Annotated in this window: 103 protein-coding genes; 12 read left to right on the top strand and 91 right to left on the bottom strand. The window is 63.8% G+C overall.

Annotated elements, in window-relative coordinates; genetic code table 11:
* Positions 1–357: 357 nt before the first annotated feature.
* The 21 genes from trmD to rsmD all read right to left on the bottom strand — a co-directional run bounded on the left by trmD (position 358) and on the right by rsmD (position 17,644).
* Complete coding sequence (trmD, locus tag J3481_RS07160; protein ID WP_206831259.1) at positions 358–1,110, bottom strand: tRNA (guanosine(37)-N1)-methyltransferase TrmD; 753 nt, start codon at positions 1,108–1,110, stop codon at positions 358–360.
* Between the two features lie 23 nt (positions 1,111–1,133).
* Positions 1,134–1,667 carry a ribosome maturation factor RimM gene (rimM, locus tag J3481_RS07155; protein WP_206831175.1) on the bottom strand — a complete coding sequence of 178 codons (534 nt, stop codon included), beginning with the start codon at positions 1,665–1,667 and terminating at the stop codon, positions 1,134–1,136.
* The gene (locus tag J3481_RS07150) at positions 1,664–2,086 is read right to left on the bottom strand and encodes a YlqD family protein (protein WP_012810710.1); all 423 of its coding nucleotides are present in this window, start codon (positions 2,084–2,086) and stop codon (positions 1,664–1,666) included. Before J3481_RS07150 ends, rimM begins: the two co-directional genes overlap by 4 nt.
* Positions 2,083–2,355 (bottom strand): KH domain-containing protein, encoded by a 273-nt coding sequence (locus J3481_RS07145; protein WP_206831176.1) that lies wholly within the window; start codon positions 2,353–2,355, stop codon positions 2,083–2,085. Before J3481_RS07145 ends, J3481_RS07150 begins: the two co-directional genes overlap by 4 nt.
* Positions 2,356–2,396: 41 nt before the next feature.
* Positions 2,397–2,672 carry a 30S ribosomal protein S16 gene (gene rpsP / locus J3481_RS07140; protein ID WP_012810708.1) on the bottom strand — a complete coding sequence of 92 codons (276 nt, stop codon included), beginning with the start codon at positions 2,670–2,672 and terminating at the stop codon, positions 2,397–2,399.
* Between the two features lie 26 nt (positions 2,673–2,698).
* Positions 2,699–4,141: a signal recognition particle protein gene (gene ffh / locus J3481_RS07135; RefSeq protein ID WP_206831177.1), complete on the bottom strand. Its 1,443-nt coding sequence runs from the start codon at positions 4,139–4,141 to the stop codon at positions 2,699–2,701.
* Positions 4,119–4,529, bottom strand: coding sequence for a YlxM family DNA-binding protein (gene ylxM / locus J3481_RS07130; protein ID WP_328702061.1), 411 nt, complete (start codon positions 4,527–4,529; stop codon positions 4,119–4,121). Before ylxM ends, ffh begins: the two co-directional genes overlap by 23 nt.
* 17 nt (positions 4,530–4,546) lie before the next feature.
* Positions 4,547–5,467, bottom strand: a complete 921-nt coding sequence (gene ftsY, locus J3481_RS07125; RefSeq protein ID WP_206831178.1) for a signal recognition particle-docking protein FtsY — start codon at positions 5,465–5,467, stop codon at positions 4,547–4,549.
* A 33-nt stretch (positions 5,468–5,500) separates the two neighbouring features.
* On the bottom strand, positions 5,501–9,073 hold the full coding sequence (smc, locus tag J3481_RS07120) for a chromosome segregation protein SMC (protein WP_206831179.1): 3,573 nt from the start codon (positions 9,071–9,073) through the stop codon (positions 5,501–5,503).
* Positions 9,054–9,779 carry a ribonuclease III gene (rnc, locus tag J3481_RS07115; RefSeq protein ID WP_206831180.1) on the bottom strand — a complete coding sequence of 242 codons (726 nt, stop codon included), beginning with the start codon at positions 9,777–9,779 and terminating at the stop codon, positions 9,054–9,056. Before rnc ends, smc begins: the two co-directional genes overlap by 20 nt.
* A gap of 116 nt (positions 9,780–9,895) precedes the next feature.
* Positions 9,896–11,137, bottom strand: a complete 1,242-nt coding sequence (fabF, locus tag J3481_RS07110; RefSeq protein WP_206831181.1) for a beta-ketoacyl-ACP synthase II — start codon at positions 11,135–11,137, stop codon at positions 9,896–9,898.
* Positions 11,138–11,207: 70 nt separating this feature from the next.
* Positions 11,208–11,447 (bottom strand): acyl carrier protein, encoded by a 240-nt coding sequence (gene acpP / locus J3481_RS07105; RefSeq protein ID WP_008340535.1) that lies wholly within the window; start codon positions 11,445–11,447, stop codon positions 11,208–11,210.
* 24 nt (positions 11,448–11,471) lie between these two features.
* Positions 11,472–12,212 (bottom strand): 3-oxoacyl-[acyl-carrier-protein] reductase, encoded by a 741-nt coding sequence (gene fabG / locus J3481_RS07100; protein ID WP_206831182.1) that lies wholly within the window; start codon positions 12,210–12,212, stop codon positions 11,472–11,474.
* On the bottom strand, positions 12,205–13,164 hold the full coding sequence (gene fabD, locus J3481_RS07095; RefSeq protein WP_206831183.1) for an ACP S-malonyltransferase: 960 nt from the start codon (positions 13,162–13,164) through the stop codon (positions 12,205–12,207). Before fabD ends, fabG begins: the two co-directional genes overlap by 8 nt.
* Positions 13,161–14,195 carry a phosphate acyltransferase PlsX gene (gene plsX / locus J3481_RS07090; RefSeq protein WP_206831184.1) on the bottom strand — a complete coding sequence of 345 codons (1,035 nt, stop codon included), beginning with the start codon at positions 14,193–14,195 and terminating at the stop codon, positions 13,161–13,163. The genes fabD and plsX overlap by 4 nt, the downstream gene beginning before the upstream one ends.
* Entirely contained in the window at positions 14,192–14,821 is a 630-nt protein-coding gene (gene fapR, locus J3481_RS07085; RefSeq protein WP_236011343.1) for a transcription factor FapR, read from the bottom strand. The genes plsX and fapR overlap by 4 nt, the downstream gene beginning before the upstream one ends.
* 195 nt (positions 14,822–15,016) lie before the next feature.
* Positions 15,017–15,193, bottom strand: coding sequence for a 50S ribosomal protein L32 (gene rpmF / locus J3481_RS14670; RefSeq protein ID WP_008340528.1), 177 nt, complete (start codon positions 15,191–15,193; stop codon positions 15,017–15,019).
* Between the two features lie 36 nt (positions 15,194–15,229).
* Positions 15,230–15,733, bottom strand: coding sequence for a YceD family protein (locus tag J3481_RS07075; protein WP_206831185.1), 504 nt, complete (start codon positions 15,731–15,733; stop codon positions 15,230–15,232).
* A gap of 45 nt (positions 15,734–15,778) precedes the next feature.
* The gene (locus J3481_RS07070) at positions 15,779–16,588 is read right to left on the bottom strand and encodes a patatin-like phospholipase family protein (RefSeq protein WP_206831186.1); all 810 of its coding nucleotides are present in this window, start codon (positions 16,586–16,588) and stop codon (positions 15,779–15,781) included.
* Positions 16,581–17,078: a pantetheine-phosphate adenylyltransferase gene (coaD, locus tag J3481_RS07065; RefSeq protein WP_206831187.1), complete on the bottom strand. Its 498-nt coding sequence runs from the start codon at positions 17,076–17,078 to the stop codon at positions 16,581–16,583. The genes J3481_RS07070 and coaD overlap by 8 nt, the downstream gene beginning before the upstream one ends.
* A gap of 11 nt (positions 17,079–17,089) precedes the next feature.
* The gene (gene rsmD, locus J3481_RS07060; protein WP_206831188.1) at positions 17,090–17,644 is read right to left on the bottom strand and encodes a 16S rRNA (guanine(966)-N(2))-methyltransferase RsmD; all 555 of its coding nucleotides are present in this window, start codon (positions 17,642–17,644) and stop codon (positions 17,090–17,092) included.
* 345 nt (positions 17,645–17,989) lie between these two features.
* Here rsmD and J3481_RS07055 point away from each other — a divergent pair, with 345 nt between their 5' ends.
* Positions 17,990–19,348, top strand: coding sequence for an amidase (locus tag J3481_RS07055; protein ID WP_236011342.1), 1,359 nt, complete (start codon positions 17,990–17,992; stop codon positions 19,346–19,348).
* Between the two features lie 10 nt (positions 19,349–19,358).
* Here J3481_RS07055 and J3481_RS07050 read toward each other — a convergent pair whose 3' ends face one another.
* The 5 genes from J3481_RS07050 to recG form a co-directional block, all read right to left on the bottom strand.
* Positions 19,359–20,510, bottom strand: a complete 1,152-nt coding sequence (locus J3481_RS07050) for a glycosyltransferase family 4 protein (RefSeq protein ID WP_206831262.1) — start codon at positions 20,508–20,510, stop codon at positions 19,359–19,361.
* An 8-nt stretch (positions 20,511–20,518) separates the two neighbouring features.
* A complete protein-coding gene (locus tag J3481_RS07045; protein WP_206831189.1) occupies positions 20,519–21,667 on the bottom strand; it encodes an NAD-dependent epimerase/dehydratase family protein in 1,149 nt (382 codons plus the stop codon).
* Between the two features lie 100 nt (positions 21,668–21,767).
* A complete protein-coding gene (gene asd, locus J3481_RS07040) occupies positions 21,768–22,547 on the bottom strand; it encodes an archaetidylserine decarboxylase (protein WP_206831190.1) in 780 nt (259 codons plus the stop codon).
* A gap of 135 nt (positions 22,548–22,682) precedes the next feature.
* Positions 22,683–22,880, bottom strand: a complete 198-nt coding sequence (locus J3481_RS07035; protein WP_067851242.1) for an alpha/beta-type small acid-soluble spore protein — start codon at positions 22,878–22,880, stop codon at positions 22,683–22,685.
* An 84-nt stretch (positions 22,881–22,964) separates the two neighbouring features.
* Complete coding sequence (gene recG, locus J3481_RS07030) at positions 22,965–25,001, bottom strand: ATP-dependent DNA helicase RecG (RefSeq protein ID WP_206882442.1); 2,037 nt, start codon at positions 24,999–25,001, stop codon at positions 22,965–22,967.
* Positions 25,002–25,194: 193 nt separating this feature from the next.
* Between recG and rpmB the strand changes: the two genes are divergently transcribed.
* Positions 25,195–25,386: a 50S ribosomal protein L28 gene (rpmB, locus tag J3481_RS07025; protein WP_067849834.1), complete on the top strand. Its 192-nt coding sequence runs from the start codon at positions 25,195–25,197 to the stop codon at positions 25,384–25,386.
* A 73-nt stretch (positions 25,387–25,459) separates the two neighbouring features.
* Here rpmB and spoVM read toward each other — a convergent pair whose 3' ends face one another.
* From spoVM to J3481_RS06955, 14 genes are all read right to left on the bottom strand, one after another.
* A complete protein-coding gene (gene spoVM / locus J3481_RS14945) occupies positions 25,460–25,543 on the bottom strand; it encodes a stage V sporulation protein SpoVM (protein WP_035469379.1) in 84 nt (27 codons plus the stop codon).
* A gap of 152 nt (positions 25,544–25,695) precedes the next feature.
* Entirely contained in the window at positions 25,696–26,361 is a 666-nt protein-coding gene (rpe, locus tag J3481_RS07015) for a ribulose-phosphate 3-epimerase (protein WP_206831192.1), read from the bottom strand.
* The gene (gene rsgA, locus J3481_RS07010) at positions 26,361–27,236 is read right to left on the bottom strand and encodes a ribosome small subunit-dependent GTPase A (RefSeq protein WP_206831193.1); all 876 of its coding nucleotides are present in this window, start codon (positions 27,234–27,236) and stop codon (positions 26,361–26,363) included. Before rsgA ends, rpe begins: the two co-directional genes overlap by 1 nt.
* An 11-nt stretch (positions 27,237–27,247) precedes the next feature.
* A complete protein-coding gene (gene pknB / locus J3481_RS07005) occupies positions 27,248–29,179 on the bottom strand; it encodes a Stk1 family PASTA domain-containing Ser/Thr kinase (protein ID WP_206831194.1) in 1,932 nt (643 codons plus the stop codon).
* Positions 29,176–29,937, bottom strand: a complete 762-nt coding sequence (locus tag J3481_RS07000; protein WP_206831195.1) for a Stp1/IreP family PP2C-type Ser/Thr phosphatase — start codon at positions 29,935–29,937, stop codon at positions 29,176–29,178. The genes pknB and J3481_RS07000 overlap by 4 nt, the downstream gene beginning before the upstream one ends.
* A gap of 49 nt (positions 29,938–29,986) precedes the next feature.
* The gene (gene rlmN / locus J3481_RS06995; RefSeq protein WP_206831196.1) at positions 29,987–31,033 is read right to left on the bottom strand and encodes a 23S rRNA (adenine(2503)-C(2))-methyltransferase RlmN; all 1,047 of its coding nucleotides are present in this window, start codon (positions 31,031–31,033) and stop codon (positions 29,987–29,989) included.
* Positions 31,034–31,061: 28 nt separating this feature from the next.
* Positions 31,062–32,417, bottom strand: a complete 1,356-nt coding sequence (gene rsmB / locus J3481_RS06990; RefSeq protein ID WP_206831197.1) for a 16S rRNA (cytosine(967)-C(5))-methyltransferase RsmB — start codon at positions 32,415–32,417, stop codon at positions 31,062–31,064.
* On the bottom strand, positions 32,407–33,351 hold the full coding sequence (fmt, locus tag J3481_RS06985) for a methionyl-tRNA formyltransferase (protein WP_206831198.1): 945 nt from the start codon (positions 33,349–33,351) through the stop codon (positions 32,407–32,409). The genes rsmB and fmt overlap by 11 nt, the downstream gene beginning before the upstream one ends.
* A complete protein-coding gene (gene def / locus J3481_RS06980; protein ID WP_206831199.1) occupies positions 33,348–33,851 on the bottom strand; it encodes a peptide deformylase in 504 nt (167 codons plus the stop codon). The genes fmt and def overlap by 4 nt, the downstream gene beginning before the upstream one ends.
* A 20-nt stretch (positions 33,852–33,871) precedes the next feature.
* Positions 33,872–36,277 (bottom strand): primosomal protein N', encoded by a 2,406-nt coding sequence (priA, locus tag J3481_RS06975; protein ID WP_206831200.1) that lies wholly within the window; start codon positions 36,275–36,277, stop codon positions 33,872–33,874.
* Positions 36,274–37,491 (bottom strand): bifunctional phosphopantothenoylcysteine decarboxylase/phosphopantothenate--cysteine ligase CoaBC, encoded by a 1,218-nt coding sequence (coaBC, locus tag J3481_RS06970; protein ID WP_206831201.1) that lies wholly within the window; start codon positions 37,489–37,491, stop codon positions 36,274–36,276. Before coaBC ends, priA begins: the two co-directional genes overlap by 4 nt.
* An 88-nt stretch (positions 37,492–37,579) precedes the next feature.
* Complete coding sequence (gene rpoZ, locus J3481_RS06965) at positions 37,580–37,780, bottom strand: DNA-directed RNA polymerase subunit omega (RefSeq protein WP_206831202.1); 201 nt, start codon at positions 37,778–37,780, stop codon at positions 37,580–37,582.
* Between the two features lie 113 nt (positions 37,781–37,893).
* A complete protein-coding gene (locus tag J3481_RS06960; RefSeq protein ID WP_206831203.1) occupies positions 37,894–38,772 on the bottom strand; it encodes a YicC/YloC family endoribonuclease in 879 nt (292 codons plus the stop codon).
* Positions 38,773–38,836: 64 nt separating this feature from the next.
* Positions 38,837–41,557 carry a calcium-translocating P-type ATPase, SERCA-type gene (locus J3481_RS06955; protein WP_206831204.1) on the bottom strand — a complete coding sequence of 907 codons (2,721 nt, stop codon included), beginning with the start codon at positions 41,555–41,557 and terminating at the stop codon, positions 38,837–38,839.
* Between the two features lie 164 nt (positions 41,558–41,721).
* Between J3481_RS06955 and J3481_RS06950 the strand changes: the two genes are divergently transcribed.
* From J3481_RS06950 to J3481_RS06940, 3 genes are all read left to right on the top strand, one after another.
* Positions 41,722–43,503, top strand: a complete 1,782-nt coding sequence (locus J3481_RS06950; protein WP_206831205.1) for an Rqc2 family fibronectin-binding protein — start codon at positions 41,722–41,724, stop codon at positions 43,501–43,503.
* 13 nt (positions 43,504–43,516) lie between these two features.
* A complete protein-coding gene (locus J3481_RS06945) occupies positions 43,517–44,809 on the top strand; it encodes a Glu/Leu/Phe/Val family dehydrogenase (protein ID WP_236011339.1) in 1,293 nt (430 codons plus the stop codon).
* Between the two features lie 69 nt (positions 44,810–44,878).
* Positions 44,879–46,150: an MFS transporter gene (locus J3481_RS06940; RefSeq protein ID WP_206831206.1), complete on the top strand. Its 1,272-nt coding sequence runs from the start codon at positions 44,879–44,881 to the stop codon at positions 46,148–46,150.
* Between the two features lies 1 nt (position 46,151).
* Here J3481_RS06940 and J3481_RS06935 read toward each other — a convergent pair whose 3' ends face one another.
* The 10 genes from J3481_RS06935 to lspA form a co-directional block, all read right to left on the bottom strand.
* Entirely contained in the window at positions 46,152–47,417 is a 1,266-nt protein-coding gene (locus J3481_RS06935) for an NAD(P)/FAD-dependent oxidoreductase (protein WP_206831207.1), read from the bottom strand.
* Between the two features lie 103 nt (positions 47,418–47,520).
* A complete protein-coding gene (gene pyrE / locus J3481_RS06930) occupies positions 47,521–48,180 on the bottom strand; it encodes an orotate phosphoribosyltransferase (RefSeq protein WP_206831208.1) in 660 nt (219 codons plus the stop codon).
* Positions 48,173–48,928, bottom strand: coding sequence for an orotidine-5'-phosphate decarboxylase (pyrF, locus tag J3481_RS06925; RefSeq protein WP_328702058.1), 756 nt, complete (start codon positions 48,926–48,928; stop codon positions 48,173–48,175). The genes pyrE and pyrF overlap by 8 nt, the downstream gene beginning before the upstream one ends.
* The gene (gene carB, locus J3481_RS06920; protein WP_206831209.1) at positions 48,921–52,169 is read right to left on the bottom strand and encodes a carbamoyl-phosphate synthase large subunit; all 3,249 of its coding nucleotides are present in this window, start codon (positions 52,167–52,169) and stop codon (positions 48,921–48,923) included. The genes pyrF and carB overlap by 8 nt, the downstream gene beginning before the upstream one ends.
* The gene (gene carA / locus J3481_RS06915) at positions 52,162–53,268 is read right to left on the bottom strand and encodes a glutamine-hydrolyzing carbamoyl-phosphate synthase small subunit (RefSeq protein WP_206831210.1); all 1,107 of its coding nucleotides are present in this window, start codon (positions 53,266–53,268) and stop codon (positions 52,162–52,164) included. Before carA ends, carB begins: the two co-directional genes overlap by 8 nt.
* Positions 53,265–54,560 carry a dihydroorotase gene (locus tag J3481_RS06910; protein WP_206831211.1) on the bottom strand — a complete coding sequence of 432 codons (1,296 nt, stop codon included), beginning with the start codon at positions 54,558–54,560 and terminating at the stop codon, positions 53,265–53,267. The genes carA and J3481_RS06910 overlap by 4 nt, the downstream gene beginning before the upstream one ends.
* Positions 54,557–55,489 (bottom strand): aspartate carbamoyltransferase, encoded by a 933-nt coding sequence (pyrB, locus tag J3481_RS06905; RefSeq protein ID WP_206831265.1) that lies wholly within the window; start codon positions 55,487–55,489, stop codon positions 54,557–54,559. Before pyrB ends, J3481_RS06910 begins: the two co-directional genes overlap by 4 nt.
* Before the next feature lie 17 nt (positions 55,490–55,506).
* Positions 55,507–56,040 carry a bifunctional pyr operon transcriptional regulator/uracil phosphoribosyltransferase PyrR gene (pyrR, locus tag J3481_RS06900; RefSeq protein ID WP_206831212.1) on the bottom strand — a complete coding sequence of 178 codons (534 nt, stop codon included), beginning with the start codon at positions 56,038–56,040 and terminating at the stop codon, positions 55,507–55,509.
* A 199-nt stretch (positions 56,041–56,239) separates the two neighbouring features.
* Positions 56,240–57,184 (bottom strand): RluA family pseudouridine synthase, encoded by a 945-nt coding sequence (locus J3481_RS06895; protein WP_206831213.1) that lies wholly within the window; start codon positions 57,182–57,184, stop codon positions 56,240–56,242.
* Between the two features lie 15 nt (positions 57,185–57,199).
* Positions 57,200–57,670: a signal peptidase II gene (gene lspA, locus J3481_RS06890; RefSeq protein ID WP_206831214.1), complete on the bottom strand. Its 471-nt coding sequence runs from the start codon at positions 57,668–57,670 to the stop codon at positions 57,200–57,202.
* Positions 57,671–57,762: 92 nt separating this feature from the next.
* Between lspA and comA the strand changes: the two genes are divergently transcribed.
* Positions 57,763–58,572 carry a phosphosulfolactate synthase gene (gene comA, locus J3481_RS06885; RefSeq protein ID WP_206831215.1) on the top strand — a complete coding sequence of 270 codons (810 nt, stop codon included), beginning with the start codon at positions 57,763–57,765 and terminating at the stop codon, positions 58,570–58,572.
* Positions 58,573–58,575: 3 nt separating this feature from the next.
* Here comA and J3481_RS06880 read toward each other — a convergent pair whose 3' ends face one another.
* Both J3481_RS06880 and J3481_RS06875 read right to left on the bottom strand, forming a co-directional pair.
* Positions 58,576–59,217: a TraR/DksA C4-type zinc finger protein gene (locus J3481_RS06880; protein ID WP_206831216.1), complete on the bottom strand. Its 642-nt coding sequence runs from the start codon at positions 59,215–59,217 to the stop codon at positions 58,576–58,578.
* A gap of 12 nt (positions 59,218–59,229) precedes the next feature.
* Positions 59,230–59,544 (bottom strand): DUF5665 domain-containing protein, encoded by a 315-nt coding sequence (locus tag J3481_RS06875; protein WP_206831217.1) that lies wholly within the window; start codon positions 59,542–59,544, stop codon positions 59,230–59,232.
* 154 nt (positions 59,545–59,698) lie between these two features.
* Here J3481_RS06875 and J3481_RS06870 point away from each other — a divergent pair, with 154 nt between their 5' ends.
* Positions 59,699–59,893 (top strand): hypothetical protein, encoded by a 195-nt coding sequence (locus J3481_RS06870; protein ID WP_206831218.1) that lies wholly within the window; start codon positions 59,699–59,701, stop codon positions 59,891–59,893.
* Positions 59,894–59,943: 50 nt separating this feature from the next.
* Here the strand turns inward: J3481_RS06870 and J3481_RS06865 are convergent, their stop codons facing one another.
* The 32 genes from J3481_RS06865 to bshC all read right to left on the bottom strand — a co-directional run bounded on the left by J3481_RS06865 (position 59,944) and on the right by bshC (position 90,914).
* Complete coding sequence (locus J3481_RS06865; RefSeq protein ID WP_206831219.1) at positions 59,944–60,450, bottom strand: DivIVA domain-containing protein; 507 nt, start codon at positions 60,448–60,450, stop codon at positions 59,944–59,946.
* A 101-nt stretch (positions 60,451–60,551) separates the two neighbouring features.
* Positions 60,552–61,319 carry a YlmH family RNA-binding protein gene (locus tag J3481_RS06860; protein ID WP_206831220.1) on the bottom strand — a complete coding sequence of 256 codons (768 nt, stop codon included), beginning with the start codon at positions 61,317–61,319 and terminating at the stop codon, positions 60,552–60,554.
* Between the two features lie 14 nt (positions 61,320–61,333).
* Positions 61,334–61,615: a YggT family protein gene (locus J3481_RS06855; protein WP_206831221.1), complete on the bottom strand. Its 282-nt coding sequence runs from the start codon at positions 61,613–61,615 to the stop codon at positions 61,334–61,336.
* A gap of 13 nt (positions 61,616–61,628) precedes the next feature.
* Complete coding sequence (locus J3481_RS06850) at positions 61,629–62,318, bottom strand: YggS family pyridoxal phosphate-dependent enzyme (RefSeq protein WP_206831222.1); 690 nt, start codon at positions 62,316–62,318, stop codon at positions 61,629–61,631.
* A 3-nt stretch (positions 62,319–62,321) separates the two neighbouring features.
* Positions 62,322–63,110 (bottom strand): peptidoglycan editing factor PgeF, encoded by a 789-nt coding sequence (gene pgeF, locus J3481_RS06845; protein ID WP_206831223.1) that lies wholly within the window; start codon positions 63,108–63,110, stop codon positions 62,322–62,324.
* Positions 63,111–63,157: 47 nt separating this feature from the next.
* Entirely contained in the window at positions 63,158–63,454 is a 297-nt protein-coding gene (locus J3481_RS06840) for a YlmC/YmxH family sporulation protein (protein WP_206831224.1), read from the bottom strand.
* A gap of 54 nt (positions 63,455–63,508) precedes the next feature.
* A complete protein-coding gene (sigG, locus tag J3481_RS06835) occupies positions 63,509–64,288 on the bottom strand; it encodes an RNA polymerase sporulation sigma factor SigG (RefSeq protein WP_206831225.1) in 780 nt (259 codons plus the stop codon).
* Positions 64,289–64,467: 179 nt separating this feature from the next.
* A complete protein-coding gene (gene sigE, locus J3481_RS06830; RefSeq protein WP_206831226.1) occupies positions 64,468–65,217 on the bottom strand; it encodes an RNA polymerase sporulation sigma factor SigE in 750 nt (249 codons plus the stop codon).
* Positions 65,114–66,133: a sigma-E processing peptidase SpoIIGA gene (locus J3481_RS06825; protein ID WP_206831227.1), complete on the bottom strand. Its 1,020-nt coding sequence runs from the start codon at positions 66,131–66,133 to the stop codon at positions 65,114–65,116. The genes sigE and J3481_RS06825 overlap by 104 nt, the downstream gene beginning before the upstream one ends.
* Before the next feature lie 272 nt (positions 66,134–66,405).
* A complete protein-coding gene (ftsZ, locus tag J3481_RS06820; protein WP_206831228.1) occupies positions 66,406–67,545 on the bottom strand; it encodes a cell division protein FtsZ in 1,140 nt (379 codons plus the stop codon).
* Between the two features lie 87 nt (positions 67,546–67,632).
* Positions 67,633–68,868 carry a cell division protein FtsA gene (ftsA, locus tag J3481_RS06815; RefSeq protein ID WP_206831229.1) on the bottom strand — a complete coding sequence of 412 codons (1,236 nt, stop codon included), beginning with the start codon at positions 68,866–68,868 and terminating at the stop codon, positions 67,633–67,635.
* 111 nt (positions 68,869–68,979) lie between these two features.
* Positions 68,980–69,363 (bottom strand): small basic family protein, encoded by a 384-nt coding sequence (locus tag J3481_RS06810; protein ID WP_206831230.1) that lies wholly within the window; start codon positions 69,361–69,363, stop codon positions 68,980–68,982.
* The gene (locus tag J3481_RS06805) at positions 69,363–70,103 is read right to left on the bottom strand and encodes a DUF881 domain-containing protein (protein WP_206831231.1); all 741 of its coding nucleotides are present in this window, start codon (positions 70,101–70,103) and stop codon (positions 69,363–69,365) included. Before J3481_RS06805 ends, J3481_RS06810 begins: the two co-directional genes overlap by 1 nt.
* 5 nt (positions 70,104–70,108) lie before the next feature.
* Positions 70,109–70,813, bottom strand: a complete 705-nt coding sequence (locus J3481_RS06800) for a DUF881 domain-containing protein (protein WP_206831232.1) — start codon at positions 70,811–70,813, stop codon at positions 70,109–70,111.
* 14 nt (positions 70,814–70,827) lie between these two features.
* Positions 70,828–71,658, bottom strand: a complete 831-nt coding sequence (locus J3481_RS06795; RefSeq protein WP_206831233.1) for a cell division protein FtsQ/DivIB — start codon at positions 71,656–71,658, stop codon at positions 70,828–70,830.
* 35 nt (positions 71,659–71,693) lie between these two features.
* A complete protein-coding gene (gene murA, locus J3481_RS06790; RefSeq protein ID WP_268884317.1) occupies positions 71,694–72,692 on the bottom strand; it encodes a UDP-N-acetylglucosamine 1-carboxyvinyltransferase in 999 nt (332 codons plus the stop codon).
* A 16-nt stretch (positions 72,693–72,708) separates the two neighbouring features.
* Positions 72,709–74,184: a recombinase family protein gene (locus tag J3481_RS06785; RefSeq protein ID WP_328702060.1), complete on the bottom strand. Its 1,476-nt coding sequence runs from the start codon at positions 74,182–74,184 to the stop codon at positions 72,709–72,711.
* Positions 74,181–74,339, bottom strand: a complete 159-nt coding sequence (locus J3481_RS06780; protein WP_206831235.1) for a hypothetical protein — start codon at positions 74,337–74,339, stop codon at positions 74,181–74,183. The genes J3481_RS06785 and J3481_RS06780 overlap by 4 nt, the downstream gene beginning before the upstream one ends.
* Positions 74,340–74,396: 57 nt before the next feature.
* Positions 74,397–75,389, bottom strand: a complete 993-nt coding sequence (locus J3481_RS06775; protein ID WP_206831236.1) for a YpdA family putative bacillithiol disulfide reductase — start codon at positions 75,387–75,389, stop codon at positions 74,397–74,399.
* A 111-nt stretch (positions 75,390–75,500) separates the two neighbouring features.
* Complete coding sequence (locus tag J3481_RS06770) at positions 75,501–75,818, bottom strand: UDP-N-acetylglucosamine 1-carboxyvinyltransferase (protein WP_206831237.1); 318 nt, start codon at positions 75,816–75,818, stop codon at positions 75,501–75,503.
* A complete protein-coding gene (murB, locus tag J3481_RS06765) occupies positions 75,799–76,746 on the bottom strand; it encodes a UDP-N-acetylmuramate dehydrogenase (RefSeq protein WP_206831238.1) in 948 nt (315 codons plus the stop codon). The genes J3481_RS06770 and murB overlap by 20 nt, the downstream gene beginning before the upstream one ends.
* A gap of 85 nt (positions 76,747–76,831) precedes the next feature.
* Positions 76,832–77,938, bottom strand: coding sequence for an undecaprenyldiphospho-muramoylpentapeptide beta-N-acetylglucosaminyltransferase (gene murG / locus J3481_RS06760; protein ID WP_206831239.1), 1,107 nt, complete (start codon positions 77,936–77,938; stop codon positions 76,832–76,834).
* The gene (gene spoVE / locus J3481_RS06755) at positions 77,935–79,050 is read right to left on the bottom strand and encodes a stage V sporulation protein E (RefSeq protein ID WP_206831267.1); all 1,116 of its coding nucleotides are present in this window, start codon (positions 79,048–79,050) and stop codon (positions 77,935–77,937) included. The genes murG and spoVE overlap by 4 nt, the downstream gene beginning before the upstream one ends.
* 79 nt (positions 79,051–79,129) lie before the next feature.
* Entirely contained in the window at positions 79,130–80,506 is a 1,377-nt protein-coding gene (gene murD / locus J3481_RS06750) for a UDP-N-acetylmuramoyl-L-alanine--D-glutamate ligase (protein ID WP_206831240.1), read from the bottom strand.
* Positions 80,507–80,519: 13 nt separating this feature from the next.
* A complete protein-coding gene (gene mraY / locus J3481_RS06745) occupies positions 80,520–81,485 on the bottom strand; it encodes a phospho-N-acetylmuramoyl-pentapeptide-transferase (protein WP_206831241.1) in 966 nt (321 codons plus the stop codon).
* 12 nt (positions 81,486–81,497) lie between these two features.
* Positions 81,498–82,994: a UDP-N-acetylmuramoyl-L-alanyl-D-glutamate--2,6-diaminopimelate ligase gene (locus J3481_RS06740; protein ID WP_206831242.1), complete on the bottom strand. Its 1,497-nt coding sequence runs from the start codon at positions 82,992–82,994 to the stop codon at positions 81,498–81,500.
* Positions 82,995–83,056: 62 nt separating this feature from the next.
* On the bottom strand, positions 83,057–85,033 hold the full coding sequence (locus tag J3481_RS06735) for a stage V sporulation protein D (protein ID WP_456237095.1): 1,977 nt from the start codon (positions 85,031–85,033) through the stop codon (positions 83,057–83,059).
* An 88-nt stretch (positions 85,034–85,121) separates the two neighbouring features.
* Complete coding sequence (locus tag J3481_RS06730; protein WP_206831243.1) at positions 85,122–87,314, bottom strand: penicillin-binding transpeptidase domain-containing protein; 2,193 nt, start codon at positions 87,312–87,314, stop codon at positions 85,122–85,124.
* Positions 87,315–87,318: 4 nt separating this feature from the next.
* The gene (locus tag J3481_RS06725) at positions 87,319–87,702 is read right to left on the bottom strand and encodes a septum formation initiator family protein (RefSeq protein ID WP_206831244.1); all 384 of its coding nucleotides are present in this window, start codon (positions 87,700–87,702) and stop codon (positions 87,319–87,321) included.
* 5 nt (positions 87,703–87,707) lie between these two features.
* On the bottom strand, positions 87,708–88,658 hold the full coding sequence (gene rsmH, locus J3481_RS06720; protein ID WP_206831245.1) for a 16S rRNA (cytosine(1402)-N(4))-methyltransferase RsmH: 951 nt from the start codon (positions 88,656–88,658) through the stop codon (positions 87,708–87,710).
* 18 nt (positions 88,659–88,676) lie between these two features.
* Positions 88,677–89,108 (bottom strand): division/cell wall cluster transcriptional repressor MraZ, encoded by a 432-nt coding sequence (gene mraZ, locus J3481_RS06715; RefSeq protein WP_206831246.1) that lies wholly within the window; start codon positions 89,106–89,108, stop codon positions 88,677–88,679.
* Positions 89,109–89,276: 168 nt separating this feature from the next.
* Entirely contained in the window at positions 89,277–90,914 is a 1,638-nt protein-coding gene (bshC, locus tag J3481_RS06710) for a bacillithiol biosynthesis cysteine-adding enzyme BshC (protein WP_206831247.1), read from the bottom strand.
* Positions 90,915–91,008: 94 nt separating this feature from the next.
* On the opposite strand from bshC, the gene ymfI reads away from it, so the two are divergent.
* Positions 91,009–91,758 (top strand): elongation factor P 5-aminopentanone reductase, encoded by a 750-nt coding sequence (gene ymfI / locus J3481_RS06705; protein ID WP_206831248.1) that lies wholly within the window; start codon positions 91,009–91,011, stop codon positions 91,756–91,758.
* A 3-nt stretch (positions 91,759–91,761) separates the two neighbouring features.
* On the opposite strand, the gene J3481_RS06700 is transcribed toward ymfI, so the two are convergent.
* The 6 genes from J3481_RS06700 to clpP form a co-directional block, all read right to left on the bottom strand.
* Entirely contained in the window at positions 91,762–93,021 is a 1,260-nt protein-coding gene (locus J3481_RS06700) for a Ger(x)C family spore germination protein (protein WP_206831249.1), read from the bottom strand.
* 98 nt (positions 93,022–93,119) lie between these two features.
* A complete protein-coding gene (locus J3481_RS06695; RefSeq protein ID WP_206831250.1) occupies positions 93,120–93,755 on the bottom strand; it encodes an RsfA family transcriptional regulator in 636 nt (211 codons plus the stop codon).
* A gap of 139 nt (positions 93,756–93,894) precedes the next feature.
* The gene (locus J3481_RS06690) at positions 93,895–94,140 is read right to left on the bottom strand and encodes a hypothetical protein (RefSeq protein ID WP_206831251.1); all 246 of its coding nucleotides are present in this window, start codon (positions 94,138–94,140) and stop codon (positions 93,895–93,897) included.
* A 25-nt stretch (positions 94,141–94,165) separates the two neighbouring features.
* Positions 94,166–95,368, bottom strand: coding sequence for a tRNA uracil 4-sulfurtransferase ThiI (gene thiI, locus J3481_RS06685; RefSeq protein WP_206831252.1), 1,203 nt, complete (start codon positions 95,366–95,368; stop codon positions 94,166–94,168).
* A gap of 11 nt (positions 95,369–95,379) precedes the next feature.
* Complete coding sequence (locus J3481_RS06680; RefSeq protein WP_206831253.1) at positions 95,380–96,531, bottom strand: cysteine desulfurase family protein; 1,152 nt, start codon at positions 96,529–96,531, stop codon at positions 95,380–95,382.
* 67 nt (positions 96,532–96,598) lie between these two features.
* Positions 96,599–97,177 (bottom strand): ATP-dependent Clp endopeptidase proteolytic subunit ClpP, encoded by a 579-nt coding sequence (gene clpP, locus J3481_RS06675; protein ID WP_008339574.1) that lies wholly within the window; start codon positions 97,175–97,177, stop codon positions 96,599–96,601.
* A 172-nt stretch (positions 97,178–97,349) separates the two neighbouring features.
* Here clpP and J3481_RS06670 point away from each other — a divergent pair, with 172 nt between their 5' ends.
* Positions 97,350–97,760 carry a YgaP family membrane protein gene (locus tag J3481_RS06670; protein WP_206831254.1) on the top strand — a complete coding sequence of 137 codons (411 nt, stop codon included), beginning with the start codon at positions 97,350–97,352 and terminating at the stop codon, positions 97,758–97,760.
* Between the two features lie 62 nt (positions 97,761–97,822).
* Here the strand turns inward: J3481_RS06670 and J3481_RS06665 are convergent, their stop codons facing one another.
* Positions 97,823–98,026: a hypothetical protein gene (locus tag J3481_RS06665; protein WP_206831255.1), complete on the bottom strand. Its 204-nt coding sequence runs from the start codon at positions 98,024–98,026 to the stop codon at positions 97,823–97,825.
* A 274-nt stretch (positions 98,027–98,300) separates the two neighbouring features.
* Between J3481_RS06665 and J3481_RS06660 the strand changes: the two genes are divergently transcribed.
* From J3481_RS06660 to J3481_RS06650, 3 genes are all read left to right on the top strand, one after another.
* Complete coding sequence (locus tag J3481_RS06660; RefSeq protein ID WP_206831256.1) at positions 98,301–98,789, top strand: IDEAL domain-containing protein; 489 nt, start codon at positions 98,301–98,303, stop codon at positions 98,787–98,789.
* A 50-nt stretch (positions 98,790–98,839) separates the two neighbouring features.
* Positions 98,840–99,190, top strand: a complete 351-nt coding sequence (locus J3481_RS06655; RefSeq protein WP_206831257.1) for a YlbF family regulator — start codon at positions 98,840–98,842, stop codon at positions 99,188–99,190.
* 97 nt (positions 99,191–99,287) lie between these two features.
* The gene (locus J3481_RS06650) at positions 99,288–99,590 is read left to right on the top strand and encodes a DUF1292 domain-containing protein (RefSeq protein WP_206831258.1); all 303 of its coding nucleotides are present in this window, start codon (positions 99,288–99,290) and stop codon (positions 99,588–99,590) included.
* Positions 99,591–99,725 lie beyond the last annotated feature (135 nt).

Below are 99,725 nucleotides of genomic sequence, written 5' to 3'. Positions count from 1 at the left end.
CCAGGATCAAACTCTCAATCCAAACAGTTTATCCTGACTTCGTGGTCGTCAAGACTCACGGGCTTGGTGGTCTTGTGTGTTTAGTTTTCAAGGAGCGACCCCGCAGTATCCCGCGGCTTTCGCGCCGCCTCGCGGGCGGCGAGAATGATACTATCACCCCTGCCCCCTGCCTGTCAAGGGGGATCGCAATCCAAACGATACCCCAAGCGCTCACCGTTTATACGCACCGTCGGATTAGGCTCGCGCCCTCACGGAGAAGTGACAACAGCCGTACTCTAAGCACAGCCCCGGCAGGCGCCATTACCGGGATACAGCCTTGTCTCTCGCGCCTGCTGGGACTGTGTTGTCGCCCAGCATTCACCACACCTCGATGCCGGAAAAATCCCCTTCCGCAAAAGCTTGCAACCATGCCCGGTCTTGATCGGTCAACTGTGCATGACGAAGAAGATCCGGGCGGTACTTCCACGTGCGGTATAACGCATGCTTTCTGCGCCAAATTTCAATATTCAGATGGTGCCCCGACAACAGTGTCTCCGGCACCCGCATGCCCCGAAACTCCGCCGGACGCGTGAACTGTGGGTACTCCAGCAATCCGGACGTGTGCGATTCATCCTCAGCCGAAGCGGAATTGCCGAGGACTCCCGGAAGCAGGCGCGCGACGGCGTCAATCACGGCCATCGCCGCGATCTCGCCCCCCGTCAGCACGAAATCTCCCAGCGAAAGTTCCTCGGTGGCCAACCCCTGACGGACGCGATCGTCAAATCCCTCGTAATGACCGCACAACAGAATCAGGCGTCGGCTCTTCGCGTATTCCTCCGCGATAGCCTGCGTGAAGCGGCGTCCAGAAGGACTGAGCAAAATCACCCGTTCTTCCGGAGGGCTCCCTTCGCCCACGCGAGTGCGCAGATCGTCCATCGCCGCGAAGATCGGATCCGGCTTCAGCAACATGCCAGCTCCTCCGCCGTACGGCGCATCGTCCACCGTGCGATGCCGATCCGTCGCGTACTCGCGGAAATCGATGAGCTCCACTTCAAGCGCGCCGGACTCTTGAGCCCGCTTCAGCATGCTCTCGCCCAAAACCCCGGTGAACATCCCAGGAAAGAGGGTCATGACGACGACATGAAGCGGCACCTTCACTCGTCCTCCTCGCCGTCCCGAAGACCAGGCAGAAGATGAACGGTCATACGGCGCGCCTCAAGGTCCACGGACAAGATGACATCTCGGATGGCAGGGAGCAAGAGATCGGGTTCCCCGGGCTTTCGCACGACGTATACGTCATTGGCGCCTGGTGTCCACACTTCCGCGAGCACGCCGAGGTGTTCACCTTGATCCGAGACGACTTCCAGCCCGACGAGCTGATGATAGTAATAAGCGCCCTCAGGGAGCGGGTGGAGCATATCCTCGGGAACGCACAATTCATAGCCGCGCCAAGACTCCACGTCCGAAATGGCGTCGTAACCCTTAAATCCGACAATCCAGAGGTTTTGATGCTGTCGTCCGCTTCGCACCTCGAGCTGCGCCACGGGCTCCGATCCGGGCGGCCGCAGCCACAGCCGCGATCCTGGTGCAAACCGCTCCTCAGGAAAGTCCGTGCGCGGATAGACCCGAACCTCTCCGCGAAGGCCGTGCGGCTTCGTCACCACACCCACGGTGTAATACGCCGTCACCCTTCGATCCGCTGCCCATTCTGGCGGAGTTCGACGACAATCCCGTCCTTCACGATAATCTCCGCCCCGAGCAACACCTTGGTCCAATCGTCGCCCGGCTTGACATCGACCACCGTTTCGACCGTCATGTTCTGAATCTCCGTGCCGAGCTCCAGCTGTTGGATCTGTTGCATCTGCCGGAACAACTCCTCCCGCCGTTGCTCGCGGACCCGGCGCTCGTTCTCGAGCTGCTGCCGAACTTGCTGGGCGATCTCGCCCCCTTGTGCCATGGCTTGCTCGATGGCGATTTTCCCCTGCTGCTCCAATTGCTCGAGCTCATTCTGAATTTGGTCAATTTGCCGACGCTGCTCAGCGATAATCTGCTGCTTGGCGGTCTCTGTCAAAATGAATTTCACGGCTACCGGCTGTCGAATTTTCATTGCGATCTCCCCGCATCCTCTTTGAAACTGCTTTCCTCTGATCCTCCGATGAGGACGTGAACGCGCCGGCCCTGCCGGTGCGCGGCCGCGCCCACCACGCTGCGCACGGCGTTGGCGATGCGGCCCTGTCGCCCGATCACGCGCCCCACGTCGTCCGGGTGCACCGTCACCCGGTACGTGGTGAGATCTCCCTCCTGGCGCGCTTCGACGCGCACATCGTCCGGGCGCGTCACCAACGACCGAAACAAAAACTCCACCAAATCCTGCACGGACCGATCACTCCGAAGGGCGGCACTGGGCCGCCCGCAGATTACTTCTTCTGAAATTTCTCCTCGTGAAACTTCTTCAGAATGCCCTGCAGATGGAACAAATAGCGGACGCGATCGGACGGCTGCGCCCCCGTGCGAAGCCAGTGAAGCGCACGCTCTTCGTCAATCCGGATTTCTGCCGGATCGGTCAGCGGATTGTAAGTGCCGATCTCCTCGACAAACCGGCCGTCGCGCGGCGAACGCGCCTCGGCCACCACGACGCGGTAGAACGGGCGCTTCTTGGCTCCCATCCGCTTCAGACGAATCCTCAATGCCATGATTCATCGACCTCCCAAATCCTTGATCACTTTTTCTTTTTCTTGCGATGCACGCGTTCGCGAGGCGGTCCGGCTTCCGCGCCGCCGAGATGAGGCAGACCCGCACCGCCTGTCAACCCCGGCACGCCGCCCATGGCGCGAAGGGCGTTCATCGCCTGCCGGCGGCCCACGCGCTTGCCTCCGCCGGTGAGATGCTTCATCATCTCGCGCACTTGCTCAAACTGATTGACCAATTGATTCACGTCGCGGACCGTCGTCCCACTGCCGTTCGCGATGCGGCGCCGGCGGCTCGCGTTCAAGATCCCGGGATCCCTGCGTTCCTCTGGCGTCATGGAGGAAATGATGGCCTCCAACCGCCGAAAGCGCCGATCATTCAGATCGAGGTTTTCCAGCCCCTTGACCCGGTTCATACCGGGCAACATCTTCAGAATCTGATCGAGCGGCCCCAAGTTGCGAACCTGCCGAAACATCTCCTGGAAGTCGTCGAGCGTGAAGTTCGCGGACCGCATCCGCGCCTCCATCTCCTTCGCTTTTTCCAGGTCGATCCGCTCCTGCGCCCGCTCGATCAGGCTCAGCACGTCGCCCATGCCCAGGATGCGCGAGGCCATGCGCTCCGGATGAAACGGCTCCAGCGGCTCGATCTTCTCGCCCACGCCGACGAACTTGATGGGACAGCCCGTGGCAGCCCGCACCGTCAGCGCAGCGCCGCCGCGGGCGTCGCCGTCCAGCTTGGTGAGGATGACGCCCGTGACCTCCAGCCGCTGATGGAACGCCTCCGCCACGTGGACCGCATCTTGACCGGTCATCGCATCGACGACCAGCAAGATCTCGTGCGGCTCGAGCACCTGCTTCATCGACTCCAACTCGGCCATGAGAGCCTCGTCGATGTGCAGACGACCGGCGGTATCCACGATGACCACGTCCGCACCCCGGCGCTCCGCGTCGCGAAGCCCCTCCCGGGCGATCTCGACAGCGGACGCCCCGTCCAACGAGAAGACCGGCACATCGATCTGGCCGCCAAGCACGCGCAGCTGGTCGACTGCCGCGGGCCGGTACACGTCCGCAGCCACGAGCAACGGGCGATGGCTCTGTTGACGGAACGAGAGGGCGAGCTTCGCCGCCGTGGTCGTCTTGCCCGCGCCTTGCAGGCCGACGAGCATCACGACCGTCGGAGGCTTAGGGGCCATGCGGATGCGAGCCTGCGATCCGCCCATGAGCTCCGTCAATTCCTCATAGACGATCTTCACGACCTGCTGGCCCGGCGTCAGGCTCTTCAGAACGTCCTGGCCGACCGCCCGGACGCGCACGCGTTCCACAAAATCGCGGACGACCTTGACGTTGACATCGGCGGCGAGGAGCGCGCGGCGAATTTCCCGCATCGCTTCATCGACGTCCGCCTCGGTCAACCGACCTCTGCCGCGCAGACGCTGAAACACGGCCTGCAGGTTATTCGACAGGCTTTCGAACATCCGCATCACCTCCCAGCAGGATGGACAGTGTGGCGCCCATCGCGCGCATCGCTTCATCCATGCGCCGCTTGACTTCTTCGGGCACATAGACGGCTGCCTCTTGCCATGCCGACAACATCTGCTCCCAGGCTTTCCGCTCCGCCCGCGCCAATTCCCGCAGGTGAAGCGCGGCTTCATAGGATTCGAGTTGATCCTCGACGCGCCGCAACTGATCATGAACCGCCTGCCGGCTGATGGACAAGATCTCGGCGATCTCGCCGAGGGACATATCCTCGAAGTGGTACAGCTCGACAATCTGCCGCTGGCGCTCCGTGAGAAGCGGTTCATAAAAGGCGTACAGATCGCCCACGCGCGTGACGTCTCTCATACTATCCGGGTTTTCAACCACTGTCAAGCAAATCTCCTTTACACCCGTGTCTCAGGGCGGCAGATGGCCTCCGCAAACATCCGCGGGTCGAAGGGCTGCAGGTCATCCATGCCCTCGCCTAGCCCAATCCACTTCACCGGAATCCCTTCCTCCCGGACAATGGGAAACACGATGCCGCCCTTCGCAGTCCCGTCCAGCTTCGTGACCACGATGCCCGTCACCTGGACCACTTCTTTGAACACGCGCGCCTGCACGAGACCGTTCTGCCCGGTGGTGCCGTCGATCACGAGGAGCACTTCGTGCGGCGCGCCGGGCAGCTCCCGCTCCGCCACTTTGCGGATCTTGGCGAGTTCGTTCATCAGATGGGTCTTGTTCTGCAGCCGACCCGCCGTATCGCAGATGACGAGATCGCACCGCCGCGCCTTCGCGGCCTGGATGGCGTCGTAGACCACCGCGGCCGGGTCGGACCCCTGCGCCTGGCGCACCACGTCGACGCCCACCCGCTCCCCCCACACCATGAGCTGCTCAATGGCCGCGGCTCGGAACGTGTCGGCCGCCGCAAGAATGACGCGCTTGCCCTGCGCTTTGTAAGCGTGCGCCAGTTTGCCGATGGTGGTGGTCTTTCCGGCGCCGTTGACGCCGACGACGAGCACCACCGTCGGCCCGTCCGGATTCTCCGCCATCTCCGCGGGCGGGCCCAAAAACTCCACCATGACGTCGACCATCACGTCCGGCAGGTCTTCCGCCCGCTCGATACGCCGCTTGCGCGCCTCGCGGCGAATGGCCTCCACGAGCGCGGCCGCGGTATCCACGCCGACGTCGGACAGGATGAGCGTCTCCTCCATCTCGTCAAACACCGAGTCGTCCAGTTTCCGGCCGCGAAACACCGACAACAGCCTGTCGGCCATGGCAGCCCGCGACTTTTCAAGCCCTTTGCGGAATCGATCGAAAAGCCCCAACGCCCTATCTCCCTTCGCAAAGCCTCGACCGGGCTACGCCGTTTCGTAATCCATCTCGTCGCTCAACCGGACGCTCACGAGCGACGATACGCCCCGCTCCGGCATCGTCACGCCGTACAGCGCGTCCGCCTCTTCCATCGTGCCGCGCCGATGCGTGATGACGATAAACTGCGTATCCGCGGCCAGCAATCGCAGCTCGTGCGCGAAGCGCGCCACGTTCGCCTCGTCGAGCGCCGCTTCGACCTCATCCAGCACGCAGAACGGCACGGGCCGCACGCGCAAAATCGCGAACAGGAGCGCCATCGCGGTCAGCGCGCGCTCGCCACCCGAGAGCAGGTTGAGGTTTTGCAGCTTCTTGCCAGGAGGCTTGGCCACCACTTCGATGCCCGTCGTCAGGGGGTCCGCCGGATCGGTCAGCACGAGATCCGCCTCGCCGCCTTGGAATAGGCTGTGAAACGCCTTGCCAAACTCCACTCGGATCTGCTGAAACGTCTCCATGAAACGAGCGGCCATCTCTCGGTCGATCTCGTCGATCAGCTGTTCCAGTTGCTGGCGGGCTGTGACGAGATCGTCCCGCTGTTCCGTGAGAAACCGGACGCGCTCGGACAGCCGCTCGTGCTCTTCGATGGCCCCGAGATTCACGTCGCCCAGCGCCGCGCGCTCGCGCCGCAGCGCTTCCAACCGGCGCTCCGTCTCCGCCACGGTACCCCGAAGCGGATACCGGTCCTTGGCCCACTCATACGTCATGCCGAACTGTTCGCCCATCTTCGCGAGGGCATGGGACAAATCGGCGTCGGCGCGCTCCACGGCGACGAGCGCGCGCTGCAACACGGCCTCCTGTTCCTCCACGGCGCGCCGTTTCCGCCGCACGTCCTCCTCGAGATCGCGAACCTCGGCCTCCAGCTCGTTGCGCGCCTGTCGAGCCGCTTCCAGCGCTTGTTCGAGCGTATCCAGTTCTTCGGCGAGCCGCAAGGCCTGCGCTCGCTCCGCTTCCCGCGCGGCCACAAGGCGCGCCGCCTCGGCCTCGTCGCGAGCTTCCTCTTTGGCCATCTCCGCCTGAGCCCGCTCGAGCCGCGACTTGCGCTCGCGCAACTCCGCCATTCGATGAGCTAGATTCTCCCGTTCCTGCTCGAGCGTCGCCACTTCAATGCGGAGCCCCGTCAGCCGCTCCTTCGCCTCCGCGAGCTCCGATTCTAGAGCTGCCAGACGCTCCCGCCGCTCCGCGATGGCGCCCGTGAGCCGCGAAACCTCGGCCTCCGCCTCCGCCAATTGATGCCGCACCTCTTCCCTTCGGCGCTCAAGCTGCGAGCGATCCGCCGCTAAGGTCTCTCGCTCCCACTCCAGCGCCTCGAGCCGCTCGGCCAACGTCTTTAAGGCGTAGTCCGCCTGGCGATCCTCGTTTTCATACTGCTTCAACTGAGCCAGGCGCACCGCGCGATCTTCCTCCATCGCCTGGCGCTCACGCCCCAGTTCGACGACGCGCTGGCGGAGCTCCTGCTGGAGGGCGGTCAACCGCTCTCGCTCGGCCTCAAGTGCCTTCAGCTTGTTCTCCAAATCCTCCCGCTCTCGCTGACGCCCAAGGAGCCCGGGACCCTTTCGGTTGACGTGACCGCCGGTCATCAGGCCGCCTGGCGCAATGACGTCGCCTTCCAGCGTGACGATGCGGAATCGATGCTGGAGCGTCCGGGCGATCCGGCTGGCGCACTCCAGGTTCTGCGCAATCACCACGTTGCCGAGCAGGTGTTCTACGGCTTGGCGGAAGCGATCGTCAAAGGAGACGAGATCGCTTGCCAGCCCGAGGAAACCCGGTTCCGCGGACACGCGCGACAACACGCCGGCCTCGATGCGCCGCGATTTCACCACGTCGAGCGGCATAAAGGTCGCCCGGCCGCCCTGGCGCGCCTTCAGCAGGCGAATCGCGTCCATCGCGTCCTGTTCCGTCTCCACGATCACGTTCTGCAGCGCGCCGCCGAGCGCTGTCTCCACGGCGAGTTCGTATCTGCGCTCCACCCGGATGAGCTCGGCGACCGATCCACACACGCCTTTCAGCGCACCTCGCTTGGCCTGCTGAAGCACCATCCGCACGCCGTGCGCGTATCCGTCGTAGCCCGCCTCGAGATCGCGCAAGAGCTCGAGGCGGCTCGACAGGCCCTGCATATCGGCCTGGAGCCGGTGCCACGCGGTCACGGCCTCCGCTTCTTCCGACGCCGCCTGTTCGCGCTGTGCCTCCACGGCGGCCAGCTTCAGCTCGAGTTCCTTCAGTCCGCGGCGGATTTCCTCCGCTCGATTCGCGCGTTCGCGTTTGTCCGCCTCGATGCGATCCCGCTCGGCCCGAATGCGAGCCGCCTCCTCTTCGAATCGCTCGTGGCGCAGCGCATCCGCTCGGCCCTTCTCTTCGAGCGTCTTCCATTCGTTTCGAAGCGTCGCCGCCCGGTGATTGGCGTCGATGAGCTCGCCGCTCAACCGGTCGATCTCGTCCGCAAGTTCAAGCCGCCTCGCATCGTCGGCCCGCTCGCGCGCGTCGGCCAGCCGCTGCTGCCGCTCTCCGAGCGCCGCCGCGGCCTCCGCCTCGGCCTGGGCAACCGCCTGCATGGCGGCATCGATCTCGGCGAGATCGCGCGCCAACTCCTCCTTGCGCCGGTGCCGGTCTTCCGCTCGCTGCGCGAGAGCCGCGATCTTCTCCTCCGCGAGCGCCAGCGACCCATGGGCCTTCTGCCGGGCCTCCACGACTTCCACGTACCCCTGCTGCAGGGATTCCAGCCGAGCCACCGCTTCGTTCAGCGCCTGACGCCGCGCCTTCCAGGCCTCGTCGGCGAGGCGCAACCGCTCGTGCGCCTCGTTGCGGGCCGCCTCTTCCCGGCTCACCTGGCGCTTGAGCTGTTCGAACCGCTCGTGCAGCCGGTCGATCTCGACCACCAGAAGCGAGATCTCCGTCTCCTCGATTTCGTCCGACAGCGCCTGGTAACGCTCCGCGATCCGCCGCGCCTCCGCAAGCGGCCCAAGCTGAGCCTCGAGTTCCGCCAGAATGTCGTCGACGCGCACCAGGTTCGCGGCCGTCTCCTCCAGCTTGCGCTCGGCCTCCTTGCGCCGATGCTTGAACTTCACGATCCCGGCCGCGTCCTCGAACGGCCCGCGGCGATCCTCGGGCCGCGTGGACAGCATTTCCTCAATTTTCCCTTGCCCAATGATGGAATACGCCTCTCGGCCGAGCCCCGTGTCCATGAACAGTTCGTGAATATCCTTCAGCCGACATGGCTGGCGGTTGATCCAATATTCGCTTTCGCCCGAGCGGAATGCCCGCCGCGTGATGGTCACCTCTTCGAACGTCACGGGAAGATGATGATCGGTGTTGTCCAGCGTGATGGACACTTCGCACAGGTTGGTGGCCTTGCGCAATTCACTGCCGGCAAAGATCACGTCCTCCATCTTGCTGCCGCGCAGGTTCCGGACGCTCTGTTCGCCCAAGACCCAACGGAGCGCGTCCGCGATATTGCTCTTGCCGCTCCCGTTGGGACCGACAATGGCCGTGATGCCCGGAGACAGAACGATCTGGGTTTTGTCGGCGAACGACTTGAACCCAAGGATGTCAATCTGTTTGAGGTACACCGCTCACACGCTCCTCCGAGCGTTCTTCGGACAGCGAGGCCAGGGCCATCGCCGCGGCCTGCTGCTCCGCCTCCTTCTTGGAACGGCCAATCCCCACGCCGCGGACCTCGCCGCCCAACTCCACCTGGACGACGAACTCACGAGCGTGCGCCGGCCCGCGCTCCTCCACAATCACGTAGCGGACCGGCGTCTGGTGGCGCTGTTGCACCAGCTCCTGCAGGGCCGTCTTGTAGTCGAGCCCGGCGGAGACGTCCGGGAGATACGGCACGATGTGGGTATGAACGAACTGCCGGACGGCCTCCAGGCCCTGATCCAGATACAGCGCTCCGAGAAACGCCTCGAACACGTCGGCCAGGAGTGCTGGACGGGATCGACCGCCGCTTCGCTCTTCGCCCCGCCCGAGGCGGATATACTGGTCAAACGATAAGCGCTTGGCAAACCGGACCAACGACGCCTCGCAGACGATCGCGGCGCGCATGCGCGTCAACTCGCCTTCCGGCATCTTCGGATACGTGCGGTATAGAAAGTCGCTCACCACGAGCTCGAGAACGGCGTCGCCCAAAAATTCGAGGCGCTCGTTGTCCTCGACGTGCAGTTTGCGATGCTCGTTGCGGTACGAGGCGTGCGTGAAAGCCTGTTTGAGCAGGTTGAGATCGTTGAATTGAAGATTCAGCAATCCTTGCAACTCAAGCCACTTGCTCTGCAAACCTTTCCTCTCCCCCTTGGGGGCTTTGAGGCGCCGTCTCCCAGGGAGGCGGCCCCTCAAAACCCTCATGGTAAAAAGCCCCCGGGCAGGCCAGGGGCTTGTCTCTTCTCGCGGATTCACGGCGCGTACTTCCTGAACACCAGGCAGGCGTTGTGTCCGCCGAACCCAAACGAGTTCGAGAGCACCACGTTCACATCGGCCCGGCGGGCCTCATTCGGGACGTAGTCGAGATCGCAGTCGGGATCGGGTGTCTCGTAGTTCGTCGTCGGCGGGATCACGCCGTCGACGAGCGTCATCACGCACGCCACAGCCTCCACACCGCCGGCCGCACCGAGCAGATGACCCGTCATCGACTTGATGGAGCTCATCGCGAGCTTGTAAGCGTGATCGCCAAACAGCCGCTTCACCGCATAAGTCTCGATCCGATCATTGTACTCGGTGCTGGTCCCGTGCGCGTTGATGTAGTCGACGTCCGTCGGCGAGAGCCCCGCGTCTTCGAGCGCAGCCTTCATCGCCCGGTAGGCGCCGTCTCCCTCCGGGTCCGGTGCGGTGACGTGGTACGCATCGCCGGACATCCCGTAGCCGCAGATCTCGGCCAAAATGGTGGCGCCGCGCGCCAAAGCGTGATCCAGAGCCTCCAGGACGAGGATCCCGGCGCCCTCGCCCATCACGAAGCCGTCGCGGTTCTTGTCGAACGGCCGGCTGGCGCGCTGCGGTTCGTCGTTGCGCGTGGACAGGGCCTTCATGTTGCAAAAGCCCGCCAGCGCGAGATCCACCACCGCGGCCTCAGCGCCGCCCGCAATCATCACATCGGCCGCACCGCGCTGGATGATTTTATAGGCATCGCCGATCGCGTGCGAACCGGTCGCACACGCGGACACGGGGGAGCTGTTCGGGCCACGCACGCCGAATTCGATCGAGACTTGTCCAGATGCCATATCGCTGATCATCATCGGCACCAGGAACGGGCTCACGCGCTTCGGCCCGCGCTCGATAAGCGTCCGGTAGTTGGACAGCGTCGTGCTGATCCCGCCGATACCGGAGCCGATATACACGCCGATTCGGTCCCGGTTTTCGTCGGTGATCTCGAGCTTGGACTGCAGAATCGCCTCGTACGCGGCGTACAGCGCGTACTGCGTGAACAGGTCCATGTGCCGGAGTTCCTTTTTGTCGATATAGCGCTCTGGGTCGAAATCGTTCACCAAGCCGGCGATTTTACAGGGATATTCGGAGGTATCGAACCGGTCGATCTCCCGAATGCCCGACCTGCCGGAGAGCAGGCTGTCCCAAAACGCCGGGACGCTGTTGCCGACTGGAGAAACGACGCCAAGCCCCGTCACCACCACGCGTCGTGCCATGAATTCACCCCCCTACATAGCATAAAGCCCCGGCTCGCGCACGGGGACTATGCTACCCAGTTTTCGCACATCATCCCTGGTGCTGCTCGATGTATGTAACCACATCGCCGACCGTGCTGATCTTTTCAGCGTCCTCATCGGAGATCTCCATATCAAATTCGTCTTCCAGCTCCATGATGAGTTCGACGATATCCAGCGAGTCTGCACCGAGATCGTCCTTGAACGTCGCGTCCAAAGTCACCTTATCCTCATCGACATTGAGGCGATCCACAATGATCTTCTTCACGCGTTCAAACACGTCGTTTGCCATCGTCTCACCTCCTTTTGCAGTATACTACATGGCCATGCCGCCGTCGACAGCGAGAACTTGGCCCGTGATGTAGCGGGCCTTGTCGGACGTCAGGAACGCGACCGCGTAGGCCACCTCGTCGGCGTGCCCCGTCCTGCCGAGCGGGATGTGCGCCAGCAGATCCCGCATCCGCTCCTCGCCCAATTCGCGCGTCATGTCGGTGTCGATATAGCCGGGCGCGACGGCGTTGACCGTGATGTTGCGAGGTGCAAGCTCTTTCGCGGTCGCCTTCGTCAATCCGATGAGCCCCGCCTTGGCCGACGCGTAGTTGGCTTGACCTGCGTTGCCCATGATCCCCACCACGGAGGTGATGTTCACGATGGCGCCCCATCTCGCCTTCATCATCGGCCGCGCGACCTCGCGAATCAAATAAAACGCGCCGCGCAGGTTCGTGTCAAGGACCTGGTTGAAATCGTCATCGCTCATCCTCACCAACAGCCCGTCGCGGGTGATGCCGGCGTTGTTCACGAGGATGTCGATCCGCCCCATGGCCGCGAGCGCCTCCGACACGAGCCGCTTCGCCTCCTCGGGCCTCGACACGTCGGCCTGGATGGCCACGGCGCGGCGCCCAAGTCCCTCAATGGCGCGCACCGTCTCCGCCGCGAGTTCCGCGCCACCCCGGTAATTCACGACGACATCCTTGCCTTGCGCGGCAAGTTCGAGCGCAATCGCCCGCCCGATTCCGCGGGACGCACCGGTGACCAGAGCCACGCGAGCCTCACTCACGCTCATCACCTCCTCGCGTCAGGAGCGCGCACACCTCGTCGAGCGTCGCAGGGTCTTCTGCATGCGCGGTTTGCAACGACTTGTCAATCTTGCGCACCAAACCGCTGAGCACCGTGCCAGGCCCCAGTTCCACGACGCAATCGACGCCGAGCCGCTTCATCGAAAGGACGCAGTCCACAAACCGAACCGGCATGACAAGCTGTTTCTTCAGCGCATCGCGCAAATCGGAGGCCATCCGGCGCGGGTGGCCGTCCACATTCGCCACGACGGGCGTGTCGGCGTCCGCAAATTCCACCTCGTCCAACAGCTCGCCCAGCCGATCGGCCGCTGGCTGCATCAGACTCGAGTGGAACGGCCCGCTGACGTTCAGCGGCATGACGCGGCGTGCTCCTGCCTCTTTTGCCAACTCTGCAGCCCGTTCCACAGCTGCCTTCGCCCCGGATATGACGATCTGCCCTGGACAGTTCACGTTGGCGAGTTCGACCACTGCGCCGGTCTCCGCGCTGGCTTGCTCGCACACGCTGCGGAGCGGCTCCTCGTCGAGCCCAAGGACGGCCGCCATCGTGCCCTGCCCGGCGGGATACGCCTCATCCATCAGTTTGCCGCGTTGATATACGAGTTTCACCGCGTCCGCGAAGGCGATGCTTTTCGCCGCCACGAGCGCCGAGTATTCGCCCAGACTGTGCCCCGCCACGGCCACCGGTTGAATATCCACCCGATCGACGAGGGCTCGCCAGATGGCGACGCTCACGGTCAACAGAGCCGGCTGTGTGTAGTAGGTGAGGCGAAGCGTATCTTCCGGCCCTTGGAGGATGATGTCCGACAACTTCATGCCGAGCACGTCATCGGCTTCTTCGAGGAGCGCACGAGAGACAGGATATTCCTCAAAAATGGCGCGCCCCATGCCCACGTACTGGGCGCCCTGCCCCGGAAAGACGAATGCGACGTTCATGTTCGACCCTCTCCGAACTCCGAATTTGGCACAGACACACGGCGCTCACCCATCGCTGTCGTCAGCTTGTGCAGGAGATCATTTGCGATGAACTTCCGCGCCTGGGTGATGGCCATGAACCATGCGCGCGCGTTGCTGCTTCCGTGCGCTTTGAAACAACCGCCGTTCACGCCGAGAAAGGGCGCTCCGCCGTGCTCGGCCCAATCGTACCGGGCGCGCATCTGCCGCAGGCGCTTCCCCACGAGCAGCGCCGCAAGTCTGCCGCTCATGGTCTGGGTCAGGACGGTCCGGATGTCAGAAAACAGACCGAGCCCGATCCCTTCCGCCAGTTTCAGCACCACGTTGCCGACGAAGCCGTCACAGACGACCACGTCGGCGCATCCCGCCATCATCTCGCGGGCTTCGATGTTGCCGACGAAATTCAGCTGGGACTGCGACAGAAGCGCGAACGCCTGCTTCACCACCGCGTTGCCCTTCGAGTCCTCGGTGCCCACGTTCAACAGCGCGATGCGGGGCTTCTCGATATCGAGGACGTGACGCACGTAAGCATCCGCCATGTACGCGTAGCTCAACAAGTTTTCCGCCGACGCGTCCATGGTCGCGCCTGCGTCCAACAACAGCACCCCTCGCCCGTCGAACGTCGGCAGAATGGGCGCGAGTGCGGGGCGTTCCACCCCCGGCAATCTGCCGATGATCAGCGTACCCGCCGCCATGATGGCCCCCGTGTTGCCCGCAGAGACCATCACGTCCGCCTCTTTGTTCGCCACCAGCGTGGCGGCCATCACAAGGGACGAATTCGGCTTGCGCCGAACGGCCCGGACGGGTTCCTCGTCCCCCGCAATCACCACGTCGGTGTGGCGCACTTCGACATTGTCGGGCAGCTTCGCCCCTCCCAATTCCCGAATCCGCGCCTCATCGCCGATCACGATGAACTTCGTGTCGGTGTACAGAGCCGCAGCCTGGCACAGCGCTTGCATCGGGGCCTCCGGAGCGTAGTCGCCGCCCATCGCGTCCACGGCCATCGTGATCACTCGGTTTCCCCCTCGTTCATCGACTGCACCCCAGCGTGGGAAGGATCCTTGTACACCCAAATCACACCTTCCACCACGGTATCGTGGCCCACGTGGCTCACCGCCCGACAGCGCACGATCCCGCCGTGTTCTCCGATCACGTCAACTCTTGCTCGCACCGTCTCCCCCAGGCGCACAGGGCGCAGAAACCGCAGTTCCGTTTTGGCCGTCACTGCGAAGTCCGCATCCATGACCGCCACGGCGAGGGAATTGATTTGCGCGAACAGGACGTGGCCGCGCACGATCTGCGTGCGTTTGAACACATGGTTTATCTGAATCGTCAACTCCGATTCGGCGTGACGGTTCAATTCGAGCTTCGTGAGGCGCCCAATCAGGTCCTGTTCGTCGAGCGAACGCACCTGGTCCTGCCGGTCCGAAGCCATCCGCCGGATGCGCTCGCGGACCTCGGGGATGTGAAGCGCGCTGCGATCCAGCCGGATGGTCGCGACGCTCACCCCGAATTGTTCGGCCAATTGCTCGTCGGTCGCAAACGGATTCTGTTCCAGGAGTGCCACCAGCGCATACCGGCGCTCCGACTTTTTCAGTGCAGATACCCTCTTTCGACCCATCACGTTGCGATGATCCATGCCTCTTTCACCCGGCGCGGCCGCGCCGAGACGGAGATTCCCACTGAGTACACCTCATCATGATACCGAGAATTCCCGCGCCCGTCTATGTTGCAATCCGTCGAATGCGCGCGGCCCGCGTCGGACGATGCGAAAAGAGGCTGTCCACAACCGCGGTTTCCCTGCGCGGTGACGGACAGCCTCTAGACCTTTCGCTCACTTGACCGACAGAACGACTCGCCCTTTGTACGTACCGCAGCTCGTGCACGCATGATGCGGAAGCTTGTATTCACCACACTGGGGACAGGTGACCAGCGTCGGCTGCTCCAGCTTGAAGTGCGTACGGCGCTTGCGCTTTCTCGTCTTCGACACCCGGTGTTGTTGGACCGCCACAGAACCCACCCCCTTTTCCGCGTACCGCGCACTATCTTACTCCGAACCATGGTCGGAAAGCAAGCCCTTGAGCGCCTCCAGCCGCGGATCGATGGGCCGAAGGTCGCAGCCGCACGCCCCCAGGTTGCGATCGCGTCCGCATACGGGACACAGCCCCTGACAGGTTTCCTTGCAGAGCGGCCGATTGTCGATGGCCAAAAAGATGGCCTGCTCCAGCTCCGGCGTGACGTCCACGAACTCGTCGCCGACAAAGCGCACCTCGTCCTCGGCCTTGTGTTCGTCGGTCGTGTATCGCTCGTGAAAGGGCGCGGTCAGAGGACGCGCAAACTCGCCCAGACAGCGGGCGCACACGTAATGAACCACCGTGTCCAGCTCGCCGCGCACAACCACATACGGATGATGGTACGTGGCGTGCAAACGGACGTTGACATCGTCCAGCGACTCGATGTCCACCACTTCCTGAGCGATGCGCGGCAGCGACACGATCTCGGCGAGATCGAGCTCGCCCTCTTCCTTCAACCGTTCCACATCGATGTTCATCGGATGAACCCCTTTCTGCCGCGCCAGCGGACGCCGGCATTGCTGTTATGACACAAAGGCGCCCGCGCGGTCAATGGCATCCCAGATCCGGTCCAACTGCGCGACTGCCGCCTGATAGCCGAGATCGATGGCTTCAGCCGCCCGCTGAAACTGCGCGGTACCGATGTGCGCGACCTCCGGGACGATCGTCAGACTTGCGCCGCGATCGCGGGCTCGAAGGGCCTCGTCCTGCATCAGCTCGAGGCTCTGCATGATCACGTCCATGGCCGAGGTCGGCGGCGTTCCGCGCGGTGTCACCCCCACGTCGACCGCGATGACGAGATCGACGCCGAGATCCCAGCACGCCTGAACGGGCACCCGCTCGAGCACACCGCCGTCCACGTACACGGCGCCGTCCCGCACGACGGGCACAAACACGCCGGGAATGGAGATGCTTGCGCGGACGGCATCGGCGATGAGACCCGATCGGAACACCACCAACTGGCGTTGGATCAGATCGGTCGCCACAATCGCGAGCGGGATGGCGGTGTCGGCGAACGTCCCTTGGCGGGTCATGGTGGCCACCACCGCGCGCACCTTCTCTCCCTGGATAAAGCCCATCTTGGGAACGGTGAAGTCCAACCAGTGCCGGCGCCTCAAGTTCACGGCGAGCGCCCGCATGACGCGCGGAGGCACCCCCATCGCGTACACGCCAGCGACCAGCGCCCCCATGCTCGATCCGGCGATGGCATGGACAGGAACGCCGTGCTCCGCAAAGGCGAGCAACACGCCGACGTGCGCGAATCCCTTGGCTCCGCCCGAACCGAGGGCGACGCCGACCTTGACCCTCTTGGGCGATCCGTCCCGGTCAGGCATGGCGATTCGCCATTCCCTCCGCCCGCGCCGCAAGCGCCCGAGCGACGCGCGGCGTCACGAATCGCGTGACGTCGCCCCCGTGCATCGCGACGTCCTTGACGAGCGACGAGCTCACGAACGACCACTCGGGCGAGGTGGGGACGAAAAGGGTGACGAGATCGCCGTAGAGCGCGCGGTTCATGTGAGCCATGGCCATCTCGTTCTGAAGGTCGACGTGGTTGCGCACCCCTCGGACCACGCACTCGATCCCAGACGCCCTGCAATAGTCCACCAGCAGGCCGCTGAAGGCGTCCACGCGCACGTGCGGGAACGAAGCGACGGCGTCGCGAATCATTTCCAGCCGCTCGTCGAGATCGAACCACGGGCGCTTGGCCGGGTTGTGCAGGACCGCGACCACGAGCTCGCCGAACAGCGGCGCCGCCTGCGCGATCACGTCCAGATGCCCGAGCGTGATGGGATCAAAGGTTCCAGGGTACACGGCTTTGCGCATGCAGACCCCTCCTATATCTCTACGCCAGATCGGCCCTTGTAAATCCGGACGGAGATGTCGCCGTACCTGCGCGCTTTATGAAGCGAAAACTCGCCCACCTGATCGGGCAAATCGACGGAAGCAGGCACTTCGCACACGACGGCCCCGTCAACTCGTTCGGCGGGCAGCGCCAGAAGCACCGGTATCCACAGGTGTTCACGATACGGCGGATCCACAAACACGTACGAGGCGACGTCGCCTGACGCTTCGAAACGCCGAACCGCGCGCGCCCAATCCATGACCCAGACCTCGGCCTGCGCCAAGGCGCCGACCCGCTCGAGGTTGCGGCGAACGAGTCTGGCGGATTGGGGGTCCTTGTCGACGAAGATGGCGCGCGCCGCGCCCCGGCTCAAGGCCTCGATCCCGAGCGCCCCGGAGCCGGCGAACAGATCGAGCACCAATCCGCCCAGCTGGTGGGGTATCAGGTTGAACATCGATTCCTTGACGCGATCGGTGGTGGGCCGGACCGCGTCGCCTCTTGGCGCCTCAAGCGAAATGCCGCGCCAATTCCCGGCAATGACCCGCATAGCCGATCTCCTCTCGGATGAGCAGGACCACCTGTCTCTGCATCAACGTATCACAACTGGACGCAAGCGCCAACGGGACGTATACCCGTTCCTGGTTTTGGACATTCTGTGAATGACAACGGCGACAGCTGTTGTGGCAACCGAGTGCGAAGAGGCGATCCCCATCCACTCTTCCTCCGGTTTCTCCTCTCCCAGAACGCGTCAGGCCATCTGGCGCAGGGCCCCGCGCAAACCCGGGCGCGGGGCCTGTTTGATTTTCGCTTCGTCCGCCGCCCGCATGTCGCGCCTTCCGTCCGCTATAATCGTGTCAGGCATGTTGAGCCTTGGAGGACGGAGGCGATTCCCTTGTCACCCAACCCCCTCACCATTCGACAACAAGTGGCTCGACTCGGCCGGGATCTGTCCGCGTCCGCCTCGCTCGCGCAGTGGCTCGCCGCTGTCGAGCGGGAGAACGGACGGCTGAACGCGCTGCTCTGCGTGGCGACGGAAATCAGCCGCCAACAGGCCGCGGCCATCGATCAAATGGCGGCGCGATTCCCCGAAGGTTTGGGGCCTTTGGCCGGCATCCCGGTGAGCGTCAAGGATCTCATCGACACCTCGTTTCTCCCAACGACGTACGGGCACGGCCGCTTCCGGGAACACGTGCCGGATCGCACCGCCCTGTGCGTCACCAGGCTGCAGCGTTCCCACGCCCTCATCATTGGGAAAGCGCATCTGCACGAATTCGCGTTTGGCGTGACCAACGAAAATCCGCATTTTGGCCCTGCGCGAAACCCGCGCGATCCCGGGCGGATCACGGGGGGTTCGAGCGGCGGCAGCGCCGCCTCCGTCGTGGGCGGTATGGCTCAGGCGAGCGTCGGCACCGACACAGGCGGCAGCGTTCGAATCCCGGCTGCGCTCACGGGATGTGTCGGATTCAAGCCCTCCTACGGCCTGGTTCCCACCGATGGGGTCCTGCCCCTGGCGCCCTCGCTCGATCACGTCGGCACCCTCGCGAACTCGGTCGAGGACGCCGCGTGGGTCACCGCGATCATGGCCGACATCGATCCTGACGCCTGGCTCTCACTGCCAGCGCCTTGCGGCCGCGTCCGCGCGGCTGTGGTGCCGGATTTGGTCCGCCGGTTTGCGGCGCCGGAGGTCTCGGATTGGTTTGAAGCCCTGACCCACCTCTTGCAGAGCCGCGGCACCCTCGAAGTCGCCGGTTCCATCCAGCTGGACGCCGACGAGGTGGCTCGCCATCAGTCCAACATTTTGGGCGCGGAAGCGTATGCGACGCATCGCGCCTGGCTCGACGAGCACCGCGACGCGTACGGCGCCGATGTCCGCGAACGCCTGGAAGAGGGCGCCCGCGTGGACGCGTCGTCCTACGCCGAAAGTTTGCGATTTCGCGCCCGTTTTCGCGACACCGTCCGCCGTTGGTTTGCCCAATACGACTGCATTCTTCTCCCGACCACGCCCATCCCGGCCCCACGCTTGGGCGAGACGCACGTCCTGATTGCGGGGGAAGAGCGAGCCGTCAGGCCGTTGCTCACGCGATTCACGAATCCATGGAATCTGTCTGGCGCGCCAGCCATCTCCATCCCGGCCGGCCAGGTGAGTGGATTGCCGATGGGGCTTCAAATCGTGGGGAAACCGGACGGCGACGCCGACCTCATTCGCATCGCGCGCCGCATCGAGGCTGACCTTGCTTCGCACCTGCCTTAAAAAAGCGCCGTCAGCGGGTGCCGGTGACGGCGCCCGCGACGACGCTGAACGACTGAAGAACCCGCTCGTAATGACTGACGAGTTGTTTGCTCGGCCCTTCCCAATCCAGTTGCTCCGCGATGGCCAGGCCGCGCTGCCTGATAGCTTCCCTCCTCGCCTCGTCCCGCATCACGAGATCCACCGTGGCAATGAGCGACTCGGTCGAGTCGGGATCGAAGATGAAGCCAGCCCGGCCGTCTTCCAGCACCTCCCGCGTGGGCGGGCTGTCCGCCGCCACGATGGGCAGCCCGGCCGCCATGGCCTCAAACAGCACCAACCCAAGCGTCTCGGTGGTCGACGGAAACAGGAAGGCGTCCGCCGCACGGTAGGCCTTGGCGAGTTCCTCTCCGTGCAGATAGCCGGTGAAGTGGGTGCGCGTCCCGGCGAAGATCCGCTCGAGTTCAGGACGATGGGGTCCATCGCCGACGATGGCGAGATGCAGATCCGGCATGGCGTCGAGAACCGGGCGCATGCGCTCGATGTTCTTCTCCGACGCCAACCGGCCGACGTAGAGCAAGACGCGATCGCCCGGTTTCGCCTCGGGCGCGAGCCGCCGGCGCATCTCCTCGCTGAACGGGGCGCTGCGAAACAGCTCGACGTCGACACCTCGTTCCCACAGGGCCAGGTTTTGAAACCCTTGGCGCTCGAGCTCGCTGAGCGTCGCGCGCGACGTCGCGAGATTGAGATGCGCCCGATTGTGAAGGGTCCGAAAGTACCACCAGAGCAGCGGCTCGAGAAATTCCAGCTTGTAATGTCGCGCGTAGGCCGGCACATTCGTATGGTACGAAGCCACCAGGGGCAGGTGCGATTTCCACGCGTAGTAGATGCCCCCGATGCCCAGAAACGCCGGATTCACCACGTGAATGAGATCCGGGCGGAACGCGCGCAGGTGTTTACCGATGCGCGGCAACGGCAACGAGTACCGCTTTTCGGGATAGAGGATGAACGGCATCGCGGGGATCCCGACGATGGTTGCGGAAGCGTACCTCTCCGGCGATCCCGACGGGGCGAACAGCAACACCTCGTGGCCCTCGCGCTCCAAATACTTCAGCGTGGCACAGAGCCTCGTGACAATCCCGTCGGTCGACGGCAGAAACGTCTCCGTAAACATCGCGATCCTCATGCTCACCGTTACCTCCAGGTCACTTTCGGGCGGATCACATCGAAGTCGACGCGATCGCGGTACCGCTGCGCCGTCTGGATGAGCTCGCGAATCAGCTCGTCCGACAGGTAGTGCGGCTTGAGGCCGAGGTCGAGGAGCTTGGTGTGCACCGCGTTGTAGTAGTGCTCCTCCTTCTCGACGCGCGGATTGGGCAGATGTTCGATCTCCGCGTCCAGGCCCATTTCACGCGCCACCTTCTGCACGCGCTCGGCCAGTTGCAGCACGGAGAACTGCTCCGTGAACTGGTTGAAGACGCGGAATTCGCCGCGATCCGCGGGATGAAGCGCCGCGAGTTCAATGCACTGGAGCGTGTCCCGGATGTCGAGGAACGCCCGCGTCTGTCCGCCCTTTCCGTACACGGTGAGCGGATGGCCGACCGCAGCCTGCACGCAGAAGCGGTTCAGCGCAGTTCCAAACACGCCGTCGTAGTCGACGCGGTTGTACAACCGCTCGTCCCGGCGCGTTTCGTCCGTCCAAAGCCCGTACACCACGCCCTGATTCAGATCCGTGGCCCGAATGCCCCACGACTTGCAAGTAAACATGATGTTGTGGCTGTCGTGCACCTTGGAAAGGTGATAGAACGAGAAGGGCTGCTTCGGATACGGGAGGACGTCCTCGCGCCCTTTGTGCTGAATTCGGATATACCCCTCTTCGATGTCGATGTTGGGGGTTCCGTACTCGCCCATTGTGCCCAATTTGATGAGATGGCAGTCCGGAACAGTCTCTTTCATCGCGAACAGCACGTTGAGCGTGCCCACCACGTTGTTCACCTGGGTGAACACGGCGTGATCGCGGTCGATCATCGAGTACGGAGCGGAGCGCTGCTCGGCAAAATGGACAAACGCCTCCGGCTCGAAGTCCTCGAACACGTGTCGGACAAATTCATAATCCTGAAGATCGCCGTAGTACAGCTTGATCTCCTTGCCCGAAATCTCTTTCCACGCCGCGAGACGCTCCTGGATGGTGGCGATGGGCGTCAACGAGCGGGTCCCAAGTTCCTTGTCCCACTCGCGGCGAATGCAGTTGTCGACGATGGCCACCTCGTGACCGCGCTCCGAGAAATGAAGCGCCGTCGGCCACCCACAAAACCCGTCACCGCCAGCAATGATAATCTTCACGTTATGTCTTCACCCCAACATTCCGCTAGCACTACTGACTTCCTTACCAATGTACAAGTTTTCGATCGGCGCAGCAAGTACGAGGTTCTACCGAGTCATTTCAATCCATGGATACAACTGCTATTTTCTGCCCCATGCGCACCCCTTCTCCCGGTTGCACGGTCCATTTCAGTTCCCAAGACGGAGGGAACAACACCACCACGGTCGAGCCGAGCGCGAAGTGACCGATTTCCTCGCCCCGTCGATAGGCGCGATCCGGCATCAGCTCCAGGCGGCCTCCTCGGCTCACCGCGTATCGCAAGTGGATGGTGCCCACGCCACAAGCACCGACCATCACCATGGCGAACGGGCCCATCGGCGTGGAAAACCGCGTCACAACCCGCTCATTTTGCGCGAGCAGTCCTGGAATCGCCTTGGTGGACGCAGGATTGACCGGGAACAGCTTGCCCGGGATTCGCCACACGCGCTCCGGCCTGCAGTCCACCGGGGCGTGAATGCGGTGATAGTCGCGCGGGCTCAGGTACACCGTCACCACGTGGCCGCCCGACAACTCCTCTGCGAGATGTGGATCCTGGACGAGTTGCGTCAGATCGAACAGCGCACCCTTGACCAAGAGGCGATGGTGCCCATCGAGACGCCCGATCTCGCGGACCAGGCCGTCTGTTGGCGACGTGATCCCGTCCTCAATCGGCCTCGCCCCTTGCCTGAGCTGGCGGGCGAAAAACTCGCCAAGCGTGCGATAGTCGGACACGTCTCCCGCCACGTCACGAAGTTCGATGTTGTAGTGGCGTATAAACCAAGGAATGGCCCGACGGCTGAGGGCCGAACCGACAAAGCGGCGAAGACACATGGTGTACGCGCGTTTGGGGAAGGCGTACAAGGCCGCTCTCGTTATACGAATATGCCATCCCGCCTCTCACATGCATTGCCCGATCACGTCTCATTATAGTGCGCGAGATGGCGTTTCATCATGGAACGAGGGCTGGCCTGAGCCAACCCTCGTTCGTCGCCTCGCTTAGTGACCCGCAAGCTGTTGCTCGGCGTAGGCGACCAAGCGCTTCGTGATCTCGCCGCCCACCGAACCGTTCTGGCGAGCCGTCGTGTCGGGGCCCAGCTGAACGCCGAACTCCGTCGCGATCTCGTACTTCATCTGGTCCAGCGCGCGATTGGCGCCTTGCACAAGCACCTTGTTGCTGCTGTTCTGGTTTGCCATCACCCTTCACCTCCCCTTGGTGTACCGTAGTATGTTCGGGGGAGATGGAATTATAGGTGTAACTTCAATCCACTCATGGAGGGATCAATCTCGATACGAAACCTTGTCCACCGCCTCTTTCAGCGCCTCGCGCAGTCCCTCGGCCCACGGAGCGTACCAAAAGTCGTCGCGCTGGACGAGATGCGACGCCTCTTCGCGCGCCACCTCCATGATCCGGTAATCGCGGGCGAGATCGCCGAGGGCAAACTCAGGAAGCCCGCTTTGCTTCAAGCCGAACAGTTCGCCTGGTCCGCGCAATTCCAGATCGCGCTCCGCGATTTCGAAGCCGTCGGTCGTTTGGAGCATCGTTTCAATCCGCGCGCGGGCCGCCTCGGTCGACGCCTCGTGAACGAGCACACAGTAGCTCTGATGGGGGCCGCGTCCGACCCGTCCGCGCAATTGATGCAGTTGGGCCAAGCCGAAACGCTCCGCGCCGTAGATGGCCATGACGGTGGCATTCGGGACGTCGATACCGACCTCGATCACGGTCGTTGCGACAAGGGCGGCGACGGCGCCGGCGCGAAACTCGCGCATCATGCGCTCTTTGTCGGCGGTCGACATCCGCCCGTGCAGGAGCTCGACGCGAAATCCCGCCAAGTGCTCCGCCACGCGGCCGTAGAGCTCGGTGATGGACGTCACGTCGTCGCGATCCGACGCCTCGATGGCAGGTGCCACGATATAGGCTTGATGCCCGCGCGCCAACTCCCTGCGGATGAGGCGCAGCGCGGCCTCGTCGTCCTGCGCCGGAACCGCGATGGTCTGAATGGGCCTTCGGCCCTTCGGCAGCTCGTCCAAGACGGAAACGTCCATGTCGCCGTAGATGGCGAGCGCGAGTGTCCGCGGGATGGGCGTGGCCGACAGCATGAGCACGTCAGGCGCGCGGCCTTTTTCGCGAAGTTTGGCGCGCTGCGCCACCCCGAACCGATGTTGTTCATCGGTGACGAGCAGGGCGAGATCGCGGAACTCGACGCCGTCCGACAGGAGCGCATGCGTGCCGACCGCGAGCGAAACTTCGCCGGAGGCGAGGCCGGACAAGACGCGATCGCGCTCCCGCCCTGTCACCGATCCGGTCAAAAGCTCCACGCGCACACCGGCCGGCTCGAGGAGTTGCCGAGCGAGCCGCGCGTGCTGTTCCGCGAGGATTTCGGTCGGCGCCATGAGGGCGGACTGTCCGTGGGCCATGTGCACCGCGTAACACGCGAACAGGGCAACCCACGTCTTCCCTGAGCCCACGTCGCCCTGAATGAGGCGCGCCATCGGCGCGGGGCGCTGAAGGTCTCGAAGGATGTCCTCACACGCCCGCCGCTGGGCGGCTGTCATGGGTCCGGGTAACAGCGCTTCGAACGCGGCGAGCGCGTCGTCTGGAACGGGTTGAGCGCGCCCCGAAGGTTGTTCGCGCCGCGCCCGAAGCCACTGGAGCTGAATTTGAAACAAAAGAAACTCCTCGAACACCAACCGTCGCCGCGCCTGCCGGACGTCCTCGCGCGATTGTGGGCGATGGATGCCGACAAGCGCCTCGCGATGGCTCCACAGTTTGTATTTGCGCGCGAGAGCGTACGGCAGCGACTCGGCAATTTGATCCCCGTACTGCTCCAACGCCTTGAGAATCAGTTGATGGATGGCCTTCGTCGAAATCTCTTTGCTGGCGCGATACACAGGCACCAGCGAAGTCGGCGAGGCTCCGGTGTCGAAGGAGGTCTCGCTGACGACCAAACGGCGCAGGGATTCGTTCCATTTCCCGGTGACCACGATGAAACGCCCGTCGGACAGCTTGGCGCGCAGATAATGTTGCGAAAACCAGAGACAGATGACCGGGTGTTGGCCGTCCACGCGGACGCGAGCCGTCATGATGGACTTCGAGCCGCGCCACCGCACTTGCACGGGCCCTTCGACGATCGCCCGGGCGGTGACGCGATCGCCGTCGCGCCATTCGGGAAACGGCTTCTCCAGCCGTTCGTCGTAACGAAAGGGGTACGTGTGAAGCAAATCGTCGACCGTCTGAATGCCGAGTGCTTCGAGTGCGCGTTCCTTCTGCGGGCCCACGCCCGGCAGAGCGCGCACGGACAGCGATCTGAGCGACAATGCGCCGCCCTCCCCGTGTCAAAGCCGCCATACCGCGGCGCAACTCTGCCCCATTGTACTATACCCACGAGGACGCCTGGAAGAACGGTTGCGGGATTCTCGGAGAATATGCTAAGCTAGGCGAGGTTCATCACGCCCAAGCCTTCGCGTGAGGCTTCCTTTCCATACAATCAAAGGAAACGGAGGTGCTCGAATGGCTCGCCGTTGTGAAGTTTGCGGTCGGGGTCCACAGGTCGGTAACAAGATCAGCCACTCGCACATCCTGACGAAGCGGCGTTGGTACCCGAACTTGCAGACGGTGCGCGCCGAGGTGAACGGCTCTGTGAAGCGCATCCGCGTCTGCACTCGTTGCCTGAAAGCGGGTAAGGTGAAACGCGCCATCTGAGAAAGAAAAAAGCACCGTGCAGGTGCTTTTTTCTTTTTATGATGGGTTCGCATCCGTGCGCTTGTGCTGCGCGTCACTCGTCCTTCGTGAATGTGCTGAGCACAGCTTTCACAATTCCTCCCAGGAAGCGCGGCAATTTGATCGTATAGACCTTCACGACCTCTACCCCCCTCGAACAACCTGCGCCATTGTCGGAGCGGAGTCTGACTCGCCGCAAGTCCCGCTCTGCCTCGAGGGCATAGGCGTCTGTCGCTAGCTATGTATATGCGCCCCCTGTCGAAATGTGCCAGGACGAGCTTGAAATTCGCATTACTCGCGAAGCGCCGCGCGCAACGCCTCAATGGCGCCGGCGCGATCGAGCTCGTCGAACACGGCCGATCCGGCGACAAACACGTCTGCGCCCGCTTCCCTCGCTTGCCGAATCGTTCCCGGATGGATGCCTCCGTCCACCTGCACATGCACGTCGTGGCGTCCGGCGTCATCCAGCATGCGCCGAACCTCGGCCACCTTGGCCAACGTGCTGGGAATGAGCGACTGGCCGCCGTAGCCAGGATTGACCGTCATCACGAGGACGAGATCGACGTCGGCCAACAGATACGACAACCCGTCCGGAGACGTGCCTGGATTCAGCGCCAAACCCGCCTTGCGCCCGGATTCGCGGATCATCTGCAGCGCGCGATGCACGTGCGGTGTCGCCTCGTAGTGCACCGTGAGGAGGTCGGCCCCCGCATCGACGAAGGCCGAGATCCAGCGCTCGGGCGCATCGACCATCAGATGCACGTCGAACGTGGCCTGCACGTGGCGCCTGAGCGCCTTCACGACGGGCGGCCCCAGCGTCAGATTGGGGACGAAATGGCCATCCATGACATCGATGTGGATCCAGTCACACCCGGCTCGAATCACGTCTTCGACTTCATCCCGCAACCTGGCGAAATCCGACGACAAAATGGAGGGAGCAATCACCGGTGTTCTCATCAGTATGCGCTCAACTCCTGTTCGCGGGCTTCCTCGTACAACTGTTTGTACGATGCGTAGCGACTGGCGGGCACCCGCCCCTCCGCCACCGCTTGCTTGACGGCGCAGTGGTCCTCATCCAGGTGAAGGCAATCACGGTACGCGCAGTCCTCGGCCAAGGCGCGAAATTCCGGAAAGTGAAGCCTCACCTCGCGCGAAGGCACGGGGATTTGCAATTGGCTGAACCCTGGCGCATCCGCGATCCACGTGGTGTCGTCGAGCCGAACCAGTTCGACATGGCGCGTGGTCTGTCGCCCTCTGCCGATCTTTTCGCTCACTTCCCCGGTCTTGAACGAGATGCCCGGCGCCAGGGCGTTGGCGAGCGTCGACTTGCCCGCGCCGGAAGGTCCCGCGAGCACCGTGACCCGCCCCACAAGGCGCGCTCGAACCACTGCGACGCCTTCGCCGCGTTTGGCGGCGACGGCGACCGCTTCATACCCCAGGCGCTGATAGGTCTCGACGGTCGCAGAAACGCGATCGGGCGACGCCAGGTCCGCCTTGGTGAATGCGACGGTTGGTTCCACGCCCGCGACACTCGCTTGAAGCAAGGTCTTATCAAGCATATAGAAGTTCAAATCCGGCGTCACGAAGGAACAGGCGACCACGACGTGATCGACGTTGGCGATGGGCGGGCGGATGAGCATCGTCCGCCGGGGAAGCACTTCGCGTATGATGCCCTCCTGGGAACCGACGGGTTCGTAGCGGACAAAATCCCCCACCAGAACCGTCGTCCCCTTGACCTTGAACACGCCGCGCGCCCGGCACCGCCGAACGCATCCTTCGTCAAACACGTCAAAGAATCCGCTGATGGCGCGAATCACACGCCCTTCTCTCACCGCGCTCCCCCTCAATGCCCGTCATGCTTCAATTGGCCTGGCGCCGACTTGCCCGGCGGCTGCGGGGCAGGCGCGGTCTCGACCGTGGGCGCCACGGCGTTGCCAGTCACGCCAGCCGTCGTGTTCCCAGCGGAACTGTTGTCCGGCGATGCGTTCGCGGTTCCGTTTTCCGTCCCGTTGTCCACCGAATTCCCGGTGCCGTTTGCCGTCCCATTGGAGGGCGGGATGGAGGCTGGGTTAGGCACGACGTAGAGATTGATGGTCGAACCCACCGGCACCCGGTCTCCCTGGATGTACGGATACGCGTAGGAAACCAGGGGATTTTGGCTGGCGAGATCGCTCGGCGTCACGGTGCCGAGCGTCAGCCCTGCCGCCTGGATGGCGGCCTCGGCCTGCTGAAGCGTCAGACCCACAAGTTTGGGCACCGTCACGTACTGTTGTTGGCTGACCGTGAGCGTAATCTTGGACGTGATGGGCACTTGGGTGCCGGGCGCCGGATCGCTCGAGATGACGTCGCCCGACGGAACCGATGTGCTCGTGTCCGTCTGAACGACGATGTTGTCAGCCGAAAAGCCAGCACTGGTGAGCGCCTGTTTGGCCTGATCCAAAGGTTCGTTCGTCACGTCGGGGACCGCCACCTTCGGCGCGCCCTGACTCACATACAAGGTGATGTCCCTCGTTTTTTTGACCTGAGTATTTCCCGCGGGGGACTGTTGATAGACGATGCCCGACGCAGCCTTGAGATTTGGCTCAAACTTCTCCTGAATTTGCTGTTTGGAAAACCCTGCGGCCTCAAGCGTCGCCACGGCCGACGCCACGGGTTTGCCAACGACAGAAGGCACCTCCACGTTCGGCACGGTCAACAGCCGCGTCACGATGACAATGGCTGCGTAGCTGCCAAAGCCGAGCGCGGCGAGGGACAATACCACAATGCCCGCGATGAGACTCGCTCGTTTCCATGGAGCCATGGGAGGCTTGGACGCGCGCGAGCTCGGAGCGGCCGAACGCTCTCCCTGCACCTGTGCGGATTTGAGCGCCTCGCTCAAGCGATCGCCCATGGCGGGCACCACGATGGTCTTGTCGTCCATTCCTTCGGATGGCGCGAACTTGGGCACGTCAGGGCGCGCGAGCGCAACGTCGAGATCGGCCATGACCGCAGCCATGTTGGGATAGCGGCCTTCCGGTTCCTTCACCAGACACCGCAGAACGATGTTCTCCACGCTCTGCGGAATGTCTTTGTTGATCTCCCGCGGCTCGACAAAGGGCTCGCGCAAGTGCTTCAGCGCGACGCTGACAGGCGAGTCTCCTTCAAACGGAAGTTTGCCCGTCAGCATTTCGTACATGACGACACCGAGCGAATAGATGTCGCTCTTGGCATCCGTCGGGCCGCCCCGCGCCTGCTCAGGAGAAAAGTAATGGACCGATCCCAACACCGTCGTGGCCTGTCGGTGTGCGATGGTCTGCCCTGTCGCAGCCCGCGCGATGCCGAAGTCCGCCACCTTGACCTGGCCGCTCTTGGTCAGGAGGATGTTGTGCGGCTTGATGTCCCGATGAACCACGTGCAACTCGTGCGCATGCTGCAGAGCAGAACAGATCTGCCGGCTGATCCGGATCACTTCTTCGACCGGAAGCGGCGCGCGCTCGAGAATCACGTCCTTGAGCGTCGGTCCGTCGACATACTCCATGACGATGTACTGTTGACCGTCCTCGACGCCCACGTCGTACACATTGACGATGTTCGGATGGGACAGACGCGCAGCGGCCTGCGCCTCCTGACGAAAACGGCGAACGAACTCCTCGTCCTCCGCATACTGGCTGCGCAGCATTTTGACGGCTACCGTGCGGTCGAGCAGGGTATCGATGGCGCGATACACCACCGCCATTCCGCCTTCGCCGATTTTCTGCTCGAGACGGTATCGACCCCCGAGCGCGCGCGCCGTCATCCGATGGTGTCCTCCTCTCGATGCACAGCGACAAGTGCGGTGACATTATCCGTCCCGCCCCGGTCGAGCGCCAGCTGAATCATCCCTTCGACAGTCGCCGATACGTCGCGCGTCGCACGCGCATCGCGCGCCTGCTCCAAAAACGACCTGATCTCATCGTCCTCGACGAAATTCGAAAGTCCATCCGAACACAGGAGCAACACGTCGCCCTCCGCCCAGGGCAACTCGGTCAAATCGGGAAGACTCACAGGCTCGGTGCCGAGCGATCTCGTCACAATATTCCGCTGCGGATGGTGTCTCGCCTCCGAAGCGGACAGATGACCGCGGCGAACCAGTTCGGCCACGAGGCTGTGATCTTCGGTCACCTGGCGAAACGCTCCGCCGGTCAACGCGTAGGCGCGGCTGTCGCCCACGTGAGCCACCACGATCTTGTCGGAAAGCGCCAGCGCGCACACGATGGTGGTGCCCATGCCCGCGTACGCCGGCACCGCGGTCGCTTGCCTGTAGATTTCATCGTTCGCGTCCGCGATGGCCGACAGGACGACCTCCTGAGGATTGGCATCGACCGACAAATGCCGGCCGACGTACTCGGTCACCCGTTCCACGGCGATTCGGCTGGCCACATCTCCCGCTTGCGGTCCCCCCATGCCGTCGGCAACCACGAACAGCACGCCCACGGGCAGGTTGTCCACGACCCCGTAGCCGTCCTGATTCATCGTGCGCACCAGCCCGATATGAGATTTCGCCGCGTAAATCATCTCAACACCTCGACTCCCGAACCGAGCCTCATCCAGGGTCTGCTCCGCCTCAGGCTTGCCGGTTCGCGTACTGGGCGCGAAGCTGCCCACATGCCGCCGCGATGTCGTGACCCATCTCGCGGCGAATGGTGGCATTCACGCCCGCGTCCAACAGCGCGCGCCAAAACGCGAAAATCTGCTTCCTGTCGGTGCGCCGATACCCGCGCTCAGGCACGTAGTTGACAGGAATCAGGTTCACGTGGCATGGCAAACCCTTGAGCAAATCCGCCAGCTCCTTGGCGCAATCCAGGCTGTCGTTCTCGCCCGCCACGAGCGCATATTCGAACGAGATCCGGCGGCCCGTTTTTCGATAGTAATCATGACATGCCTCCATCAACTTGGCAATCGGGTACGCCTTGTTGACGGGCATCATGCGGCTGCGAATCGCGTCGTTCGGCGCATGCAGCGAGACCGCGAGCGTGATGTTCCGGCCTTCTTCGGCCAAGCGGCGGATGCCGGGGACGAGACCGACCGTCGAAACGGTGATATGCCGCTGACCGATATTCAGACCGTGTTCATCCGTGATGATGTCGATAAAACGCATGACCTGGTCGTAGTTGTCCATCGGTTCTCCCGAGCCCATGACCACGACGGAGGATACGCGCTGTCCCACTTCGTCCAGGAGCGCCTGGCTGTGCATGACCTGCTCCACCATCTCGCCCGCGGTCATGTGCCGAATCATGCCGCCGAGGGTCGACGCGCAGAAGGTGCACCCCATTTTGCACCCAACCTGGGAGGAGACGCAGACGCTGTTCCCATACCGATGGCGCATGAGCACCGACTCGACCGTCACTCCGTCCGGCCACGCGAGCAAAAATTTGGTCGTCGGATCGACCTTGGAATCCTGCCTGACGACTTGCTCGGCGGACCTTAGATACGCGATCCGGCTCAGGCGCTCTCGGAGGGACTTGGGCAGATTCGTCATTTCTTCGAACGACTTGGCGCGCTTTTGGTACATCCACTCGTAGAGCTGAACCGCTCGAAACGGCCGCTCACCGAGCTCTTGCACCACCCAGTCGCGCAATTCCGGAAGCGTGAAATTGTACAGGTGGACCATCGTCTCACCTCCCCGCAGATGCCATCTGTCAAACGCGGCGAAGCCGCGCCATGAAAAAACCGTCCGTCCCGTGCCAGTCCGGCCACAGCAAAAATCCCGCGCAACCGTCTCCCCCGCGCATCGCAAGTTCAGGTGGAAGATCGCCCGAAACGTCCTCGATGCGCACGCCGACAGACGGATCGCCCGCCACGTCGCGCACCACAGCCTCATTTTCCTCCCAGAGCAGCGTGCACGTCGAGTATACGACACACCCGCCCGGCCGGACGATGGCGCATGCGCGGCGCAGCAAATCCCGCTGCAGCTGCGCCAACGCCTTGACGTCTTCCGGGCGCCTCCGATACCTCAGATCCGGCCGCCGCCGCATCACGCCAAGACCGGTGCAGGGCGCGTCCACGAGCACCGCGTCATAAGGCGCTTCGGGTTCCACACGTCTGCCGTCGGCAAGCTTTGGGTGAATGCTGCGAAGGCCGAGCCGTTCCGCCTGTTGGCGGATGGCCCGTACCTTGGCGACCGTCACGTCGTAGGCGTCGATCTCGCCCTCATCCTCCATGATCTCAGCCATGTGCGTCGTCTTGCCGCCCGGCGCCGCGCACAGATCGGCCGCGCGCATGCCGCGCTCCAGGCGGAGCAACGGAGCCACGAGCATCGCGCCCTCGTCTTGAATCGTCACGTCTCCGTCGCGATAGGCGCGAAGCCGCGTCACATCCACCTGTCCCTGCACCCGCAGACCGTCCGTCGCGATGACGGCGGGCGTCGCGTGAACGCCCTCCTCGCCGAGCCGGGCCATGGCTGCCTCGCGGGATGCGCGAAGCCGATTCACGCGCAGGGACATGGCCGCGGGCTCGTTCATGGAGCGAAGAGCCGCGAGCGCTCGCTCCGCCCCGTGATCGGCCGTCAGCCGCTCCACCATCCAGGCGGGCACGCTAAACAGGACGGACCAGCGCTCGACGTCGCCCCTGCCCGCGAGTTCCCGCCGCAGCCTCTCCTCCCATTCCGCCGCGCCCTCGGCGTAGCGACGAAGCACCGCGTTGACCAACGGCGCAGCCTGCGGACGATGTCGCTTGGCGAGTTCGACCGCGTCATTCGCCGCCGCGTAAGCGGGCACGCGGGTCAGCCACGACATTTGGTAGGCGCCCATCCGCAGGATGACGCGCACCTCGGGGTCCAGCTTCGACAAGGGCCGGCGCACGAGCGGCGATAACAGCCAATCGAGCGTGATCTGCCGGCGCAGCGTTCCATACGCGATCTCGGTGGCCAGCGCGCGGTCGCGATCGTCCAAGTCGGCGCCGGCAAGCGCCTGCTGGAGAGCGAGGTTCAAATAGGCGCCATCCCGTTCGACGCGGATGAGCGCCTGGTACGCGCGCTGCCTGCCTTCAGCGATCATCCGGCACCTTCCCCCTCATGCGCACAGCTTGCCCACGCAGGCCGCGCCAAAAGGCCCCTGCGGGCATCGCGCGGCGACCACTTGGCTTCACTTCCGCGATTTCGTACACCCCTGCGCCACACGACACCCACAGCCCATCTCCACGCGCCCGGATTTCGCCCGGATCGCCGAACGGACCCAAGTCGAGCGGCCGCCCCGAGAGGATCTTCAGCTCTTCGCCCGTCACAAGCGCCGCGCTCGCCCCGGGCACCGGCGCGAGCGCCCGCACCTGCCGGTCGATCTCGGCCGCAGAGCGCGTCCAATCGATCCACTCGTCCTCGCGCGTGAGCTTCTCCGCATACGTGACGCCGTCCGCAGGTTGCGGGATAGGGGCGAGATCGCCCGCGATATATTGCGGAAGATAGCGCGCGCAGACTTCGCCGCCGAGCGCGGCCAGTTTGTCGTGCAGCGATCCGGCCGTATCGGTCGGCTCGATGGCCACGCGCGCCTGCGCCAAAATGGGCCCCGCGTCGAGCTCGCGCACCATCTGCATCAGGGTGATCCCTGTCTCCGCGTCGCCGGCCCAAATGGCGCGCTGAATGGGCGCGGCGCCCCGCCAACGCGGAAGGAGCGAGGCGTGCACGTTGACCGCCCCGACGCGCGGCAGGTTCAACAGGGCCTCGCTCAGGATCTTGCCGAACGCCGCGGTGACCAACACATCCGGCGCGAACCGGCGAATGTCCTCCATGACGTCGCGCAGCCGCTCAGGTTGCCAGACGGGAAGGCCGAGCTCCAGGGCGCGGGCCTTCACAGGCGGCGGCGCGAGTTGCCGCGACCTTCCCCGCGGTCGATCCGGCTGCGTGATCACGACCACTTCGTAGCCAAGCCGGCACAGCGCCTCCAGACTCGGAACCGCGAAATCCGGCGTGCCCAGAAAGACCGCGCGCACCGTCATCGCGACGACTCTCCGACCGCCTGACGCTCAATCTCCTCCGGGCGGAGGTAGTCGGTGAACAGGATGCCATCCAGGTGATCGATTTCGTGCTGCAGGCAGCGCGCCAAAAGATCCCGCCCCTCGATCTCAAAGAATTCCCCATATCGATTCTGCGCCCGCACGCGCACGTACGCGGCGCGCTCGACCACCCCGGAGAGCCCCGGCAGCGACAGGCACGCCTCCCGCTCGCGCTGCACCCCGCGCCGCTCCACGATTTCGGGATTCACAAGCTCGATCCAGGCGCGCTTCGCGAAGCTGTCCTCCTTGGGATCCACGTCGATCACGACGAGCCGCTTCAAGATGCCGATCTGGTTGGCCGCCAGCCCAATCCCGCCGGCGTCGTACATCGTCTCCGCCATATCGTCCAGGAGCCGGTGAATGGCCGGGGTGAACTGCGTGACCACTTGGGCCTTCTGCCGCAGCGCCGGATCTTCTCCCTTGCGAATGATGCGAATTGCCATCTCGCGTCCCTCCCTGTCGACTATCCAATCCGCTGGGCATTGACATCGAGCGCCGCCGAGCCGCCCAGCCGATTCATTTTCTCCTTCACCAATCGGTACGCGCGCACGACGTCCTCTTTCACATCCTGCCACGCCGCGTACTTGATGACAACCTGATAGCGATACACGTTATCGATCCGCCGAATGCCGCTTGGCCCCGCCGGCAAGATGGTCAAGTTGCCAGCAGACGGAGAACGCTCCAGCTCCCGCTCGAATCTCGCCGCGGCGCCGTGCGCCAGCCGCTCCTCCGTGTGCGAGGCCAGAAAGACCGCCAGTTCACAAAAAGGCGGATAGCGAAAGAAGGCGCGGCCCTCCCGCTCGCGCTCATAGAACATGCGGTAGTCGTGCGATCTCGCAGCTTCGATGGCGCGATGCCCGGGCTGATACGTCTGAATGAGCGTCATCCCGTCCGTATCCGCGCGCCCGGCTCTTCCCGCGACCTGCGTCAGCAACTGAAACGCGCGCTCGTTCGCCCGGTAATCCGGGAGCGTGAGCATCGCGTCCGCCGCCACCACGCCCACCAGCCGCACGCGCGGAAAGTCGAGGCCCTTGGCGATCATCTGCGTCCCCACGAGCACATCCGCCTCGCCCCGCTGAAACCGCTCGATGATCGACTCAAGCGCCCCCTTGCGGCGCGTGGTGTCGAAATCCATGCGCAGCACGCGCAGGTTCGGCCACTCCCGCAGCAGATGGTGTTCCACCTGCTCCGTCCCCAACCCGTACGGCACGAGCGCCTCCTCGCCGCAGGCGGGACAGCGGCGGATGAGAGGCTCCTCATGACCGCAGTAATGGCAGATGAGGACGTGGCCGTGGGATCTGCGGTGCACCGTGAGGTGGATGTCGCAGCGCGGGCATTCCATGCCGTGCCCGCACGCCCGGCACAGCGCCGCGTGCGCGAACCCGCGCCGATTCAAAAAGAGGATGGCCTGCATGCCCTGCGCCACCGTCCGCTCCAGCTCTTCCGCGAGCCGCCGGCTGAAGATGGAGCGATTGCCCGCGCGCAGTTCCTCGCGCATGTCGATCACGTCCACGGGCGGCAAGGGCTTCCCGTTGGCTCGCACGGGGAGGGAGACAAGCCTGGCCTCGCCGCGCTCCACCCGATACATGGACGCGAGCGACGGCGTCGCCGAACCCAGCACCACGAGCGCCCCCGCCTCCCGAGCGCGCCACAGCGCGACTTCCCGCGCGTCGTAATGCGGCGCGTCCTCCTGCTTGTACGAAGGTTCGTGTTCCTCGTCGATCACCACCAGCCGCAGCCTGCGCATCGGCGCGAACACCGCCGATCGCGCCCCAATGACCACGCTCGCCTCACCGGCGAGCACGCGCGTCCACTCTTCGCGCCGTTCGCCGAGCGACAGCCCCGAATGAAGCACCGCCACCTTTCCGCCGAACCGGCGTTGGAACCGGCGCACCAGCTGCGGCGTGAGCGCGATCTCCGGCACGAGCACAAGCGCCTGCCCGTCCTGCTCGATGGCGGCGCGGATCAGGTGCAAATACACTTCCGTCTTGCCGCTGCCGGTCACGCCGTGCAAGAGCGCCACACCGTGGCCGTGCCGGGACATCTCGGCGAGCGCCCGCACGGCGGCCGCCTGATAGGGCGTGAGCTCGGGCCAAGGCTCCTCTTCGCCGCGATCGCCATCGCGGGAAACGCGCCGCTCCGCCACTTCCACAAGCCCCGCCTCGACGAGCGGCGCGACCGAGGAAGGCGGATGCGCGCGCCTGTCCCAGATCAGTTCGCGACAGGCGGCGAGCTGTAACAGGAGATCGCTCTGGCGCGGCGCCCTTCGGCTTCGCCGTTCCCCTTCGCGCCGCAGTTCTTCGGCCGGCGCACGCGCCACCAAGTACGCCTGCCGCTTCTCCCCAACCGCCTCATCGACCCGCAGATCTTCGCGGACAAATCCGGCCCGCAGGAACTCCCGCGCCTTGCGTTCATCCGCCTTCGATCTCGCCCGGATGTCGCGCCACTCGGGCTCGCACTCGGCGATGAAGCGAAACAGCGGCAGAGCCCTCACGTCATCGGGAATGGACGCTTCCGGCGCCGCGACCAGCACTTTGCGGGCGCGCACGCGAAACGCCCCAGGCAGGATGGCGGACACAGCCTCGGGAAGCGTGGCGGCATAGCGATCGCACAGCCATTCGGCCATCCGCATCTGGTGCGGTGTCAACACCGGATCGCGGTCCACCACGCGCGCGATGGGCCGAAGCTGTCCGGCTTCCGCGGACGCCTTCACCGCCCAAACGATGCCGGATCGCACGGACTCGCGCATCGGCACGACCACGCGCACGCCGGGGGTCACATCCATGCCGGGCGGAATGAGGTAGTCGAAGCGCTTGTCCAAAAACAGCGCCGTTCCGTCGACCACGATCTCCGCGACGCGCGCGGTCATACAGGCCGCTCACCGTCCGACACGCGAAGGACCTGGCGCACGCGGGTCAGGATGTGGTCCGCCACGCGGTGCTTTTCCATCACCGGCAGCGCCTCCATCGATCCGTCCTTTCCAAGGAGCGTCACCTGATTGGTATCGACCTCGAAACCAGCGCCCGGCTTGGTGACGTCGTTCACCACGATAAGGTCCAAGCCCTTGTCGCACAGCTTCTTTCGCGCGTATTCCACAGGCGCGTCCGTCTCCGCCGCAAATCCCACCACCACTTGGCCCGGGCGCTTCATGCGATGAACAGCGAGCAGGATGTCCGGCGTCTCGACGAGATCGAGCTTGAGTGGGCCCTGCGACTTTTTCCATTTATGGTCCAGCGTGCGGGCGGGTCGGAAATCCGCCGGCGCGGCCGCGGAAATGAACGCATCCGCCTCGGGAAAAAACTCGCTCACCGCGTGCAGCATCTGCTCCGTCGATCGGACGTACACCATCCGGGCGCCTGGCACGGGCTTCAAATGCGTGGGGCCAGAGACGAGCGTCACGCGGGCTCCACGGCGCGCGGCCTGCTCAGCGAGCGCGTACCCCATCTTTCCGCTCGAGCGGTTGGTGAGGTAGCGCACGGGATCGATGTCCTCGACGGTCGGCCCGGCGGTGATCAGGATGGACAGTCCGTCGAGATCCCGATCCTGGTGCAGAACGGCCTCGATGACGTCCACGATGTCCTCGGGCTCGGGCATGCGGCCTCGGCCCGTGTAACCGCATGCCAACGGCCCCTCGCCCGGATCCAGCACGAGGGTTCCGCGGCGGCGAAGGATCTCCAGATTCTCCTGCACGGCAGGATGTTCAAACATGTGGACGTTCATGGCCGGCGCGACCACCGTGGGGCAAGTCGCGGCGAGCGCAGTGGTGGTGACCATGTCGTCCGCCAGGCCGTGCGCCAGTTTGGCGATGAGATTCGCGGTCGCCGGGGCGATGACATAGAGATCCGCCCGATCCGCCACCGCGATATGCGCAATCTCCGACGGATTGGGTTCCGCGAAGGTATCGAAAATCACCGGGTGCTTGGTCAGGGCCTGCAGGGTGAGCGGCTGAATGAACCGGGTCGCGTGTTCGGTCATCAGCACCTGCACCTCGTAACCGCGCTTCACCAGGAGCGAACACAGATTCGCGGACTTGTACGCCGCAATGCCTCCTCCCACCCCGACGAGGATGGTCTTGTTGTCCATACCGCACCCTCCCTTGGCTCCTGCCTTCAAGACAAGAGGCAGAACAACGCGCGGTTGTCCTGCCTCATCGCCCGATCAAGAAATACGATCACTCGCCGTTCCAGTTCTTGCAGCGAACGACGCCGTCGTGAATTTCCCAGAGCGCGCGGCTCACGTTCCGCGTCGTGGACGCGCCGGGCTGATTCAACGTCTCGTTCTGAAGCTTGCGCGCGCGCTTCGCCGCGAGCACGACGAGCGCGTACTTGCTGTTGCACCGCTCCAACAGGCGATCGATGGACGGATAAATCAACGACGGTCACCCCATATCGAAATCTCCGCCCTCTGGGCGGACACCGTTCCCTCAAGACATACGACGCTTCTTTACATTTTACATCGATCCGGCCGAGAAGAAAAGAGCAGCCGCTACTCGACGTTCTGGGCCTGCTCGCGCAGTTTCTCCACGAGCGCCTTCATCTCCACCACGTGCTGGCTGATTTGGGCGTCCTGGGACTTGGACGCGATGGTGTTCACCTCGCGGTGCATCTCCTGCACGATGAAGTCAAGCCTGCGACCCACGGGCTCGCTTCGGCGGAGATCGCTCCGAAACGCCTTCACATGCGCCTCGAGCCGCACCAACTCCTCGTCGATGGCGATGCGGTCGGCGAAGAGCGCCACCTCTTGCGCAAGCCGCGCTTCATCCACGGACGCGCCAAGCTCGGCCACTCTGGCCCAAAGCGAAGCCCGATACGAGGCGACCGATGCGGGCGCCCGCTCGCGGACCGCCCGAAGACGGGACTCCGCCTCGTCGAGATAGCTCTCACACGCCTCAGCGAGGTTCAAGCCTTCCCGCTCGCGCATGTGAATGAGCCCATCGAGCGCGACATCCACGAGCCGGACCAAGCATGAAACCGCCTCGTCTTCAGCGACCGCCGCCGGGCGCACGGTGACGGCCCCGGGAAACGTGAGCCACTGCCGCGCCCCGCTGGGGTCAAACTCGATCCCCAGTTTGGCGGACAGCGCCCGATCCGCCTCGACAAGCGCCTCAATGAGCCCCCAGTCGACGGCGACCTCTTGAGCCTCGGTCCCGGCGGACGAAAGCGATACGGCGATGTCCACCCGCCCGCGGTGCAAACGGGCCTTGACGCGATCGCGAACGGCCATTTCGGCGAACGCAACGTCGCGCGGCAGTCGAACCGAGACCTCCAGGAAGCGGTGATTGACGGACTTCGCTTCCACCACCGCGTCGTAAGGCCCGACGCGTCCCTCCGCGCGACCAAACCCTGTCATGCTGCGAATGCTCACGCCCACGCCCCCTGACCGCGTCTGTTCTGGTCAGGATTGTACCGATGGCCGGTCAAGTTGGCAATCAAGCCGCGACGTCCGAACCCGATCGATTTTGCAGCTTGTGCAGCTGCTTGCGCCCCATGCGGCGGATCGAAAGCGCGAATGTGGGAACCGCCGCCGCGACAAGCACGACAGCCCAGTCGGCCGGGCCGAGAGGGACGGTGTGAAACACCTCGGCCATGCGCGGCACGTACATCGTGCAGACAAACAGCGCGACGGAGGACAGGACCGCGAAGATCAGCCACACGTTGCCCAATGGATTCCGCTTCAGGATGCCGCCCTCCAGGCTGCGCGAATCGAACACCAGGATAAGTTGAGCCATGGTGAGCGTCGCATAGGCCATGGTCTGAGCGTGCGCAAGATCCGCTCCCTGCCGCAGCGACCAAGCGAACACCGCGAGCGTGGCGAGACCGATGAGCGTGCCGCGCGACAGGATCTTCACCGCCATGCCGCGCGCGAAAATGCCCTCGTGCACGTTTCGCGGCGGGCGGCTCATGATGTCGTCCTCCGGTTGGTCGACGCCGAGTGCGATGGCGGGCAGTCCATCGGTGACGAGATTGACCCACAGGATTTGAATGGGCGTGAGCGGGAGCGGCCAGCCTGCCAGCATGGCCAGAAACATCGTCAAAATCTCGCCCACGTTGGACGCGAGCAGGTAGCGAATGAACTTCTTAATGTTGTCGTAGATGGCACGGCCCTCTTCGACCGCCGCCACGATGGTCGCGTAGTTGTCGTCCGCCAGGATGAGGCTCGAGGCTTCCTTGGCGACATCCGTCCCGCTTTGGCCCATGGCGATGCCGATATCCGCCTGTTTGATGGCAGGGGCGTCGTTCACGCCGTCGCCCGTCATGGCCACGACTTCGTGATTGGCCTGGAGCGCCCTCACAATGCGGAGCTTGTGTTCGGGCGTCACGCGCGCGTAGACATAGGTATCCCGCACGAGGTTCGAAAGCCGCTTGTCATCCAGGTTTTCGAGGTCGGCGCCCGTCAACACGCGCCCTCCCGGCGGCAGAATGTCGAGCTGCCGCGCAATCGCGGTCGCCGTAGCCTGATGATCCCCCGTGATCATGACCGTGCGGATCCCGGCCGCCTTCGCCTTGGCGATGGCCGCTTTGGCCTCATCTCGCGGCGGATCGATCATTCCGCAAATTCCCACAAAAACCAGATCCGACTCCCAGTCCGCCTGGCGCGACTCTTCGGCAGAACGAAAGCGCCTGTAGGCGAAGCCGAGGTTCCGCAGCGCCCGCGACGCCATCTGCTCGTTGGCGGCGAGAATCTCCTTGCGCAGCGTCTGTCCGAGCGGCTCCTCGCGATTGCCGAGCAGCACATGCGTGCAGCGCCCCAAGAGGACATCCGGCGCCCCTTTGACGAAGGCGAACCATTCGTCTCCGGCGCGCACCAGCACGCTCATCATCTTCCGATCGGCGTCAAACGGCCGCTCGTCGATCCGCTCGTACGCGCTGTCCGCGTTTGCAAATCCCGCCTTGTGCGCCAGGACGAGGAGCGCGACTTCCGTCGGATCTCCCTTGACCGCGCGTGCAGAGGCGCCGTCCGATCCAGGCTCCACATGTGCCTGGTTGCACACCGCCGCGATCTCCATCAGGCTCTTCAGCGCAGCCCGTCTCCCAGGGTCGATCCGGCGGCCATCCGCGGCGAATTCTCCGCGCAACTGATGTCCCGAACCGGTGACGTCCACGTACATGCCGTCCGCGTAAATCTGCGTGACCGTCATCTTGTTCTGCGTCAGCGTCCCGGTCTTGTCGGAACAAATGACCGTCGCACACCCCAGGGTTTCGACCGAAGGCAGTCGGCGCACGATGGCATTCCGCTTGATCATCCGCTGCACGCCGAGGGCGAGCGCGATGGTCACGATGGCCGGCAACCCCTCAGGAATCGCGGCGACCGCAAGCGACACGCCCGCCAGGAACATTTCGTACAGCGCGTGCCCGTGCATGACGCCGGCCACCACCACGAGGACCGTGATGCCGAGCGAGATCCAGACGAGCGTCTTTCCGAGTTGATCGAGCCGCTTCTGAAGCGGCGTCTCCTGGTCCTCGGACTGGTCGATCAGATCGGCGATCTTGCCCATCTCCGTCTGCATGCCGGTGGCCGTGACGACATACTCCGCGCGCCCGCGCGTCACCATGGTGCCCATGTAAACCATGTTGCGCCGCTCGGCCAGAGGGCTGTCCACCGGAACCCGAGCCTGCGCATCCTTCGCCACCGGCACCGATTCCCCCGTCAATGCCGACTCCTCGACTTCGAGCGATCGCGCCCGAAGCAGGCGGCCATCCGCAGGGACGCGATCGCCGTCCTCCAACAACACGATGTCGCCCGGCACCAGTTCCTTCGCCGAGACCTCTTCCACAGCGCCTTCTCGGCGCACTTTGGCCACCGGCGCCGTCAGTTCCTTCAGGGCCTTGAGCGATCGCTCCGCCCTCACTTCCTCGATAAAACCGAGAATGCCGTTCAGGAACACGATGGCGATAATGGTGATGGCGTCCGTGTACTCGCCGAGAAGCCCTGAGATGAGCGTGGCCGCAAGAAGCACCAGCGTCATGAAATCGCGAAACTGGTTGAAGAAGACCGTCAAGAGCGACACCTTGTTCCCGTCGCTCAGCAGGTTCAGCCCGTGCTCCTCGCGCCGCCTCTCCACCTCCGCGCGGGAGAGCCCGTCGAGCGATGTCCCGAGTCGCGCGAGGCATTCGGCCTCGCTCTCCGCATGCCACGTTTGTTGTTCCACCGAGCACACCCCTTCGTGAACTTGTCTCGTAATCATCTATGCGCCGGTGGGCCCGAACATGTCCGAGCGCATCAGGTTCACGGCTGACGACCTTTGTCAAGAAATCACCGCGCCGATTTGCGGAAACTGCGGTATACTGGCTTCGTGAGAGAGGAGCATCGAGCGTGGACGGTTGGACCTTGCGCCGCCTCGCGCGCGAACTCGACGACGCGCTGCGGGGCGCACGGATCGACAGAATCTATCAACCTGGTGAGCGCGATCTCGTCCTCGCCGTCCGCTCGGCCCACCTGGGGGCGAGGCGCCTGTACCTGTCCGCCCACCAACAACATGCGCGCGTCCACTTTCTGAGTGACGAGCGCCCAGACAATCCGAGCACCCCGCCGATGTTCTGCGTCCTCCTGCGCAAGCACGTCGAGGGAGGCCGCATCCTGGGGGTCGCACAGCCGGGATGGGATCGCGTGCTCGAGTTCAAGATCGAGGCCCTGGACGATCTCGGCGACCGCCATCTGTACACTTTGATCTGCGAGATCATGGGGCGCCACAGCAACATCGTCCTGGTCGAAGAAGCGTCGGATGGAGAACGCGTGATCGTCGACAGCGCGGTGCGCGTGACGGAAGAGATGTCCCGCTACCGCGCGGTGTTGCCCGGTCTTCCGTATCTGCCGCCGCCTCCCCAGCGCAAGAAGCCCGTGGAAGCGTGCCTGCCCGACGATTTTCTGGGTATCGATCCGTCCGGCGGGTCGTCTCGCGCGAATCAGCTTGCTGTCGTGGAAAAGCTCGCCGGTACGGGTCCGATTACGGCTCGGGAAATTTTGCACCGGGCGCTCGAAAGGGCCGGTTCCCTCGAGCCCTCGTCCATCCAACAGGCGGCCCTCGAACTGGCGGACGCCGTGAACGCGGCGCGAGAGCCTGCTTCCGTGGGGCTCGACGACATGGGCAGGGCCGTGGAATGCGCCCCGTTTCGGCTCACGTCGCGCCGCCGCTTCGCGGAGTGCGAAACGATGAGCGACGCCATTCGCTGGCTGTTTGCCGACACCGGCGAGGCTCTTCGTCAATCTCGCCTGGCTGCAGAATTGGAGCGGACCGTCCGGGAACACATGGACCGCCTTCGCGGCAAGCTGGTGCGGCTGGAGGAGGAGTGGCAAGACGCCCAGGATGAAGAGGAACTGCGGATCCGGGCTGAACTTTTGACGGCGTACGCGCACGAGGTTCCGCGCGGAGCTTCGGAAGTCGAGCTGCCGAATTACTACGACGACAATCGGCCGATGCGGATCGAGCTCGATCCGTCCCTGGACGCCATCGCCAACGCTCAGCGCCTCTTTCGCATGGCGGCCAAACGAAAGCGGGCGCGGCAGTGGATTGAGTCAGAGCGCGAGAGCGCGCTGCGGGATCTGCGTTACTTGGAGGATGTGCTTCAGGCACTCGCGGACACCTCCCTGGAGAACCTGGAAGAGGTGCGCCGCGAGCTACAGGCGCAGGGGTTTCTGGCGCAGGCGCCGCTGCGAGGCGGAGGCGGCAAGAAGCGCGTCCGTGAAACCGAGCCGCACGTGTTTCGCTCGAGCGACGGTTTTGTCATTCGCGTCGGTCGCAACAATGTGCAAAACGACCGCCTGACATTTCGCAAAGCCGACAAGCGCGACCTCTGGCTCCACGTCAAGGATGCGCCCGGATCGCACGTCGTGATCGAACGAGGCCAAGCGGAGACCATTCCGGCGCGCACCATCGAGGAGGCAGCGGTGCTCGCCGCCTACTTCAGCCGCATGCGCGACTCCGCGAACGTGCCCGTGGATGTGACGGAAATCCGCCACGTGTGGAAGCCGAACGGAGCCCGGCCCGGGTTTGCGCTCTACGACCACCAGAAAACGCTGTTCGTGACGCCCGAGCGGACGCTTGTGGAGAGCATCATGTCCAGGACGCTTGCGAGCGAAACGAGCGATTCTCGCTGAAGGAGAGATCGACATGTCGCAAGAAAAGGGGAACAAACGCCTGATCGTCGGCGCGAACAAGCCGGCGCACGACACCAACATTCTGGCCAACACGCAGGCAACCATCCGTGAAGCCCTGGACCGGTTGGGCTACGAGGAAGCCGTATACGAACTGCTCAAGGAGCCCATCCGGGTGATGACCGTTCGCATTCCGGTGCGGATGGACGACGGGCACGTGGAGGTGTTCACGGGGTATCGGGCGCAGCACAACGACGCGATTGGCCCGACGAAAGGCGGCGTTCGTTTCCATCCCGACGTGACGCTCGACGAGGTCAAGGCGCTGTCCATCTGGATGTCGCTGAAGTGCGGCATCTTCAACCTGCCATACGGCGGAGCCAAGGGAGGCATCGTGTGCGATCCGCGCAGCATGAGCCTGTCGGAGCAGGAGCGGCTTGCGCGCGGATACGTCCGGGCCATCAGCCAGGTGGTCGGCCCTGCCAAGGACATTCCCGCGCCGGACGTGTACACGAACAGCCAAATCATGGCCTGGATGTACGACGAGTACAGCCGCATTCGGGAATTTGACTCTCCGGGATTCATCACGGGCAAGCCGCTCGTATTGGGCGGATCGCGCGGGCGCGAGTCCGCGACTGCGCTCGGCGTCGTGGTGGCGTTGCGCGAGACGGCGGAGCGCATGGGCAAGAAGCTCTCGGAGCTGCGCGTGCTCGTGCAAGGATTCGGCAATGTCGGCTCGAACGTCGCGCGCATCCTCCACGAACTGGGCGCGACGGTCGTGGGCATCAGCGACGCGGGGGGCGGCGTGTACAACGAAAACGGCCTTCCCATCCCGGAGCTCATCGAGGAGAAGGACTCCTTCGGCATGGTCACACCCAGGCTGTCCGGCGTCATCCCGACCGAAGAGTTTCTGACCAAGCCGTGCGATGTCCTCGTGCCTGCGGCGCTGGAGAACCAGATCCACGAAGGCAACGCCGACAAGATTCAGGCGAGCCTCATCGTCGAGGCGGCCAATGGCCCCACCACGCCGGAAGCGGATCAGATCCTGCACGAACGCGGCATTGTCGTCGTGCCGGACGTGCTTGCGAACGCGGGCGGCGTCACGGTGTCGTACTTCGAGTGGGTGCAGAACAACCAGGGGTTCTATTGGACGGAGGAAGAGGTCAATCGCCGCCTCGAGAACATGATGGTGCAGAGCGTTCACAATATCCTCGATACGGCCGAGCGATACGACGTTCTGCCGCGAATGGCCGCCTACATGGTGGGAATTCGGCCGTTTGCGGAGGCCATGCGCTGGCGCGGATGGGTGTGACGGATCGCAAGCTATAGATGATGAATTTTTGGGGCGCGGCTTTGCCGCGCCCTTGCGCTGGGGATGAGCATGAGAAACGCGGTCAGAAAGCCCGACGATATCGTCACCCGCCTCGGGATGCAGATGCCATGGAAGACGTGGTGGAATTTCCGAATCGATTTTGGCGGTTCGGTCCTGTTTGCGCTGTTCAACGTGGTGGTCAACCAATTCTACGTGCCGATGGCCATTCGGCACGGCGCTTCGAACCTCGAGGTGGGACTGCTCACGGCGGCTCCTGCCATCGGCATGCTGTGGTCCCCCGTGTGGGCCCACCTCATGCGCGGAAGGTCGACCAAGCCCTTCGTGCTTTGGCCGCTCGTCATCGGCCGCATGTCCGTCATCTTGACCGGCGCGCTGCTGACGCCCGTCGCGTTCCTCGTGACCGCATTCATCGTCAACTTCATGAACGGCATCCAGGCTCCGGCCTATCCAGCGCTTCTCGCGCGCATGTATCCGCCGGCGCTGCGCGGCCGGCTGATGGGATACGTTCGCGTCGCGCAAGGCACGCTCCTGATCCCCCTGGCCTATGTGGTGGGCCAGTGGAGTCAGCACCAGGGCGATCGATGGCCGCTCATTGGCGCCGCTCTGATGGGCACCCTGTCCGTGATCCTGTTTTCCCGCGTGCGAGAAGTGGAGCCCGCAGACCCGCAGGGCCACCCGGAGGCGCGGAGGCGGCGAATCCATCTGATCTTCGGCAACTGGCAGGTGGCCCGCGCCAGCCGACCCTTGACCATTTTCCTCGTGGCGACCATGGTCACCGGTTTTGGCAATCTTCTGGCAGGCCCCATTTATCAGATCTATCAAGTTCACACCCTCAACCTGTCGAACGCGCAGATCGGCTTCACGCGCGTGCTGTATTATGTGGCCCTTTTGGTGGCCTACTTCGCCGTGGGATGGATCATCGACACGTGGTCGCCTCGACGCGCCATGTTCATCGGCATGGGGGCTTACGCCCTCGCCCCGGCCCTGTATGTACTGGACGGCTCCTTCACGGCCGTCATGATTTCCTGCGCCTTGCTGGGCGTCGGCGATGCCGTCTGGGACATCGGATGCATGTCCTACATCTTTCGAGCGGTGCCCGGGCGCGAGGCTGAGGCGTTCGGCCTTCATTTTCTCTTATTCGGCGTTCGAGGCGCGATCGCGCCGCTCGTCAGCACGGCGATGACACACGCCATGTCGCTCACCGACATCTTTCTCATCGCGATTGGCATTTGCGCGCTCGGCATCGCCCTTTTCGCCGTGCCGACCCAACCGCGCGCTCCCTCGCGGCAGGTGGAAGCGCCCCAGGCCGGCACGCCCTGATTCAGCGCGCATGAACCGCCGCGGAAAGCCTTCTCGCGGCGCGCCGCCACAGCGTCAGCCTCCCTGGGGCGAGCATGTCATCTTCCGGCCGTGACGCGCCGGCGATGCGGTTGGCGAGAACGTGCGCAGCCACGGCATAGCACACCGTGCCGTTGCCTCCGTAGCCGAGCGCACAGTACACGTGCCGAAATCGCGGGTGGGGCCCCGCAATGGGCCAACCGTCGACCGTGGAGCCGAACGTCGACGCCCACCTACAGGCTATGGAAAACGGGTGTAAATCGGGCAAATCGTTGCGCGCCAACCGGGCCAACTGCTCCGCGCGCGCGTTCAAGTCTCGATCCCGCCGCGGTCCCTCGGGGACGGGCAGGTCGAGCCCCCCGATCACCAAACGCGCGTCCCTCGTCATGCGCATGTACAGATACGGGCGCGCCGTCTCCCAGATCACAGCGCCCTGCGGAAATCCAGAACGATCCGGAAGCGGTTCGGAGGCAATGGCGTAGGTGCATCCCAGCCTGACGCCCGGCAGGGGCCACGCGCGCTGGAACGCGTACCCCGTGGCGAGGACTGCGGCGCGCGCCCGCACGCGGAAGCCTCCGTCCGTCTCCAGCTCGACGTGCCCCTTATCCTCTTCGAGCCGCACGGCCTGCGTCTCCTCGAATACACGGGCCTTTCCGCGCCGCACGAGCTCCCCGGTGAGCGCACGGGCAAACTTCAGCGGATTCACCTCCGCGTCGCCGTACGTGACGAGCGCCGCGTCCCGCTCGATCCCGAACGCGCGCCGCACGGTTCCCCTGCCCACCATGAGTTCCGCCGCGAAACCGTGGCGAGTGAGTTCTCGCACTTCCGCCTCCAATCGCGCCAGATGCGCCGGTACGGAGGCGCAGCAGAGGCTCAGGCGATCCGCAAACTCCACATCTGCCGGCAGCCGCTTGGCCATCTCGCGCAGGCGTCCCACACCTTCCCAACATCGGCGGTAAAACCACACGGCCCGATCGCGCCCGTGGACCCGGACCATCTCGGCGAGCGGCATGTCGTTCGCGTACTGGAGCAGGCCCGTGTTGCCGCGGGTGGAACCCATGCCCACGCGATCGCGTTCCAACACCACCACATCGAGCCCCCGGTCGACCAATTCCCAAGCCACAATGGCGCCGCCGATCCCGCCGCCCACGATCACCGCATCGGCCTCCACATGCTCGCCGAGCCGCGGATACGCGGTGGCTTCTAAGTCGAACTCCGACCACAATGTGCGGCCCGTGTGCAGATCCACGTGACCCCTCCTTCGCCTGACGGATAGGATATCCCGTTCGGCGCGCGAAAAGACACAGGCGGCCGCGGGCCATGCCCACGGACCGCCTGTCTGGGTCCACATGTCACATTCCGTACGTGTCCGGCGATTTGCGCCAGCGCATCAAGAGCGCCACGTCCGACTCCTGAATGTCGCCGCGTTCAAGCGCCACCTGGATCAGCACTTCGTACGGAACGAGCCGATACGCAGGGATACCGGTGTCTTCCGCCCGCTTGGTGGCGACATCGAAGTCGTACGACAAGATGGTGAGGATGGCCATCACGTCCACCCCCGCGTCCCGCAGGGCCTGCGCGGCCTGATACGCGGATCGGCCCGTGGAGAGCGTGTCTTCGATCACGACCGCCTTCATGCCCGGTCGCGCGTAGCCCTCGATCTGCTTCCCCCGCCCGTGCGCCTTGGCTTCGGACCGCACGTACGCGCACGGCAAACCCAGCCTGTCGGCCAGCATCGCCGCGTGCGGGATGCCGCCGGTTGCGGCACCCGCGATGAGCTCGACCGCAGGAAGTTCGTAGTCGATGATCGACTCGAATCCAGAGACCACCTGGCTTCGGAGCAGCGGATACCCGAGGATCAGCCGATTGTCGCAGTAGATGGGCGACCTCCATCCGCTCGACCACGTGAACGGCTGGTGCGGACGAAGTTCCACCGCGCCGATCTGCAGCAGACCCTTGGCGATGGTGTAAGACAGATCGTCGTACTCCACGGTGAACGTCGGTTCACTCATGGCCCAACCCCTCCTTCACGGAACGAAGGTAGCGCGCCAGCGCGCGGACGGGATCGTCAGCTTGCGTCACCGCTCGCCCCAGAACCAACCGCGTCGCGCCCTGGCGAATCGCCTCATCCGGCTGCATCACGCGAGCCTGATCGTGCACCTGGTCGCCGAGCAGGCGGATGCCCGGCACGACGCGCTCGAACGACGGCGGAACCGCGTCGCGCAGGATCTGGAGTTCCTGCGCCGAACATACCACGCCGTCGAGCCCGGCCTGAAGCGAGATCTCGGCCAGGCGGCGAACCCACGCCGCCGACGTCGTGGCCATGCCCATCTGTTCGAGATCCGCGTCGCTCAGGCTGGTGAGCACGGTCACGCCGACCAGGAGCGGCCGGTAGGGCGATCCGTCCACCGCCTCCCTCGCCGCCGCGAGCATCCGGACGCCTCCCGACGCGTGCACGTTCACCATCTCGATGGGATACTGCGCAATGGCCCGGAGGGCGCCCGCCACCGTGTTGGGGATGTCGTGCAGCTTGACGTCCAGGAACACGCGCAGATTGAGCTTCAGCAAGGACTCCACCAAGCGCATTCCGGCCCGGTGAAAGAGTTCCAAACCCACCTTGAAGCCGTCCACCGCGGGAGACAGGCGGTCAACGATTTCCCATGCGCGCGCCTCGGATTCGACGTCGAGCGCCACGTAGGTGCGCCTGCGCGCCTCGTCGTACGCGGGCGAGGCAAGCTCGTGCATCAGGTCCTCAGACACCATCCGCACCCCTTTCGCCCACGACGGGATCGCCCAAAGCCATGGTCTGGAAGTGAATGAGTTTCATGATGTCGAGCACCGACCGGACCGTGTCGAGCGAGGTCAAGCACGGCACACCGTGCTCCACGGCCGTGCGGCGGATGCGGAAGCCGTCCCGCTCGGGCTTCAGTCCCTTCGTGAGCGTGTTGATCACGAGCTGGATCTTGCCCTGCCGGATGTCGTCGGCCAAGTTGGGCGTGCCCTGTGCGAGCTTGTTCACGACGCGAACTTCCAGGCCGCGATCGCGCAAATACTTCGCCGTTCCCTCGGTCGCGGCAAGGCGATAGCCGAGGCGCGCGAATTCGCGCAACAGCGGATACGCCTCTGGCTTATCCTTGTCCGCGATGGTGGCGAGCACGGTACCGTGGGCGGGAATGGCAATCCCTGACGCAATAAGCCCCTTGTAGAGCGCCTTTTCGTAGACGAGATCGCGCCCCATCACCTCGCCGGTCGACTTCATCTCGGGGCCGAGGCTGATATCGACCTCGTGCAGCTTGGCGAACGAGAAGACCGGCACCTTGACGGCCACCGCCGGTGACTCGGGCACACGGCCGCTCCGGTAGCCGAGATCGGCCAGCTTGCCGCCGCACACCGCGTGCATCGCCAGCTGAACCATCGGCACGCCTGTCACCTTGGACAGGAAGGGCACCGTGCGCGACGACCTCGGATTCACCTCGATGACCTCCACCTGGCCGTCGTGCACGATGAACTGCACGTTCATCAGCCCCTTGACGTTCAGGCTTTGGGCGATGCGGATGGTGTGGTCCTCGATGATCCGCTTCACGTCCTCCGTCAGGTTCTGCGGCGGGTAGACGGCGATGGAGTCGCCGGAGTGCACGCCCGCGCGTTCGATGTGCTCCATGATGCCCGGGATGATGACGGTCTCGCCGTCCGAAATGGCGTCGACCTCCGCCTCAATCCCGTTCACGTAGCGATCGACGAGCACCGGGTGCTGCTGCGACACCTCGACCGCTTCTTCCATGTACTGGAGCAGCTCGTTCGTGTTGGTGATAATCTGCATCGCGCGCCCGCCGAGGACGTACGAGGGGCGCACGAGCACCGGATAGCCAATCGATTCCGCCGCCTCGACCGCCGCCTCCACGGTCGTAACCGTTCGACCCTCCGGCCGCTGAATGCCGAGCTGAGTGAGCAGCGCATCGAACTTCTCGCGATCCTCCGCGGCGTCGATGCTCTCGCGCGACGTGCCGAAGATTTGGACGCCCGCGTCCGCCAGCGGCCCGGCCAGATTGATGGCCGTCTGACCCCCGAACTGGACGATCACGCCCTCGGGCTTTTCCCGGTCGATCACGTTCAACACGTCCTCGACGTCGAGCGGCTCGAAGTACAGCCGATCCGATGTGCTGAAGTCCGTCGATACGGTCTCTGGGTTGTTGTTGATGACAATCGCCTCATAACCCTCGCGCTGCAGCGCCCACACGGCATGGACGGTGCAGTAGTCGAACTCGATCCCCTGGCCGATGCGAATCGGCCCCGAGCCGAGCACGACCATCTTCTTGCGCGGACTCGCCTCGACCTCGTCTTCTCGCTCGTACGTGCTGTAATAGTACGGCGTCGACGCCGCGAATTCCCCCGCGCACGTGTCCACCATCTTGTACACCGGGACGATGCCCCGCTTCTTGCGCCAAGCCCGAATCTCCATCGGGTCAGCCTTCAGCAGGCGCGCGAGCTCGCGGTCCGGGAAACCGTTGCGCTTGGCCTCGTAGATGAGATCGCGGTGTTCATCGAGCACCGATTCAACGGGCAAGCGCGGATTCGCGACAGAGGCGATTCGCTGTTCGAGGTCCACCAGCCACTCGAGGTGCCAGAGGAACCAGCGGTCGATCTTTGACCAGTCGTGGATCTGGTCGACCGACACCCCGCGGCGCAGCGCCTCGGCGATGGCGAACAGGCGATCATCGTCGGCCACGCGGATTTTCTTTTCAATCTCCATGTTCGACCACTTGTCGGACTGCTTGGTCCACAGGCTGTAGGCGCCGATTTCGAGGCTGCGGACCGCCTTCAGCAGCGACTCGCCGAACGTCCGGCCGATGGCCATGACCTCACCCGTCGCCTTCATCTGCGTGCCGAGCGACCGGTTGGCGCTGCGGAACTTGTCGAACGGCCAGCGCGGGATCTTGGTGACGATGTAGTCGAGCGCCGGTTCAAACGCAGCGTACGAATCCTGTGTCACAGGATTCTTGAGCTCGGACAGCCGGTATCCGACGGCGATTTTGGTCGCGATCCTCGCGATGGGATACCCTGTCGCCTTCGAGGCGAGCGCGCTCGAGCGGCTGACGCGCGGATTGACCTCAATCACGTAGTAGCGCGAGGAGTGGGGGTCGAGCGCCAGCTGCACGTTGCACCCGCCCTGAATGCCGAGCGCGTGGATGATCTGCAGGCTCGCGTCGCGCAGCATCTGGTACTCCTCGTCCGAGAGCGTCTGGCTGGGGGCCACGACGATGGAATCGCCGGTGTGCACGCCGACCGGATCCATGTTCTCCATGTTGCACACCACGATGGCCGTCCCGTCCGCGTCGCGCATCACTTCGTACTCGATCTCCTTGTACCCCGCGATACTCTGCTCCACGAGCACCTGGTGGATGGGCGACAAGGTCAGGCCGCGTTCGACGATCTCGTGATACTCCCGCCAATTGGACGCGATTCCGCCGCCCGTGCCCCCGAGCGTGTACGCGGGCCGGATGATGATGGGGAACCCCACCTCTTCGGCGAACGCGTCCGCCTCCGCCTGATTCCGGACAATCGCGCTTCGCGGCACGGGCTGTCCGATTTCCTGCATCAGCTGCCGGAACATCTCGCGGTCTTCCGCCTTTTCGATGGCTTCAAGCGGCGTTCCCAACAGCTCCACGCCCTCGGCCTCCAGCACGCCCGACTTGGCGAGCTGCACCGCCATGTTCAACCCCGTCTGGCCGCCGAGCGTGGCCAGCAGACCGTCCGGGCGTTCCTTGCGGATGATTTGCGTCACAAAGTCGAGCGTGATGGGCTCGATGTACACCCGATCCGCCATGTGTTCGTCGGTCATGATGGTGGCCGGATTCGAGTTGACGAGCACGACCTCGTAACCCTCTTCCTTCAGCGCCTGGCAAGCCTGCGTGCCCGCGTAGTCGAACTCGGCCGCCTGGCCAATCACAATCGGCCCCGATCCGATGACCATGATTTTGCGAATGTCCGTCCGCTTAGGCATGCGCAAACCGCCCCTCTCTCACGCGCGTCATGAGGTCGATAAACTCGTCGAACAGGTATCGGGCGTCGCTCGGCCCGGGCCGAGATTCGGGGTGGTACTGAACACAGAAGACCGGTTCGTGCTTGTGCACAAGCCCCTCCACGGTGCCGTCGTTCAGATTGATGTGCGTGAGCTCGAGCGGCGTCCCCTGGAGCGAATCGGCGTCGACCACGTACCCGTGGTTCTGCGACGTGATGTCGACCCGCCCCGTCCTCAGATCCTTGACCGGATGATTCGCGCCGCGGTGGCCGAACTTCAGCTTGCGCGTCTTCGCCCCACACGCGAGCGCGATGAGTTGGTGACCAAGGCAGATGCCGAAGATGGGCACCTTGCCGATGAGCCCGCGCAGCGCCTCCACCGCGTACGGCGCATCCTCCGGATTGCCCGGGCCGTTGGACAGCATCACCCCGTGCGGTTTCCAGCGGAGCACGTCTTCCGCGGTCGAGGTCGCGGGGACGACGATCACGTCGCACCCCCGCTCCAGAAGCGATCGCAGAATCCCCGCCTTCATGCCGTAATCGATGAGCACCACCCGATGGCCCGGTCCGGGCGCGCGGTAGACGGTCTGGGTGGTCACGCGCTTGACGGCGTCTGGAACCAGCGCCTCGTCCATGCGCGCAAGGAGCGCTTCCACGGGGATGTCCTCCGTCGTGATGGCCCCGGGCATCGCCCCCACCGTGCGAATGGCCTTCGTCAACTCGCGGGTATCGATGCCCGCGATGCCGACGATGTCGTGCTGGACCAGGTAAGACTCCAGCTTGTCGATCAGCTTGTGGTGCGAGGGCCACTCGCAGAACGTGCGCACCGCAAATCCGCGCACGTGGGGATGGCGGCTCTCCACGTCATCGACGTTCACGCCGTAATTGCCGATGAGCGGGTACGTCATCGTGACAATCTGGCCGTAGTACGAAGGATCCGTCAAGATCTCCTGATACCCCGTCATGCCCGTGTTGAACACGACCTCGCCCAACCTTGTGCCGGAAGCTCCGAAGTTGACGCCCTCAAAGACAAGGCCGTTCTGCAGCACGAGCCGCGCTTTTCTCCGGCCGTTCAGCATCATGACAACCGCTCCTCTCCCTCGCGAAAGATCGTGCGCCCCGCGCGAATCGTCTCTACGACCTTGCCCATCACCTTCCAGCCGGCAAACGGCGTGTTGCGGCCCTTGCTGTAAAACGCGTCCGGATCGATGGTCCAGCGCCGGCCGAGATCGACCAGGACCAGGTCCGCCCGCGCGCCGGGGCGGACCTGCCCGCCCTCGAGCCCGAACAGCCTGCAAGGCCGTTCACTCATGGCTTCCACCAGCCGCCGCATGGATACAAGCCCCTCGCGCACCAAGCGCGTGTAGAGAAGCGCAAACGCGGTCTCGAGCCCCACCATCCCAAACGGAGCTTCGTCCATGCCCTTTGCCTTCTCATCGGGGTGATGTGGGGCGTGATCGGTCGCGATCACGTCCAGCGTCCCGTCCGCGAAGGCCGCCAAACAGGCCCGTCGATCCTCCTCGGCTGCAAGGGGAGGATTCACTTTCCAGTTGGCGTCCGCCCGATCGATGTCTCGCTCCGTCAGGAGCAAATGATGCGGCGTCACTTCCGCCGTGACGCGAATCCCGCGCGCCTTCGCAAAGCGGACGACCGCCGCGGACGCCTCGCGGCTCACGTGGCACACGTGCAGGTGCGCACCTGTTTCCTCTGCCAAAAGGACATCCCGCGCGATCATCGCGGCCTCGGCGCTCCCTGGCTGCGCCGTGGTGCCAAGCCTCGCCGCCGCTCGCTCGTGCAGTGCCCCGCCACGAGAGATGGACTCGTCCTCCGCGTGAATCATCGCCGGCTTGCCGAGGGCGGCGAGCTTCGCCAGGGCCTCCCGCATCAGGCCGCCGTCTTGCACGCCGCGCCCGTCGTCGGAAAATCCGAGCGCGCCCGCCTGCCCGAGCGCCTGGTAATTCGCGAGCTCTTGGCCGGCCTGGTCCACCGTCAGGCACGCGATGGGGTGGACCTCCGCCTTTCCGACCTCCTGGCCGCGCCGTCGGATGTCCTCCACCACCTCGGCGCGCGCAATGGGCGGCTTGGTGTTCGGCATGCACGCCACCTGCGTGAACCCGCCGGCCGCAGCCGCCTGCAGCCCGCTTGCGAGCGTCTCTTTGTGGGTGAGGCCGGGATCGCGCAAGTGCACGTGAACATCCACAAACCCGGGCAACAGACAGAGGCCGCGGACGGACCTTGCCTCGTCCGCCCGGAGGGCCGATGGATGTCCGACGGCCACAATCTCGCCGGTCTCGTCGTCGAACGCGACGCTCGCCTCGATGAAGTCGCCCAGTGCCGAATCCCACACGCGGCCGCCGTCCAATCGCACCCTCATGGCCGTTCTCCTCCCAGCATGGCGTCGAGAAGCGCCATGCGCATGTAAAGTCCGTTTTCCACCTGCCGGAAGTACGCCGCGCGAACGTCGTCGTCCACCTCGGGGGCAATCTCCCCCACGCGAGGCAGCGGATGCAGAATCCGCGCGTGATCCGGGAGCAGCACCAAGTGCGATGCCGTGATGGCGTAGAGGCGGGCGGCTTGCGGATCCACCTCGCCCGCCAGGCGCTCGAACTGGATGCGCGTCTGATAGACCACGTCGACACCGCGGATGGCGTCCTCGAGACGCTCAACGCGCTCGAGGCGAAGGCCGGAAGCCTCGAGCTCCCGGGCGAGATCGCCGGGCAAGCCGAGCGGCGCAGGGTGGAACAGGCGGACGCGCACGCCTGGAAATTTCGCCAAAAGCCGCAGAAGGGAATGGACCGTCCGGCCGTACTTGAGATCGCCCATCACCGCGAGCGTGAGATGCTCGAGCCGGCCGAGTTCCCGCCAGATGGTGTACACGTCGAGCAACGCCTGCGTCGGGTGCTCGCCGCTGCCGGCGCCCGCGTTCACGATGGGCACGGGAGAAAAGGGCGCCGCCCGATCGAGCTCTTCCTGATCGTGATGGCGTATCACGATGGCATCCGCGTAGCAGCCCACCACGCGGAACACGTCCTCGAGCGTCTCCCCCTTTTTCGAGGACGACGACTCGCGCGCGTTCTCGGCCCCGACCACGCTGCCGCCGAGCCGGAGGACCGCGGATTCAAACGACAGGCGCGTGCGCGTCGACGGCTCGTAAAACAAGGTCGCGACGATTCTGCCCTGAAGGCGCGTGCGAACCTCTTCGCGATCCGCCGTTCGCAGCCACTCCGCGCGCTCCATCAGTTCCCGGACAAGCGGCACGTCAAACTGGTTGACGGTCAGCGCGTGAAATCCTCTGCCTCGCATCGTCACCGCCACCGCCCTCACGCCCTTCCTTCCGCAATCCACACGCCGTCCGACCCGTCCACTTCCGCGAGGTGAACGATCACTTGCTCGTCCCGCGCCGTCGGCACATTTTTCCCGACAAAGTCGGGGCGAATCGGCAGTTCCCGATGGCCGCGGTCCACCAGCGCGGCGAGCTGCACGCATCGCGCCCTGCCGGCGCGCATCATGGCGTCGAGTGCGGCGCGCACCGTGCGCCCGGTGTAGAGCACGTCGTCGACCAGAATCACCTTGCGCTCGGCCACGTCAATGTCCGGCACGGGCGCCTCCGTCGCCGCCTTGCGGTCGCGATCGTCCCGATACGGACGGGGATCGAGGCGATGACACGGCACGATTTGCCCTTCGATTTCGAACAGCTTCCGGCCCAGCCGCTCGGCCAGAATCGCGCCGCGCGTGACGATCCCGACGAGCACAAGGTCCTCGAGCCCTTTGTTCCGCTCCAGGATCTCGTGCGCCATGCGCGTGAGCGATCTGCGCATCGCCGCTTCGTCCATAATCTGCGTCTTTTGAGCCACAGCCTTCCCTCCTCGGCACCGCACTCGTCGGCACGAAAAAAGGCCGCCTCTCCGCGAGAGGTGGCCTTTGCCCCGGAAGTTGCGCGCACGGCGCGCACATCTCCCAAAACGTCCGACTCCTTACCAACCTCACGGGATTGGTTTAAAGGCAGTGTCCATGTTCAGTTCGAAAGTAGACTATCAGTTGAGGTCGAACCTGTCAAGTTCCAATTCGCCCCTGCCGCAATCCTTCGAGGAGCCGGGCCATGTCCGAGGGCACGGCGCTTTCGAAGCGGAGGTACCGGCCGTCCGGATGCGTGAAGCCGAGCGTCCGCGCGTGCAGCGCCTGGCCGTCGATCGGCAGGGTGTGGCGCGGCCCGTAGACGGGATCGCCCGCGATGGGATGGCCGATGGCCGCCAGGTGGACGCGGATCTGATGCGTGCGGCCCGTTTCCAGGCGGCAACGGAGATAGGAATACTTCTCGAACCACTCGAGGACTTCGAAGTGCGTCACCGCGCGCTTGCCACCTTGACGAACCGCCATCCGCTGGCGATCCGACGGATCGCGCGCAATGGGCATATCGATGGTGCCCTCGCGGTGGGCCATGCGACCATGCGCGATGGCGACGTACTCCCGCTCCACGTCGTGCGTGCGGAACGCCTCGACCAGCGCCCGATACGCGCGATCCGTCTTGGCAAAGACGACGAGACCGCTCGTGTCCTTGTCGATCCGGTGCACGACGCCGGGCCTCATGGCACCGGCATGGGGGCACAAGGCGACGCCACGCGCCAGCAGGCCGTTGACCAACGTGCCCCGAAGGTGACCTGCGCCGGGATGCACCACGACGCCGCGCGGCTTGTCCACCACGACCACATCGGGATCCTCGTACGCGATGACAAACGGCACGCCCTCGTCCGGCACGAGTTCGACGGGTTCCTCTTCCGGCACGTCCACCTCGTACACGTCACCCGTTTCCACAGGTTCGCTCGCCTTCAGGCGGCCGGGCCGCTCGCGCCGCACACAGCCATCCTCAATCCACCGCTGCACCTGCGTGCGCGAGACCTCGATCTCGTCCTCCTGCAGCCTGTCCGTCAGCCATCGATCAAGCCGCTCCCCCGACTCCTCCGCGCTCACCTCGTACTGGACATGGATGGCCGGTCTCATGACGTCCTCCTTCGCTCATTCCCGGGCATCGTTCCCGCCTCGAAACGTGGAGAGAATCAGGAGCAGCACGCCGATGTCAATCGAAGCGTCCGCAAGGTTGAAGACGGGAAAGTGAATGGTGTAGAAGTACACGTAGTCCGTGACCGTGTGCGTTGGGGAGAAGACGCGATCGACCATGTTCCCGAGCGCTCCCCCGAGCAAGAGCCCGAGGCCCGTCTGCGCCAAGGGACTCAGCGAAAACCGCGTGTTGACCACGACCACCGCGGCCACCACGGCGATGGCCACGAGGACAAAGAGCCACACCTGATGAGGCAAAAGGCTGAAAGCAGCTCCGGGGTTCTGGATGTGCGTGAACTCGACCACGCCGGGAATCACCATCACGGCGCTGCCGATGGCCAGTTTCGCCCGCACGAGCAGTTTGATCAGCTGATCGGCCGCGAGCACCAACAAGCCGACCACGTACAACAGCCACTTTTGCTTGCCCACTCGACACGTCTCCCCGCAGGTTCACAGCCTGCACCCTCTGCCGCCGCCGTCGCATACCGTGAAAAGGCGGCTAGTGAAGGGGTGTGAATACGGTGATTGTACCAGAGGGCGGCGCCTTCTCACAATTGATTGCCCCACCGCTCGGGGCGCGGGGAGGCAAACCGCGGACGAGCGGCATCACCATGGTCATCGACAAGGGCCTGAGCCTAGCCGAGACGGAGGCCCTGATGTCGATCGCGTCCCCCACCATCGATGTGCTGAAACTCGGGTTTGGAACGAGCGCCGTCTACGCCGAGCGCATCCTGCGCGCCAAACTCGAGTGCGCGGCGCAGGCCGGCGTGATCACATGCCCTGGCGGCACGTTGGCCGAGGTCGCCTGGACGCAGGGCGTGTTCTCTCTGTACCTCAAGCGCTGCCGCGAACTTGGCTTTCAGGCCATGGAGATCTCGGACGGAACCATCGAGTTCGCACCGGACGATCGCGCCCGGGCCATCGCGGAGGCCAAACGCGTATTTCCGCTTGTCATCACCGAAGTCGGCAAGAAGCTCAGCCATGCGATTGACCTGGCCTCGTGCGCGAAGGGCGTGATCCGCGATCTCGACGCAGGAGCCGACTATGTGATTCTGGAGGGGCGCGAGTCCGGCGAAGACGTGGGGATTTACGACGCGGGCGGCAGAGTGCTCGACGATGCGCTCGACACATTCGTGAACGCGCTGCCGGCAGACGCGCGGAACCGCGTGATTTGGGAGGCGCCGAAAAAGTCGCAGCAGGTGGAACTCATCCGCCGCTTCGGCCCGTCCGTCAACCTCGGAAACGTGCCGCCCACCGATGCCATCGCGCTGGAGAGCCTGCGGCTTGGGTTGAGGGCGGACACGCTCGTTTTCACCTTGGAAGAGGCGTGAACGTCAGGGTTCGTCGTAGTCGGTGAGGAGCTCCGCCTCCGAGGGCAACGTGCGCCGGTAGGCCGACTCGGAAATTCGCTCAACCGGATCCACAAAACCCGCGTCGTCGTCCAGATCCGGTTCGTCGTAGCGCATAAGGCCCGTGGCCGGGCGATCAAACCGCATGACGTCCTGAAGCGCGTCCTCCCCGTCATATCCGGTCTCGTCGGCGCCGTCGCGATCGAATTGCCCGAACGAGGGCGCGAGCACGTCCTCCTCCACCGGCCTGGGGGACGGCACCTGTCTCGCTTCGATATCGCGCTGACAATCCACGCAGCGGCGAGCGGTGGGCACCGCCTCAAGCCGGTCAGCAGGAATGGGCCGCCCGCACATCTCGCAAACGCCGTAGGTGCCGCCATCCAGCCGGCGAAGCGCGTCCTCCACGTCGGCGAGCGCCCGCTCGTCGCGGAGTCGCTCGCCGACCGCCTGATTGCGCAGCGCGAGTTCACTCGCGACGTCCGCCGGGTGATTGTCGTACATGGCGAGTTCCGAGAACTCGTCCGGCATGGCTCGGCGGATGTCCGCCGACGTCTCGGGTCCCGTCAAGCGACCCATCAGGCGCTTTCGCGCCCCTTCCAGGCGGGATCGAATGGCATCGATATCCATGCTCGCCCTCCTTCAATACGTGAATTGGCGGGCCCTCAGCTGCCCGTCCACGATTTGAACCAGGTCCGCGATCCATTTGCCGATGATCGGAAGGTTGAGAAGCTCGAGCTGTTGCAGGACGAGCAGCACCAATCCGGCGATCACGGTGAATCCGAGGCCGATGCCGAGGCCGCGGAAGATGCCACCGATGAGATTGAGCAGCGCGAGGCGCCACGGCGTCTGCAAAAGATCGACGTACGCCGCGAAATTCGCACCTTCGAGATACTCGGTCAGGCGCAGAAGCCCGAGGTGCGTGAGCGAGTGACGTCGCCGGCGCCGAAGCCGCATGTTCCCCACCGTCCCGGCCGTGAAGTGTCTGACGGTAGTGTGCCCGGCGCGTTGGGATCCATGTGGGGACATGTTCACCAGACTGTCATTGGTATCTCTCGCCCGTCTGTGTATGATGGTATCGGCAGGGTTGATTCGACTGGAGAGATGAATGATGCGCAGAACGTGGCTTCTCGCTGCTTCCTGGGCCATTCTGTGGATTGGCATCACGCTGTTCGCCGCTTGCATTCTCGCCCGCGTGTGGCTCCAACTGGCACTTCCCTACGCGACGTACGTCGTGATCGACTCCTCGCTCGTCGCCTTCGGACTCGCCCTTCTCTGGTATGCCGCGCGAAGCGAAAAAAAATAAGCCGACCCAATGGGTACGGCAGATACGTTCGCGGCGACGCTTGCGGAGATTCAGGCGAAGTCCGGTTCAGCTGCGGCGACCTCCCGCCGAGCCAAATCGCGCTCGAACGACTCCCAGTCGCCGGACTCCATCATCTCCAACTGAGACTGGATGAGCGAACGGAACCGAGCGCGGAAAATGGCCGCCTGCTTCTGCATCTCCTCGACCTCAAGCGCAACTTTGCGCGCCTTGTTCAGCGCCTCGCTGACAATGCGATCCGCGTTCTTCTCGGCCTCGCGAATGATGAGTTGGGCTTCTTTCTTCGCGTTGTTCTTGAGCTCTTCAGCCGTTTCCTGTGCCACAAGGATGGACTTGCTGAGACTTTCCTCGAGGTTTTGATAATGGGCCAGTTTCTCGTTGAGCCGCGCGATCTCTTCCTCAAGCTGCTTGTTCTGGCGAATCAGCGCCTCATAATCCTGGATGACCCGCTCCAGGAAATCATCGACTTCATCCTCGTTGTACCCGCGCAACGAGCGCCGGAACTCTTTATTGTGAATGTCGATGGGTGACAACGGCATGGCGAATCCCCCTCATCTCGACCACAGGCTTGTCAACCCTTTGCGTGGGCGAAGGTTCGTCACCCAGCTATTCGACAGCAAGCGCCAAAATCCTTCACCGATCACGGGCGAGATCGCAAGACGCCGACCCGCACAATCCACCTGCCGCCTTTGGACTGTCCCACGGTCTCCATCACACGCACGCGCCCGAACCCCCGGACCGACAACACGTCTCCGGGCCGGACTTCCGCGTCGGCCCGCGCCTCCGCGTGGTTCAGTTCCACGCGGCCGCTCGCCACGAGCGCCTGCGCTTCCTTGCGCGACATCCTGCAGGCCTGGGCCACAATCGCATCCATTCTCGGGGACATGACGAAGATGTCCTTGGCTTCGTAAGGAGGCGGAGGAAGCTCTGGAACTTCGTCCACCTCGCGCAACAGAATGGGCACACGCCCGACGCGCGACCACGCGTCTTTGAGGTAACGCGCGAGTTGTCGCTTGATGAACACGTACGCCTTCGTCGGCGTCACCGGAACAATATCCCCCAGGGCATCGCGCTTCAAGCCCAGGCCCAAAAGCGAACCCAACACGTCCCCATGCGCGAAGGTCCCCTCGACGCCGGAGACTTCCAGCGCCTGAATCTCAAACTGTTCCGAGCTTGTGGGCCAAGGTTCGGGCAAAAGCAGGAGTCGCACGCGCTCCGCGCCGTCGTACCCGCCATACGCCTCCGCGTGGACGCCTTCGCCTCGCGCCACGCTTTCCGCAAGATACCGCTCGCGGGGCGTGAGAAAGTCCGTCAAATAGGGACTGTAGTTCTCCTGCACCTGCCGAACCCAGTCCGATGCGCGGCGAACCCAGGGCTGCTCGGACGCCCGTACCCATCCGTGTTCCACTGCCTGCCGCCTCCTCAGCTCGTGGTCAGCTGTGTCAACGTCGTGTCCACGCCGGCCTCCACGATCAAGAAGACGACGACTGCCGCGAGCCACGACAAATCCACCGCCGCGCGCCCGACGCGCAGAGGGCGAAGGTGGCGCCGGAACACCCAGAGGTAGGGTTCGCAACAGGCTACAATCCAGCGGGCGACGGGGTATTGCGCCCAATCCGGCACCATCTGGATGAGAGCGCCAGCCATCAGGACGAAGAAGTACATCGCGAACATCCATTGCACGGCATCTGCCAGCCCGTCCATCGGTTCACCCCCATCACGGATTGACCAAGCGGCGCCCAATTCGGATCATCGTGGCTCCTTCCTCCACGGCGACCTCGAAGTCGTCCGACATGCCCATCGACAGCTGATCGAACCCCTCGAGCGACAGCCGCGATCGCAAGTCGTGCAACAACGTCCGCAGACCCGCGAAGACATGGCGCACATCCTCCGGGCGCGAAGCGACGGGCGCCATGGTCATCAGGCCGCGCAGCGAGAGACCCGGAAGCTCGCGCGCGAGCCGAACCAGGCGCTCCGCGTCCTCGGGCGCCACGCCGTGCTTCTGCGCCTCGCCGCTGATGTTGACCTGGACGAGGACGTTGAGCACAAGCCCTCGGCGCACCGCTTCTTCGGACAACGCGTGCGCGAGCTCGGGCCGGTCCAGCGAATGAATCCAATGGAAGCGCGGCGCGACATACTTGACCTTGTTGGTCTGAAGCGTGCCGATAAAGTGCCACACAAACTGAGAAGCGGCCGGATGTTGAAGCTTGTCCCGCGCCATCTGCCAGCGGTTCTCCCCCACATCGCGGATGCCTGCGGCGTACAGCGCGGGCAAGACGTCCGGGGTTGCCGTCTTCGTCACCGCCACGATTCGGACACCGTCAGGATGACGACGGCTTCGTCGACAGGCCTCCTCCACCCGCGCGCGAATCTCTTCCACCCTCTGTTGCACAAAACCGTATTCCACCGTTCAGCCCTCCATCACAAGCCCGATGGCAGCCATCTGCCGTCCCGCGCGGTCGCGCTCGCGGCGGTGGGAGAACAGGTGGCGATTGCGACAGGAGGTGCAGATGCCCGAATCGTAGACGCGGTCTGGATGGATGCCGCAGGCCTCGGCCGTGAGGCGAATCGCATGCGGCAAGCTGAAGGTGTACTTTCCCGGGCGGCCGAACCTGGGCATGAGCGCCCGCTCTAACGGCGTCTGCCGGACGCGATCGGCCACCACATCGTCCACCTCGTAACAACACCGGCGGACACACGGGCCGATGGCGACATGGACATCTCCCGGATCCGTCCCGTATTCGGCGCGCATGCGCTCAAGGGCCCGCCCGACGATTTGCTGCACGGTGCCGCGCCATCCGGAGTGGCACGCGCCGACCGCGCGTCGGACGGGATCGTACAACAGGACGGGCGCACAGTCCGCGACGAGGATACCGAGCGCAAGCCCCGGCACGTCGGTGATCATCCCGTCGGCCTCGACAGCGCCCTCCATAGGCTCGTCGACGCGGATGACCCGGTCGCCGTGGACCTGCCGCACCGTGCAGACGGATGTGGCGCGCATCCCCGCCCTGGCCAGCATCCGCGCGCGGTTCTCCCTGGCTCCATCGGCTCCAGCAAGGCGCTCCGAAGCATCCCAATCCGTCGGGGGCCAGGTATCCGCATGGCGAAAGAAAAACGCGGCTCGAACGGCCGGCCCCGGAAAAGGCGGACGAACGCCGAAACCGCCATGTTGCCCAATCACGTCTCTCAGCAAGCGCATCCCTCCGCCGTCTATCATACATCCATCCGGCTTCGCGGCGCCACGCATCAGTAACCGCCCGTGCCGCGCTTTCCGGATTGCGGAGGAAGATAGTACCCTGGCTCCCCGGGCGGGCGCAGATCGACGAGAATGACGTCCGCCCCAATTTTGACAATTTGGCTCCAAGGAATCACGTAGTCCTGCGATCCGCCCACCATCCCGAAAAACTTCGTCTGGCCTGGGATCACAATGGCGCGAATGAGTCCGCTGTCGAGATCGATCTCCAAATCGCCGATGGTGCCGAGCCGCTTGCCGTCTTCGACGTTGACCACGTCCTTGGACTGAAGCTCCGAGATGCGCACCACGCCTATCCGCCTCCCATCGGTCCTACGCCGATCATATGACCGATGGCGCAGCGGTTACGACTGGATGTGTTTGTACATGCGATGGATCGCCGCTTTTTCCAATCGAGAGACCTGCGCCTGCGAGATGCCGATCTCGTCCGCCACCTCCATCTGCGTCTTGCCCTCGTAAAACCGCTTGGCCAGAATCTTTTTCTCCCTGTCCGACAGCTTGCGCATCGCCTCGCGAAGGGCAATTCCCTCCACCCAGGCCGAGTCCTTTTCCCGCTCGTCGTGAATCTGATCCATCACGTAGATGGGGTCTCCCCCGTCGTGATAGATGGGTTCGAACATGGACACGGGGTCCTGGATGGCGTCAAGCGCAAACACCACCTCTTCCTTCGGCAGATTCATCTCGTTGGCGATCTCGACGATGGAAGGTTCGCGCAGGTGCTTGGAGGCCAGCATGTCTCGAACCTGCAGGGCCTTGTACGCGATGTCGCGCAGCGAGCGACTGACGCGGATGGGATTGTTGTCGCGCAAATACCTGCGGATTTCGCCGACAATCATGGGGACTGCGTAGGTCGAAAAACGAACGTTTTGATTGAGGTCGAAATTGTCGATGGCTTTCATCAGTCCGATGCAGCCGACCTGAAACAGGTCGTCCACGTACTCGCCGCGGTTGTTGAAGCGCTGAATGACCGATAAGACCAGGCGAAGGTTGCCGTTCACCAGCTTTTCGCGCGCGGATGTGTCTCCGGCCTGCAGCTGTTGAAACAATTCCCTCATTTGGGCGTTGGAGAGGACGGGAAGCTGAGAAGTGTTGACGCCGCAGATCTCCACCTTGTTGCGCTTCAAAGAAGTCCCCCCAAGTCTGCTCGTCATACACGTGTGTACACATATTCCAAAATTCGTCTTAAGTATGTCCGGTCTCGCCGTGGTTATGCAATCGGCGGCGGAACAACAAGCGGCGCCCGCTGGCGCCGCTCATTCGTGCAGACGAAGGGGATTCACCGAGGGAAGGATGGAACTTGGCCTCACATCATCTTGTTGAATTCGCGTTGGAGCCGCTTCAAAATGCGCTTCTCCAAGCGCGATATGTAGGATTGGGAAATTCCGAGGAGATCCGCGACGTCCTTTTGCGTCATCTCCTGTCCCGTGCCAAGTCCGAAGCGGAGTTCCATGATGGTGCGTTCTCGTTCGCTCAGCTTGTCGAGCGCGTCGTACAACAGCTCGCGATCGACTTCGTCTTCGAGATTCCGATAGATGGTATCCGAATCCGTGCCGAGCACATCCGACAACAGCAGCTCGTTCCCGTCCCAGTCGACGTTGAGCGGCTCGTCCAGCGAGACCTCGGCGCGCAGTTTGTTGTTCCTGCGAAGGTACATGAGGATTTCATTCTCGATACACCGCGAGGCGTACGTCGCCAGCTTGATTTTCTTGGACGGATCGAACGTGTTCACCGCTTTGATGAGCCCGATGGTCCCGATGGACACGAGATCCTCGATGTTGACGCCAGTGTTCTCGAACTTGCGGGCGATGTACACGACGAGCCGCAGGTTGCGCTCAATGAGCATGGATCGCACGGACGGATCGCCCGAGGGCAGGCGCTCAAGCAGATACTGCTCCTCCTCCTTGGTCAGCGGCGGAGGCAGCGCCTCGCTTCCGCCGACGTAATAGACCTCATCCGGCTGACCCAGGAGGCGAATTCGCAGGCGGATGTAGAGAAGGCGAAGCCGAAGGAGCGCGAGGCGGCGCTTGGTTTCGAGGGATTGGAACATCTGCATCGTCATCCACTCCATTCATGACTTCAGGGTGCAAGATGGCTTGAAACGTCCCATCCGCGCTGAGCACGCCAGGAAAGACCGCAAACAGGCTGTCCGCGCCGAGGACGCGCGAGCCATCCGCCTGCACGAGATACACGGCTTTGGGGCGGAGCGCCACCGTCAAGCCGCGGCCGGAAGCCCCTTGAAACGGCACAATGGAAAAGGGCGTGTTCGGCAGCGCCTCCGTCAACGCGTCCAACAGGTTGGCGCCGGCCGCGACACGCGCGCGCACCGATTCCGGAAACGCGGGCATGAGGACATCCGCGTCGACCAGCGACACGGGCCGCCTCGAGACGGGATCGACCAGTTGGTTGCCCGTGTCGACGAGCGCTCGGCAACGGATGGCGATCCCGTCGAACTCGATCTCGAGATCGACCAACGATTGCTCGATGCGCGCATCCCTGCGCAGCCGCGCGGCGAGTCGCTTCAGGCCGTGCAGCGCAAGCGGCAGCCCCACCATGAGACCGAGCGTCTCGCCGGAGGTGGTGAAAGCCACGCCTCGGGCGCTCCAGAGCGCATGGTTGAGCGTCGTTCCCGGCAGGGCGAACCGGGACGCCACGCTCGCCCCTGCGACGACGAACGACACCAAGTAGTACACGCCGACCAATCGGGCGAGATCGAGCGCGTTGCGGTGCGGCAGGGCCACCCAGACCATCAGCACGGACACGAGCGCCTTTCCGGGCCACGTGGTGGTGAAAGACATTGCGGGGACAAAGAGCGCGAGCGCGTAGGTCGCGCCGATGAAGGCGCCCCCCAAGAGCCGCGTCCAGCGCGCCCGGCGCTTCATCAGCCAGCCGGTCGTCCAGAGCAACGCGAAGTCCATGATGAAGTTGACCATCCAGACGATGTCGATGTAGACCACCGGCAGGGCCTGCACACCATCACCTCTGGTGGAACACGGCGTGTCCCATCCGACGGGCGGCGTGTCCTCGGGATCACACCGCATCGTTTGGAGGACAGTATAGTTGATTTCTATTACGAAGCCTGTCGGAACTTGACGGGTGAGCCGTAGACTTTTTTGAAGAAGGAGGTCGAGGCGTGTAGGAGGATGCCCGGCAAAGCAAGGGTTTCTCATTCAACGCGATAAGGGCCTGCCTTTGTCGGCAGACCCTCGCGGGAAGGTACCTCTTCTTTACGGCACGGCGCGGTTCAGCGATCTCGCCCAAACCTGCTGTTCTGACGGCGCATGAACGCCGGAATTTCCCATGGATTTCCCGTGTTCGGCACGTTGAGCACGGGATCTTGCGCGGACGGATGACGCTGCACCGTCCCTCGCACCACGTTCTCGTTCGGCTCGTGGTGGAGATGACTCTGCCGCGCCTGCTGTTGCTGATTGGATCCGTCGAATCCCGTCGCGATGACCGTGACGACGATCTCGTCTTCCAGATTCGGATCGATGGCCGCCCCGAAGATCATGTTGACGTCGGGATCCGCCGTCATCGACACGATATCGGCGGCCTCATTGACCTCCCAGAGGCTGAGATTCGTGCCGCCCGCGACGTGCATGAGAATGCCGCGCGCGCCGTCGATGGAGGTCTCCAGGAGCGGAGACGAAATGGCCTTCTTGGCCGCTTCCGCCGCCCGATTTTCGCCAGAGGCGATGCCGATGCCCATCAGCGCCGAACCCCGCTCAGTCATGATGGCCTTCACGTCCGCGAAGTCGACGTTGATGAGGGCGGGCGTCGCAATCAGATCCGAGATGCCCGAAACGCCCTGCCTCAAGACGTTGTCCGCTTCCCGGAACGCTTCGAGCACCGGCGTGTTTCGGTCGACGATCTCCAGCAACCTGTCGTTGGGGATGACGATGAGCGTGTCCACCTTCTGTTTCAGCTCATTGACGCCTTGCTCCGCTTGGATCATGCGGCGGCGCTGCTCAAACCGAAACGGCTTGGTCACCACGCCCACCGTGAGCGCCCCAAGCTCCTTCGCGATCTCGGCGATGACAGGAGCCGCGCCGGTCCCTGTGCCGCCTCCCATGCCGGCCGTGACAAAGACCATGTCCGCGCCTTTCAGCGCATTCGCCAACATCTCGCGGCTCTCTTCGGCCGCCTTCTTGCCGATTTCAGGATTCGCACCTGCGCCCAACCCGCGCGTCAACTTCTCGCCAATCTGAAGCTTCGTCTCGGCTTTCGACAGCTTGAGCGCCTGGGCATCGGTGTTCACGACGATGAATTCCACGCCCTTGACGCCCGATTCGATCATCCGGTTCACTGCATTGCACCCGCCGCCGCCGACGCCGATCACCTTAATATTGGCAAGGGAATCAGTTTCAAAATCGAATTCCAGCACTGTGGGTCCTCCTAATCTATTTGGCTCCGCACTTCCCCTGCGACAGTATGGTGTCAGCGCGCACGTGCGCGCACACACCGGCCGACATCACACGAAATCGCGCAGCCAATCTTTGATTCGTGCAAATACGCCGACGTGATTGGACGAACGAACCTGGCGAGCGCCAGCGTTGTAATCCGCCGAGCTTGGCCTCAGCCCCGTGCGCGCGGCGTACACAATCATGCCGACCCCGTTCACGAACGAGGGATCTCTCACACCCAGAAACTCGGGAACCGCGATGCGCACGGGCGCCTGAAGTTCCTCCCCGGCCAACTCGGCCGCGGAAGGCGTCGACATCACGCCGCCGTGAAACACGTAGCCCGCGGGCAACTCGTCGGCGTAGCCCATCTTTTCTACTTCTTTTCGCACTAAGCCGAATATCTCCTGCATGCGAGGCTCGATGATCGTGGCGAGATCGTACTGGGTGAATTCGGCTTCCTTGTTGCTCCCCATCCGGGGCACGCGAAACGTCTCGTGCTCCGACGCCTGTTCCACCATGGCGCACGCATGGCGGAGTTTCACCTGCTCGGCCGCGACCGTGTTGGTCCGCAGGCCGATGGCGATGTCCTGCGTCACATAGTCGCCCCCAATGGGAATGATGCTCGTCCCCATCAGGACGCCGTTGGCGAACACGCTGACCGAAGTCACGCCGGCGCCCACGTCCACCAGCGCGACGCCCAATTTGCGCTCATCCTGGGTCAGCGCAATCTGGCTCGCCGCCATGGGGGCAAGCACGAGGTTCGACACTTCCAGTCCCGCGCGCTCCACACAGCGAACGATGTTGTGAATGGCCGTGCGGCTACCGGTGATGAGGTAGGCGTCGACTTCGAGCCGCACGCCCAGCATCCCCCGCGGATCCATGATTCCCCGCAGGCCATCGACGACAAATTCCTTGGCAACGACATCAATAACCTCGCGTTCCGGAGGCAGCGCCACGACTCGCGCTTGCTGCAAAACGCGTTCAATATCTTCATCCGCGATCTCGCGATCCGCCGACGAAACCGCGACCACCCCGTGCGAGCTGTGCAACTGAATGTGCTCCCCGGAAATGCCCACGTACGCCGATGGAATTCGAATGCCCACCATGCGCTCGGCGTGATCGACTGCTTCGCGGATTGAATCAACCGTTTTGTCAATATCCACAATCGCACCGTGGCGCAGTCCTTGACTCGAGGCGGAGCCCACTCCTATGATGTTCAAGTTGTTTCCTGTCGACTCTCCGATGATGACTCGCACCTTCGAAGTGCCGATGTCGAGACTGACGATGTAGTCTTCCTTGGCCAACCGAGTGGCACCTCCCTAGAGCGCCCGAGACTGCGATTCTCTATCTACTTCCACACGGATTTCGACAATCCTCTAGCGCTGGCGAAAAATCTTTGATTTCGAGGAACGGTTTCAAACTCCATCTTTCGTGGACGCCATGCGGCGGGCCACTCGCCGTTGTCGGATGAGCGTGAACACGTGCCGCCGGATGACGGCGATGTTCTGAAAGAGGCGCACGCCAAAGGCCACGACGGCAGCCAAATACAGATCCACCCCGAGTTGATTTCCAATATAGGCGAGGAGGGCGGCGACCAGCGTGTTGGTGAAAAAGCCAGACAGAAACACGGCGCTGTCGAAGGTCTTGTCAAGGCTCGCCCGAATGCCCCCCACGACCGTGTCCAGCGCGGCGAGAATGGCAATCGACAGATAACTGGTGAACGCGACAGGGATGACGACGTTGGTCACCAAGCCAAGCCCAATGCCAACGGCCAAGCCTAAGACGGGCAACCAATACATCAGCCGTTTCCCTCCTTCGCGTATTGCCCAGGCAACGGTCCCGTATAGGCGGGAACGGTCACGCCGCGGGGCGAGGGGTATGAGCGAATGATGAAGTCCTGGCCCATCGCCTCAAAGTAGCCTTGCAGGACGTTCACCGACAGCCCCGTTTGCATCTGCTGCACGTTGCCCACAGCCTGAATGACGTACGGTTCTTCGATAGATCGCCCATTGACGTGCACACTGCCGATCCCATTCACCTCGACCAGCCGAATGGACGACGTGCCGACGAGCCGCTGGCCGTTGATGGCGATGGCCGTCGCGCCATTCCCGAACAGGACGTTCACGACCTCGTCCAGCCACTGGTCAGCCTGCTGGGGAAACAGCGCCATCTGGGCGGGACTCGCCCCGAGTTTGGCGTCCGGTTGGATGGTGATGGTGATACCAGGCCCGGTGACGGACGTCAGCCCGGCCTCGGACGCCAATTGACGCTCGTCCCTCGCCAACACCTGCTTGAGATCCTTCTGGCTCCCGCTCGCCGCCCGATACTCCGCCAGCTGTGCTTCCAGTTTTGAGATCTGCTGCTCAAGCAGGATGTGTTCCTGCGCCTGTTCCGAGACCTGCGTTCGCAGATCGATGTAACTTGTGTTGCCCGATCCGGCCGGCGCTTCCGCCGTCAGATCGACCGTCACCATGAAGCCCAGCGCAGCGACGGTGGCTGTCGCCACCCACACCAGGCTTCGGTTGGAGCGAGCCGCCATCCGCGTCACCCCTGAAGTGAATTGGTATAGGCCGGGATGTGAATATCGCTCTCGACCTCGGGCGTGGAAACCTGCAATCCCTCCTGACGCATCGCATCCAGGATTCCGCCCTGGATCTCGAGCGCCGAGGACAACACAGCGGGGTCGCCGATGGCGACCACCGTGAACGGTGCCCCGAGGCGATGGCCGTTGACCGAGACGACGGGCCCCTGACACTCAATGGAAGATGTGGCCAGCACCCGATAATCGTTGATGGCCACGGCCTCAGCACCGGCGGTGAACAACTCGTTCACCAGGTTGCGCAACGTCCAGTCGTGGGCCAGAATCTGCTCGACGTCGCTTCCACCCGCACTGCCATCGTTGAGCGTCAGCTGAATGCCCGGGCCATGCACGGGCGTCAAGCCGGCCAGGATGCGCTCCCCAGACATACGCTGCTGAATCGCCTGGACGGAATCCGTCGACCCCGCGGAGATCTGTTCGTACTGGGCGATCTCCTGCGTCAAGGTGGCCAACTGCTGCTGAGCTTCTTGATTCGACTGTTTCAACTCGCCGAGCCGTTGCGCGAGCTCTCGGTTGACCGCCGAGCTTCCGTTGACCAGCACGCCGAGCGCTGCCGCCGCGTGGTTCTGCCGGTAGCTCACCGTCAGCATGTAGCCCAATGCCACCGCGACCACCGTGAGCGATGCGATGACACGTCCCTGCGCTTTCACAGGCACCCTCCTTCTCAGGGATGAGAGGCCGTCTGGGGGCTTGTCCCGTTGGTTTGACCGCTCGCTTCCACAGCGGTTGAGTTGTCTGACCTCACGCCAGGCAGCGCCGAGAACGGCGTGTACCGGTACGGCGGAGATCCGGTCAAATCGATGACGCCCGGCCGATATCCCTTCGCCTCGAAGTACCGGACGGTCGGCTGAACGGCGGCCAACGCCCCTCGAAGATCGGCCGCATCCGCCAGCACCTCGAAATCGTTGTCCAGATACAGGGTGACGGTACCGTCACCGTTTACGTGGATCTCGGACACCCCGGTCAGCTCGCTCGAAGGAACCTCAGCGAGTTGGCGACAGACCGTGGAGACCGCCGAAGAGACCATGTGGTGCACCGAGAGATCGGACGCCTGACCGGTGACGATCGGATACGGGAGACCCGCGGCCGAGGCGATCTGCTGATACACGTAGCCGTTTGACATGAGCTCATAGAAGCCGTTCTGGGCCGCGTAGACGGCCACCACATCTCGCTCGTGCACGTCGATGGAAACCGTGCCTGATGTCCAGGAGACGGAAACGGCGGCGCGATCGACCATAGGCAACTTGGCGACAACGGCCGACGCCGCCCGCCTGCGGTTGACGGCCCACAGACTTTCTCCGTAGGCAATGCCGCTTGACGCGACGACCTGGGCCATCGGTATCGTCGTGTTTCCGCGCACCTGAATATGGCGCACGCGGGCGAGCGGCGACTCCAGCACCGCGACAAGCCCGATGAACGCGAAGAAGCTCACCACGATGCGCCGATTCCTCGCCTTTCGACGTTCGCGTTCTTCTGCCGTTTCCTGCCGTGGCATGCTTTCACGCCTTTCGCCGCCCGTGCGCCTCCTCCTTATCCGCTGACCCTCAGGCGCGACACGCGCGCCCCGAGGGCGCGAAGCAGAGAAGCCATGTCTTCGTACCCGCGGTCGATGTGGTGCATTCCTTCGACTTCCGTGACGCCATGGGCCGCAAGCCCCGCCACGACGAGCGCCGCGCCACCGCGAAGGTCCGCGGCGGCGACGCGTGCACCGGACAGCCGCGGCACGCCCCGCACGATGGCCGTGCGCAGGTCGACGGAGACGTTGGCACCCATGCGCACCAGCTCGTCGACGTGTTTGAAACGAGCCTCAAACACGCTTTCTTGCACGATGCTCGTGCCCTTGGCTATCGTCAAAAACGCCATGAAAGGCGCCTGAAGGTCCGTTGGAAACCCTGGGTAAGGCGCGGTGCGAATGTCGATGGATGAAGGGGTCTCCTCACAGATGACAGTTATTATATCATGGTCCACCTCGGCGCGAACACCCGCGTCGCGCAGCTTCTGCAGCACGACACCCAAGTGATCCGCGCGCGCTCCCACAAGCCGCACCGCGCCGCCGGCCGCCGCGACCATCGCCATGATGGTGCCAGCGACAATGCGATCGGGGATGACGGTATACGACGCCTCCGCGAGTTCCGAGCACCCACGCACCTCGATCCGCCCTGTGCCGGCCCCGTGAATGTCGGCGCCTGCCGCTCGGAGGAAGTTTGCGAGATCTTCCACCTCCGGCTCTCGCGCCGCGTTTTCAATGACGGTGGTCCCATCGGCCAGGACCGCTGCCATGAGCAGGTTCTCGGTCGCGCCCACGGAGGGAAAGTCGAGCACGATGTGCGTGCCGACCAGGCGCTTGGCTTGACAGCGGATGAGCCCGTGCGACTCCTCGATGCGCGCCCCGAGCGCCTTCAAACCCCGCAGGTGAAAATCGATCGGCCGCTGGCCGATGACACACCCGCCCGGCTTCGACACCGTGACCTCGCCGCATCGGGCCATGAGCGGCCCCATCAGGAAGATGGAAGACCCCATGATCCGCAATCGACTTTTTTGGGCATCACTCGAGGCCCAGGACGAGATCGACGTCGACCTCGCGAGAGCGCCTCTCGCGAAACACGCGAACTTCGCGCACCACGTCCAGAATGAGGGCTCGCGCCAAGTGAGCGTCGCCCGCGAGGCGGTCGAAGAGGTCGCGCAGCCAAGCCTCCCAACCGCCTTCCGTGAGCAGTGCGGCCGCCCTCGACTCCGTATCGTCGCACTCGTCCAGCACGCGAAGGAGGCGCTCCTGCTCTCGGACAAACGCCTCGTCCGACACGACTCCGGAGGCGTACGCCTCGGCCAATCGAGCGAGGTTGGACAGGGCGACGCGGCGCTTTCGCTTCGCCATTCGCCATTCGTCGGCGTTTGCATCCGCCCGGTAGGCTGAGGCGAGCCGCTCGAGCTCAGGCCGCGCGCGGCGGAGCAGTTCGTCGAGCACAAGCCGCTCGAGCGCTTCCGCATCGACCTGATTGGGCGTGCACCCGCCGCCGGTGACGTAGCGGCCACAGCGATAGATAGGCCGTTTCACGCGTTGCCCCGCGCGGTGGGTGATCTGCCAGCTCGCGTACATCGGGCTTCCGCAAAAGCCACAACGCACCAGGCCGGCGAGCGGGCGCTTCGATCCCTGCGATCGCGGCCTCAGTTCTCGCCGTTTCTCCAGGAGGCGGCACAACGCCTCGAATTCCTCGCGGCTCAGGATGGCTTCGTGAGCGCCCTCGACGCGCACCCACTCCTCCGGCTCGCGCTCCGTCCGCCTTGCGCCTTGCGTCTTGCGCCGGTTCCATATGGCGATCCCGGCCAATGCGGGGTTTGAAAACAAGGTGCGGACCGTCCGATCCGTCCATAGCCGCCCGGTCTTGGTGCGCACCCCGAGGGCGTTGAATTGCATGGCGACCTCTCTCGGGCTCGCGCCGTTGAGCAAGAGGCGTGCGCCTTCCCTGACCCAGCGCGCCTCGCGCGGATCGGGCGCCAGCCGGCCATTTGCCAGCCGGTAGCCAAACGGCGGCTTCGTGGCGAGCTCGCCGCGCTGCGCCATCGCCAACAAATTCTCATGCACGCGCTCCGCGATCATCTCGCGTTCGAATTCCGCGATGACCGACAGCATCTGCGCCACCAGCCGCCCCATCGCCGTCGAGATTTCAAAGTTCTGCCTCGTCGAGCGGTAGAACACCCCGTGCTGGTTCATTTCCTCCACCAAACGGGCGAAGTCCCCGACGCTCCGGGTCAGGCGATCGATGCGGGTCGTCACCACGCCCATCACCTTGCCCGCCCGGATGTCGGCCCGCAGGCGCTCCATCGCCGGGCGATTCAACGACTTGGCCGAAAACCCGTCGTCGCAATACAGTTCGTACCGATCAAACCCGTTCGTCCGGGCATATTCCAACAACTGCTCTTCTTGCTCGCGCAGGCTGTGGCCAGCCGTGGCCTGCTCCTCCGTCGACACGCGGAGGTAGAGCGCCAGGTGCCTGCCGTTCACCGACTGCCGGTCGTTCACTCGGGGGTCACCCGCCTGCCGCGATGCGCGAGCATGCGCTCCACGAGGGGGCGGGACACGGCGATGACTCGCTCCGTCACCTGTTTCTCCGCCTCGCTGACAGGCAGGAGCCGCTCACGCCGGGCATCCCAGACGTAGACGGCGCGAATTCGCATCTTCATCCCTCCCGACAGACCGATATGCGGGAGGGGTTGACCATCTTGCCGGACGGGTTATCCGACGCGCACCGTCGCCCGGGAAGCGATGGATTCAGCAATCTTCGGGGCCTGGAGCCGGCCGTTTTCGATGAAGATGCGGTTGGCGTCAAAACCCGAGACCACGACGCCCGCGACGTAGATGCCGGGAACGTTCGTCTCGAAGGTCTCCTCATCGTGCGCGGGGATCCCGGTCTCGGGGTCGATCTGGATCCCGAGCTTCTCCAAGAACGACATGTCGGGATGATAGCCCGTGAGGGCGAGGACGTGATCGCAGGGAATCTCGATGAGTCCCTCCGGCGTCTCAACCCGCACGTGATCCGGGCGGATCTCCGTCACGCGCGAGCGAAAGTGAACATCGATGGCCCGCTTGTCGATGAGGCTTTGGATGTCGGGCTTCACCCAGGGTTTGATCTTGTCGGACATCGCCGCACCGCGGTGAACCAGCACGACCTCCGCACCGATGCGATGGAGATCAATGGCCGCCTCGGCCGCCGAATTGGTCCCGCCGATCACGACCACGCGCTGCCCGTAGTAAGGGTGGGCATCGCGGTAATAGTGGCTGACGTGCGGCAGATGCTCGCCGGGCACGCCGAGCAGGTTGGGATGATCGAAGTAACCGGTGGCAACAACCACGGCCTTCGCGTCCGTTTCAAGCGTTTGTCCCGCGAGGGTGCGCGATTGGACGCGAAACGTCCCCTCATCCTCCGGCCGTGTGACGGCGACGACCTCCTCATACTGGCGAACCGGCAGTTGCAACCGCTGGACGACCGTTCGGTAGTAGGTCAGTGCCTCCATGCGAGTCGGTTTCGCCCGCTCGGTGTAAAACGGGATATCCCCGATTTCGAGGCGCTCGGGCGTGGAATTGAAAACCATTTGCGTGGGGAAGCGATAGATGGTGGACACGATGCAGGATTTTTCGATCACGACATGGGGAATGCCGCGCCGCTTCAACTCGACGGACACAGCCAGGCCACATGGGCCGGCACCAATGATACACGCTTCGAACATAGCCCTCGTCTCCTAGCGGAAATCTCTATCTTGGAATCTCCAGACTCCGTCATGATACCACAGCGGGCAGCGGCCTTTGCGTCGGCTTCCGAGGGCGAACAACGACTTGGCTTACGCGCAGAGGGAAAACAGCCAATCGCAGCACATGGGGGACCTCATTTTTTGCATGAGATGAGCAGGCACCTGCGTCGAGTTGAGCGTGGAGGCGTCGACCGTGACGGTGCCCGCCGACATCGACACGTTCGCGCCAAGGCTCTTCAGAATCTCCAGCATCACGCGGACGTCCTCAAGATCCGGAACATTGTGGACCACGGAGCGCCCCGCCACCATGACCGTGGCGGCGAGAATGGGAAGGGCCGCGTTTTTGGCGCCCGCAATCCGCAGTTCGCCGGCCAGCGGAACGCCGCCCTCAATGCGCAAGATGTCCATCGTCCGCACCTCCCACAGGTTCACCCAGCACGCGAACCTCGGTTTCCAACGAGATGCCAAAGCGCTCCCGCACCACGGCCTGCGCGTGCCGAATCAGCCACAGCACGTCGCTCGCGCGCGCGTTGCCGAGATTGATGATGAAGTTCGCATGTTTATCGCTGATCATGGCTTGACCTCGGCGCAGCCCCTTGAGCCCCGCCGCTTCAATCAACTTCGCCGCATGCGTCCCTTCGGGATTGCGAAACACGGAACCGCAGTTCGGAAAGCTGAGGGGCTGAGTCGCAATGCGCCGTTGGGACCACGCCCGAACCACGCGCCGCATCTCGTCGCGATCGCCGGGCTGAAGTTGAAACTTTGCCCACGTCACAATCCCAAACCGCTCCTTGAGGACGCTGTGCCGATAGCCAAAATGCAGATCGCGATTCGACAGACGCTGAATCTCGCCCTTCTCGTCCATCACTTCGGCCCACTCGAGCACCTCGCACGTCTCGCGGCCGTACGCGCCCGCGTTCATCATCACGGCGCCGCCGACCGAACCGGGAATGCCCGTCGCAAACTCCAGGCCACTCAGGCCGTGCCGGATGGCGATATTCGCCAGTGCGACGTACGAGCGGCCCGCCATGGCGCGGACAGCGCATTCGCGCTCCTCGACCTCGTACGCGGCGAAGGCATCGTGCAGCTTGATCACGAGGCCGCGGATCCCGCCGTCCAGCACGAGCATGTTGGAGCCGCGGCCAATCACGGTGATCGGCAGGCCGTGCTCGCGCGCCGCGCAGACCGCGGCGCGAAGCGCCTCCACCGAGTCCGGTTCCACAAAGTAATCGGCAGGGCCGCCAATGCGCCACGTCGTGTGGCGCTTCATCGGTTCTCCGCGGGTCACCTTCAGCCCGTGACCCGAGAGACGTTGTACAAACGGATCGTCATGCATCGATAGTCCTCCACGAAGTTCCACTGAGTCACCTGCCTCATCGCCGCAACCGCATCATATGCCGCTTTGGGCGAAGGGTGAGTGCCTAACGCGATCCCTTGCCCGCCACTTCCAGGACGAGATCGCCGAGACGATGCACGGCGTCGGGCCGCCCAAAGGTCCGCGCACGCTCCCGCATGTCGGAAAGGTCGCTCTCCAACAAGCTGCGAATTTCTTCCCAGAGGCGATCCGGCGTCAGATCGGCCTCTCGAACCACGCGCGCCGCCCCCGCACGGGCGAGCTGCATCGCGTTCTCTTCCTGGTGGTTCGCCGTCACGTACGGACTCGGGACGAGGATGGAGGCCACGCCGAGCGCGCAGATCTCCGCGAGCGTGCTCGACCCCGCCCGGCTCACGATCACGTCGACGTGGGGCAGAAGGGAAGGCATGTCCGAAATGAACGGATGGATCGTCACGTTACGCGGCAACGGACCGACCTGGTCGCGAATGGCCTCGAAATGGCGCTCGCCCGTCACGAACAAAAGGCGCCAGTCCGGGCGATCCGCAAAGCGCGGCAGCATTTCCGCCGCGACTCGGTTGGCGGTCTCGGAGCCACGGCTGCCAAAGACGATCAACACGACGCGCTGCCCACGCAGAATTCGGTAGGCATCCATCGCCCTGCGCTTGTCCGCCGTGGAAACCGACGCGACTTCGCTGGCGCGCGGATTGCCTGTGAGAACGACGCGTCTCGCGCCAGCAAACTGCGATTCGCTCTCTGGAAAGCAAACGGCCACCGCGTCGACACGCCGCATGAGAAGCTGATTCGTGAGCCCTGGGCGCGCGTTTCCCTCCCAGATCACGGAGGGCACGCCGAGCTTCGAGGCGGCATACATCACCGGCAACGCCACAAAGCCGCCCGTGCCCACCGCGACGTCGGGGCGAAACGCGCGCACAATGCGCAGGGACTCTCGATAGCCGCGATACGTGGCGGCGAACGTCCGCACGGCGTCCAACGATAGCTCGCGCCGGAGTCCGGCCGCATGGACCGCGACAAACGGCAGACCTGCCTCCGGCACGAGACGGCTTTCCAATCCGCGCTCGGTTCCGACGTACAGAAACTCCGCCCCCTGGATGCGCGCCGCCAGATGGCGCCAGAGTGAAAGCGCGGGGAAAATATGGCCGCCCGTGCCTCCACCCGTCAACAACACTTTCATTCTACCATCCCCGCCTGCTTCGAAATGTTGAGCAGAATGCCCACGCCGCTCAGCAATAGCGTCAAGGACGAGCCGCCGTAGCTGATGAACGGGAGCGTGATGCCGGTCGCCGGGATCGATCCCGTCACGACGCCGATGTTGATCAGGACCTGCACGGCGATCATCCCGGTGATCCCCGTGGCGAGCAGCGTCCCGAAGTCATCGGGCGCATACAGCGCCGTGCGAATGCCGCGCCAGACGAGCACCGCAAACAGCAAAAGCACGGAGACGGTTCCGAGCAGACCGAGCTCTTCGCCGACGATGGAGAAAATGAAATCGGTCTGCGGCTCGGGCAGATAGAGAAACTTCTGCCGGCTATGGCCGAGGCCAAGGCCCAGGATGCCGCCGGAGCCAAGCGCGTAGAGCGACTGGATGATCTGGTACCCCTTGCCCAACGGATACTTCCACGGGTCAAGAAAGGCGTAAATCCGGTCCATGCGGTACGGCGCCATGGCGACAAGCCCCGCGAATCCGACGAGACCGGTGCCAAACAGCGCGCCCAAATGCGACCACCGCGTACCCGCCACAAACAGCATGATGAGGGTCGTTCCCATGATCACGACGCTCTGGCCGAGATCGGGCTCCAGCATGATGAGGCCCACGGCGACCAGCGCGAGCCCCATCGGAGGCACGAATCCTCGCCAGAAGGAGTGCATCCGGTCCTTCGACTCGGCGAGCAGATGCGCGAGGAACATGACGAGGCCGAGCTTGGCAAACTCGGACGGCTGAATCCCGAGCGATCCGATGCCGAGCCACGCCTTCGATCCGCCGCGATTCACGCCCACCAGCAGCACGAGCACGAGCAGCGCGTAGCTCGCAAGCGCAATCTTCGGGGCGTGCCTTCGCCACACGTGGTAATCGACGCGCGAGAGCCACAGCATCAGTCCGACGCCCATCAAGGCCCAGAGCAACTGGCGCTTCGAGAAATAAAACGGATCTTGAAATCGCGTCGCTGAAATGACGGACGAAGCGCTGTGCACCATGGTGACGCCAAACGCGAGCAACAACAGGATCACGCCGACCAGCGTGAAATCGGGCGATGAGCCTGGCGCCCGGTTCGATGACAACGACATAGACCGCAACACCGCGTTCCCTCCCTTCCGCGCCCAGCGGCGCGGTGTGGACCAACGGCAGGAGCCGTTGGACACGCTGTTACAGTCTATGCACCGCCTCTTTGAACATGCTGCCCCGCACCTCGTAGGAAGGGAACATATCCCAACTCGCGCAAGCCGGGGAAAGCAGGACCACATCCCCTGGCTGCGCCATGCGGCTGGCCGCGCGCACCGCCTCGTCCATCGACGACGCGAACGCGCACGAAGACACACCCGCCCTCGCGAGCATGTCCCGGAGCTTCTCCCTGGTCTCGCCGAGCAGGACGGCCGCGTGCACTCGGCCAGCGACATCCGGCAACAGCGAGTCAAACGAGAGACCTCGATCCAACCCGCCGGCAATCCACACGATACCGCCCGGGAACGACCTGAGCGCCTGCCTCGCCGCGTCGGGATTCGTCGCCTTCGAATCGTTGTAATAGCGCACGCCCGCCACTTCGCGAACAAACTCCAGCCGGTGCTCCACGCCCTGAAACGTCCTGAGCACGTGCGCGACCGCCGCTTCGCTCGCCCCCGCTGCCAGGGCGAGTGCTGCGGCCGCCGCCGCGTTCTGAAGATTGTGGCGCCCTGGAAGCGCCACGTGATCCACGGGCAGAAGTGGCGTCCTCTCGCCCGCCCGCACGAAGACGAGTTCGCCGTCGATCACGCCCACGCCGTCGGCAAACGGCGCACCTTCCAGGCTGAATCCGCGCACGCTCGCCGCAAGTTGCCCCGCGCGATCTCGGATGAGCGACTGATCCCAATTCAACACGGCGACATCGTCCGGCGTTTGGTTGGCGAACAGCTTCCACTTCGCACGTTGATACGCTTCATAGGAGCCGTGATAGTCGAGATGCGCTGGATAGAAGTTGAGCAGCGCGGCCCCGTGAGGGCGAAACGTCGCGGTCCCCTCGAGTTGAAAACTGGAGACCTCGAGCACCAGCACGTCACCGGGCTTCGTCACCACGTCGCACACCGGCGTGCCGATGTTTCCCGCGACGATGGGGTTCATGCCCGACGCCTTCAGCATCTCGCCGACAAGCGTCGTCGTCGTGGTCTTCCCGTTCGAGCCCGTGATGGCATAGATGGGCCTTTGCTCCAACCACCCTGCGATCTCGACATCCGTCACGATGACATGCGACATTTTGGCCAGTTCCGCGACGAACGGCTGATGGTAGGGAATGCCGGGGCTTTTCGCGACAAACTGCCACGGCCGATGGGCCAACTCAGCCGGATGGCCGCCGAGCGCGAGCTCCACTCCCAGCGACGCCAGCTCGGCGACGGCCGGATCGGCCGGATCGAGGTCGCGCTCGTCCGTTGCCGTCACGCGAAACCCCCGCCGTGCGAGAAGGGCCGCGGCGGCGGTGCCGCTCTTGCCGAGCCCCACCACGAGGACTTCGCCGGGCGCCTGCAGCCACGCTTCAGGTGTGACACGTTTCACTTCGATGGCCTCCTCAGTGCGACACGACCGCCAGCGTGCCGAATGCGCAGATGAACGAGGCCAGCCAGAACAGGAGCACAACTTCCCACTCCGACCAGCCGCCGAGCTCGAAATGGTGATGCAACGGGCTCATGCGGAAGACGCGCCGTCCGAACGTCTGATACGAAAACACCTGGATGATGACCGACAAAGCTTCAATCACGAACACCAGACCGAACAGAATGAGGGTCAGTTCGCTGTGCGTCAAGACCGCGGCCATCGCCAGCCCCCCGCCAATGGCAAGGGATCCTGTGTCTCCCATGAACACCTTCGCCGGGTGCCGATTGAAGACGAGAAAGGCGGCGAGCGCACCCACCATGGCCGCGCAGTACAGCGCGACGTCGTAACTCGTGTGCCAGTAGGCGTACACGGCGTACGCCGCGAACACCATGATGGCGGATCCCGACAAAAGCCCGTCCAACCCATCGGTCAAGTTGACCGCGTTGGTGGTCCCGACGAGCACGAGCATCAGAAACAGGATATACAAGAAGCCTAGGCGCACGGCGCCGTCCGTAAACGGGATGTGAACGGCGAGCGCTTCCTGCCCCTGCTCGCGGTACAGCAGGACGAAGAGAATGACCGTCAGGACGGATTGCAGAATCACCTTCTGTTTGGCCGTCAGGCCCAAGTTTCGCTTCTTTAGAATTTTAATCAGATCGTCCGCGAAACCGATCAATCCGAACCCCACGGTCGCGATGAGCAACATCACCGTGTCCAGGCTGCCGAATGCAAACCGGACCGTGGTCAAGACCACCGCCACCAGGATGATGACCCCGCCCATGGTCGGCGTGCCCGCCTTGGACTGATGGTGCTTGGGTCCCTCTTCGCGGATCGACTGGCCAAACTTGAGCCGGTGCAGCATGGGAATCGCGATGGGCCCCAAGAGCACGCCGATGACGAACGCCGCGAGCGCCGTGAGCGCCAGCGCTTGAATATCCAACGGAAACGCCCCCTAGTTCCGCCCGCAGCGCGCGCGAATGGCGCGGCGGGCTTCTTCCCTGTCGTCGAAGTGACGCTTCTCTGTGCCAACAATCTGGTAGTCCTCATGCCCCTTGCCGGCGATCACGACGACATCGCCGGGCTTTGCTTCGGCGATAGCCGCCTCAATCGCCCGACGTCGATCCACCTCTTCGATCACCTTGTGGGCGAATTCCGGCGTCACGCCCTCGCGCATGTCGCGCAGGATGGCGAGCGGATCCTCGCTCCGCGGATTGTCGCTCGTGAAGATGGCCCGATCCGCGAGTTTCACCGCGACCGCGGCCATTTTGGGCCGCTTCGTTCGGTCGCGATCGCCCCCACAACCCACCACCACGAGGACGCGCGCCGGCGCAAACTCGCGGACGGCCGCAAGGACATTCTCGAGACCATCGGGGGTGTGCGCATAGTCGACAAAGACGGAAAAGGGCTGGCCCTCGTCGATGCGCTCCATCCGCCCGGGTACGCTCGGATACGACCGAATGCCCTCCTGGATCTCGCCCGGCGCGAGCCCTTCGACGAGCGCGATGGCCACGGCGGCCAAAGCGTTGTAGACGTTGAACCGGCCAATGAGCGGCGTTTCCACCTGAAAGGCGCCTGCCGGTGAATCGACCCAAAAGCGCGCGCCGTCGGCGGACAACCGCACCTCGCGGGCCCGGACGTCGGCAGGCCGCTCGATCCCATAGGTGAGGATCGGCGCGGCGGAAGCCTCGGCCATCACGTGGGACCACGGATCGTCCGCGTTGATCACGGCATAAATGGCCCGCGACGGATCGTCTCCAGGGCCATTGCCGAGGCGTGAAAAAAGTAACGCCTTCGCCGCCGCGTACCGTTCCATGGTACCGTGGAAATCGAGGTGATCCTGTGTCAAATTGGTGAACGCGGCGCACGCGAACGAGACCCCCGCGGCGCGCCGCTCGACCAGCGCGTGCGAGGAGACCTCCATCACCGCGTGCGTAGCGCCTGCCTCGACGAATCGACGAAGCAGTCGATGCACCTCCACCGCCTCGGGCGTCGTGTTGGGAAGCGGCCACGAGACGGCGCCGCACTTCGCGCCCACGGTGCCGATGAGCCCGGCCCTTCTGCCCGACGCGTCGAGCAGGTGGCGCACAATATGGGTCACGGTCGTCTTGCCGTTGGTCCCGGTGACGCCGATCACGCGCAGTTGGCGCGACGGGCTGCCAAACAGCCGATCCGCCACCAACGCGCTCCAGTGCCGCGTGTCCGGGACGACGACCTGCGGAATCGATTCGGGCACGTCCGCGACAGGCTCCTCCACCATGACCGCCACGGCGCCGCGCTCCACGGCCTGACGAACAAACCGATGTCCGTCCACCGTGTGGCCGCGAATGGCCGCGAACAGGCTGCCTTGCTCCACCGCCCGCGAATCCGTCGTGATATTCAACACATCGGGATTTTCCGCATTCGTCACCTGAAAATTCACGAAAGGCTGAAACAGTTGCCGCAATCGCATGGCGCCTTCCTCCCCAACCTCCGGCGTGCCATTCGCAAATCTAGGGCAGCCGCCGCTCCATGTCAACCTCCAAGGGCAAAGGCCGCCGGCTGACTTCCAGACGGAGCCTTCTGCCCGCGGTACAGGCGGATGGTCGAGCCCGGTTCCACCTGCGAGCCTCCGGCCGGAGACTGCGCGACGATCACATCACCCTGGCCGAGCACCTGAACTCTCAGATTCGCGGAATTCTGCAGCGCCAAATTCTGCGCTTCCTTCATCGTGAGTCCCACGAAATTCGGAACCGTCACCGGAGGCACCTCGGGGTAACGGTACTTTTTCTTCAGCCCCTGCGTCTGTGGCGGCACACCGAGCTCGCGCAGTCCGTCGTCCAGAATGTTTCCGACGATAGGCGCCGCAATCACGCCGCCAAACACGACGCCGTGCTCGGGGTGCGGATTGTCGATGGCGACATAGCAAACCAGAGCCGGATCGTTGGCGGGAGCCATGCCGATGAACGACACGATGTAGTGACCGGGCTCGTATCGGCCATTTTTGGCCACTTGCGCCGTACCTGTCTTCCCGGCGATCCGGTATCCGTCGCGATACGCCCTCGTCCCGCTTCCGTTGGCCACGACGCTCTCGAGGGCGGCGCGAACCTCCGCTGCGACCTGAGGCGAGATGACCTGACGGACGACGGTGGGCTTGGTGACGGACACCACACGGCCCGTGTCCGGATCGATGACCTCCGACACAAGATACGGCTTCATCAGCTTGCCGCCGTTTGCCACGGCGCCGACCGCCATGACCTGCTGGATGGGCGTGACGGAGACGCCCTGGCCAAACGCCGTGGTGGCGAGCTCCAGCGGGCCGACCTGACTGAGCTTGAACAGAATTCCGTTGCCTTCGCCAGGGAGATCAATGCCGGTCTTTTGACCGAAACCGAACGCGCGAATGTAGGAGAACAGCGCCTCCTTGCCCAGCCTTTCGCCGAGCGCGATGAAACCAGGGTTGCACGAGTTCTCGACCACGTTCAGGAACGACTCGGAACCGTGCCCCCCGGCCTTCCAGCAGCGGATGCGATGGCCCGCCACCTCGTAGTAACCGGGATCGTAAAACCGGTCGTTCAGATTCACCTTGTTCTCTTGCAGCGCGGCGGCGAGCGTCACAATTTTGAACGTCGAGCCGGGCTCGAACGTCTGCCAGATGGCTAGGTTGCGATTGTAGGTCGCCGGATCGGCCGAGCGCCAGTCGGCGGGATTGAACGTCGGGTAATTGGCCATGGCCAGGATGGCGCCGGTCTTGGGATTTTCCACAATGGCGGTGACCGAATCGGGATGGTATTCCGCCACGGCCTGCTCGATCTCCCGCTCGACGAACTGCTGAATCTGAAGATTAAGGGTGGTCTTGATGTCGTCACCGTCGGTCGGTTCAACCACCGACTGACCCTCGCCGGGAATCAGCTCCCCGTTCGCCTTGGCGTAAAACGTGATGCCGCCCTTCTTCCCCGACAGCACGCTGTTGTACATCTTCTCGAGCCCGGTGAGCCCCACGTTGTCGTAACCGGTGATGCCAAGCACCTGAGCGGCGAGCGATCCGTACGGGTACGCCCGCTTTCCATCCTCCGTGAGATAGATCCCAGGAAGTTCCATCTCACGGATGGCGTTGGCCTGTTCCTCAGACATCTGGCGCCCACCTGGGCGAATGTACACCATGAGCTCCCGTTGGGAAATTTGGCGCAAGACGTTGTCCACGCTCATATGTAGAATGGGCGCCAGCTTCGCGGCCGTGCCGGGTTTGTCCTTGATTTGGCTCGGTACCGCCACGATGGTCGGTGCGCTCGCCGTGTACGTCAGCGGTTGCCCGTTGCTCGCGAGGATGCTCCCGCGGATGCCGGACAACGGCACGGTGCGATCCCACGACTGCTTCGCCAGGTTCGAGAGCCACGCGGATTGCCATCCTTGCACGTACACGAGCCGACCTATGAGCGCGCCGATGGCGGCAAACAGCCCAAACAACAGCATGACCAGCCGCCGCCTCATCAGTCCAGGAGTCACGCGCACAGACCTCGCCCCCAACGTCGCACAGCTTGTTCGCTGAGACTAGCCTATGCGCGTCCCCGCAGGAATAGAAGGGCTGACGCGCGGCGCGTCAGCCGTTGGGCGACAACCTGATCTTGACCGTCTCTCCCGCCTTGACGCGGGTTCCCGGTGGAACCGACTGGCTCACCACATATCCCGATCCCGACGTGGACACGTCGAGTCCCATCGCCGCAAGCAGATTCGCCGCATCCCGCAACGTGAGCCCCGTCAGATCCGGCATGGACAGCGCGGCTGTCTGGTGATCGGCGAGGAGCGCGTACAGCTTCGCGCCTCGCGGCACCTCAACGCCTGGGGCGGGCCATTGGCGCTCGACCATGCCGCTTGTCCCTGCGAACATGCCCTGCAGTCCGTCCTGTTGCAGGACGGCCTCCGCCTGCGCTTGCGTCATCCCAATCAGATTCGGCGTCTCCACGTAGGACACCTGACCTTCTCCGGGCTCGGACGCAACAGATTTCACGGCGCCCGTCGGCGGAATGTGGTAGTAATTGAGGCATTCCTGCATGATGGCGCGCGCAATCGGAATCGCCACCGTGCTTCCCCACGCCTCGTCCGGCGCCACCTGCGGATCGTAGACCGTGACATAGACCACGACCTTGGGATCTTGGGCGGGTACAAAACCAATGAACGACGTTTCGAACTTGTTCTGGTAATACGCACCGGTGGCGGGATTGACAATCTGAGCCGTCCCGGTCTTGCCTGCGACTTCATAGCCAGGAATGGCGGCGCCCGTGTCGATCCCGTGCTTGGGATCCGAGACGTCGAGCACCATGGTGTCCCGAACCTCTTGGATCACGCTCTGGGGCAGGAAGCCCTGGCGAATCACCTTAGGCTTGTTCTCCTGAATCACGCGCCCGGAGGGCGAGATCACCTTGCTGATGATGTACGGGCGCAAAAGGCGTCCGCCATTTGCAATGGCATCCATCGCCATGATCTGCTGCATCGGGGTCACGGCGATGCCTTGCCCGAAGCCCGCCGTGGCGAGCTCGATCTTCCCCTGCTCAGAAGGCGGAAACAGAATGGACGTCGCTTCATTGGGAAGGTCGATTCCCGTCCTCGCTGTGAAGCCGAACAACTGAAGGTATTTGTTCAGGTTGGGCCACCCGAGCGCCAACGCGATGCGCGCGAAACCGACGTTCGACGATTCTTCGAGCGCTTGTTGATACGTCAGTGTCCCGAACCCCACATAGTTCCAGTCATGAATGGTGCGTCCGTCAATGGTGATTTGCCCTGACTGGAACGTGTCGTAGAGATTGATGGATTGCGTCGCCAGCGCAGCCGCGAGCACGAACGGCTTGAACGTGGACCCAGGCTCGAACGCACTGGAGACGGCCCAGTTGGACGAGAGAGCTTCCAGGCTCGCTTTCCAATACTCGTTGGGATTGAAATTGGGATAACTCGACATCGCGAGGATCGCGCCCGTCTGCGGATCCGATACGACGATGGCCGCGTGGAGCGGGTGATACTTTTGCACGAGTGCGTCCATCTGATCCTCGACATACCCTTGAATGGTTTCGTCGAGCGTCAGTTGAACACTGTCCCCGGCCTTGGCTGCCTTGACCACCTTGACGCTGCCGGGGATGGGGATCCCCGTGGGGTCCTGCTCGTACGAGATCAGCCCGTTTTGACCCGCCAAGTAGGAATTCATTTCGAGCTCCACGCCGCTTTCGCCCACGCCCTTGACGACATAGCCAATTGCGTTTGACGCAAAATCGCCGTACGGATACACGCGGAGTTCCGTCGGCGTGAACGTCACGCAGTTCTCCCAGGCCGTGTGATGGTCATCCGGCGCCCAGGCGTGCGCGGCAAAGGCCGCCTCCAGCTTTGATTTCACAAGGGCCTCGACAGGCGTGGGCAACTGGATCCAGGCGACAGGCTTCGAAAGCAAGGCGGCGAGATCGGACGGATTCGTCCCCAACACAGGCGCGAGAATCCTGGCGACAGCGTTCGCGTAGGGACGAATGGGTTGGAGTTCGATGTCCACGTAGTACGCCGGAACATCGTAGGCAAGGCGATTGCCTTGTGCGTCCAAAATGGAGCCACGAGGCGCCAGTAGGGGCTCGTTCACGTCGATGACCTTGGCGGCATCGTGTTTCAGCGTGCCGCCGTATACCCGCTGCACGTCGTAAATGCGCCAGACCACGGCGCCGAGCGTCGCCACCATCGCCAGCTGAAGCGCCCAAAGCCTCCGCCTCGGGCGCTTCCAACTGTTTCTTCTGCTCGTTCGCCCGCCGGTCCGATTCATGGCATCACTCGCCGCTTCCCTGCGTCGGGATCATCACGGGATTCTTGTACACCATGTGCAGCTTGTTGATGGCGACGTACAGAATGTGCGCGGGTTGCTCGAGTTCCGAGACCTGCATCTCGAGGTTCGCGTTGATGGCCTGCTGCGCCGCGATGGCCGACTGAAGCTTGGCGTGCTGATCGTTCAACTCGTAGATCTCCGCTCCCTTGGACGCGACCCACCACACTGCGGCGAAACTCACCATCGAGCACAAGGCAAAGCTCACCCGGTTCCACAGGCGCCGACGGGCGGCGCGCCGCTCCTCCGCTCTCGCATCCCGTTCACGCCCCGGCGACGTGTGCCCCCACGCCTCGCGACGCGTGCGAAGTTCCTGTTGCACAGCAGACATGGCATTCATCGCTCCCCATGATCCAGCTTTTCAAATGCGCGCATCTTCGCCGATCGCGCGCGCGGATTGCGCTCCAACTCCTCGCTCGAAGGCGTCACGGGCTTGCGCGACACCATACGTCCAAGCGGCCTGCGGCCACACTGGCAGACCGGAAATTCCGGCGGACAGATGCACCCCTGCGCCCACGTCTGAAACATCCGCTTCACCGCGCGGTCCTCGAGGGAGTGAAAGGTGATGACGGACAGCCGTCCGCCCGGCCGGAGGGCGCGAAACGCAGCCTCGAGCCCCCGCTCCAGAGCGCCCAGCTCGTCGTTCACCGCCATCCGGATGGCCTGAAACGTTCGCCTCGCCGGATGCGGGCCCGAGCGCCTTGCCGCGGCCGGAATGGCCGCGCGGACGATCTCCGCCAGTTCCGTCGTCGTCTCAATGGGTTTGCGCGATCTCGCCCGCACCACAGCGCGCGCGATGGCAGCCGCAAACCTCTCCTCGCCGTAATCCCGAAGGATCCTGGCCAGTTCACGTTCGTCCCACTCGTTCACGATGTCCCGCGCGGTGAGCGGCTGACGCCGATCCATGCGCATGTCGAGAGGGCCCTCGTGCCAGTAGCTGAATCCCCGCTCAGGAAGGTCGAACTGAGGTGAGGATACGCCGAGATCGAACAAGACCCCATCGACCGCCGTCACGCCAAGCGCACGGAGTCGCTCCTCCATCTGCGCAAAATTGGACTTGACCAGCGTGAGGCGGTCAGGATACCGCTGCTTCAATGGCTCCGCATGCGCAATCGCGCTCTCGTCCTGGTCGAACGCGATCACGACGCCGTCGGGCGCGGATCGCTCGAGAAGGCGCGCGGTATGCCCCCCGCCCCCGAGCGTCGCGTCCACGTACACGCCGCCCGACCGCGGCAACAGGACGTCGACAGCCTCCTCCAACAACACCGTCTCATGCACAAACGCCAACGTCTCATCCCCCGCGATTCAGAACGAAAAGTCGACCAGGTTTTCCGCAATCTCGGCAAATGACCGCTCCGCGTCGCTCGAGTAGTGTTCCCAGACACTCGTATTCCAAATTTCGACTCGATTCGACACGCCGATCAGCGTGCATTCCTTCTCGAGCTTCGCGTACGCCCGCAGCTTGGGAGGCAGGAGAATGCGGCCCTGCTTGTCGACTTCGCACTCCGACGCGCCAGAAAAGAAGAAGCGCACAAACGCCCGCGCGTCCGATCGCGTCATGGGAAGAGATTTCAGCTTCTGCTCGAGCGCGCTCCACTCGTCCAGCGGATACGCGAACAGGCATTGATCCAGGCCGCGGGTGACGATGAACGAATCCCCCAGCCCATCCCGGAACTTCGCCGGAATGGTCAGCCGCCCTTTGCTGTCGAGGGAATGTTCGTACTCACCCATGAACAACGGCCTTCACCACCCGCTCGCGCTGGTCCCCCACTTTGCCCCACTTTCCACCACTATCATACCTGTTCGAGGTCCATCGCGAATCTCCTGCTGGCTTGCCGGATTTTTTGAAAATCAAAAAGCGACCGCGCGAGTGGCGCGATCGCCTTGGTTCATCCGGTATTCCGTTCAGCCGTCGATCACGACGTCAAGCACCGGTCCCATCTGTGAGATGGAACTCCACGTCGGGAGTTCGGCAAAGAGCTTGGTCCCGACCTCGCTCCAGAAGTTGAGCGGACAGAGGCGCCGCTCCTGAGGGTGCCCGTCGGGAAACAGACATCGCTCGACGTGGCGCAACTGCCTGATCTCGTCCTGACGCCGCCGCTTCCATGCCCGCAACACGCGGCGCTCGAGCTCCTTCCAGGCGCGCGCTTCCGCCTCCCCGTGGCGCTCGAGCATGGCGCGGACGTCAGGCCCCGCCTCCCCGTAGGCCTGCTCGAGGCGTCGAAGTTCGGCGCGCGCGGTTTCGATCCAGGCGTCGACATCCCGGCGCAGCGGCTCCGCGATGTCGGCCAACGCCCGGCTGGAGACGAGATCCGAGGGTTCGCGCATCTCGTCGAGCGACAGCCCGTGTTTTCGCATGAGGCGAGCGACGCTCGGCGGCACGAGGCGCATGCGCTGGCGCAAAATGAGCGGTGGCAGACGGCGCCCGTGCGCGTGGAACGTCCCGCGCGCCAGTGGGTAGTAGGCGATCTCGCTCGGCCCCCCGACATAGGCCAGCGTGGGCAACACCACGTCCTGCACGACGGGTCGCAACAGGACGTTCGCGGAGAAGCCTGTGGGGTCGAGATCGCCACGTTGCAGCCACTCGGAAAGCGCACCAGCCTCCCCGTGGCCGCGCGCGACAAAGCCCGGTCCGCCCGGTTCGAGCACAAACCGCTTGCCGTCGATCACGGCGAAGACGGTCGAATGGCGCGGATCTCGCAACACCTCCGGGACAAAGCCGGCCTGTTCCACCTCCGCGTAAGCGTCGTGAAGCTGCCGCTGCACCTCCTCCGCCGCCTCGAGCGTGCCGCGGAAGACCGGCCAGGCCAAGCGGCGGATGTCCGGCAAGCAGGGATCAAAGAACACGAGTCCGCATTCGGCGAGCGCCGTCGCCATCAGTCTCGCAAACCACGTGGCCAGGGAATCCCCTTCCCGCCATGCGGACCAGACGGCGTGCAGGGCATCCAGCTTGTGACTGGCCTCGGAAAGCCGCTCGTCGGCCTGGTTCAGGACGCTTCGCACGTCGCGCGCCGTCAGGGCCTCACAGTAGACCATCTGATGCGGTTCAAATCGGTGCGGAAGCTGGATGCGCGCCACTTCGGCCAGCCGATCGACGACATAGGCGTGATTGACTTCCTCGGCGTCGTGATCCTCGGAGGCAATCCAAAACACAGGGACCACAGGGCGCTCGAGGCGACGTTCCAGTTCGCGGGCGACGCCGATGGCCGTCAGGGCTTTGGCGACACTGTAGAGGGGACCTGTGAACAGGCCGGCCTGTTGCCCCGTGACCACGGCGAGCGCGTCCGGCTGCGCCAGCCGCTCGAGCGCCCGGTTTTGAACCGCGGAGGCACCGATATGGGCGTGAAACGCTCGCAATGCCTCGACGAGGGATGCGCGCGTGTCCGCGGCATATGTCTTCAGGACCTCGTCCGCTCGCGCGCGGTACGTCGCGATCTCGCGCGGATCCTGATCGTCGTACAGATGATGGACGCGATCGAATGAGAACAAATGGGCGTCGGCAAGCGGATTTCCGGTCGGCGCCTCGTATACCGTACACTTCAAGGAGAACTCGCCCCTTTGCTCCACCCAAAATGGCCACACTCATCATAACAACCGGGGCTTGGGATGTAAAACCGTAAGGAGTTGAGAAATTCTCATGGAGCGCGGACAACTTGCAGGCCGTGTCGCCGTCGTCTCAGGCGCGTCGGGCGGCATCGGACGCGCCATCGCCCTGCAGTTGGCAGCCCAGGGCGCGAAGGTCGTCTGCGGGTATTTCAAGAGGCGTGAAAGTGGAGAGAAAACGGCAGCCGAATGCCGGGCTCTGGGCGCGGAGGCGCTCGCGGTACAGGCTGATCTCGCCGCGGAGGAAGGCGCAAAGCTGCTGATCACTGCAGCCACCCAACTGGGTTCGCCGTCGCTTGTCGTTCATGCCGCGGGCCGGGACATGCGCGGCTTGGCCCACGAGATGAACGCCGAGTCGTGGAGACAGGTGATGGATGAACACCTTTCCTCCGCATTCTACCTGGCGCGTGCCGCGTTTCCGCACCTTCGGCGCTCGCCGGATGCCGCCTGCGTCTTTGTGTCCTCCGCTTACGGGCTGCACGGTGCAGCCATGGAGGCGGCGTACGCGGCGGCCAAAGCGGGCGTGATCGCTTGGATGAAGTCGCTGGCGCGCGAATGGTCGTCGATTCCGATACGCGTCAACGCGGTGGCGCCCGGCCCCATCGAGACCAGGATGTTGGAGTACTTGGACGACGACGAACTCGAGGCGCTGCGGCGGGAGATTCCGCTTGGGCGCATGGGGCGTCCGGAAGAGGTGGCGTCGGCGGTTTCCTTTCTCCTCAGTCCGAGGGCCTCGTACATCACCGGTCAAGTGCTCGTCGTCGATGGCGGATGGATGAGCTGAAGGTCAACTCTTTTTCTGAATGGGTTCAAGCTGCACGCCGAACCTTCGGACGTGGATCTCGACGTCGACATGAATTTTGGCGGTCTTCAGCCTCTCCTCCCAAGGAAACGCCGCGAATTGCGGGTACGTCATGAACTGGCTGCGGATGGCCTTGGACACGGGAATGACGTCGGCTTGGTCGTCGACCAGGAGGCGTTTGAGAAGCTTCTCCATGCGATCGGACAGCTGTTGATCGAGTTCACTCTCCAGTTTTTGGCGAGCGGCCGGATCGGCGTAGTTGCGCGAGGAAGAGATGTTGATCACGTCGGCATCCACAGGCACGTGCGCCGTGATGGTCATCGGGTTCGACAGGTTCACGCTGTACTCGGCCGGCCGTTCCTTGTGAAGCTCCAGACCGATATCCCGGGAAGGCTCTTCGGGATCTTGCAGGGTCAGCGTCGAATGGTGCACGCCGCCCTGAAGAAGCCGCAGGTACAAGCAATCCTTTCCCGTCACTTCGTCGACCATCCGGTCCTCGCGAAAGACCGCGGCGCCCATCCAGTCCACGGGATTGCCGCCTTCCCGGCGCACCTCACCGGCGCGGTACGAAAGATGCGGCGAATCGGGCATCTGGCCGTCTTCGACGTTCTGGTTGACGGCGAACAGAGGTGCGATGGCGTCCTCGTGCGGGTTTTCCATGCCGTCGATGAGATATTGAATCGGACACACCGGCGCAGTCCCGGTGCGCTGGGAGACCAGGGCGACGCCGTCGGCGATGCGGGTCACGGCCGAATCAAGCATGGGCTGAAACGCCTTGATCGATTCGCTCGCCTTGCCCTTCGACACCGAGACCGGTACCGTCCGGCGGAATTCGCGGTACCGCGTGAGGGCCTCAATGTATGGCTCCACCCCCTCCTTCGCCAAATCTTCGCCGAAGACGATGAGGGAGAGATGGGAGAAGGTGATGGATCGCTCCACGGAGCCGTTGGCGATCATCATCGCCTCTGGAATGCTTCGCGCGCGCACGGTGATGGGCTCCTTGCCTGCGAGCGGTTGCTGGCCCGAACGGGAACTCGCGCCGGTGGGGTTGACCGGTTGCGCAATGCGGAAGGTACAGTCGATGAGGCCACCGGGGGCCTTGTCGATCCCGAGCACGCTGACAAACGCCTGTTGCTCAAGCTCCTGGCGATCGTAACATCCCGTGGTGGCCAACGGCATGAGCGCGACCAGCGCGAGCGTGAGCCATCGGGACGCGGGACGGCGCCCAAAGAATCCAAACCGCATGCCTCTCACCATCCTCCCTCGTAGGATGGCTCGCGAGACGGCATGCCATGCGTCCTATCCGCCATACCATCTGCACGATCGAAAAACGAGGAGCAAGCCTATTCAGCCTGCTCCATCCGTTCTCCCGTGGTGATCCTCTCCAAGTTGCCGTACTCGTCGATCCGATACATAAACCCTTCGGCGAATTTCGGCCCGATGAGATCGTCGTCCAGGACGGCCGCCTTGCGCGCCCGCTCCATGATCTCCATCAACGCCTTGTAGTCTCGGGTGATGGCGTCGTGCGTGGCCTTCAAGTCGCGCAGTTCCTCGCACACGCGCTTGTGCTCGGCCTCGAGCGATTCGTATTTCGCCTTCCACTCGTTCAACTGGCGTTCCGCGCTGCGCCACCGCGAAGCCCACTCCTGCGCCGTGTTCTTCTCCTGACGCAAGAACCTCAGCACCTGTGCCCACGTCATGAGCGTCGCCGTCGGATGATCGGCGTCGCCCCCTTCGAGCTGCGCCTGGACGCGCTGCGACTTGTTCTTCTTGCGCTCCTCCTTCGCAAGCTCAATCCGATACCGCTGCTGCTTGCGAACGCACGCGTTCCAGCGAAACCCGCACGCGGCGGCGGTGCGGCCAAGCCGTCTCGCCGCTTCGTTAAACCCCGCGAGCTGCGTGCTACCTTGCTTGATGTGTTTCAGGACGATCTCCGCTAGAATCTCATCGTCTTCGGTCGTCCAGGCGTCTTGGCGCATCGCCCTGTCCTTATGTCTCGTTTCACTCATCCCGTTTCACCGGCCTTTCCTCCATGGTCACGAGTCGGAACTATCCCGACGCTACCATTTGTTATTCCCACCGGTGAGGAGACTTAAACAAAAGACAGGTGATGAAGCTTCACGGGTCGGCGCGATGAGCCGAGTGGATTCTTCGCCACCCGCGGCGCCGATAGATATAAGGCGACTTCGCTCCCACGTATTCGATCACGACGCGCGGCGGGCGTTCCAAAAGCGGCTTCCGCCGAATCGCGCGCCAAACCAGCCTGCCTAAGTACACGGCGCGCGTGAGGCGCGACGCGTTCCAGAGCGCATACACCGTCGACGCCAGGCGGAACAGCCGAAACGCAAGGCGAAGCCAACGCACGGCAACCCCTCCACCTTCCGAGGATTCACCGATAGGTTGTACCTGCGCGAGGACCTTCATCCGTTCCCACGAGCTTTTGCTCGCGCGAACGCACGGCCTCCGCGACCAGGCCGTCCACGTCCATGCGCGACTCCGCGCGCTCCAGATCCCGCAACTTCGGGTTCGTCTTCGGATGCTTCGGCGCGAACAACGAGCAGCAGTCGTCGAAGGGAAGGATCGAGATCTCGTACGTGCCCATCCGCTTGGCGAGCTCGATGATCTCGAGCTTGTCCTCAGCGATGAGCGGACGCAGAATGGTGTGCTCCGTGACGCGATCGACCGCATTCAAAGCTGATAGGGTCTGACTGGCGACCTGGCCGAGGCTGTCGCCGGTGATCAGCGCACCGGCCCCGACTTCCTCCGCGATCCTCGAGGCGATGCGGACCATCATGCGCCGGAGCAAGATGGTACGCAGGCCTTCGGGCGCACACCGCTGGATTTCCGCCTGGATGGCCGTGACGGACACCAGATGCAAGGGCATAGGGCCGCCCCATGTCGTGAGGATGGCCGCGAGATCTTCGACCTTTTGCTGAGCCCGTTCGCTGGTGAAGGGGAAACTGTGAAAGTGGACCAATTCCAATTCCAATCCCCGCTTCATGGCCTTCCAGGCAGCGACCGGGCTGTCGATCCCGCCCGACAGAAGCACAAGCCCCTTTCCGCTCATGCCCACCGGGAAACCGCCCAAACCGGGGACGCGGCTGGGATAGAGGTAGGCGGCAGACTTTCGAACATCGACCTCGATCACGACGTCCGGATGGTGGACGTCGACCCGAATGTGCGGCAGCGCGCGCAGAACGGCTGCGCCCACGGCCTTCTGAAGCGCAGGACTGTCCAGAGGAAATTCCTTGTAGCCTCGGCGCGCCTCCACCTTGAACGTGGACTTGTCCATCAGTTCTCGCTTGGCCACTTCCACGGCGGTGCGTTGAATGGCCGCGAGATCGAGCGGCGCGACGGCGACGGGCGAGATGGACGAGATGCCAAACACCTGCTGCAGCTTTTGCAGCGCCGCATCGACAGGAGCGCCGTTCAGCTGAACCACGATGCGCTGCTGGCTGCGCGTCACCTTGACCTCCGGCCATCCGGACAGCGCGCGCCGCACGTTTCGCTCCAAAAGCTGTTCCATCTCGGCGCGGTTCGCGCCCTTCGTCGTCAATTCCCCATACCGAATGAGAAGATGATCGTATAGCAAGTCCGGTCCCCCTACCGAATGCCTAACGCTTGTTTGACCCACATGGTTCGATCGCGCACAACTTCCAACGCGCGCTCCATGTCCTGCATTCGAGTGCCAGGATGCCATGAGAACCGCACGGCCGCAAGAGCCACGTCCGGTTTGATCCGCATGGCGGTCAGCACGCGGCTGGGTTCGCGCCCGTGCTTTCCGCTGGAACACGCGCTTCCAGCCGACACGTACAGGCCCTTTTCCTCAAATGCGTGCACCAAGATCTCGCCGCGCGCGCCGGGCAACGCCGCGCACAGGATGTAAGGCGAATGACGGACGGGATCGACAAGGACATAGCCGAGTTCCTTCAGCCCCCGCTTGAGAAGCTCCCGCTTGCTCTCCGCCTCGGCGTCTGCCGCCATCTCCCGGACCGCATGTTGCGCGGCTTCGCCGAACGACAGCGCCCCCAGGACATTTTCCGTCCCAGAGCGCAATCCGAACTCTTGCCCCCCGCCCACGACGTGCGGTTTGAGGCGCAGGCTCGAATGCACGTAGAGCGCGCCCACACCTTTCAGCGCGCCGAGTTTGTGCCCCGAGGCCGCGTAGAGGTGAATGCGCGATCGCGCCAGGGACACTGGGATCTTGCCAAGCGCCTGCGTTCCGTCGACGTGAAAGATGGCCTTGGGATGGCCCTTGAGACCCTCCGCAATTGCCTCAACCGGCAGGACGGCCCCTGTCTCGTTATTGACGTGCATCACGGAGACGAGGATGGTGTCGTCCCGCACCTGCCGCAGGACGTCCTCCGCCGACACATCGCCGCGATCGTCAGGATGCACGTAGGACACGTCGAACCCCTGGCGCTCGAGATCCGCCATCGCCTCGCGAACCGCCGGATGTTCGATGGCGGTGGTCACGAGATGCCGGCCGCGATTCGCATAAGCGCGCGCGACGCCGTAAATGGCGAGATTGTTGGCTTCCGTGCCGCCGCCCGTGAACACGAGTTGGCCGTCGCGAGCGCCAAGGCTCTCCAACACCTGTTCGCGCGCATGCCGGAGGGCTCGCTCCGCGCGCATGCCCAGGCGATGCAGAGAGGATGGATTTCCGTAGATCTCCAACCACTCACCTATGCGCTCACGCACCTCTTCGCGCACCGGCGCAGTCGCCGCATAATCGAAGTAGAGCTCGTCCGCCATCTGGATTCCCTCCTGAACTGAGACGGCCGAGGCACCGACGCGCCTCGGCCGTGAGCGGATCCACGTGTCAGCGATAGATGACCTCGTCGATCAATCCGTACGCTTTCGCTTCCTCCGCCGACATGAAATTGTCGCGATCCGTGTCCTGCGCGACCCTTTCCAGCGGCTGTCCCGTGCGCTCCGCCAGAATCCGATTGAGGCGTTCCCTCGTTTTCAGGATGTGCCGGGCGTGGATCTCGATATCGGACGCCTGACCGCGCGCGCCGCCGAGCGGCTGGTGGATCATCACCTCAGAGTTGGGAAGCGCATAGCGCTTGCCCTTGGCCCCCGCCGCCAAAAGCACCGCGGCCATACTCGCCGCCATGCCCACGCACATCGTGCTCACATCCGGCTTGATATGCTGCATGGTATCGTATATCGCGAGGCCTGCGGACACCGATCCTCCCGGACTGTTTATGTACATCTGGATGTCTTTGTCCGGATCATCGGCGGCAAGGAACAACAGTTGCGCCACGACCGCGTTCGCGACGTCGTCATCGATAGGCGTACCCAAAAAGATGATCCGATCCTTGAGCAGGCGCGAGTAAATGTCGTAGCTGCGTTCCCCGCGCGAGGTCTGCTCGATCACGTACGGGATGAGACTCATGCGCTCAAGCCTCCTTTTCATTACGGTACTACAATACCCATTATGCCACGGCATTGCCATTTCATCAAGGTAAGTCAAAGTCAACCAAACTTCCAGGCATGGGGCTTGCTCTCGGCATGGCGATGCGCGATGCGCGGGATACTGTGGGTATTCCCGCGAGAGGAGGATGGCCATGCAACGCAACATCCACCCTGCTGACCGCTGTCTGCGCCTCGCCGCTGGAGTCGCCAGCCTGTCTTCCGCCGTGTACGGCCGACGCCAATCGGCGCTCACCCGCGCTTTGCTCGCGGGATTTGGCGCCATGAAAATTGCAGAAGCCCTCACGGGATTTTGCCCGATCAAGTCCTCCATGGAACGCATCGGAAACCCAGGTGGAACTTCGATGCAGGCGCCGGAATGGGCTCAGCAGGCCGCGGAAGGCGCGAAAAAGGTCGCGCGACAAGCGGCCGACAAGGTTCAGAACTTGGCACAGCAGGCGGTTCAAGGCGCAGAGCAGGCGAGCGACATCCCTATCCCGGACGAGGTCGCTGACTTCCTCGTCGACAGCTCCAAGCGGGAGACAAGCGACGAGGACAACGCGTAGGCACAGCAAGACAGCCATCCCGTGGATGGCTGTCTTGTCCCCGCGATTCGCTCGAATCCCAGTCACTCCGCCTGGGCGCGCTGCGCCAATTGGCGCTCTTGAGGAAGGAACCGGACACCGTACTTCCCGTTGCGGAGACGATAGACCTCGACCTGGGTGGGTCGTGCGGAACGGCGAATCCTCTCGTCCGCCTCCACCCACATGACGGCACAGTAGGCCTCAAACTTGGTGTCGTACACGCCTGCGAAGTACACCCAATCCCCCATGCGCCTTCCCTCCCCGTGCACGTAGTATGGAGCTTGTCGTGAACCCGGACGCAGGGAATCGATGTGACGCATGGGAAAATGGCGTTCACTCATTTTCTTTCGCCCGGTCATTTGCTACAATATTTGCACCACTTCGGTGGTGGCGAAGCGCCGGTCGGTGTACGACCTCCGGATCGCCTTTGCACTCGAGCTTGTCCGTCTGAACGAGCGCGGTCGCGTGATACCAGGCGTATGATCCGTCAGGAGGAAACTCCGGCAAAGGAGTGAACGCGCGATGATGACGAAGGATGACATCCTGTTGCTCAAGACCAAGCTGCTCCCGCCCGGAGCAGAGGCCGTCATCGACTTTCTCGCTGCTCGCCATAGCCAACTGGAGTCGACGAACATCGTGCTGGAGAACGTGCCGCTTCTCATTATCGGGCGCCACGGGATGATCGCCCGTTTGCCGCTGAACGGCCGCATCAAGAAGGTGAGTCAGGCGGAGGAGATCCTGCCCGCTCTCCAGGCGTATTTCAACAACGCATCATCAGGAGACAAGTTGTTTGTCTTCATCAATCTACCGGAGCTTCCGATTCCACCAGAAGTGCAGCAAGTGTTGTCGGAGGTCGAGGCTCGAGCGATGCGTCGGGAGGAGATCCGGATGAAGATCGACCGCGCGCTCGACGAGCGGAACCGCGAAGCCTTTGACCGCGCCGTGAAGGAACTCGAAGAGCTGATGCGCGAAGAGGACTCGACGGTGGGTCCGACCCCAAGTTCCACGTAGGCGTATAGACGCGCTTCGCCCCGGTAACGCTGCGGATGAGAGGTGATGAGATGGACCGAGGAGCGCTGTGGGAGAAAGCCGCGGAGCTTGCCCGTCTCATCGCCGATTCAGAGCCGGCCAGGCGCTACCGGGATGCGAAGGCGAAGCTCGACGGATCGCCCGAGGCCCAGTCGATGCTCCGCCGCTTCCGCGAACTCCAGGAGGCGGTCGCCGAGTTTCAGGCGCGGCGCGTGCCACCCATGCACTACCGGCACGTGATCGAAGAGGCGGATCGCCTTCTGACGGAGATGCGGAACGTCCCAGAAATCGCGGCGTTCGAGCAGGCCGAACGCGAGCTCAACCAACTGCTCGACGCCGTCTCGAGCCGGCTTCAGCAAAGCCTGTCCTCGCCACATGGATGAGCGCGGCGGCATGCGTTGACACCGTGGACACATGGTGTTATGTTGTTGCAAGCATGGCGCAGGCCAAATCTGGATTGCGGATGGGAATGAGATAGGAATGGCTCATGACGAGTTTCTCGAACACGAGGACGAAGTGATCGTCCTGGAGGACGAAAACGGCGAAGAGCATCAGTTTGTGCTGGGCGAAGTCCTGACCGTCGACAACAAGGATTATGCGGTTTTGTTGCCGCTTGACGACTCCATGGAGGAGGGCGTCATCTTCCGCATCGACGGCGAAGACGGCGAACAAATGGTGTTGTCCGAGATCGAGGACGACGAAGAGTGGCAGCGCGTCGTGGACGCATACAACGACGAGTTGTTTGACGACAGCGAGGACGAGGAAGAGGAAGAGGAAGACTAAAAAGGTTGCGAATCGGGGGGGGGGGGGGGGGGGGGGGGGGGGGGGGGGCGGGGGGTTTTTTTTATTTGGGGGGGCGACGGGGGGGGGGGGGCGGGGGGGGCGGGGGCCGGGCGCGGCGGGAGGGGACGGGGGGGG

It is taken from the genome of Alicyclobacillus fructus (assembly GCF_017329605.1).
Lineage (GTDB): Bacteria > Bacillota > Bacilli > Alicyclobacillales > Alicyclobacillaceae > Alicyclobacillus > Alicyclobacillus fructus.
Note: the sequence above shows the minus strand (reverse complement) of the source record. Positions and strands in the feature narration are given on the sequence as shown.

Coding starts and splice junctions, on each gene's coding strand:
- trmD (WP_206831259.1), bottom strand. CDS start 1,110: ATGACCCTCTTTCCTGGGATGTTCACCGGGGTTTTGGGCGAGAGCATG.
- J3481_RS07150 (WP_012810710.1), bottom strand. CDS start 2,086: ATGAAAATTCGACAGCCGGTAGCCGTGAAATTCATTTTGACAGAGACC.
- rpsP (WP_012810708.1), bottom strand. CDS start 2,672: ATGGCATTGAGGATTCGTCTGAAGCGGATGGGAGCCAAGAAGCGCCCG.
- ffh (WP_206831177.1), bottom strand. CDS start 4,141: ATGTTCGAAAGCCTGTCGAATAACCTGCAGGCCGTGTTTCAGCGTCTG.
- fabF (WP_206831181.1), bottom strand. CDS start 11,137: ATGGCACGACGCGTGGTGGTGACGGGGCTTGGCGTCGTTTCTCCAGTC.
- acpP (WP_008340535.1), bottom strand. CDS start 11,447: ATGGCAAACGACGTGTTTGAACGCGTGAAGAAGATCATTGTGGATCGC.
- fabD (WP_206831183.1), bottom strand. CDS start 13,164: ATGAACGTCGCATTCGTCTTTCCGGGGCAGGGCGCCCAGTACGTGGGC.
- fapR (WP_236011343.1), bottom strand. CDS start 14,821: ATGGATCATCGCAACGTGATGGGTCGAAAGAGGGTATCTGCACTGAAA.
- J3481_RS07075 (WP_206831185.1), bottom strand. CDS start 15,733: ATGAACATCGATGTGGAACGGTTGAAGGAAGAGGGCGAGCTCGATCTC.
- J3481_RS07070 (WP_206831186.1), bottom strand. CDS start 16,588: ATGCCTGACCGGGACGGATCGCCCAAGAGGGTCAAGGTCGGCGTCGCC.
- coaD (WP_206831187.1), bottom strand. CDS start 17,078: ATGCGCAAAGCCGTGTACCCTGGAACCTTTGATCCCATCACGCTCGGG.
- rsmD (WP_206831188.1), bottom strand. CDS start 17,644: ATGCGGGTCATTGCCGGGAATTGGCGCGGCATTTCGCTTGAGGCGCCA.
- J3481_RS07050 (WP_206831262.1), bottom strand. CDS start 20,510: ATGAGGATCGCGATGTTTACGGAGACGTTTCTGCCGTCGACCGACGGG.
- J3481_RS07035 (WP_067851242.1), bottom strand. CDS start 22,880: ATGGCAAACCAGAACAGCAGCAACAAGGTGCTTGTGCAAGGCGCCAAT.
- rpmB (WP_067849834.1), top strand. CDS start 25,195: ATGGCTCGCCGTTGTGAAGTTTGCGGTCGGGGTCCACAGGTCGGTAAC.
- rpe (WP_206831192.1), bottom strand. CDS start 26,361: ATGAGAACACCGGTGATTGCTCCCTCCATTTTGTCGTCGGATTTCGCC.
- pknB (WP_206831194.1), bottom strand. CDS start 29,179: ATGACGGCGCGCGCGCTCGGGGGTCGATACCGTCTCGAGCAGAAAATC.
- J3481_RS07000 (WP_206831195.1), bottom strand. CDS start 29,937: ATGATTTACGCGGCGAAATCTCATATCGGGCTGGTGCGCACGATGAAT.
- rlmN (WP_206831196.1), bottom strand. CDS start 31,033: ATGGTCCACCTGTACAATTTCACGCTTCCGGAATTGCGCGACTGGGTG.
- rsmB (WP_206831197.1), bottom strand. CDS start 32,417: ATGATCGCTGAAGGCAGGCAGCGCGCGTACCAGGCGCTCATCCGCGTC.
- fmt (WP_206831198.1), bottom strand. CDS start 33,351: ATGACGGTGCGCGCGGTCTTTCTGGGCACGCCGGATTTCGCGGTTCCG.
- def (WP_206831199.1), bottom strand. CDS start 33,851: ATGGCAATTCGCATCATTCGCAAGGGAGAAGATCCGGCGCTGCGGCAG.
- priA (WP_206831200.1), bottom strand. CDS start 36,277: ATGACCGCGCGCGTCGCGGAGATCGTGGTCGACGGAACGGCGCTGTTT.
- coaBC (WP_206831201.1), bottom strand. CDS start 37,491: ATGGACAACAAGACCATCCTCGTCGGGGTGGGAGGAGGCATTGCGGCG.
- J3481_RS06945 (WP_236011339.1), top strand. CDS start 43,517: ATGTCGCAAGAAAAGGGGAACAAACGCCTGATCGTCGGCGCGAACAAG.
- J3481_RS06940 (WP_206831206.1), top strand. CDS start 44,879: ATGAGAAACGCGGTCAGAAAGCCCGACGATATCGTCACCCGCCTCGGG.
- pyrE (WP_206831208.1), bottom strand. CDS start 48,180: ATGAGTGAACCGACGTTCACCGTGGAGTACGACGATCTGTCTTACACC.
- carB (WP_206831209.1), bottom strand. CDS start 52,169: ATGCCTAAGCGGACGGACATTCGCAAAATCATGGTCATCGGATCGGGG.
- carA (WP_206831210.1), bottom strand. CDS start 53,268: ATGATGCTGAACGGCCGGAGAAAAGCGCGGCTCGTGCTGCAGAACGGC.
- J3481_RS06910 (WP_206831211.1), bottom strand. CDS start 54,560: ATGAGGGTGCGATTGGACGGCGGCCGCGTGTGGGATTCGGCACTGGGC.
- pyrB (WP_206831265.1), bottom strand. CDS start 55,489: ATGCGAGGCAGAGGATTTCACGCGCTGACCGTCAACCAGTTTGACGTG.
- J3481_RS06895 (WP_206831213.1), bottom strand. CDS start 57,184: ATGAGACCGGCCATCCATGTCCAGTACGAGGTGAGCGCGGAGGAGTCG.
- J3481_RS06880 (WP_206831216.1), bottom strand. CDS start 59,217: ATGGATATCGATGCCATTCGATCCCGCCTGGAAGGGGCGCGAAAGCGC.
- J3481_RS06875 (WP_206831217.1), bottom strand. CDS start 59,544: ATGCGGCTTCGGCGCCGGCGACGTCACTCGCTCACGCACCTCGGGCTT.
- J3481_RS06870 (WP_206831218.1), top strand. CDS start 59,699: ATGCGCAGAACGTGGCTTCTCGCTGCTTCCTGGGCCATTCTGTGGATT.
- J3481_RS06865 (WP_206831219.1), bottom strand. CDS start 60,450: ATGCCGTTGTCACCCATCGACATTCACAATAAAGAGTTCCGGCGCTCG.
- J3481_RS06855 (WP_206831221.1), bottom strand. CDS start 61,615: ATGGACGGGCTGGCAGATGCCGTGCAATGGATGTTCGCGATGTACTTC.
- pgeF (WP_206831223.1), bottom strand. CDS start 63,110: ATGCGCTTGCTGAGAGACGTGATTGGGCAACATGGCGGTTTCGGCGTT.
- sigE (WP_206831226.1), bottom strand. CDS start 65,217: ATGCAGATGTTCCAATCCCTCGAAACCAAGCGCCGCCTCGCGCTCCTT.
- J3481_RS06810 (WP_206831230.1), bottom strand. CDS start 69,363: ATGTATTGGTTGCCCGTCTTAGGCTTGGCCGTTGGCATTGGGCTTGGC.
- J3481_RS06805 (WP_206831231.1), bottom strand. CDS start 70,103: ATGGCGGCTCGCTCCAACCGAAGCCTGGTGTGGGTGGCGACAGCCACC.
- J3481_RS06795 (WP_206831233.1), bottom strand. CDS start 71,658: ATGCCACGGCAGGAAACGGCAGAAGAACGCGAACGTCGAAAGGCGAGG.
- J3481_RS06780 (WP_206831235.1), bottom strand. CDS start 74,339: ATGCGAATTCGCGCCGTCTACGTCTGGGATGCCCGGCGTGAGCGGCTC.
- J3481_RS06775 (WP_206831236.1), bottom strand. CDS start 75,389: ATGTTCGAAGCGTGTATCATTGGTGCCGGCCCATGTGGCCTGGCTGTG.
- J3481_RS06770 (WP_206831237.1), bottom strand. CDS start 75,818: ATGGACATCTTGCGCATTGAGGGCGGCGTTCCGCTGGCCGGCGAACTG.
- murB (WP_206831238.1), bottom strand. CDS start 76,746: ATGCATGACGATCCGTTTGTACAACGTCTCTCGGGTCACGGGCTGAAG.
- murG (WP_206831239.1), bottom strand. CDS start 77,938: ATGAAAGTGTTGTTGACGGGTGGAGGCACGGGCGGCCATATTTTCCCC.
- spoVE (WP_206831267.1), bottom strand. CDS start 79,050: ATGTCGTTGTCATCGAACCGGGCGCCAGGCTCATCGCCCGATTTCACG.
- J3481_RS06740 (WP_206831242.1), bottom strand. CDS start 82,994: ATGCGATTGCGGCAACTGTTTCAGCCTTTCGTGAATTTTCAGGTGACG.
- J3481_RS06730 (WP_206831243.1), bottom strand. CDS start 87,314: ATGAATCGGACCGGCGGGCGAACGAGCAGAAGAAACAGTTGGAAGCGC.
- J3481_RS06725 (WP_206831244.1), bottom strand. CDS start 87,702: ATGTCTGCTGTGCAACAGGAACTTCGCACGCGTCGCGAGGCGTGGGGG.
- ymfI (WP_206831248.1), top strand. CDS start 91,009: ATGGAGCGCGGACAACTTGCAGGCCGTGTCGCCGTCGTCTCAGGCGCG.
- J3481_RS06700 (WP_206831249.1), bottom strand. CDS start 93,021: ATGCGGTTTGGATTCTTTGGGCGCCGTCCCGCGTCCCGATGGCTCACG.
- J3481_RS06695 (WP_206831250.1), bottom strand. CDS start 93,755: ATGCGCCAAGACGCCTGGACGACCGAAGACGATGAGATTCTAGCGGAG.
- J3481_RS06680 (WP_206831253.1), bottom strand. CDS start 96,531: ATGGCGGACGAGCTCTACTTCGATTATGCGGCGACTGCGCCGGTGCGC.
- clpP (WP_008339574.1), bottom strand. CDS start 97,177: ATGAGTCTCATCCCGTACGTGATCGAGCAGACCTCGCGCGGGGAACGC.
- J3481_RS06670 (WP_206831254.1), top strand. CDS start 97,350: ATGCAACGCAACATCCACCCTGCTGACCGCTGTCTGCGCCTCGCCGCT.
- J3481_RS06665 (WP_206831255.1), bottom strand. CDS start 98,026: ATGGGGGATTGGGTGTACTTCGCAGGCGTGTACGACACCAAGTTTGAG.
- J3481_RS06660 (WP_206831256.1), top strand. CDS start 98,301: ATGATGACGAAGGATGACATCCTGTTGCTCAAGACCAAGCTGCTCCCG.
- J3481_RS06655 (WP_206831257.1), top strand. CDS start 98,840: ATGGACCGAGGAGCGCTGTGGGAGAAAGCCGCGGAGCTTGCCCGTCTC.
- J3481_RS06650 (WP_206831258.1), top strand. CDS start 99,288: ATGGCTCATGACGAGTTTCTCGAACACGAGGACGAAGTGATCGTCCTG.